We start from the raw sequence: 107,522 nt of genomic DNA on the forward strand, positions 1-107,522 counted from the left end.
GCATCAACTTTACTATGAGAGCTTGATATGTTCATTTATTTTTCTGAAGTACTTATACAACATTTGTTGTATCAAATTCCCGAATATTTTTAAAATTGAGCCACTTAAACAGTCTGTTATACTCCTATCACGATTTTTACCAGTCCGATTTTTTTATACTTTTAAAACAGATCCCGCAGGCTGCGGAGCATATTTTTGTGGGTTCCGGAATAAGAATTTCAACCATAAATTACGGTCCGAAACCATACGCATAACGGCGAAATATAAAAAAAACGCCTTTTATTTATAAAAAATAACTATCCTCTTTTATTTAATATCTTTAACAACATATCTTATATCCACCCCTATTCTTATTCTCTAATTTTGCATCGGGAATCAATCCCGACCTCATGAATTATTCCATGAACTAAATACAAAATTACAAAACCACAACACATGAAAAAATCAATCCTGACTGCATTGATGCTATTCCTCTTTACAATAGCAATGCAAGCGCAAAACATCAGTGTGCATGGGACGGTTATTTCAAAAACCGACAATGAGCCACTAATCGGAGCATCTGTATTCTGCAGTGCTACCAAGACAGGTACCGCCACCGACATCGACGGCAACTTTGAAATCTCTGTGCCGGAAGGCTCTGAACTTACCTTCAGTTATGTCGGCTACCAGTCTCAGACTTTAAAGGCCACCCCTGAGATGAATATTGTCCTCGGGGAGGATGAGCAGCTTCTTGACGAGCTTGTAGTAGTGGGTTATCAGACAGTGAAGAAAGCCGACCTTACCGGTTCGGTATCTGTCGTGAGCACGAAGAACCTTGAGACCAATGCCAACACCGACCCGATGCGTGCTCTCCAAGGTAGAGTGCCGGGTATGACCGTCACCGGCAACGGTTCGCCGAGTGGAACAGGTTCTGTCAGAATCCGTGGTATCGGTTCGTTCAATGCATCGCAAGACCCTCTCTTCGTGATTGACGGAGTGCCGACAACCGCTTCCCTCAACTCTCTCAACATGAATGATATCGAGAGTATGCAGGTGCTTAAAGACGCGGCTTCCGCTTCAATCTACGGCTCGCGTGCTGCAAACGGCGTCATCATCATCACCACTAAGAAAGGTAAACTCAACCAGGAGAAGAAAGTAAACGTAAACTTCTCAGCCAACCTGACTGCACAGTTCTATTCATCTCAATCAAAGATGAAACTCCTCAACACTCAGGGCTATGCCACCGCTATGGCTCAGGCTGCACTTAACGACGGTCTTGATCCTGTGGCGTATGCTTCAAGCTACGGTCTTAACCTGAATGCCTCTTCCGGATTCCCCATCAGCGTATATGACTACAGAACCGGCAACTACAACAACTACACCGTGCATGGTTATTACGACGGGTTCATCAATGCCAAGAGGACTATGGAAATGTCAAACACCGATTGGCTTGACGAAATCTCCCGCACCGGTTTCCTTCAGAGCTATGACGCTTCCGTATCCACTGCCACTGAAAGAGCCACTGCCCTGTTCTCTCTCGGATATAAGAAGAATGAAGGTATCCTGAAATATACGAACTTCGAGAATCTATCCGCCCGAATGAACACTTCTTTCAAGATTTCTCCGGTAGTGACTGTTGGTGAGAATTTCACTCTTACATATACCGACCAGGTGGATTGCCAGCCTCTTGAAAACGCATTGAAGATGCCGTCAATAGTGCCGGTATATGAGATCGACGGTAAAACTTATGCCGGTCCGGTAGGAAGTATGGCCGACCGTCAGAACCCTCTCCGTGAACTCGCTTTCAATAAGGATAATGCCCTCAACGTATGGCGTCTCTTCGGCAATGCCTATATCGACATCACTCCTATAAAGGGTCTTCTTCTCCGTTCAAACTTCGGTATGGACTATGATGCAGCCTTCATCCACTCCTACAATTATACGTTCAACAGCGATATCGTGAACAACGACACCAACTCAACCACACTATCGCAGGCCAACGACTCAAAATGGACATGGAGTAACACCGCAAACTACAACTTCACTCTCAACAACCAACACAATTTCACGGTGCTCGCCGGTATGGAGATGTTCCGCCAGAGCAGAATCGACTTCTCCGGCTACAATGAGAACTACGATATCGAGACTCCTGACTATATGTATCCGGATGCCTCTTCAGGCGTGGAGCGTTCAACAGGTAACAAGTCGGCATACGCTCTCGTATCTTTCTTCGGAAAAGTAGACTACAACTGGCGCGACCTTATCCTCGCTTCTTTCACGATCCGTCATGACGGTTCTTCACGATTCGGCAGCAACAACAGATATGGTACATTCCCCGCTGCCACTCTCGGCTACCGTCTGTCAGAGAATATCGACAAGAGCTGGCTCGACGATCTCAAGATCCGTCTGTCTTGGGGTAAGACCGGTAATCAGGCTATCTCCAACACTGCCCGCTATGCTCTTTATGTGGCTGATTACGGCAACGACCGTGTGACCTCCACCGCCTACGACCTTCTTCTCCAGCAGAGCGGTATATTCCCCTCCGGCTATCTTGCAAGCCAGACTGCAAACCCCAACCTTAAATGGGAAACCACGATACAGTATAATGCCGGCGCAGATTTCGGGCTGTTCCGCAACAAGCTCTATGGCTCTCTTGATTTCTACATCAAGGATGTGAAGGATATGCTTATCGCCCCCGCTTATCTGGGCGCAATGGGTGAAGGTGGCGCATCATGGCTGAATGGTCCCTCTCTGCGCAACTGGGGTATGGAAATGCTCGTAGGCTGGAGAGACGAACTCGCCTGCGGTCTTGGCTACAGCGCATCTCTTAACTTCGACTTCTTCCGCAACAAGGTGACTTACCTCCCCTCCACCACTACCGGCTCTTACGCCCACACCACTACAGAGAACCTCGTGCAGGCAAAACGCCCCTACGGTTCAATCGTAGGCTACGTGTTTGACGGTATTTTCCAGAATGAGGATGAAGTGCTCGCCTACGGTCAGGATAACGCCCGCGTGGGTGGCATGAGATATGCCGACCTTAACGGCGACGGAAAGATTACTGCCGACGACCAGACCTGGATCTACAATCCGGTGCCCGACCTCTCTTTTGGTCTCAATGTGGAACTCAACTATAAGAACTTTGATTTCCAGATGTTCTGGCAGGGTGTGCTCGGTCAGGATGTCTACAACAACCAGAAATTCCAGAACGACTTCTGGAGCGTTACCGACGCAGGCAGCAACAAGGGTGTGCGTGTACTTGACGGCTGGCTTCCTAAAGTAAATGCCTCCTCTACAATCCCTATGTTGACTACAAACAACAAGGGTGACGAGGGTCGCACATCAACCTACTTCGTGGAGAACGGATCATACGCTAAGCTCCGCACTCTACAGATCGGCTACAATCTGCCGTCAAAGGTGGCTGAAAAACTTCGCATGAGCCGTGCACGCTTCTACGTATCCGGTCAGAACCTGCTGACCATAAAGAGCAAGAGCCTCACTTGCACGGATCCGGAGAACCCCAACTGGGCATATCCTATCCCGACATCCGTCTCTTTCGGTCTTCAACTTGATTTCTAACCTCTCTAAATATTCCTCATAAATAATAATTCACATGAAAGCTATTAAGTTATATACATTATCTCTCCTTGCACTCGGACTTTCCGCCTGCAACGACTTCATCGACGTACCCCCTACAGGAGTTGTCGACGGCGATCTCGCCTACTCTCAGCCTGACAAAATGGTGAATGCCGCTTACGCTTCTCTTGGCGACTGCTGGTATACCTATCCGTTCAACCTTTGGCCATACGGCGACCTTTCAAGCGACGACTGCCTGAAAGGTGGCGGCGGAACAACCGACACCGGCTATCATCCCATGGAGATATGGTCAACCCTGACTTCCACTCCCGGTGAGCTTGATGAACTCTGGTATCGCCTTTACTGCAACATCTCACGATGCAACCGTGCGCTCGTGGCCCTTCAGCAGCATGGTGTGGAGAAACTCGGTGAGACCACTGCAAAACAGCGCGTTGGCGAGGTGCACTTCCTTAGAGGTCACAGCTACTTCAAACTCGTGACCATGTTCCGTCAGATTCCATGGATTGACGAGGAGGTATTCGTCAACAATACCCAGGAACAGACACGTAATGACCAGTTTACATACGAGGAGCTTTTCATGAAGGTTATCCATGAGTTTGAACTCGCCTATGAAGCCCTCCCGATGGAAGTGACCGACGGCGGCGGACGTGCCAACAAAGTGGCTGCCGCTTCCTATCTCGCAAAATGCTACCTCAACCTCGCATGGGGCAACGGTTATGAGGATGCCACCGGCGTAAATTTCATCAATGAAGACTACATGAAGAAAGTGGTGGAATATACCGAGGTGGTTAAGAACTCCAAGTATGGCTATCTTGCTGATTTCGGCGATATTTTCCTTCCGGAATATAAGAACAGCTCAGAGTCAGTGTTTGCCGTGCAGACTTCGCAATATACTGAAGACAATACCCGCTACGGACGTGCAAACTGGTCGATCATGCTTAACGGCTGCTGGGGTATGTGGTCTTGCGGTTGGGACTTCCACAAACCGTCGCAGGATCTCGTCAATGCCTACAAGACCCAAGATGGTCTGCCGATGTTTGACAGCTATGACGACAGCGACGCATATCCGGTCAACGGTGTTCAGTCAGCTCAGAAATGGGATCCGAGATTGTTCCATACTGTCGGCATGCCTTCATTCCCCTACAAATATGAAGACAGCTACATGATGACAATGCAGAATTCCAGAACTCCCAACACATACGGCTACTTCACTTCACTTAAGGAGGTGCCGCAGCGTAGTGCCGGAGAGACTTTCGAGGGTTCATGGCAGGCTTTCGCCACCAATGATTACGTATTCAGATATACCGACGTTATGCTGATGCGTGCAGAGGCTCTCATTGAGCTTGGTCAGCTGGAAGAGGCCCGCACAATCATCAACGACATCCGTCAGCGTGCCGCCAACTCAATCGACAAGCATATCGGTTATGCCAAGAATTACTGTGAGATCGCTCTCTACCCATCATCCGACTTCTCTGATAAGGATAAAGCCCGTGTACGCCTACGTTGGGAACGCCGTCTTGAAATGGCTATGGAGAGCAGCAGATACTTTGACCTCCGTCGTTGGGGTGTGGCTTCAACTGTCTTGAATGCATACTTCGAGAAAGAGAAGGATTCCACTTACGAGGGCACTGCATACGGACAATATTATCAGGATGCACACTACACTCCCGGAAAGAACGAGTTCTATCCTATCCCTTACAACCAGCTTTATTACGTGCCCGGATTGTACGTGCAGAACAAGGGATATAATTGATTAATCTTAACAATCTTAACAGTTTAAACAGAATGAAAACGATAAAATATATATTCGCATCCTTAGTTGTCGGCATCTCTCTTGCCGGATGTCAGGATAAAGATATCGACAAGTCCGCCCCTAAGCTTGCTCCGATTGAGGAAAGCGCAATAAGCGGAAACCTTCAGGGGAATGACTATGTGTGGACCTGGTCAGGCACTTCCGGATCAATGCAGGTGGCAATCTACAACGGTCAGACACTCACGTCAAATGAGATCGTGGAAGGCAACAGCTATTCTCATAAAAACATTGACACGAACATTGACTACACCTACGTATTCAAGCTCACCGATGGCACAAATTTCTCTTCCGGTGTCGTGAAGCATTATCTGCGTCCCGGCGCATCGAAGATTTCCGGCATATCAATGTCGCAATTGGAGAAAAGCGGTGGATATGACGCGAAAGTGGAATGGAATAAGAATGAGACCGCCACTTCCATCAATCTGACTGCCACCGACGGAGTTCGCAGTATCAGTGAGAATATCTCAGGCGACGCCACTTCCTATATCATCCCGAACGTGAATTACGGTGAGGAATGGAGCGTGACTCTCGTGGCTCAGAATGACGAGGGTTCATCTCTGCCGGTAAGCGGATCCCTGCGTATCGGTAAGACAGCAATCGGATTCCTAAGCATCTATCCTACTGAAGAGGAATTGATTGCCAACGGCGATGATGACGAGGCTTCTGCATGGCTTTGGACCAAGAATGAATATCCTACTGCCAAATATATCTATTTCGGCGACATAGCTGACGTGGAGGATATAGAGCCTTACCGAGTACTCTTCTGGATACGCGACCTTGAAGGCGTAGGTGAGGACGAGGTATGGAACATGCCTCAGGTGGTGCTTGATGCCACTTCCGTCATCTCCGAATGGTATGCCAACGGCGGCAATCTCCTCCTTTGGAGCCACGCTACCCCCTACATCGCCAATCTCGGCAGAATCGAGCCTGACATGCTCCGCACCAATGACCATGCTATCGGCACAGGCGTAGGCGGATGGAACCCCGACACATGGATGATGGCTGTGCAGCTCAACCCCGGCGGACGTTTCAACAAGGATTTCTCTTCCCATCCGATCTACAAGGGTCTTGAAGTGACTTCCAACGACCGTACAAAATTAATCGCATTCAAAGGTCCGGGCTGGACTGAAGACCACAACTGTCTATTCTTCAACATTCCGTCAGTATTGACCGGTATCGGAAATCAGGAGGAGGCTTGCTACAATTCTGTGACAAGCGCGTATGGCATATATCCTCTTGGCACATGGGATTCCCAGATCGATTGGGTATCACAGCTCAACGTATGGGAGGCTCAGCAAGGCAACACTGATTTCAAAGGCACTGTCCTCTGCATCGGTAACGGCGGTTGTGAATTCTCAATGAAGAATGCCGACGGCACTCCCGACGTATCAGCATATCCCTCCAACAATATCTATCAGGATAATGTGCTGAAACTTGCAAAGAACTCTATAGAATATCTTAAAACACGTTAATTATGAGAATATCCACATTCCTCAACGCCTTAGCAGTAGGAACGTTGCTACTCTCGTCATTCAGTTCTTGCGGGAAAGATGATGATTTGGAGATTCCTCCGTTTGAATCCGAAGTTCCCGGAGATAAACCTTCCGAGGACGAAGGCAGCAGCAGTGACTACATGGAACTCTACCGCCCGCAGATTCACTTCTCTCCAGCAAAGAACTGGATGAACGACCCTAACGGAATGGTATTCCTTGATGGCACCTACCACCTGTTTTTCCAGCATAACCCTCTCGGCAATGACTGGGGAAACATGAGCTGGGGACATGCCACAAGCTCCGATATGATCCATTGGGAGGAGCAACCTGTGGCTCTCAAGCGTGACGAACTCGGTGATATATTCTCAGGATGTGCCGTGGTTGACAAGAACAATACTGCCGGATTCGGTCAGAATGCAATGGTGGTTTTCTATACTTCGGCAGCCGAATTCCAACAGCAGTCAATGGCTTACAGTCTTGACAACGGTAAGACTTTCACCAGATATGAGGGGAACCCCGTAATCCCAAGCTCCTTAAAGGACTTCCGCGACCCGAAAGTGTTCTGGCACGAAGAGAGCGGCAAATGGGTGATGTGTCTTGCCAAAGGCTGGAACTATGGGATTGAGTTCTGGGGATCGGAAAACCTGAAGGATTGGAAATTCCTCAGCGAGTTCAAATCGCCGATCGAGAGATGCAACAAAGGGCAGTGGGAATGTCCGGATCTTCTCCGAATGTCGCTTGACGGTAAGGAAAGATGGGTATTGCTCGTGAGTGTCAATCCCGGTGGTCCGTGCGGCGGATCAGGCACCATGTATTTCGTGGGTGATTTCGACGGGGCAACCTTCTCTCCGGAATCGCTTGACTATCCTCAATGGATTGACTATGGTCCGGATAACTATGCCGGCGTGACTTGGAGCAATACAGGCGACCGCACATTGCTTATCGGATGGATGAACAACTGGAATTATGCCGGTGCCACTCCGACAAGCGTGTGGAGAAGCGCAATGACTCTCCCGCGTGAGCTGAAGCTTATTTCATACGAAGGGAGACCGTTACTCACCTCTACCGTAGTGGATGAAATCAACGGAATCGCCGATGGCTGGAACGATGTGGCAAGCGGTGTCAAGATGGGCGTTGACAAGGCTTATCATCTGAGACTCACGCTCCCGACTACTGAAAACGGCTCATTCACTCTCAGGAATAATGCCGGAGAGAAGGCTGAGTTCATCTTGAATGCTGGGGCGAAGAAACTCCTGATGAGACGCAACGCTTCTACGGGCAACGTATCCTTCAACAATACTTTCTCAATCCCTGCCATACAGGCTCCTTTGAATACAGAGAATGATTTCGTGACTTTTGACATATATGTCGACAGTTCTTCGATAGAGGTTTTCTCTGAGAATGGTGCAATGGCAATGACCGCGATTGTATTCCCCGGCAGTATCTATGATATTGTGGATTCAGGAAACTCGACAGACGTCAAGGTAAGGAATCTTAAGAGAATACATTGATTTCAAATTATTCCAAACCTCATATCTCCATATAACGGGAGTATGACACCTGAAAAAATGCGATATTCTGCTCAGAATATCGCATTTTTTCATATATGATACGCCACTCTTACATGATGGGGTGTCATTGCATTTTCGAACGCGTCTCGGAGGGTGTCTCTCCGTAGGATTCACGATAGCATTTCGTGAAATAGGCGGGAGTGGAGAAACCCACCTCATAGCCGATCTCGCTGATGTTCTTCTCTGTGCCTGTGATGAGTTGGCGAGCTTTCTTCAGTCGCAACCGACGCATAAGCTCCACGGGGGAATAATTGGTGAGCGACTTGATTTTTCTGTAGAACTGCGTGCGCTCAAGTCCCATCTTCGCTGCCACACTATCCACACTGAGATCCGCATTACCCATCTCTTCGTTAAATATCTCAAGGAAACGGGAATAGAAGGCATTATCCACTTCCGATGAGGTGACTGAAATCTTTTTCTTCTCTTCCGACACAACCTTATTGACCGTATGAACGGATTCTGCCGGATTTGTCCATAACTCCTTTATCAGTCTGCGGTTATTTATCAGGCTCGTGCATCTTGATCTGAGCACCTGTGAGGAGAATGGTTTCGACAGATAGCCGTCGGCTCCGCTGTCATACCCCTCCGCACGCTGCTCATCGAGCGAGCACGCCGTGAGCATAAGCACAGGTATATGCGACGTGGAGACCTCACCTTTCAGCCGGCGGCAACACTCCATTCCATCCATGCCGGGCATCATGACATCGCAGATGATTAGATCCGGCACGTATTTCGTGGCTCGCCTTATACCTTCCGCACCATTTGACGCCGTAATCACGTTATAATCCTTCTGCATCAGTTCCCTTATCATCTCGCGTATGTCGCGGTTATCATCTATGACGAGAAGCAACGGCTTGTCATCCTCAAATTTCACCTCTGCATCCTCTATCGTATCCAGCTCTGCCACAACGTCTGACGACTCTATGCTCTTCTCCACTGACTCTACCGTAGACGACACATGACGCATCGGGAGAGTAACTATGAAAACCGAACCTTTGTTGATCTCGCTCTCAACGCTGATCTCACCTCCATGCAGCTCCACAAATGCCTTTACCAACGAAAGACCAATGCCGGAACCACGTGGCTTAACCCTGTCTACCTGATAGAAACGGTCGAAGATTCTGTCGAGGTCGCGTTCGCTGATACCCTCGCCCGTATCCGCCACCTTCAGAACCACATTCCCATTCTTCTCCGACAGGCTAACGGTTATCGTGCCGTTATCCCTGGTGTATTTGAAGGCATTCGACACCAAATTAAAGAATATACGCTCCAATTTCTCCGCATCGACCGCTATAGCCAGAGGTCCGGAAGGCGCAGAATCCTCAAACGTAAGCCGCATATCCCTTTTCCGTGCAATTTGCCGGAATGACTCCATCCAATCCTCCACCGACTTGCGGATATCAATCTCCGTAAGGTGAAGCTCCAGCTTCCCATTCTCATATTTCCGGAAATCAAGAATCTGATTGATAAGACGGTAAAGAATCTTCACATTCTTATCGGCTATCTTCATCATCTTGTGTTGCTGCTCGGTCAGATTTGATGCTGACGAAAGCTGCTCCACCGGCTCCGCTATCAGGGTGAGCGGAGTGCGCAGGTCATGACTCACGTTTGTAAAGAAAGCAAGTTTCGACTGTGTTGCCTCTTCAAGCCTGGCATTCAGTTCCTTCTGTTTGTCTCTCTCCTCCTCAAGCAGACGGTTCTGCATCAGGAGTGTCGACTGGTGACGTCTATGAGTCCAGAATGTGCGCAAGAGAAGGAATATGAATCCGCATAGCAAGACGAGAATGACGATACACGCATAAAACAATATCGTCTGCGAGGAATGTTGGTCCCAATAATCATCTATCTGACGCTTCAGCAAGGTCATCTTGTCGGTCTCCGCTTCAAGAGTCTCATTCTGAAGGAGCAGGATGTCGGAATTAGTGCTGTCAACTGCTGATGATGCCGGAATCACAGTCTCTCGGTCATAATGCTCCCCTTTAAGAATGGCAAGGGCTGTTTGGATAAGCCTGTATCCCTCGGTGGGATATAGGAAAGTGGCATCAATCACTCCGTCAGCCACCGCCTGAATCCCTATCAACGGGGCTGCATCTATTCCTATTATGCGTATTGAATCACGTCCGAGACGCTTCGCCACTTCAGAGGCTCCGATTGCCATACGGTCGTTGTGCGCAAAAATCAGATCCACGTCGGGGTGCAGGCGCAACATTGAGTCAGCCACGTGCTCGGCGGTATCCTGATTCCAGTTCCCCGGTGCGCTCCCCAATATCTCACCTCCGTTAGCGCGGAACTTCTCCTCAAACCCCACATGGCGGTCTTCCGCAGGTGTCGAGCCGGGAAGCCCGAATATCTCTATCGCCGTGGGCGACTTGCCAAGAATATTGATGGCATAGTGTGCCGCCGACCTACCGAGATCATAATCGTTGACCCCTATCCTGGCAGTATAACTGTCGGAATTTATATTCCGGTCAAACACCACTACCGGTATACCCTTCCTATATATATCATCTATCACCGGGGTCAACGCTGCCGCTTCATTTGGAGAGACTATTATTATGTCGAAGTCATTATCTACGAAATAATGCAGGTCGGCTATCTGTTTCGCACTATTGTCATCGGCACTGCGTATCTCCACAGTGGCATCCTCATGAAGCATAATCTCACGCTGGATCTCATCGTTCATTTTCTTGCGCCAATCGTCCTGACTGCATTGCGATACGCCTATTCGGTATTTTTTATTGTCGGCACATGCACTCAAAGTCAATAAAGCAAGTGTGGTCAATAATATCTTATATAGAATTTTCATGATAACAAATTATGGTTTTATATTCCGCAAATTTAATAATTATCCTATAAAAAAGAAGGTATTTATTATTAAAAATTAGGCTATTCAACATTTTTTATACTTATCGCACGATTTATTATATCCTATATCTCAATTATATAGTAGTTTTGCAACTGAAATCGAAAACGCATTTCCCATCTCGCAGTTCTTTGATGAGTCTGCAAGTATGGATCAAAAGGTAAAAAAGATATACGGATTCATTGGTTCAAATTTTTTGTAAAATCTAATTAAAACTCTATGTATAGAATTAACCGACATCTCGCTGCCGCCATGATCTCAGGCGCTTCGATACTTCTCGCTCCCGGCGCATTTGCCGCTCAGGACGGGGTGAGGATAGACCATCTTGGAGTGAACAACACTCTTGTAAGAGTCAACACTGATAAGAATTTTATCGTGCTTCCGGTGCAGGAAAGCATTGACGATGCAAGAATCAACGTGCTTGTGGATGGTAAGATTGCAGAGACCATCTTCGTGCGTCTCGCAAATACGAAAACCGACTACAGCGTTCCCTTCGACCTCTCCAGATATAAAGGTCACGACGTGATTTTTGACATAGTTGCGCCTCACGGACGCAGCTCCGTCAGAGAGGCTGCCGACGCAGTATGCTGGGATGGAATATACCTTACCGACTCTTTCGATACCACCGACAGGGAGAAGAAATATCGTCCGGCATACCACCACACCCCTCTCTACGGATGGATGAACGACCCGAACGGTATGTTCTATAAGGATGGAGTATGGCATCTCTACTACCAGTATAACCCCTACGGTTCAAAATGGCAGAACATGACTTGGGGACATTCCTCATCTTCCGACCTCATCCACTGGAACCATGAGCCGATAGCTATCCGCCCCGACGGTCTCGGATCTATATTCAGTGGAAGCTGCGCCATCGACAAGGAGGGCACAGCCGGATTCGGAAAGGATGCCGTGATTGCCATGTTCACGTCTGCCGGCACAAGCCAGATGCAGAGTCTTGCCCACAGCTCCGACAATGGAGAATCCTTCATCGTATATCCCGGCAACCCCGTGATCACTCTCGAAAGCGAGGCCCGCGACCCCAACATGTTCTGGAATCCCGAGACCAAGGAATGGAATCTCGTGCTGGCTCACGCCCTTGACCATGAGATGCTGTTCTTCACCTCCCCCAATCTCAAGAACTGGACTCTCCAAAGCGCATTCGGCAAAGGCATAGGTGCACAGGATGGCGTATGGGAATGCCCTGATCTCTTCCAACTCCCCGTGGAAGGCTCCGACGAAAAGAAATGGGTGCTTCTCTGCAATCTTAACCCCGGCGGCATCTTCGGTGGTAGTGCGACTCAATACTTTGTAGGCGATTTCGACGGAAAGAAATTTACTGCCGACACCGACGCTTCCGGAAACGTAGTGACTAAATGGATGGATTTCGGCAAGGATCATTATGCCACCGTAAGCTGGAGCGATGCCCCCGACAACCGCCGCACCGTGATGGGATGGATGAGCAACTGGCAGTATGCAGCCGACGTCCCGACAAAACAGTTCAGAAGTGCCAACACGCTCCCTCGCGACATGAAGCTCTTCACCCAACCCGACGGGCAGATATATCTCGCTTCAGTGCCCTCTCCCGAGGTGGATGCCCTAAGAGGGAAACTCTCGGCTTCCGTATCAGGAAAGACTGTAGGCAAGAAAGGATTTGATGTGTCTCTCCCGGCTGCAAACGATGGCGTCTGCGAAATCTCAATGACTCTGGATGGGAAAAACTCCAACGATGCCACCATCACCCTGTCAAATAAGGCTGGCGACCAAGTAGTCATGATGTACGACCCGAAAGCCCACACTTTCTCTTTTGACAGGACAAAGAGCGGCGTGGTGGATTTCAGCGAGAACTTCCCCGCTGTAACCGTAGCCCCCACTTTCGAACAGAACGGAAAGGTTGCACTGAGAATCTTCATCGACAAATCGAGCATTGAAGTCTTCGGCAACGACGGTAAGTTTGCAATGACCAACCTCGTATTCCCGAATGAGCCTTACTCCCGACTCTCGATAAGCTCTCCAAACGGGAAGGTAAAGGTATCTGATCTGAAGATATATTCCATAAAATGATTTGGAAGCCGTAACCGCAATCTCTAATCTGACATCTAAAAATAAATAAATATAAAAATAAAATGACAGCCGATATAACTTCCGGAAAAAGGAGCTCACTGCTCCAATTCATTCCCGTGATGCTCTGTTTCTTCGCGATGGGCTTCGTGGATCTCGTGGGCACAGCTTCCAACTACGTGCAGAAAGATCTTGACCTGACCGACTCACAGGCAAACCTCTTCCCCTCGCTCGTGTTCTTCTGGTTTCTTCTATTCTCTGTGCCGACCGGCATCCTGATGAATAAGATAGGGCGTAAGAATACCGTTCTGATAAGTCTTGCAGTGACCACGGTGTCGCTCATAATCCCCATCTTCGGTGAGGGATACTACACAATGCTGATAGCATTCTCTTTGCTCGGAATCGGAAATGCCATCATGCAGACCTCGCTCAACCCACTCGTGACTAACCTTATCAGTGGCGACAAACTTGCCTCAACCCTTACCTTCGGACAGTTTGTCAAGGCAATTGCCTCGTTCCTCGCCCCGATTATCGCCGCTTGGGCTGCCACAACCTACATGCCTACCTTCGGACTCGGATGGAGAGCCTTGTTCGTGATATATGCCATCGTCAGCCTCCTCTCAATCTCGGCTCTTGCCGCCACTCCCATCGCTGAAGAACGTCCCGACAAGGCATCCGGCATCCTGGAATGTGTAAAGCTCCTCGGATCACCTTTCATCCTCCTTTGCTTCCTCGGTATAATGTGCCACGTGGGAATTGACGTGGGCACCAACACGATCGCCCCGAAAATCCTCATGGAACGTCTCGGATTCCCATTGGAGGATGCAAGTTTCGCCACCGGACTCTACTTCATATTCCGTACTGTAGGATGCTTCCTCGGTGCATTCATACTCCGCTACATGTCGCCGAAACTATTCTTCGCAATCAGCGCATTCATGATGCTCGCAGCCGTGGCAATACTCCTCTCATGCCACACCCTCCCGCTCATCTACACGGGCATCGCTCTCGTAGGATTCGGCAACTCCAACATCTTCTCAATCATATTCTCTCAGGCTCTCCTTGCCTCTCCCAAAGAGAAGAACGAAGTGTCAGGTCTTATGATTATGGGTCTGTTCGGCGGAACAATCTTCCCTCTCGCCATGGGATACGCCAGCGATTTCACCGGAAATCAGATCGGTGCGATAGCCGTAATGTGCATACCTGTGGTATATCTCCTCTACTTCATCACAAAAATCAAGAAAGCCTAAAAATACCTCTCTCCTCAACCATAAACTTTAAACAATAAACAATAAACCTAAATAATATGTCTGAAAAATTCGTAATCGGCATGGGAGAAGCTCTTTGGGACGTTCTCCCCGAAGGTAAGAAAATCGGTGGCGCACCCGCCAACTTCGCATATCACGTGTCTCAATTCGGTCTCCCCAGCTGCGTTGTTAGCGCAGTAGGCGACGATGCTCTCGGAAAGGAGATCCTTGAGAACCTCAGCACTAAAGGCATGAACATGCTCATCAACACTGTGCCTTATCCCACAGGCACCGTACAGGTAGAGATCGATGCAGCAGGTATCCCTCAATATGACATCAAAGAGAACGTGGCTTGGGACAATATCCCTTTCAATGAAGCTCTTGAAAACCTTGCAAAAGATACAAAGGCTGTCTGCTTCGGTTCTCTTGCACAGAGAAACGTGGTTTCACGCGAGACAATAGGTAAATTTCTTGACGCAATCCCCGCAGAAAACGATCCTCTCATCATCTTCGACATCAATCTCCGCCAAGGTTTCTTCACAAAAGAGACCATCTGCGAATCAATGCAGAGATGCAACATCCTGAAGATAAACGACGAAGAACTCGTCACCATCAGCCGTCTCTTCGGCTATCCCGGCATCGACCTTCAGGATAAATGCTGGATCCTGCTCGGCAAATACAACCTCAAGATGCTCATCCTCACCTGCGGCGTAAACGGCAGCTACGTATTCACACCCGGAAAGGTATCATTCCAGCCCACTCCATCCGTAGAGGTAGCCGACACAGTAGGAGCCGGCGACTCATTCACAGCTGCCTTCATCTCCAGCATCCTCAAAGGCAAGACAGTAGAAGAGGCACATCACCGCGCAGTCGAGACCTCCGCCTACGTCTGCACCCAAGCCGGCGCAATGCCCATCCTCCCCTCCTCCCTCACGCTCTAATCCGGCTTCAGAAAAGCAATAATGTCATTACCGTCATTATTGTCAATTTCGTCAATCATGACAATATTGACAATAATGACGGTAATGACATTTTTGTCCTTATTGACGATATTGATGATACCATCGCCCCCTACTAATCAATATTCCTTATGCCACTACATTTCGGATAATCAGAACAGCTCCAAAACTCCTTGCCATTCCGCACGCCCTTCTTAGCCATCCTACGAAACATCCGCTTACCACAAATAGGACATAACGGACTATTCGCCGCCTGTCCCCGTCTTGCCTCAAGTCTCGTCTGAGTCATTTTCTCCGTAAAACCACCATTCTGTTTAAAATATTTCAACTGCGACTCCATCATCCTCTGCAACATCCGATTCAGACGTTCGCACAACAGCAACAGACAATTAGCAGCCATACCAGCATCATCCCCCTCAATATAGTAATCAAACTTACTCTTCTGCACCAATATATGGCGAGCCACATCCGCCAATTGATCCGCACCATATTGCGGACGGTCAATTACCATCCACCACACTGACCCGGTATGCTCGCTATCCTTATCCCACACACTTAGATTCCGCGACATCAAGAAATTAAAATAATCCCCAAACAGCTCATCCACACTCGCCCTTGCCACATCCGTCAGTCTCATCTCCGTCTCTATCGAAGTATTATGTCGCGCACTCCCCTCCGCAATATTCGCGACAGCCGACCGTGCAGCCATAACCATCTGATCAAACAACCGACGACGCGGGTCATCATGAAAAGAGACAAACCTCCGGCAAAAACTCTGTGTCGCTAACTGCACGACATTTGCCAGCACCCACGCATCAAGCCGGAAATACGACTTTGAATAAGAAATCTCCACGCCCATACTCACCAAATTAAGAACCGATAAAATTAAAAACCGATACCCACTCCATCCAATCCAAATAATTCCGACAATAATGACATCATTGTCATTACCATCATTAATGACACCAATGTCACTAATGTCGTTATTGTCACTATTGTCACTATTGTCATCAATGTCATTAATGTCCCTATCGACAATAATGACAATACCGTCAATCCTCACATATCCCCCACAAAATTAACAAATCCCCCTCAAATCACAATATTCATTTAAGAGGATAGGGTTAATTGGGGTTGGAGGCGGTGTCTTTGAGGGCGGTGTGGAGGCGTTTGGCTTGGGGTCGGAAGGTGGCGTAGGTCATGGCTCCGCAGATGACGCCGCTAAGGAGGGGGACGGCTTTGGAGAGGATACGTCCACCGGATTTTGTGGTGACTTGTGTGCCGAGCCGCTTCGCTATCATCTCGGCGGATTGTGACACTATCTGTTTCTGGAGTAGTTTGCCTGCCACTCTTGTGGCTGTCTCTTCACTTATCCTTTTGCTTACTTCTACGGCTATCTTTTTTATGAGTTCGCGTGCTACTGCCACTTGGTTCATGACTCCGATGAAGGCGGTCAGCATCACTTCTCCGTCGGGTGTGAGACGTTCGTTGGCGTCGAGCATGTCAGGATAACCATAGAGATAGCCTAATTTCTGCCCTACCGACACTACGTGGTAGTAGTAGTTGGCAAGATCTGCCGGTATCGTGGCAAGCATTGCGAAGCCTCCGGGTATTCCGGAAGCGGCGGATATGGCTGTCACTTTCGTGGTGTGGCTGCTTATGATTGAGTTTGCCGCTGCATCAATCTCTTTCTCTGAGAGTACTTTCGATGGTTTCTCCTCTATACAAATACGCATCTCGTCAGCCGACAGGTGCGAGAACGTCTTCTGAAGGAACTGCACACGGTCTACTCTTGCGCCTGGCATCTTCAATATGCCGTTAAGAAATTTTATCCAAGTTGTATTCATTATTCCGCTCATTTATTTTAGAAGTCATTGAAGTTGTCTATTCTTCATTTTGTTGTTTCGATTCAGTACATAAAACAATTTTGTCATGCATTACGTTGCATCTTTACCTTGAAGATAGGTTAATCTATATTCTCGATAATCCATGAGTCCAAAGTACGGGTCACTGTGGAGAATACTGCCCCTATCAGCACTTTCTTACGAGGATCAATCATATATGGGTGCATGTAGCCTTTCTCCTTTATCTGGGATATTGCATTTTTAGCTGATCCATCTATTTTAAATTCAAATATATAGATATAATCAGAAGTCATCAATATCATATCGCATCTTCCTCCGGCAGAATGTATTTCTGTGCGGGCCTCATAGCCTAACATCCAAACCACAATCGCCATCATATTTTGAAAATGCACCTCTTTATCCGGTTCGGTCTCTGAAGTGGCTGATGCAAACAGACTCTTCAAGCGAACCATGAATGACTCCACATCTCCATGATTGACATCATTTATGAATTTCAAGGTATCGAAAACACCGTTCCTTACGTTTTTGGGGAAGAAATATCCGGCGAGGGAGTTCCAGAGGCTTTTGGAAACCTCTGTATTGGGATAGCCGAGAGTGTATCTTTCGGTGGTTTCATCATAACCTTTTATAGTGAGATAACCTGTCTGGTAGAGAAGCGGAACAATGTCTGTCGTAAGATTCGATATGTCGCTCAACTGGTCGGCACTTCTTTGCGCTCCATCAAATTCCGACAATTCAAAATGATATGTCGTTATCAACCGGATAAGGAATCCCGGTGTCGCTGTGGCAAACCAATAGTTGCGCAACCTCTGTTCGGCAAATGCATATAGCACGCTTATCGGATTGTAGATGTCTTCTCCTGATTCCGCGAAATGATACCCATCATATCTTGTCTTCAGGTCATCCCATATCTTCTGCACGCTATTGCCAGTATTTGCCGCCAGCACGTCGACCGACTCTCTGAAATATTCATACATCTCTTTCTGCGTTATGCCGCAAATGGCATTATACGCCGGACTAAGGGATATGTCGCGTAAGTTGTTCAATCCACTGAATATCGACACTTTATTAAATTTTGTAACTCCCGTCAGGAATACAAATCTTACAAACTCATCACTTGCCTTCAGCACTGAATAGAATCCTCTCAGTTCCTCCCTTACCGTATCATGCAGTTCTGATTTGTCAAGAGTGTCAAGCAATGGCTTGTCATATTCATCAATCAACACCACTACCTTTTTCCCTGACTGTAAAAATGCCTTTTCAATCAACGACATGAATCTTACAGAAATCGATCCCTTGCAATCGCAACCATATTCCCTCTCCCAACGAGACAGGTAATAATCTATCTTACCTCTCACTTTCTCGACACTATCATAATTCTCGGCACTTAGGTCAAAACGGAATACCGGATGCATTTCCCAGTCTGTCTCCAAGGCATCAATCTTCAATCCTACAAAAAGATTGCGGCGTCCTTTAAAATATGATTCCAGTGTAGATGTCAGCAGGCTCTTTCCGAACCGTCGCGGACGGCTCAGGAAGCAGTATTTTATGCCGGTTACCAACTCATATACCAGATCTGTCTTATCAACGTATAGGAATTTCCCCTCTATGATTTCCGCAAAAGAGGAACGGTCAACTGGATATTTTGCCGGCATTCGTAACATATATTCGTGATGTTTCTGATATTTTTACAAAGATAACGTTTATTTATTGATTGTTTATACCTTTTGATATGATTTTTCATCATTTTTAGGGATTGTAGGCACCGTTTATGATTGTTAATTTTGTAATGACATTATTTCAGGTCATAAATCCGGATTACGTTGTATCGTAGCCGTAAGCCTGAGTTATTTGTTATGATGAATGAATGATGTCTTTGTATTTATTTTTTAAAACAGCGTATTATTATGAATAATGAGATATGGATATGTGCTGCCGGGTTGGGTCTGTCTTCGCTATTGGGGTCGGCACTCGGTGCACTCATCAAGAATATACCACATAAGTGGAATGACATTTTCCTCGGTTATTGCGGTGGCATGATGCTGGCTGCGTCTATTGTGTGTCTTATAATACCCTCTGTGGAGATGCTTGATGGCGTGAGCCTGTGGCAGGCTCTGCTCGGAGTGATTGCCGGAGTGGCTATTATTTCGATGCTCGACCATTTCACCCCTCACCTTCACCGTCTCTCCGGACTGGAGGATATGGAGCATCACAGCACCAAGTCTGCCAATCGGGTACTGCTTTTCGTAATGGCTATTGCCATCCATAAATTTCCGGAAGGGGTAGCCACCGGCATATCGTTCGACGGTGGCGACAGCACCGGTTCCTACAGTCTTGCCATAGCGATAGCCTTACAGAATATTCCGGAAGGTATGGTGGTGGTGACGCCTCTTATCCTTGTCGGCATCAAGGGGCTGAGGGTGCTGCTTGTGTCACTCTCCGTAGCCCTGCTTGAGACTGTGGGTGTAATTGCCGGATATATGCTCGGAGAGATCTCATCCATGCTGCTCCCATTCCTGCTTGCCACTGCTGGAGGAGCGATGCTATACGTGATCAGCGATGAGATGATTCCGGAGACTCACGCCCACGGATTTGAGAAATTAGCCACATACGCACTTATTGCGGGAGTGATGACGATGCTGGCGATTGAAAAATTTGCGGAATAAAAATTTGCAGTTACTTATCTTGTTAAAAATATTTTATTATCTTTGCGACAGAAACGAGTTGAAGTTGTTTCGGCAACTCATATTACAATTTAATCTGACATGCAGAAACTCATATTTTTACACTTCATCCTTATCCTCTCTCTCCTGTCTACTGCAAATTGCAATGCCGCTTTCGAACGCGATGCCGACTACTATATCCATACCCTTGATTCACTGCTCACCCGACAGTCAGACTTGGAAAGGGATAAACTGATACGTATCGCCGATATTAATGATAAGAAACGGAATGCGTCTTCCGTGTTCGACAGATTTATGACCAATGGTCTTCTCGCTGAAGAGTATTCCACATACCGTGCCGACTCTGCCTTGAAATATATTGATATTTCTCTTGATCTTGCGGAGAAGAGCGGCAATGAGGAATGGACAGCAAGGACCCTTATCAGCAAGGCTAACCTCCTTACAAGCACAGGGCTGCTTAACGAGGCTTCAGAAGTGATGAACAGAATCAACCGCGAACGTCTGCCGGAAGAGTTACTGCCGGATTATTATGGGGAGATGATATATCTATATAGTCATCTCGGCAACTATGCCGGAGGCGATACAAATGAATATTACCGACGCGAACGCGCCTATAAGGATTCCATAATGTCTGTGATCACTCCCTCCCACCCCGACTATCTATGGTATAAGGGATGGGATATTCTCGGCACCGACAAGACTGACCCTTCATTGATTCCGGCTCTCAGGGAACGTCTCGCCTCTTCCAAGCTAAACTCCCGACGTGATGCAAAGGATGCCTATATCCTGTCGAAGCTATATGAATGGCAGGGCGACAAGGAGAATTTCAAGAAGTTTATGGTGATTTCATCCATCATTGACGTGAAAACCGCCAATGCCGAGATTGCATCGCTTGAAGAGCTTGCAAAGATTATGTTTGAGGAGAAGCAGATCGACCATGCCTATACGTTCATAAACTATAGCCTTAACCAAGCTCGTGATTTCCCTAACCGAGTGCGTATACTGTCGATAACAAAGACTATCGACAAGATAAATCTCGCATATCAGGAGCGCAACAGGATGCAGGAGAAACGGATCAGGATTTTCCTGACGTTGGTGTGCATTCTGGCAGTGATACTCATCGCCACCGTCACCATAATCATCATTCAGAACAAACGTCTGAAGAGACAACGCTCCAATCTTGACGAGGCAAACAAGAGGCTAAACCAGCATCTCGAGCAGCTCTCCACCGCTCAGTCGCAGCTTGCCGAAGCGAATGGAAAATTGCAGGAACTCAACCAAAGCCTGATCGCAAAGAATGATGAACTGAACGAGGCGAACTACGTCAAGGAGGAGTATATCGGATATATTTTCACGATATGCTCAAACTATATCCGCAAACTGGAGGAGTTCCGCAAGAGCATACACGTGAAGGCTGTCACCCGCAAATATAAGGCTATCGAGGAATGTACGTCTGATTCAAATTTCATGAAGGATGAGCTGAAGGATTTCTACAACAGCTTTGATTCCGTATTCCTCCACATATATCCGGATTTCGTCAAGGACTTCAATTCTCTCCTGCAACCCGACAAGCAGATCACGACGAAGGAGGGCGAGCTGCTCAACACAGAGTTGAGAATCTATGCCCTCGTCAGACTCGGAATTACCGACAGCGTGAAGATTGCAGAGTTTCTACACTGCTCTCCACAGACAGTCTACAACAACCGCTTCCGCGTGCGCAACAAGGCGATAATACCGAAGGAAAACTTCGCTGAGACTGTCAGGACGCTTGGAAAATTCATGGAACGACCCTCTTGAAATGCTCATCGACGGTTGCCATAAGCGTATCTCACACTTACTTTTTTAGATTATCCGACAACTATCATTACATTAATTATCACTATCTTACAAATAAACAGAGTTTACCTCACTCATTTACTCCGGCATACAACCCTAATCTTTTTATCATAATTTTGCACCATCGGAATTAGCAATGGATTCGGCATTACGCTGACCGACCGGGTCCATTCTAATTCCGATGGTCAATTCACTATAAACAGGAAAAACCATAAAACTCATTAACAAACCACAAATCATGAAAGCGAAGTTTAATCTTCTACCATTAGCTTTATTATTGGTCATGGTGTTCTCAAGTGGCTTCTCGGCATTTGCCGCCGACTTCAAGGCATCAGGAACCGTGACAGACAAAAGCGACGAACCGCTTATCGGAGTTACCGTCGGAGTAAAAGGGAATCCGGGTGTAGGCACCGTGACCGACATCGACGGCGGATTTACCCTCCAGGTGCCACAGGGCTCCACTCTCGTATTCTCATACGTAGGCTGCATTACAAAAGAGCTTGCCGCCGCTGCCGACATGAAAGTCGTGCTTGACGACGACAGCGAGAATCTTGAGGAAGTTGTGGTGATCGGCTACGGCACAGTGAAACGCAAAGACCTCACCACAGCCGTCTCCACAGTAGGCGGAAAGGATATCGACAACCGTCCGATCATCTCCGCAGCCCAGGCTCTTCAAGGTAAGGCTGCAGGTATCGCGGTTTCATCACCCAACGGCGCACCCGGCGGCGGCATGACAATCCGCGTCAGAGGCACCACGTCAATGAACGGCTCCAACGACCCTCTTTATGTAGTGGACGGAGTGCCCGTTGACAACATCAGCTTCCTCGCGCCCAACGACATCGAGAGCATGCAGATCCTAAAGGATGCTTCCGCCGCTGCAATCTACGGTTCGCGTGGTGCAAACGGTGTGATCCTCATCTCCACAAAACATGCATCATCAGGCAAGGCACAGGTATCCCTCAACATACAGGGCGGTTTCACACGCGTAGTGAAGAAAATCGACGTGCTCAACTATATGCAATATAAGGAGCTTCAGGATGAGATCGGACTAGTGGCTGTGCCCGACGGACTTTCCGACATGACCGACTGGCAGGACGAGACATTCCGCACCGGATCCACACAGAACTACAACGTCAGCATATCGCAAGCCACCGAAAAGCTCAAATACTTCTTCTCCGGCGGCTACCAGCGCGACGGCGGTATCATCAAAGCGTCATTCTATCAGCGATACAACTTCCGCATGAATGTGGAAAGCGAGCTCTATAAATGGCTTACAGCCAAAACCAATGTATCTTACTCTGACTATTCCTCAAACGGGGGCGGCGCAATGGGCACGGGGGCAAGCCGTGGCGGTGTAATCCTGTCCACTATCAACACCCCTACCTACGCCCCCATCTGGGATCCTGAAAAGCCGGAGCAGTACTACAACAATTTCTACGGCGTCAACCTCCAGCATCCGGTGGAGAACATCGCCCGCCAGAAATACAACCGCGACCGCGAGAACCGTATCATCGCATCAGGCGAACTTCTCTTCACGTTCATTCCCGGTCTGACTCTCCAGAGCAAATTCACTCTTGACCGCCGTAACGCGCTCAACACCACATTCCTTGATCCTGTCACCACCACTCGCGGACGCGAGCAGTATGGAGAAGGTAGCGACAACAGAAACCAGAACACCGTCCTCACTTGGGATAACATCCTCAACTGGAAACATGAGTTTGGCAAACATGGTCTTGACATCATGGCTGGTTCATCCTGGACAGACTCTGACTACCGCAACAGCTATATCAGCGGATCCCACTACCGCGACGACAAGATCCAGACTCTTAACGCAGCCAACAAGATCGGTCTCGGCGGTGCTGGTTCAGCAGCTTCAGAATGGGCGATCATGTCATATCTCGGACGCGTGGCATACAACTATGACTCACGCTACCTCCTCACTGCCAACATCCGTTACGACGGTTCTTCAAAACTTCATCCCGACCATCGCTGGAAAGCATTCCCGTCAGTTTCTGCCGCTTGGCGCGTGAATCAGGAGTCATTTATGGAGAACATCAACTGGATCAGCGATCTCAAGCTGCGTGGCGGCTGGGGTAAGACCGGCAACCAGGGTGGTATCGGCGACTACGCTTATCTCCAGAGATACAACATAAACCGTGTGCCCTGGTATGAGGAGGGTAAGGAGAATGCAGTGCCCACAATCACACAGGCAAACCTCCGCACAACCGACCTCACTTGGGAAACCACCACACAATGGGGTATCGGTGTAGACTTCTCGGTGCTCAACAGCCGACTGAACCTCGCTGCCGACTACTATTATAAGAAAACCACCGACATGCTTATGTGGGTGTCGCTTCCCGCCGGTGCTGCCGCTGCAAGCTCAATCCAGCGAAACGAAGGCGAGATGGTCAACAAAGGTTTCGAGTTCTCAATCACGTCACACAACTTCCAGGGTGATTTCACTTGGGACACAGAGTTCAACATGTCGTTCAACCGCAACAAACTCACCAAGCTCTCACTCCAGAAGATATATACAGATGCCAAGACGTCTGATTACGTCAACGAGAACGTTGTACGCAACGAGCCGGGACGTCCGCTCGGCGGATTCTACGGCTACATAAGCGACGGTGTTGACCCAGAAACCGGCGAGCTCATGTATCGCGACCTCAACGGCGACGAACGTATCTCATCTTCCGACCGTACATATATCGGCGACCCGAACCCCGACTTCACTTACGGCATGACCAACTCATTCTCTTGGAAAGGGTTCAACCTGAGCATCTTCCTTCAGGGTTCTTACGGCAACGACATCTTCAATGCTTCAAGAATGGAGACAGAGGGTATGTATGACGGCAAAAACCAGACCACACGCGTGCTCAACCGCTGGAGAATACCCGGACAGATCACCGACGTGCCTAAGGCAGGCTACGACATGAAGAACTCCACATATTTCGTGGAAGACGGCAGCTATCTGCGTATCAAGGATATCTCCCTGTCATACAACATCTCCGGCAAATGGATGGATAAGATCGGCATCTCCAAGATACAGCCTTACTTCACTGCATCCAACGTCTACACTTTCACCAAGTACAAGGGCTTCGACCCGGAGGTTAACCAGTGGGGCAACAGCGGTGCCGTTCAGGGAATCGACTGGGGCACATATCCTCAGTGCAGAAGCTATGTAATCGGTCTTAACGTAACCTTTTAATTTCGAATCTAAATGAAAAAGCTATATATTTCAGGCATCATTGCCGCTGCGGGCATGTTTACAGGATGCTCCACACAATATGATCCCGTGTCGGACTATTCCGACGTGACAGAAGGAATCACCGAAGACAAGGAGGAGATTGTCTTCCCCAACCGCGCCTCTGTAGAGAGCTACATGACCACCATGTATCAGGGCAAGCTCCGCGACCGTCAGGAACACTGGCATCTTGACAAACTCCTCATCGCGGAATGTCACTCCGACAACGCATACGCCGGAACCACCGGTGCCGAGGTACAGCCATACGAAGACAACTCCATCGAGGGATCTAACTCTGTAGTTGCCCGTGACTGGAACCGTTTCATGGAGGATGCCGCATACGCCACAAAACTTATCGTAAACATCGATAAGGTGGCTGACGGAAGCCTCAGCGACTCGGAGGTGAACACCTATAGGGCACAGGCGATGATCTACCGCGCCATGATCTGGTTTGACATGGTGAGAATGTGGGGAGATATACCGGTAATCAAGACAGTAGCCGGAAATATCACTGCCGACAATATCGAAGACTCCTACCATGCATATTTCCCTGCACAGAACACGGAATTGGAGGCTTATCAGGCTATCGAAGAGGATCTTCTTGAAGCCGTGAAATATGCTCCCGATGCAAAGGGCGACAAGACCATATTCTCCAAAGGATTGGCAAAGGCTCTTCTCTGCAAGGTGTATGCCGAGAAACCTCTCCGCGACTATTCCAAGGTGATCAAATATGCTGATGAACTTGCAGCCGACGGATACGACCTCATCGACGACTATACCCACCTCTACGGTGTGGATGGTGCGGTAAAGGATGGATTCACTGCAATGCCTCTCGAGCTCAACACGAAAGAGTCTATCTTTGAGGTGCAATACCCTTCCGGTTCAGGCAACTGGGAATCATGGATGTATGGACGTACCCTTGAAAATTGGGACTATTCCTTCACATGGGCAAAATGGGTGACTCCTTCACGCGACCTCATCAATGCATTCGATGCCGAGGGCGACAAGATCCGCAAAAACGAGAGCATCGTGTTCTACGAATGTGGATGGAGCAACTACTACCCCTCCGACAACTACGCATTCATGTACAAATGCCGTTCTGCCTACATCTCCAACATCAAATACCGTTATGCCGACATCCTTCTCCTGAAAGCTGAGGCATACATCATGGGTGAGAGCCAGAACCTCAGTGCAGCTGCCGACATCATTGACCGCATACGCGAACGTGCCGGACTCAACAAGCTTCCCCAGTCGGCACGCGCCAACAAGGAATCCATGCTTAATGCCTACCTGAAGGAGCGTCGTCTTGAGCTTGCCTTCGAGGGTGAACGCTGGTTTGACCTCGTGCGTCTCGACAAGGTGGAGGAAGTAATGAACGCAGTCTTCGCTAAGGATAGCGGACGCCATGCCCAGAAGACCCCCTTCACGCAGAACTCCTACCGTCTGCCCATCCCGCAGTCAGTGCTTGACTCCAACGACAATCTCGTGCAGAACCCCGGCTATTGATGAAGCCGCATTAACCTCAATATTTAAAATCATCGCAAAATCTGAAAAATCATGAATAATTATAAAATCCTCTTCGCCTCAGTCATCTCTCTCACTTCGCTCGGCATGTGCTCATGCGACAACAGCGTAAAAATAGGTCCTCAGCCCACTCCCGATCCGGCACCGGAGGAAGGCACTGACGTCAGAATGATCACCACGACCACCAACCGTGCGAAAGATCTCACCGAATCATGGCTCCCCTTCAGCAAGAAGGACAACATGTCGCCCTCCTGCATCACACTCCTCCCCGATCAGGAATATCAGACAATGGACGGCTTCGGTGTGGCTGTGACCGGCTCCACCTGCTTCAACCTCATGCAGATGAAGCCAGAAGACAGGAAGGCATTCCTCGAAATGACGTTTGACCCCATCAACGGCTACGGTTTCAGCTACGTCAGAATCTCAATCGGCTGCTCCGACTTCTCTCTCAGCGAATACACCTGCTGCGACAAGGAGGGTATCGAGAATTTCGCACTCACTGACGAGGAGACAAAATACGTGATACCTATCCTCAAGGAGATTCTCGCAGTTAACCCCAGCCTGAAGATAATGGGCACCCCCTGGACTCCCCCGAAATGGATGAAGGTGAAAGACCTTGAATCTCTCGAGAAGTTTGACAGTTGGACTTCCGGTCAGCTCAATCCCAAATATTATCAGGATTACGGCACGTATTTCGCAAAATGGGTGCAGGCTTTCGCCCAGAACGGAATCAAGATTTTCTCCGTCACTCCCCAGAACGAACCGCTCAACCGTGGCAACTCCGCATCCTGCTACATGAGCTGGGAGGAGGAACGCGACTTCGTGAAGAATGGTCTCGGTCCTGCTTTCAAGAAAGCAGGTCTTGACGTGAAGATCTACGCCTTCGACCATAACTACAACTACGACAACATCCCCTCGCAGAAGAGCTACCCCACCAATATCTATGCCGACGAGGAGGCTGCCGAATATCTTGACGGCGCAGCCTACCACAACTACGGCGGAGACAAGGAGGAGCTTATATCCGTGCATAACGCCACTCCGGGTATGGATCTCGTGTTCACCGAGACTTCAATCGGCACGTGGAACAACGGACGCGACCTCAACGCCCGTCTTCTCGACGACATGGAGCAGGTGGCTCTCGGCACTGTCAACCGCTGGTGCAAGGGCGTGATCGTGTGGAACCTCATGCTTGACGAAGACCGTGGTCCGTACCGTCCCGGCGGATGTGCAACCTGCTTCGGTGCAGTTGACATCAACAAGGACTACACCACCCTGACCAAGAACTCCCATTACTACATCATCGCCCACATGAGTAGCGTCGTGAAACCCGACGCAGTGCGCATCGGCACAAAGGGATTCTCCGCAAACGGTCTGACTTACTCCGCATTCAAGAATACCGACGGCTCATACGCCCTCGTGATGAGCAACAACAACTCAATGGCTATCAACGTGACGATAGAGGATGGCGAACACCACTTCTCCACTACAGTGCCCGCCAAGAGTGCAGTGTCGTATGCTTGGAACTAAGTAATTTAAGGTTTAATGTTTATGGTTTATGATCATTAAATTTTATATAATGAAAAGATTCGTGGATTTTTGTGAATCTTAAACCTTAAACTATAAACTTTAAACCACTGAAGTGCAGCTTGCGAAACTTCAGTAAGTAATCTTCAAAATCCTAACAAGAAAATCAGCATGAAAACTATAAAATATGCATTTCTCGCAATGGCTGGTATCGCCTCGCTGACAGCCTGCAACGACGATGATTGGAGTAAGGGTAATCCCACAATGGGCGTGAAGACCGATCTGGGGACAGCCTGCTTCGGCGACAGTCTACGCTTCACCATCAATGCCTCCGACTCGGAAGTGCCTCTATCCACACTCCGCGCACAGCTTTATTTCGGCGACGAGATGGTGAGCGAGAAGGTGATCCGTACAAAAAAGAATGGTGAGGATTACGAAGGGGCTGTCTACGTGCCATACTTGGCAAACATCCCCGACGGACGCGCAACACTCATTCTCACGCTCCAGAACATCAACTTCACCAAAAACAGCATGGAATATGAGGTGAAGATAACCCATCCCGACTACCCTTCCCTCACTTTCGTGGCTGAGGACGGCACAGAGTATAAGATGGAGAAACAGGAGAAATACGTGTATGCCTTCACCGAGCGACTCCCCCAGGAGCTGAAAGGCTTCATCAAGGCTCCCAAATATGGCGAGAACGGCAACGAACTCACATTCGGATATGCCAACAGCGCGATATCCGTAGGTGCTGAATCCGCTATCCCGTTCTCCAACTCAAATCCGGGGAAATACACCGTAAGTTTCAACACTTTCTCATTTGAGGGAAGTCCGTTCACCAAACTTATGTTTAACGACATGCAGTTTGAATCGACCGACGATACTCATGCTCAGGCAGACATCAAGCTCACACAGGGACAGACCATCACCCCCGCCGGATTCCCCAATTTCGCCGACTGGTGGATAGATCCCGACTTCTTCAAGAAGGAGGACAACGGCAATCTCACGTTCCTCCCGGCTTCCGGAAGCTACCGCGTGATTGCCGACCTTCAGAAGCAATATTTCCGCGTATATCTGCTCAACGGCAACGACCCTGCGAAACTCGCTGACGACGGCACTGGCGCAGTATGGGTAATCGGCAACAACGTCGGCAAACCATCCGTAGACTCCAGCGAAGTGGGTTGGACCACCGAGAACGCTCTCTGTATGGCTCCGATGGGCGACAAGAGATATCAGATCACTTTCGTAGGCGGACAGACAATCTCCACCGACGGAATCAACTTCAAGTTCTTCCATCAGATGGGCTGGGGAGGCGAATTTGGCGGCGACGCACTGACCTCCACAAGCGACATTGTGAAAGTGGGCGACGGAACCAGTGGCCACGACAACGGCAACCTCTATCTCGCTGAAGGGGAAACACTCTCCGCAAACCATGTGTATCGTTTCACAATCGACCTCTCTGCCGGAATCACTGCCGGCGTACTCTCCGTAGAGGATTGCGGCGAACAGGCTTTCGAGGAGAAACCGGTAAGCGTGGCGGGCACAAAGCTCACCACCTCCGACAACAGCTACTACGAAGGCACCGTGACTCTCTCCCAAGGCGACTATCTCAACGTGAACGGTCTTTCCGGTCTTGATGAATATTATGCCGACCCAGACTACTTCATCTTTGATGAGGATGCCAATGATTTCAAGGTGAACGTGATTAGCTCAGACTATAAGGTGAAGATCAACAAGGCTTCCAAGACAATCTCCGCAATCATGATGTATGGCGGCGAGGAGGCAACATTTGATAACGGCGGCGCAATATGGCTGATGGGATGGGGTGTCGCCTCTCCCAGCATGGACTCCCAGTTCGGCTGGAATCCCGGCGCAGCATACTGCATGGCTCAGATCGCTCCTAATGTATATCAGTTTACAGGCGTGGCAGGTCCGGAGAAAGGCTCTTCCGTAGGTATGCGTATCCGCACTGACTATCTAAGCTTCAAGTTCTTCCTTCAGGATGGCTGGGGCGGTGAGCTGAGCGGCGACAACGCACTCACGCTGACAGAAGGCGCAAGCTCTCTGTTGAAAGACTCCGGCAATCTCGAACTTGCCGACGGTGTGAACCTTGAAGAGGGTGCCACTTACCGCATCACCGTAGATCTTACGGCAGGCGTAGCAGCAGGCACAATCGATATGGTGAAGCTATAAGTATAATTTAGATCATGTTTTTTAAGGTAAAGTAGGTAAATTTGGATTGACCGACGGCATCGCCAGAATAATGACTTTGCCGTCGGTGTTATTTATTTTTTTCATATTCAAAACGAAGGTGAAAAATAATTGAACTTCAACAAATTTTACTATCTTTGCAACAGGAACCCAATAAACTCCGCCATTACCTTGGCAAACACAATCCACATTATCATGAAACTTTCCAAATTATTCATCTCATCCCTGATTATATGCAGTGCCGGCGTGATAAACGCATCAGTGCCCGTATATCTTGACGACAGCAAACCTCTTGAGGAGCGAGTGGAAGATGCACTTTCGCGCATGACCCTCCAGGAGAAAATCGACATAATCCATGCCCAATCGAAATTCAGTGCGCCGGGCGTGCCGCGTCTCGGTATCGCCGAACTATGGTGTACCGACGGTCCGATGGGCGTTCGTCCGGAAGTGCTCTGGGACGAATGGGAACAGGCGTCATGGACCAACGACTCCTGCACGGCATTCCCATCCCTCACATGCCTCGCTGCCACATGGAATCCAGAAATGGCAGCTCTCTACGGCAAAAGCATCGGTGAGGAGGCACGTTTCCGCAACAAGGCAGTGCTTCTCGGTCCGGGCATCAACATCTACCGCACCCCTCTCTGCGGACGTAACTTCGAATACATGGGTGAAGACCCCTTCCTATCCGGCAAGATGGCTACGGAATACGTCAAGGGTGTACAGTCAAACGGTGTGGCTGTCTGCGTGAAGCATTTCGCGCTCAACAACAACGAGATCAACCGCCACACGTCAAACCCGATAGTAGACGACCGCACACTCTACGAGATATATCTCCCCGCCTTCAAGATGGCGGCTACCGACGGCGACGCATGGAGCTTCATGGGCGGCTACAATCTATTCCGTGGCGAACATGCAAGCTATAACCCCATCCTCATGAACGACATTCTCAAAGGGGAATGGGGCTGGGATGGTGCCGTCATATCCGACTGGGGTGCCGTTCATGATACGGAGACAGCCGTGAAGGGTGGTCTCGACATGGAGTTCGGAAGCTGGACCAACGGTCTGACCAACGGTGTCTCCAACGCCTACGACAACTATTGGCTTGCCAATCCGTATCTCAACGGCATCAAATCGGGGAAATTCTCTGAAGATGAACTTAACGACAAGGTGCGTCGCGTGCTTCGACTCACTTTCCGCACGACTATGAACCGCAACCGTCCGTGGGGCTCGATGGGTAGCGACGAACACAAGGCTGCATGCCGTCAGATAGGCGGCGAGGGTATCGTGCTTCTGAAGAACAAGGGGAATATCCTTCCGTTGGATCCCGCGAAGGTAAAGAAGATAGCCGTGATCGGAGAGAATGCAATAAAGATGATGACTGTCGGCGGCGGCAGCTCCTCTCTCAAGGCTGCTTACGAGATAACTCCGCTCCAGGGTCTTAAAAACCGTCTCGGCAAGGATTTCGAGATTGTATACGAACGCGGATACGTGGGCGATACTCTCGGCGAATACAATGGCGTGAGGACAAACCAGGATCTCCGCGACTTCCGTTCTGTAGAGGAACTGAGGGAAGCGGCTGTCAACGCTGCAAGAAATGCGGATGTAGTGCTCTATTTCGGTGGTCTTAACAAGGCAGACCATAATGATGCGGAAGATTCCGACCGTCTCTCCATGAATCTCCCCTACGAGCAGAACGAACTCATCGAGGCTCTTGCAAAGGTCAACAAGAATCTTGTGGTAGTCAACATCAGCGGCACAGGCGTGGCAATGCCGTGGGTCAACAAGGTGCCCGCTATTCTTCAGGCGTGGTATCTCGGCAACGAGACAGGAAACACTATCGCCGACGTGATAAGCGGTGATGTCAATCCGAGCGGTAAACTCCCCTACACATACTACGCCAACCTGATGCAATGCGGTGCCCACAAGATGGGTGAATACCCCGGCACACCTGCAAAGGATAAGTTTGGCAACGACATCTTCGACATGCCCTATAATGAGGGTATCTATGTGGGCTACCGTTTCATCGACAAAAATAAACTGAAACCGACATTCCCCTTCGGTCATGGACTCAGCTACACCACCTTCACCTACGGCGACGCATCTGTCGACAAGAAGAAGGGTGGACTCAACGATGTGTTTACCGTCACGGTGCCCGTCACCAACTCCGGCGACCGTGCCGGCAGCGAGATCGTGGAACTTTATATCTCCGATCCGAAATCATCCGTTGACCGTCCGGTGAAGGAGTTGAAAGGTTTCAAGAAACTTGCGCTTGCTCCGGGCGAGACAAAGACCGCCACATTCACCATCTCAAAGGATGATCTCAGTTTCTTTGATGCCGACCGTCATGAATGGGTGTGCGAACCGGGAGCATTCGAGGTTCTCATCGGCGCATCATCAGCCGACATACGCACAAAAGCAGGATTCACAGTGGAATAATAATCGCAATTGACCGATTCCGTATCGGTTGATATTTAATGAAGTTGCCTGGACTTATTCCTGATTTATGGATAAGTTCAGGCAACTTCTTAAAAAATAAATACCCGAACACCTGACCACCGACAACCTTAACGGGCTGGAATTGGCTGTAAACGTAGGCAGCAATTGCAGCTACACTTCCCCTGAAAGCGGTCTGACGTGGGTGGCTGACCGTATATACACCCCCGGAAGCTGGGGACGCATCGGAGGAACTGGCAAGAACTCCAATTCATTCGACATCTCTGTCAACGGCAAGATGCTGCATCATCATTTTGCTCCGGCAGCACAGAATGGTCATAAATTCGCTCTCCGCAAGAAGTATATCATAAACTCCTCTTCCAACGACGGCATTATCGTGAATCTGAATGTCATAGAGGGTAAGAGATTATTAAATTCCATCAAACTCATAAAATTATGAAACGCAACATATTATTGCCGATTTTCGCGGCAGCCGTTCTTCAAATATCCGCTCAGACATGGGATAAGTCGCATCTTGACCGGGTGAAGGAGAATATCGGATCGCCATTCTATACTGAATACCTCTCTCTTCTCATCAAAGAGGCTGACGCTCTACTTGATGCCGTGCCGCTATCAGTGATGGACAAGACGAAGGTGGCGGCAAGCGGCGACCGACACGATTATCTCAGTCAGGCACGCTATTTCTGACCCGACTCCACAAAATCCGACGGTCTCCCCTACGTCAACCGCGACGGCATATCCAATCCGGAGATCAACAGCCTTGACCGCAACCGTCTCGGCGACACCGCCGCAAGGATAAAGGCCCTCTCCCTCGCCTATTTCTTCACCGGCGACGAACGGTATGCAAAGAAAGCCACCTCACTTATCCGCACTTGGTTTCTCGACAAGAAAACACGCATGAACCCCAATCTGAAGTATGCACAGATGATACCGGGGCGTTCATGGAATCATAATGCCGACAAATGGAAATTCCCTGTGATCATCGACAATATGATGAATCTGGAGATGCTGTTCCAAGCCTCTATCCTCACCGGCGATCCAATATATCGGGATATTGCCGTGAAACATGCCGACACTACCCTCGCCAACCATTTCCGCGATGATTATTCATCGTATCATGTTGTTGACTATGATCCTGCCACGGGTGATGTGAGGATGAAATGCACGGCACAGGGATATTCCGACGATTCATTCTGGAGCCGTGGTCAGGCGTGGGGCTTATATGGTTTTGCGCAATGCTATAAGTACACGGGCGACCATCGTTATCTCAACCGGAGTGAACGTATAGCCGATTTCATCATGTCGCTTCCCAACATGCCCTCCGACCATATCCCCTATTGGGACATGAAGGCTCCGGAGGTGAAGGATGTGCGCACGTCCGACCCTGTGGCGGGAGTGGCACGCGATGCTTCGGCAGCGGCGATAATGGCATCCGGTCTGTATATGCTCAGCGAATGGATGAGTCCGGAGAAGGCAACCCGTTACCGCAGCTATGCCGACTCTATCCTCGACACGTTGACCGCTTCCTACCGCATACCGCAAGGTGAGAAATACGGTTTCATACTTGACCACAGCATCGGTCATCACCCTGCCGGCAGTGAGATTGACGTACCTCTCAACTACGCCGACTACTATTATCTGGAAGCTCTCCTCCGTCAATCCCGCTGATCCACACAAAGGACTCTCGCGGGTATGTACCACAAAGAACACGGAGCACACGGAGATTTTTTTAATTCGCACGAGAGGGCGCACGAAGAAATAAAAGAAAAGAAAGAAAATTTTATTATTTCTTTTTATTCTTTTGTTTCTTTGTGCGATTTTTTATTCTTTTGTTTCTTCGTGCGATTTTTTTGTTTAATTTTGTGCGAAGGCTCTAATTTTAGGGTTGGAACGGCACTTTTAGGCTCTAATTTTAGGGTCTAAATGGTGTTTTTAGGCTCTAATTTTAGGATTTAGCGCATTATTTTATTAATTATCATCATCTTATGTATCTACGAAGAAAAATCGACAAATTCCTTGATGATTGGAAGAGAAATCCCAACCGAAAACCACTACTTGTAAACGGTGCCAGACAGGTGGGGAAATCCCCTATTACTGCACATTCCTTCTGAAACGCTACATGCAGCACGCCTGACCGACAACATTCCATCGTCACCACTAAAATACAGACTGCCGGAGCTTCACAGCCCCGGCAGTCGCCTTGCTTACAAATTTAAACTAATTATATTAATTACTTACTGACTTTCATTATAGATTCGCATAAACCTTACCTGTATTAATACCTTACCCAAAAGACCTTACATCAACAAACTTATAAAGTATGTATCGTAATCAGAAGGTATTGATTCAATTTATTGTGAGTACATACCTATCCAAACTTGAATCATACACAAATTTATTAAAGTTACACATTACACCTTCCCCATCTTGTTTTTGACCATTATTTGTTCTTATATAACCAATCTCAGAACATAGCATGGAAACAGTCACGTCCAAATAATAATACTCTCCATCTTCTCCATTTCGATTTCCTGGCCATGTGGTAAAAGCAGATGCATCAACTTGCCAAACGTGAATTTTATCTGCGGCAGATTTTTTCCATCTGAAACGTAACTTTTCACCAACAAAGAATTTTTGATCTGTCATTCCTTCCGGTTTGCCTGAATAAACATTACCATTTTTGTCAAGATAAGCACATCTAACCTTGTGATCATCCATCTCATTGAAAACCCGAATTAAAGTACCTAATTGCTTATCACCATAATTAGTATTCCAAATATTAATAATCTTGTCCTTTTCAGAAGATGGGATTTCAACTTCCAATCTATAATATCCTCTGACACCGGAAACATTTCCATTTTGTACCTCAGAATCAAAGCTCTTGTCAGATGTGTAAATTGAAAGTTGGTTACCTTTTTCTATAGGCCAATAAATACGGTATCTGGGAACAAAAGATGCGTAGCAATATACTGTTTTACTTTCAACATTACACTTCCACCAATATTCTGTTGCTGTAGGAATACCAACAATATCCTCATCGGTTCCTGATTCTCTCAAGTTTCCATCGACATCTCCTACAACTCTCCAACCAGTAGCATCATTGACTGAAATATCTGTTGAAACGGATGTTGTGTTGTTACTGCCTTTTGAGAAGGTATGAATTTTTCCGTCTTTATCGAGGTAGTTGAATATCACATAGAAGTCTTCTGCCGGGATGTTATCTGATTCGTATGAGAAGTTGAACCAGCCGTTTTTCATCGTGTTGTAATCACCGATATATTTGCCGGGCCAGTTTGTCACTGCCACACGAGTGCCATCTTTATTCTCGGTGTAAAGATAGACATGAGTTGCACCTGATACGTTGAATGATGTGCGATGCAGGTCTCCACTGTCGTCAATGTCGTTGATACATCTTACCGACATGGCGTAAGTCTGGACATTTCCATTTATATATGACGAGGCATTACCGGAGATACACAATGATTTCAACCATCGTCCTATCTCCTGTTTCTCTGTACCGGAAGATGCAGTCTGTGTCCAGTAATATCCGGCACGCGACTCACCATTATCAGAATTATTCTCCTTATAACGAGCTTTCGGGAAATAGACATTACCGACAGATGATCTGTAGCAAGCATTATAGTAACTTCCCACAGAATTTGTATCGAAGTTTGGTGAATTTCTCAACGCATTCCACACTTTCTGTTTCGGCACCCTGTAGCCAGGAGGAGAGACTCGGTCTTTTTGGTCTTCCGATGTATCATACATCTCCGGATCCTTATGCTCATTTTCAAGATATTTCGCTACTTTATAATACCCACCGGCTGCCTCCTTATTACCATAGTAAGCCGAACCATCACTTGATTCTATATATAATTCCGCAGACTTGGCACCGAGATTTCGGTCAAGCCAATAGCGCATACGGGTAGCACCCATAATTGGCACAACCTCATAGTAGTAATAATTCTGACTATCCTTATCGGCATCCACACGATGGATCTCACTGCTCTTGTGGAAGAATCCGGTATGATACAGATCTATCGTATATTTGGAGCTAAGGCGATTATTAACCGTTTCCCCGTTAGGCGTAATTGTCAATTCAAGAGAACCCACTCCATAAGTATAGTCATTATCTGCATTTCCGTCAGAGCCATCAGTCCCTAATGCATTACCGGGACGAGTGATTGTCACCGACCATGAGCCACCTTCAGATGCGTGGGTACCGGATGAGGCTCCCTCTATTTTAACATACTGCTTAATTGTATTATCCCCGGTCACATTAAGTGCCCAGTCATATTCCGCAGATGTCAAAGATGCCTCCGTAAACGTAATCGTATATTCATAATACCAACGAGCCTCCGCTTTAGAATCGACTGTTTTACCCGGTTCACCATACATCACCGGGAAATGAAGACCCTGATTACGTACTTTGCCATTATTGGCTTTCTCATCAGTGCCGAACAAGCTCACGCCATCTTCAACAGGATTTCCTGCTAAGAAATCCCAATATTGTTCAGTCTTAAACTGTTGATTCTTATCCGCATCATATATGGTAAGAGTTACCTTACATAAGTCTGTACCTTTAAACTCTCGTTTCCAAGTTACGGGGACTGTGCGGGTCAATCCCATCCAAGTCACGGTAATCTCCCCTTGGAGTGTGCCGAGATCTGATGTCTTATTAAACTTGACAGGGCATTTATAGACAGTACCCTTATTATTACAGTCATCTGAGTCCCCGCTTCCACCTACAACCGGGATACTGCCACCATCTTCTATTTCCAACATCTCAGAATCATTCACCTCTTCCCGCTCTCCGACAGACAGCCATTCCGAATCAGATGTAATGGTTAAATTTTTAACAGCTTCCTCTGCTTCATCCGCTTTGGAATATAGTTTGACATACAGATAACGCCATGTATCAGTATCACTATCAACGGAAACACCATTGGAATATACTATCTCATGAGTGACACCGAGTTCACGGATGCCATCCGAAATCATGTTGAAGATTGCCGGAGAATGGTCATGGATTTTGTATTCCAAGTAAGGAGACGGATTCTTAGATGCCTCTTCAGGAGTGGCATATCCGGGACCGTTCACACCCTTAATCATAACCTGATACCAATGATTCGGGTTTATATCCAAAATATTCACACTCTCACCATCTTCTGACTTAATATTGAAATCAAGTCGGTAGAAATAGCTTTTAGAATTATATTCAGCCTTGACAATTATAAAGGCCTTTTTCTTTTCATTATTTTTATTATCTGTCGGACGCAAATATTTACCATTTGAATCAGACAAATCGTCATCAAAACTACTAATGCTGGAGGGCGCGCCCAATATTGTTTCAGTTCCGGCAAGCAGACTGCCCAGCACTGCATCTCCATACACACAGAATGGATATTTCACAGATTCATCAATCTCCAAATTATCATTAATATCGGTGCATCCCGTCACAGTGATATAGGCAACATTTCTAATCAATGTCACATCTTTTGATATGAGCGTTTTCAGGTCTGACTTGGCACTCATGACAATCTTCCCATCTTCGCTAACCGCATTATACGCAATAAGTTCTTTCAAAGATGCAATCGTAGTGACACCCTTCTCAAATGTGCCGTCATAATTGGCAATGAAATAGAATTGCAGACCGGATTCTCCACGAAGATCCTTGTCGAGTTTAAACGATATACTATTATCATCTTTAAGCGAAGTATCGCTTTTCTTAAAATACTCCACCTGAGAAAGTGTAGAATTATCCTCACCACTCTTAAAGATAAGTACTGATACAGTTGAAAGCTCATCACCAATTTCCGCACGAGTTGCTACTTTTTCCAACTCCGGCACAGAGAAGGTCAGTTCCACTGTCCCATCCGTAGCAATCACGGAACCGGACTTAAATTCCAGGTCATCGCTGCAAGCAGCGAGACCAAGAACCATAAGCAATGATATTATTATATTCTTATACATAATCAATACAGAATCAAATAATAATTATACGTTTTATCTGAGGAAGCCGTTTTTCTATTGTTTACGATAGACATCCATGACGTCGGATATGAATTATTTCCATCAGGTTTGCAAGCGGTTACAAACCTATTCGTTTCTTTGGAATCAAGAGTGATATCATAATAGTATCTCACAGCTCCATCTATTTCCTCAGAACCTGAGTAATGACGTATCTCATAAGATCCTCCTTTACCATCATTATATTGGATATAGTCCCTATAATCAGGATTACTCTCATTATCCTTATACCAATAAATACGATAGATAATTGAACTTGAACGATCCTCCGGGTTAGAAGATGTAAACTGAGGTTTCCCTCCATTTCTTAAATCAAACCATCCCTCCTTATTTGGATAGTCAAACAAAGGGATGCCAGGATCCGGCATACCATCTGACCTAACTGTAGGATAGCGGTAATTGATTTGATATTCGTTAGAACCATGACCTTCATCCGGCTTGTAATTATGACCGTCGGCAAACATTATCAATGCCTTACCCGGTGTAGCTATACCGGTAAGTTCAAACGACCACCATTCATCTGATTCCTTCTTCATTTGAATGCCAGGCCATGTCATGTTGTAACCAGCACTTTTTAATCTATTATATTCACCATATTGCACAACATTACCTAAAATACAATGAGGACATTGCCCATCTTCATACGAAGTGACCTTCTTAAGTTTTTCGCGATGTTCCTCACAGAGATCCATATTGTCATAATAATGCTTACTGAAACCCTCTTGACCGGGAGCCCATTGAGTAGCAGGACCAGAGCCTATTTTGTCGTCAGTAAAATAATAGAACCCGTTTACATATCCGGTTGATCTGTCCGGATTATTATAACTCCCAACATTCCACCCTTTAAATGCGATTTTACCCGTGAAGGAATATTCCAATGCCGCAGTCTTACCTTCTGTATCAGCACCTACAGGTTTATTTGCAAGGGCACTCCCTGCCGGAAATTCAAGACATTGATATACGTAGATGTGAGGATTACCCCAGCCTGTCGGCGGACGGAAATGTATCGTATAATTCTGGATATTGTTTACGATATTAACTGTCACTTGCCGTGAAATAAGATAACCGTTTTCAGTCTTGCCTGACACATCAAATGTCAACTGACGTTTCTCTTTCCATAACTCCCAACCGCTGTTGATTCCGGCATAATGCAGATTCAACTTAGAGTTATTGCTTGTTATTGTAAGATTCTTGTTAGATTCAATCTCGACATTATTCCAATCCGTGAGCCACAATGCCTTCTGCGTATTACCATCTTCGGTGTAATTTGCATATTTCCAAGCATCCTCATTGCCGAGCGTGATTGTCACATTCCGGAGGTTGGTGTGGATATTTACAGAGATATCACCGCTATAGACACCTGACGCGATACGTTCACGGGCATCTATCGTGATTAACACAGGATCAACTTCAAGATAGGGATCCAATCGGAGTGGTTCCACATCAATCTTCTTGCGAAGATTGCCAGCCTTCAGATGGAAGTAATTGTATTGTGCGCGTTCGTCTTCTGACAACGATTGCGCATCCACCAATGGATTGACCGACACGATGAGCGTATCGGAGTAAGTAGTATTATCCAAAACATAAAGAGGTACCTCCGTTCCATCCTGCAATTTATATTTCGGAGAATAACCTTCATCAATCTCCACGCTTTCGGCATTTGACTCATACCATATCTTTGTCTTCTCGCCGGCTGTCACGGGGATTACGGTTTTGTCGAGGTGGAGGAAGTAGGGACCGTGGAGGGTGTAGACGATCTGTTGGAGCGTCCAAGGGGCGACGGAGAGGCGGATGTCGAAGTCGCCGGGGCTGGTAACCCTGGCTACGAGGTCGTAGTAGTGACCGCGAACGAGGGTGTTGTCGGGATCGGGGGCAGCGGTGCCGGTGGTTGTTGAGCCGTCAATCTCGCCGTCGGTTGTGCCGTTGGGGAGAGGGATATTGTAGTTGAATGTGCGGGAGGGGTCATTGCAGAGTTGGGCGAGGAAAGAGAGGGTCGTGCGTGAGGCATCCTCCTCGGAGATGTTTTCGGGGAGGTAGAGAATGCCTTGGACAGCTCGCTGATGCAGCTCCGGATTTTTGAGATCTTCGGCGGAGAGTTCAGCTCCGAGATTGTCTATGTCGATATCGGAGGAGGTGGTGGCTCTTGTGTCATTAATGTCATTAAGGACTTTAGGGACATTTGAGGATCCGGCAGCAGCGATAGTGGTGGAACCGGCTGCCGGGAAGTGATAATGATTCAGGCTTTCGATTGGGAAGCTTTTCTTCTCAGGAGTTATTTCTTCGGATTGGGTTGAGGGGCCGTAGATGGGGGTTTCGGCGGCGCAGTTGCTGACTGTCAGGTTTGTGAAGGTCAGCGGGGTGGAGAAGATATTGGAGAAACCGGTGTTGTCAGTGTTGTCAAAGAGGAGGGTGTAGCGCACTTTTGTGCAGAGGAAGGTGAGATCGATGTTTAGCTTGACGTTCTGACCTGCGCCTATTGTGACAGTTCCGGTTGTGGCATCCAGTTCGCCACCGGATTCCATGGTGACATCCTCAGCTTTACCTGCCATCGGAAGACCATCATTCAAATTCGGCTGCTTTTCGCTGTCAAATTTGATTGAAACGTTCTTTACCTGAATCTCTGTTGGTTCACCGGAAAGAGTTTCCGCTGTCGAAGTGACGTCATATCCCTTTACATTCGCAAGAATGTAAAAGCGGTATTTTCCCGGTTGAAGTTCGCGGGTGTATACCGTTGTTTCGTTGTGAGAGATACCATTGTTCTTGGTAAATTTCTGCGTTATATCCACATTCTCTACAAGCTCGGATGATTCATTATTATTATCATCCACCTTGTAGATATAGAGATTGGCGGAAGTGATCTTACCCTCTCCGGCGGCGATCTCCTTCTCGTTGGGAGTCGTGGTGGGGTCTCCGTCGGCACGCGTGGAGATGGTCAGCGGTCGCGGTATAGATATGGTCACGCCTGTCGCACCCTCGGGGAGCGGATCTCCGGGGGTGAAGTCATCGGCGCAACCCGAAAGGAGCATACCGACGAATGCACAAGCGGCTAATATTTTGTTTCCAAGATTCATGTTGGTTTTATTGGGGGGTGTTGTTATAATAGCTTACAGATCTATGTTAATTCTATGATAAATCCATTTCTTCACTTTCGAGGTGATCGTGATCTCGCTCTCCGTCGGTTCGTCGGGATCTTCCGGATTGTAAGGTCTCGGCAAACCGGAAATACTCTGGATGGAGAGCTTGTATATGTTGTTGCGAACCACTCCGAACTCCATCGGTTCCATCTTTGCCGGGTCGTTATTATCATTATGCTTGATGAAATGATAGTAGTATAGGTAGTATTTACCTTTCTCGGTGCCATCCTGAGCATCGGCATCGGTGGTAGGTGTTACTGTCAGTTCGCGTCCCTTAAACTTGAGGGTCAGCGGGTCGGTATGGTTCTTAAAAGTTTCGTTGTCAGTGTCCGGCACTCCGGTCAGTTCGGCACGGAATACGATAGCCGTGGTGTAGCCGCGTAATTGCTTCGTGGCATCGGCAATCGTGTTTTCCGACAGATAACGCCAGGGGGTGTAATTGTCGGTGCCGCCAGCGTTTGTGGGTTCTTTATATGGATATTTATTAGTATTGTCTGCTTTAAAGAGGTTTTCCCATCCGGCAGAATAGGCGTTTTCGGCATTACCCTGATTGATGAAATGATCGGGATTAGTAGCCACATCCGCGCCATTTCCTTGTTTCTTATCGTTGTCGGTATCAAGGAAATAGTTGGTGCTTGTCTCGCGACCGAGGAAGTCAAGGTATGGGGTTCCACTCTCAGGTTTCACCCAGATATGACGGAATGTATAGAAATTCTTGCTGACATTCACGGGGCACATGCCGACAATCTTGACGGTGTAGCCGCTCTCCCCTATCTTGTATTCGTGAGGATTCTTGCCGTCGGGGTCATCGTCGTTGCGCTCTTTGTCGCGGTAGTCGATGCGTGCCACTGAACGTTCGAGGGTTATAGATTTATTGTCATTATATCTATTCAAATCCAGAGAGGATGTGTCAGAGAGGAAATCGGCAAAAAATGTCTCAGTCCAAGCCTCATCTATAGTGAAGGTATATTCCTCGAAGTTTGACATTGGCAATCCATTGACAGTCGTGAGATATGGGGAATCAAGACCGCTGACTGTGGCAATGTAATTTTCCACGTCATAACCCAACATTGGTCTGGTAATAGTCTCATAGCCGGGATTCGCCACAACGTAAAGATTGAATGGCTTGTTTTGCATTTTATTACCGAACTCAAGAGCCTTTTTCAGCGGAACAACGGCAGTAAGTGTGTAGCCACCATCCTTTGAAGCCATCTTTACCACTTCTGCATGTATATTCGCTCCATCCCCTTTCAGAATGATCAATGCACTATGGATAGCGTTCTCGGCATCAGTGCCGCCTTCCTCTCCGTCGGAAGAGGTGTCAGGATCGGTTGTGCTACTGTTGCGGGTATTTGCGCGGGTGTCGGCGTCGTCGGGGAGCTGCACGTCGACGTTGATATAGACCATAGCATTCTCCGGTAGGCGTGAGCCGTCGGGATCGCTCACGTCGCTACCTGAGCACCCTGCTATGGTGAATGCAGGTACAGCCATTATTGCCATTATTAACTTTGAGAGATATTTCATTGCTACGGTCTCTTATTATAGTATGTTGTTGTTTTATGTTGTCGCCACGGTGCCTGAGCAGCCATGAGCCGCTGAGGGTCGGGGGATATTAAATGGGGTGGAGAGAGGGGTTAGAATTCTGTATCATTTATACGCACTTCCCAGTCGTTGATGACGATGCGCGTGGTGAGCCACGTGTCATTACGGTCATCGAGGAAGAATACGAATCGCCATGAGTTCTCGCGATCAAGATATTCCTGATCAGCCATAGGCTCGACAAGTCCGCTGTCGCTCTTGAAGAGGAGCATGTAGTTTACGAGCGGGATACGCAGCACCTCGCTGTTGTCGCTCTTGCGGGTCACGGTGAGAGTTGTGCGGACGGGCTTGTTGCGGACGATACGCGATGTGGTGAAATGTGCCATAGCTACGCTGACGTCGTTTGCGTTGTCGGCATCGTCATCGGCACGTGAGGATTCCTCGCCGGGTTGCGTTCCGGCATAGCGGGTTTCCGAGAGGAAGGGGAGGTAGGTAACTTCTCCATTTGGGAGGAGGTTGTTGTCGGAGTCGAAGAGAGTGTTGTCGTCAGTGATAGAGAAATTGAAATCCTCATGACTGATCGGAGAACCTGACACGTGCTGGAGAGCAACCTGCACGGTGTTGGTGTTGCGCATCATCTCCACGCGGGCTTCAGTCGTCGTATTCTGCGAGACGGAGAAGCGGGCTGACCCATAGAAATGATTGTGAAGTTTTCTGAGATTGTCGTCGGAGAGGCAGTCGGGATGGAGAGCCACGGTGAGGTCGGCGAGTTCATTCGTATTTGAGAATGCTGTGGGATGTATGAAAGAGGCGTCGCGACATTCCATACCACCGTAAGCGATAGCCCTGTAGTTGCCTTCGGGTAGTTTCAGGGAGATACGGAAGTTCTCGTCGGCAAGGTTCTCGCGGGTGAGTTCCGTCTGCTTGGTGACGAAGTTACCCTCCTCGTCGTAAATATAGAGCGACAGGCAATCCACCTGGTTGTGGAATGCGTTTGCAAACTCCATATTATATTCGTAAACGAAACGGAGGTTTACGGCGGCATCGGGACACGGGTCAAGGTCCTCATTTATGATGCCGCAGGCGGAGGATAGCATCATCATGGAGGCGGCGGAAAAAGCCGCCCCCACGATGCTGTAGATATTTGTCTTAAATCCTTTCATCGAGAAAGTTTGTAAGATTCAGTTTGGTATTTTGTTTTAGAATTCGATGTCGTTCTTACGAACAGTCCATTTCTTAACCTGAACGTCAACTTTGATTTTCACGTCAGATTTCTCATCAGGATCATCCGGATCAACGGGATCTGGATCGTCCTTAGGATCAAGAGGATGTCCAAGTGCAGATATGCTGGTAACAGCTAATTTATAGACGTTGTTACGTACAACTGCAAATTCCATATTCCCCATTACACCTGGTTTTCCATTATCCCAGTGACGGTTCCAATAATAGTAATTGGTTGCCCAACCACCTTTTTGTTCATTATATCTATAAATTGTGAATTGATTATTCACTGCAGCCTGATATAACTCTTCTCCCGTTTTACCCTTACAAGCTTTATAAGCTGATGCAAGTGCTGTATTTTCATTACCCTCTTTTGTTGCCTCATCTTCTACGGCCTTCCAATTTGGATAAATATTGTTTTTGTAGATAAAAATCGGCTCTGCCTTAGCCTCTAATGCTGCTTTCAGTTTCTCAGGAGTAGATTCCGTTGGCTTTATCTCACCTCTGAATACAACACCTGTAGATATTGCTACTTTTTGTTTAGATGCTGGCTCAGGAATTGTATTTTCTGTGACATAACGCCAAATTTTATAATCACCTTTATTATTATCGGGATCTAAATTCCATTCATTATCATTATCAGAGATTGCACCATCTCCAAAATAATCCTTCAAAATAATCCTTCTCCACAAATCAACACCCAACTTACCATCTTCAGAAGGAGTTGCATCCGTAAACAATGCATATTGGAAATGGTCGGAATAAGTCAGCTTTTTGGTCCAATTAGAATTCGCTTTCCAATCCCAATCAGGATCAATAAAGAATTTATTTCTATCATCTTCTCCACACATTAAAGATGTAGATTCAAATTCTGAAGAATGACCCGTTGCTGAAAGTCTATGTAGATAATAGTAAGAATTGCTCATATTGACAAGAGCCATATTTGTCAATTCTATCTGCAAGCCTCCTTCAATCGCTTTATCTTCCCCTACAACATTGATATCAATCGGATATACATTGTTATTGACAGTCTTAAAATCAAAACGAGCTATCGAACGGATAACATCTACAGTACCCATTGGGTATGCGCTTTCTGCATACGCTCCATTCTTAATTCCATCAAGTGGTGGGAGAGCAAGGTCCGTAACCTTAAGATTTGCCATCGGTATATTCTTACCCTCTGAAACAGTTGCCAATTGAAGATTATCTCCTGTCAATACATTCTTTGCATTCATCCAATTGGCAGCAGACTCGCCCCTATTGCGATTTGCAATATGATCCTTCAATTCTTGTGTAGGATTGCAGAATGCGTACACATTCACATGAGCCTGGTCAGGTTTAGTTCCAAGAGACTCGATGTAATTTACAAGTACTGACTTGTTAAATGTCGCGGTTATATCATAATTGGATGGAATAGTGGCTCCTTCAGCCGTAGGCTGTATCGACACTACATTTGAAGCAATGAATGAATTATTATTATCCTTGTTATTATCATCCTTGCTAGCAAAGACAATCAAGACCTCCTTCACATTGTTTTCAAAATCCTTACCAATCTCCTCACCTGCCGGATCACCTGCGGCACGTGTACCGTTACTTGTCGGGAGGGAGATAGTGATTTTCATGTTGACACCATCCTTCTCGCTGATTACTGGCGAATTGGGTCCGTCGATCGCTTCTGATGAGCAGGACGCGAGCATGGCGGCTGCGAGAAGCGGAAAGTAAAATTTAGATACCTTCATGTTGTTAGTAATTTGTGTTTATAATATTGTTTTATGAATTTATCTCAATTTGAATTCAATTTGAGTTCAATTTTATCTCGGTGTTAAGCATCTTGAAGTTGCTGTTCTCATTATCCATGACGTGTTGCAACTGTCGGGCTGACTCCTGTGCGGGGGCGTAGCTGCCTATATTGTTGAGCTGCTTTACTGCCTCCTCTTTCGCACCTTGCTTGGCGGCGAGGATTGCGCGGGCATATTGTGCCTCGTCGCTGTCACCTGCCTTTGTCAGATAGCGTTCCGCACTCTTCAGGTCGTTGCGCTGCATCGCGCTGCATGCGGCATTCAGGTTGGCGATCGCATCATCGGGATACATCCTGACTGCTATCTCAAACGCCTCATTATAGAGGTCGCTGCCCGGTTCCTGACTCTGTGCCGCCACGAAAAACTCCTGTAGGGAGAGATTCTGCGGAGCGGTACGCATCATTGCGATTATCTCCTTCGGGTCGGTGTAGGAGCGGATAGTGTAGTTGACGTCGTAGTCGGAATGACGCAGACCGGGATACACCTCCGTGAGAAGGAATTTGTAATCCTTAGGGAATCTCTTGCGTATTGCAGCCTCTCGTGCATCGTCGTCGCCTGTATAGAATGGGTCGGTTATCAGAGTGAGGAGTGCATCGCGGTTGGTGAGCATAACGGCTCCGGAGGGTGATGCAACGTATTCACGCAGACCTGCCCAGTCTTCCGGCTCAAAGGAGGTGGTTATGACCGACGCATCGAAATGGTAGAGACCGCGCACATAGTCGGCGAGAGTGGCTGTACGTCCCTCGGCGAGTCGCGCATTGTTGGCATAACTACCTTCGGGCGAGGCATATCCCTTGATATGGATATTAGTAATGGATAGATTCTCATCATTGCGGACGGAATCGATCGTGGCTCTGATTTTCGCGAGTTCCGACGGGTTGCGTCGGTATGACGGGAAGATCTGCGTCTTGTTGACGGGGAAGTCGATATATGCTCTCGCGCTTATCGAGCGCATCTTGACCGCCTCCGCCTTCGGCACCACGTAGGAGTATTCCGGCATGAACGTCTTGGGGGTCAGGTCGATCTGAGCCACGGGCACGTCTGCCATCTCTTTCGGCTCGCTACAGCAACCGTATTCATCGGTGGCAATCACAACGGATGCAGTCTCCATCCACGGGATCAGGGGGGCATCATACCTGTATCTCATCGGAGAATCCATCTCTCCGGCACGGTAAAGTGCCGGGGCTCCGGGAGCATCGTTGCGCAGATGGTTGTAGTATCTGTTGCGTCCGGCGATGGTGAAGGGTTTCATCCTGAGCGTGTCGGCACCATTGACGAGCATCGGCGTGTAGCACACCTCCCGATTCCCCGCCATTACAAGCCGCGAGGGATCAAACTCCATGTCGACGTAGAGCCTCGAATCAGTCTTCTCAATCTTCAATGAACTGACTTTTAAAGAATTGAAATCAGCATCACCGATTTGAGCGGCATATAATGGGCAGGCTCCCGGCAGAATTGCCGTCAGCAATATTTTGACAAATATTTTCATATTGGAATCAGTAAGCGGAATTATCCGCAGCTATCTATATTTTGGGAAGGGTGTTTTCAGAATAGATATATGAGGTTGACCGCAAGTTTTGTCGGTCCGACATAATCATGGTTAACACGGGAATCGATTTTCGTGCCACATTCGGCGCAAGGATAGACGTCGGAACGGCTGTGGATCCAGCCCAGTCCAAGTTCCGCCTCTATGTTCCAGTGGCGAGACAATATCCAGGAGTAACCGTAGGCAATGCCTGCGCCCTCCATCCAGCCTTGGTATCGCTTGGTGTCGAGTCCGTAAAGTCCGAGTGGATGCAGACCTTTCGGAAGATTGCCGAAATTGAATTGACCGGCAATGGCATGCAGACCGAAGAAATGACCTTGGAAACGGTCGCAGAGCCAATAGCGTACTTCGGGTTGCACGAGCCAGTGGCGCATACGGTGCTTGCCGAGGTTCCAGGCATTTAGATTGCCGGAGATGTCGAGCGTCCACCGTGGCGAGAGACCCGTCTCTATTCCGAGATTTGCGGTGGCGAGGGCATCGTATAGAAGATTAGTCTTCAAGGCAACCTTCTGAGCATTCATGCCTCCGACTCCGAGGAGCAGAAACATCAGAAGTGACAGTAGTTTACTTTTCATATCGTGTCGAGGTTAGCCTGTCGGGAGATAATCCGCCTGTATCCGATTCTTTGGCGATTGCCTCCCTGCATGGGGTACACCAGGAATACAGATACGACAAATTATCTCACAACAATCGGAATTGTCGCAAGATATCGCTAATCTTCTATTCGCAACTTACTATTACACTGCAAGTTACATGCTTCCGGGGGGGGGGGTAATTCCGTACCTCCGGTTTGAGGGGAGAGCTGAGAACTTAGATATCATTACTAAAGATGCCATAAAATTTAGTTTAGTTAAGCGTTTTCAGAATTTATTTAGAGAATCCATTCTACGTTGGGAGCGTAGCGTGGATGGTTTTTCAAATGGTCTTATGAAAGGAACTCGTAAGAATTTATTTGTCTTTTCATGTAGATGCTGCAAAATTATAATCTTATTTTAGAACTTGCAAATAATTTTGTAAAAAAAATTGAAAATATGTTCTTAAACATAAAATCATTAGGATTTTGACTGGCGATCCCTGCGTTCCCGACATTCCCGACGATGGAATCGCCGGGAACGGGGGACTTCGCGAAACTGCTGATACAACCGATACAACCGATACAAACCGATACAAGCGATACAACCGATACAAACCGATACAAGCGATACAAGCGATACAGACCGATACAAGCGATACAAGCGATACAGACCGATACAAGCCGATACAACCGATACAAGCCGATACAGAGCTTATGCGAGATCGATAACGGTGATGCCGGCGCCGCCGAAGCGGACGTCTTCGTCGCGGAAGGAGGCGACGTTGGGGTTGGCTTTCAGTTGCTGGCGGATGAGGGTCTTGAGGATGCCGTGGCCTGTGCCGTGAAGGATGCGGAGGCGCGAGGCGTTGAATTGCACGGCGTCGTCGAGGAAGTAGGTGACGGCTTGCAGGGCTTCGTCTGCCCTCATTCCTCTTACGTCGATCTCGTTCTTGAATTTGAGCTGGCGTTCGCGACTCTCGTCACTGGTGGAGGATGAGACGGTGAGAATTGTTGATGTGGCTGTCGGTTTCGGTTTCTGAGCGGGCTGCAGTTTGCTTAGCTCCACGATGGTGCGCAATGCCCCGAATGCCACTTCCGCTTTCTTACCACTGATGCTGAGTATCTTGCCGACCACTCCTCCATCTGACATACGCACGTAGTCATCCACCGATAGTGTCTTCTTCACCTCCGGCTTCGGAGCGGTTTTCTTCACGTTCTCCGACTTGCGGCTCTTGTGGCGCAACGGCTTGAGCACATCCGGCAACGCCTCACCTTTGGATTCCTCCTCAAGGTTGCGCTTGTAGTCCTCCAACTCCTTACGGATCTGGCGCGTGCGCTCCTTCTCTGCCTCCGCCTTCTTTATCTCGTGGATCGAACGCTCTATCTTGGCGTTGGCTCCGGCAAGAATCTCCTTCGCCTCCTCGCGTGCGGCGCGTATGATGGCGGCACGCTGCGATTTGAGATCGGAGGAGTTTGATTCGTATGTCTCCAAGAGATTGTCGAGTTTATGCTCCTTCTCCTTTATGGATAGACGCTTGTTTGCCCAATAGCGGCGGTCGCGCTGTATGTCGAGGAGATATTTATCCATGTTTACATAGTCGCTGCCCACAATCTCGCGGGCACGCTCTATGACGTCGGCAGGGAGACCGGTGTTGCGGGCTATCTCCAAGGCGAACGAGCTTCCCGGATTGCCGATGGAGAGCTGGAATGTCGGACGGAGATGCTGACGGTCGTAGAGCATCGCGCCGTTGACAAATCCCGGCTCCGACTCGGCGAAGGTCTTGAGATTCTGATAGTGGGTCGTCACCACCCCCATGCAGCCGGAGCGTCCGAGGTCGGTAAGTATCGACTGCGCGAGTGCGCCGCCGATCTGCGGTTCCGTGCCGGATCCCATCTCGTCGGCAAGTATCAGCGTGGATGCGTCGGCATGGCTGAGGAAGAATTTCATATTGGCAAGATGAGAGGAGTAGGTACTGAGGTCGTTCTCTATCGACTGCTCATCGCCTATGTCGATGAATACCCCGGAGAATATACCCATGTGGGAATTGGAGTATAGCGTCGGGAGCATGCCGCACTGCATCATGTATTGCACCACAGCCACCGTCTTCAGGCATACAGACTTGCCACCGGCATTCGGTCCGGATATTATGAGGATGCGCTTCTCGCCGCCGAGAGTGATGTCGAGCGGCACGGCTGTGCGTCCCTGCGCACGCAGGTTGAGCATCAGACCGGGATGAACGGCATGATACCACTCTATCTCCGGTTTGTCGGAGAGATTCGGCATCTCCGCGCCTGTGTCGTGGGCGAAGCGTGCCTTTGCCTTTATGAAGTCGAGACGCGCCAGCTTGCGGCACCCCTCCACTATCTCGCCGACGCATGGGCGCACCATGTCGGTGATGGAAGTCAGTATTATCGCTATCTCGCGGCGTTCATCCATCTCGAGTTCGCGCAGACGGTTGCCCGCCTCCACCACCTCCGCCGGCTCGATGAATACGGTCTTTCCCGTGGCACTCTGATCATGGACAATACCGTTAATGCTGCGCTTCATCATTGATGACACGGGGATCACGAGGCGTCCGTCGCGCAGGGATGGCGTGGCATCCTTATCGACGATACCCTCCTGAACGGCGCGGTCGAGCACGCGGCGCATAGCCCTCTGCATGGAGCCTGACGCCACCGACATTGCGCGGCGCACCTCAAGAAGTCCGGGGGATGCATTATCCTTCACTTCTCCGAACCTTCCTATGCAACGCGACACCTCCCTGACAATCTCGGGGAATGTCGGGAGCATCGCAAACTCATCGCTCAGATATGGGAAACGGCTTGAGCCGTTATCCTCCCGCTTGGAGAAGAACTCGCCTACGGCGGTCATGGTCTGTAGAGTGACCGACAGCTTCTGAAGGCGGTCTGCCGACATAAATGATCCTGCCGCCCTTATCTCCGACAGCCATGGCACAACGTCGTGAACCGTGTCGTCGGGCATATCCGAGGCGGAAGCCAACAGAGCCAACATCTCCGCCACGCATGATAATCTGCGCCTCACCTCCTCGAATACGGATGTGAAGTCCATGTTCATAGCCTCCTCTTTGCCGAGGCGTGTCTCGCAACGGTCGGTCAGCAGCTGTCGCAGTTGAGCAAATCCGACCTTCGATTCAAAATCTTTCGGAAAAATCATATTTTATCGTGACTCGCGGACCTAATCCGCGCGTTTTTAATACGCGGTTTCTCTAATCCGCGCGATTTCTATACAGGGAGAGCCAGCAATGGGAGGTCTCTCTCAAAAAGCATCTTGTGTGCTATGCCGGGATTGAACAGCCGGCTGAATACGTTTCTTTTCTTATTCGGCACTATCATCAACTGAAGCCCCGCGTTTTTCTCAAATTTCTCGAAATCCTCCCGGAAAGTCTTGGAGGGGAACACTTCAGTGGAGAATCTTGCCGTGGGATAGCTTTTGTTGAAATAATCGCATAGCCTACCCACTTTCTCCTTCACGTCGCCCCCGGCACGATCGTTGACGGGGATGAGCGTCACGTCTACCTCCGGATATGCAAACGTGCGCATCAGGATATCCATGGAGAGGATGTCATGCTGGTCAAGATTGCAGAAATAGACGAGCCTCTTCAGAGAGTCGACGGAGGTGAACCGGAAATTCTCCGGTATCGTGAAGACGGGCACCCGACAGGAATCAAGCACTTCGGCGGTGACGCTTCCCACAAGCTGCTCCCCTTTCTTCTCCACGTCGCGGGTAGCCATGACCACGAGGGTCGGAGGCGTCATGCGGCAATACTCCTTTATCGTGTCTTCGGGAATACCCTCACATACCGACACGGAATAATCCATGCCGTCAAGTCCGGCATCTTTAAGCTGACTATAGAGTTTACGTCTGAAATCCTTCATCCGCAGGTTGCTCTCACGCCTCATATCGATCGATTCCTCCACTTCCATCACGCTCTCGCCCACTATCGGGGAGAGTCCTGAATCCGACGGGTCGTCAGCCGAAAGGCTTCCGGCGAAGTATGGGGAGATATAGGCATGAAGCAGCACCGGATGCAGTTTCAGCTTGCGGGCAATCTCGAAACCCGCCTTGCATGCAAGAAGACTGCTCGGGGAGAAGTCGACGGGGATGAGGACAACAGCGTGCGACCCATCCATCTTGACATCGACCATCCCCGACTGTAAGGAATCACCGCTTTCGGTGATTTTCAATGCGATAGGGAGATCCGTCTCCTGAATTTTCACTCTCACTCCGGATGCTATTCCGGCTCCGGAAATGATCAGATTCTCAAATCTCACATGTATGCCATGGCTCTCAAGAATTTTCTTAAGGGTCAAGGCTTTTGGATACGTATGTATCGCCAGGGTAATGAATCTTGTAGTCGACATCTCTTTAATGTTAAGCGGCGCCCCGTTTTGTCCGGGACGCCGTGTGTGTTTGTTTGTTTAACAAATCAAGCCTCAGCTTGGTTCTGTTCTTCGAGAATCTTGACTGCCATGTCGTAGATTGTGGTGTCATCAAGAACCACGAGACCTCCGTCGGGACCCGGCTCTATATGCATGCCGACATTTTTGCCAAACTGATAGTTTACGCCGCCGAAATAATTGCGCACTGTCTGTACTGTAAGGTTCAGCTCGTCGGCTATACGATGTGTAGAGCCGTCGGGCAAACTGTCTTTGAGTCTGCGAAGCTCGTTGAAGGTGATTGTCTTGCTCATAGCAGATGGTATTTTTGAGGTTATACTTAAACGATTATATAAGTAACCGTCGATTTTTATTGTCTCTGCAAACCGTGTTGTCAGTTTGCGAATGCTAATTTAGACATTTTTTTGCATATTACCAAGAAAATCCGTTTTTTCTGATGTGTTTTACAACATAATTGTAATTTTCTGCACCGATTCGATATATACGGAATCTTCTCCGGCTGATTAAATTATCTGCAAATCAGAGGCTACGACCCATCCGATATAGTCGGAGTTGAGACGCACCTTATACCAGGTGACGTTGCCCTCGGCGTCCACCTCCTCCGAAAGCACCTGCACGACGGTGCCTTTGGTGAGCACCTGACCCTTGCCTTGCTCCGATTCCTTGCCGGGTTCGGTCTGGAGGGTGGTCTTGAATGCCATCAGCACCCCCTCGCTCTCATTATGGTAGGCGCGTGCGCCCATGAAGGCGAAGAGGAGGAGCACGATGCTTACGCCCAGCACGACTATGCCACCGAAGAAACCTATCTTGCGGAGAACGACACCGCGAGAGAAGATGTATAATGCCGCACATCCCACAAAGATAATGAATCCGGCAGCGGCAAATGACGCCCAGAAATTGGAGGATACATCCTCCGCCACGTATTTATGCACCGACTGGAAGAAGGATGGTTCATCCGTGCCGGTCTTGAAGCGCTTCCCTTTCTGCTCCGCCTTGTTGGCATCCTCCACACGGCTTGTCAGATAAGTGAGGTTGGCATTCACCTCGGATGAGGAGGGGTCGAGGCGATGCGCACGCTTGTAGCAAAGCATGGCGTTGCCGTAGTCGCCCTGATGGAAATAGGCGTTGCCGAGATCATATAGGAGAGCCACGGAGGTGCCATGTTCGTCGGCTACCGACTTATATAGCTGCACTGCACGCTCGTAGTCTTTCGCTTTGTAGGCTGAATCCGCCTCTGCCGTCAGCGTGGAGCCGGCGGCTGTGAAGCAGCCGGAGAACAGGGCGATAAGAAGCAGGGGCAATATCTTATTTATTGAGACGATCTTATTTTTCATTTGAGACGGTTTTATTTTTGAACGCACTTTCAAGATCATTGATTATCGCCGCGCCACGGTCGTAGACGGGCTGCATGTCGGCTTTCGTGGATGCCGGAGCATATTTTGCAAACTCGCAGTCGTCGATGAGGAGGATAAGTTTCTCTATATCCTCCGCCGGCACCCCGGCATTCTCCATCGTCGCGCTTACGTTCTGGCGGTTGAGTTCGGATGTGGGCATCTTCAGCTTGTCGCCCAAGTATCCCCAGAGTGCTGACAACATCTCGTCGTAGAACTCATCCACCATATTTTTGCGGATACAGAGGGCGGCTTTCTTCAGACGACGGCGTGCCACCTTGCTTGCCTGACGGCTCTTGACAGCAAGGAAGTCGGCATTAGCCTTCAGATAAGCACGATAGTAGGTCACGGCTCCGAGCAGCAGGAGTATCGGCAACAGATATAGCAGCCAATAGGCGAACCGCTCCACGTATGGCACGTGGGTCATTGAGAGATTATCCCCCACGGGCATGAGATCGGAATTGAATGAGAGCTTCCCTTTGGTCTGCGAACGCTCCGAACCCTTACCCTTGCCGACGTTGACGGTGTAGCCTTTCGCCACGGAGGTCTCATACTTGCCGGTCTGCGGATTGAAGTAGACGAGACTTACGGAGGGTATCTCATACGTGCCTGCCTCAAGGGGCATGAAGGAATAGTCGAACCGGGCGGTGCCGCTGACGTTGCTCTTCCCTACCGTGGCATTCACCTCCGGCGTTGGGCTATATACCTCCAACTGCGGCGGATAGAGAGCGTTAAGGTCGGGGAGCTTGACGTATTTGAGGTTGCCGGTGCCCGACACGTTGTAGACGATCGATGCCGCCTGATTGCTCATGAAGTTCTGCGACGGGAGTTCGGAGCTGATGCTGAACTGACCGACACCGCCTGAGAAATCTGCCGGCACCGGCGTTGGCAATGCCTTGACGGAGACAGTGAGATCGTTTGGCGTGACGTTGAGCTGCAATGGCTTAGCCACCGACATGCTTCCCCAGAAGGGGTCGTGGTAGTATTCGCGTTCATCGACACTGACGGTGTATTTGTTGCCGATCACTTTCAAATCGCCCGCCATCTGCGGGAAGATGATATAGCGGGCTATTATTGCCGTGGCATACGTCTTACCCTGATAGGTCTCATAGTTGAGTGATGTGGAGACGTCTTTCGACTCCTCGACCACAAACCCCTCAAACTTAGGAGCGGATGTCGCGCCAATGAATTTTATAGCGTCGTATGTGGTGTAGAGCTTGACGGTATAGACAAGAGCCTCCTGCTCGTAGGCTGATGAACGCGACACGTCAGCCTTCAGGAAGAGATTACCATCACCCTTACCGATGAATTTCGGTCCGTCGGCACTGTTGTGGCGATCTTCGGGAGTCTGATCCTGACCCTGCGGCTGCGGCTGAGACGGCACGGCGGCTGAGCCTATCGCGTAGGATACGGCATTACTCTTGACTCCCCCGACCGTGACCGGTCCGAAGGTATAGGATCCCTCCTTCTGCGCACGCAGCGTGAGGGTGTAAGTGTAGCTGAAGCTTTGGGTGGTCTTTCCGTTGACGCTCGTGAAGCGTGAGCTCTGCCCCGTTCTGTCGAAATACATCACCTTCGCGCCAGGCACGGAGGCGGGTTTCTCAGGGACGGCGTCAAGGTCGGACACTTCATAATAGATGTAGAAAAGCTCACCGACTGCCGCCTGACGTCTGCCACGTCCGGCATCGACTGTCAGTCTCACAGATGCGGCATAAGCCGACATGCCGCCGAGGAGCAGCATGATAAGGAGTGTGATATGTCTGATTTTTGTTTTCATTGTCTAAATCGGATTCTTCGGATTAAGCAGTTAATTGTGGAGCTGTAGCGCGACTTATATCTCCATCGTCACGGGCGGTTTCTCCCTTACAGATTTCCTTTCCTCCACCTCTATCTCAATGGGTTTTGATCTTGCCTTGACGTATTTCCCCTTCTCGCTGTCGAAGTAGGAAAATTCTATCGGATTCACCACGTATTTGCCGGGTTTGTCGGCTACGAATACACATTCAATCTCCAATTCGGAGCCTAATTTCCCGTGATGGATGAAATAAGACACGTTGTCTGTCATGGATTTGAATTGCAACCCTTCGCCTAATGCCGACCGGATATCGGGCAACGCGGCATCGGAGAGATCGCCGGTGCCTGCCACCGTCACCAGCAGACAGGATTCCTCGCCTGCCACGGCACCATGATGAAGGGATGCCTCCACCTCAAAATCACCTATCGCACCGGAATAGTCGGCAGGCTTTCCCTTTTCCGGAAGAGGACTGACCTGCATCGAGATGTCGGGGGCGGTCAGCTCCTCCACGGCTATCCTGTTGGTGATCATCGGACCCCAGAAGGGATCGTTGACCCTCACCTGACGGTTGAAGCCGACACGGTAGTCGCCACCCCGTATCTCATATTTCCCGGATTTCCCTGCCCCGATGAAGAAACGGTCAATGACCACAGTGTAGTAGGTCTTGCCGTCTCTCTCAATCTTGTCGATATGGGAATCGGAGGCGGAACGGGTGACTGCCAACTCTCCGAAATCAGGATTGGCAAGTATCTCCGCACCTGCCACGTCCTCCTCCGGGGAGAAAAGCACCACCTCGTAGATCAGGCGTTCCCCCTCGGTCGACCGATTACGGTCAAGACGGGTCTCAAGAAAAGGCTGATTATGCACAGTCTTCCCCTTTCCCCACACGGAGAGGGGGGAAAGCAACATGATTGTCATCATGAATATCCATATACACTTACCTTTTCCCATAACTCGCCTGCATTACCAATTCTTACGGTTGCGGTTTCTGCCACCGCTCTTATCTCCCTGATTTCCGGCAGCGACTTTCGCACGCGTCTTGTTCTCCTTATTCTCCATAGCCTGCAGAATCTGGTCTGCCGTCTGCTTGTTGATGTCCTGACGGTCTTGCTGCTGATTCTGGTTCTGTTGGTTCTGATCCTTGTTCCGGTCCTGATTCTGCTGGTTCTGGTCTTTATTCTGGTCCTGATTCTGATCCTGGTTCTGATCCTTATCCTGATCCTGATTCTGGTCTTTGTCCTGATCCTGATTCTGGTTCTGGAGTTTCAGCTGGGTGATACGCAGATTTCTGCGTGCCGCCTCATCGTCAGGGTTCAGACGGAGCGACTGCTTATAATAGTTGAGCGCGTTGGAATAGTCTTCGGAGTTAAACGCGATGTTGCCGAGATTGTAGTTGGCACGCGAGGCGAGCATCGGTTTCTCCCTGCCCATCTGCGACACCTGCTCCATCACTTTCTTACCGTTCTCGAGCATATCCTTTGCAGCCTGCGTAGTGTCAGACGGGTTGGAGCCGAGACGTATCTGCGACAATCCGAGATTGTATCTTGCCACAGCCGACGAGGGATTCTCCTTCAACGCCTGCTGATATTTCAGATAGGCGGCACGGTATCGCCCGTTGTTGTAGAGTTTGTTACCTTCGGTGATGTTGTTGCGTTCCTTACGGGTGGACTCAGCCGACTGCGCCGAGATCTCGCCGCAGCAGAATGCCATGGAAAGAAACGCGATGAATATAATCAGCTTCCCTTTCATTTCTTATCCTCCTTTTTGAAAAATGTGATTTTGTCAAGCCAGCCGATCTTGCGGTCAAGCACAAAAATATCCACTACAATCAACGCAAGGGCAAACCATACGAAGATGGCGAATAGCTCATCATGAATTGCGGAGAAACTTGACTCCAGCGCCGACTTCTTCACAGTGTCGAGCTGCTTGTCGAGCTCGTTGAGCGCGTCATTGTTGGAGGCATTGACGTAGATGCCCTTTCCTGCAGAAGCGATTTCCGTGGCAAGGTCCTCGTTAAGAGCGGTCCTGACGGGTTCGCCGGTCTCGGGGTCGATAAGGTATGCGCCGTTTCTGACAGGTATAGGCACGGGGGTGGTAGATCCGAGACCAACGACGTCGAGCTGTATACCGTTGCGTGCGGCAGTCTTTGCAGCATCCATCACGCTTTGGGTGTCTTCCAGATCCTCGGCATCGGTGATGAGGATTATCGCCTTGCCGATTTTCTTATCCTCGCTGAAGGATTTAGCTGCCATGTCGATGGCTGCGGTTATGTTGGTGCCTTGATTGTCGATCGACGATGGGTCAATGGAATTGAGAAACATCTTCGCCGACACGTAATCACTGGTCACGGGAATCAGCGTGTAGGCGTCGCCGGCATAGACAATCAGCCCCACCCTGTCGTTGTCAAGACGGTTGATGAGCTTTTCCAGAATAAGCTTGGCAGTGCGCATCCTGTCGATGCCCTTCTCATCGGCGGTGGATGAGGCAAGCATCGAGTTGCTGGCGTCAACTGCAATCACGACCTCAATACCCTCCTTTACTGTCTTCTCATCCTTGACGCCACCCCACGGGCGGGCAAAAGCTATGACCAACAGCGCGAGAGCCATCATCTCGAGAGTGAGTTTGATGGGGGGCTTGTAGGGCGACACTTCGGGCATCAACGGGGTGAGCACCCTGAGCTGTCCGAACTTATTCAGGTTCTTCCGTCGGGCATAGCGCGCCCAGGCATAGAGCACGATGAATGCCGGCACCAGGAGCAGGAGCAACAGAAGTTTGGGATAAGCAAAACTAAACATTGATATTCAGACGTTTTTATATTAATCAGACGACATTGCAGTCATCCTTGTTTCTGTTTGATTCGGTTGGAGGCGCGTCAGGGTATCCGCCGCAATATTGTGTAGCGCATCAGCAGGTAGGCGCAGAATGCGCACAGAGCGAGGAGCACCCAGGGCATGAAGTTCTCATCGGTAAGGGTAAACTTGTCGACATCGAGCACAGTTTTCTCCAGACTATCTATCTCTTCAAACACCTGACGGAGCATTTTTTCATCCGTAGCCCTGAAATATTTTCCACCGGTGAGCGAGGCAATCTCCTTGAGCGACTGCTCATCTATTTTTGTCTCAAGCGTGGTAGTGGAGAATCCGTAGGGGTCGGTGATCTGAATGGAGCCGTTTGTGCCGACTCCGATGGTGTAGACCTTTATACCCTTCTGCTTGGCTATCTGTGCCGCCGTGGAGGGTGGCACATCGCCGGCGTTGTTGGTGCCGTCGGTCAGAAGGATTATGCTTTTCGACTTTGCCTTTCCGGAGGCGATACGGTTGATCGCGCTTGTGAGACCGTCGCCTATGGCGGTGCCATCGTTAAGTTCTCCCATCTCCACCTGGCTTATGGCGTTGATGAGGGCGGCACGGTCGTTGGTCAGCGGCATGAGCGACAGGCTCTCTCCGGCAAAAACCACGAGACCCATGTTGTCGTCGGTGCGCTGGCTGACGAATTTCGACGCCACATCCTTTGCGGCGGCGAAGCGACTGGGGGTGAAATCGTGGGCGGACATACTGCCCGATATGTCGAGGGCAAGGATGATGTCGGTGCCTTCGATTCGCGATGTGCGCAGATGATCATGAGTCTGCGGGCGTGCGAGAGCCACTATCATCGCGCCGATAACCACAAGCTGCAGAGCGAATGCCACGTGCATAGCCACAGTCTTCCACGTGACGGGAAGTTTTGCCACAGGTGAAATTGTGGATATACCCAGAGAGGGGTTGGCGTTGCGGTGTTTCCATACGTACCACGCGATAAGGGGGACGTAGATGAGGAAAAGCCACAGAAGGGCGGGATGCTTGAACATCATGACTCACCTCCTTTCTTTGTCTCGGTTTTCTTTATCTCAGGATTCTGACCGTCACCCTCCTCCGCATCTGCTGCAACGACAGGGACAGGCTTGGTTTCCTCCACAAATCTGACGGCATTGTCGTAGGCTGCTATATTGTCGGCAGGCAACGGACGCACTTTTGCAAATTTTACGAAATCAGCCACACTGAGAATCTGGCGCACGTAGTCGCGCTTATCCTTGACATCGCTTGAATAGAGATGATCCATAATCTCGCGTGAGGTCATCTCCATGGCGTTTATACCAAAGCGGCGAGCAAGGTAGATTCTCAGGATATCGGTCAGACGGGTGAAGTATTCCTTCTCCATCCCCTGCTCCCAAAGATTCTTCGCCTTGAGTTCGCGCAGATCCTTTATTGCGGTCTCGTAAGGTGTAGGCTCCGGTTTCTTCTTCAGAACGGTGCCCTCTTTCTTATATCTTCTCATGCCCCACAAGAATGCGACAATGGCAAGGAGGATAGCTATTATTATCCACCAGTAATCCACCATCCAGTCAGGAAGCGCGTCAAGCACCGATTTACCCTCCGGCTCAGCCACCTGCGCAAATCCAGCGATTGGGTCGTCGGCAGTCACGTTGACGGGCACCACGTTAAGGGTCAGCGCGTTGGAGCGTGCCGAGTCGCTTTCCGACACGTAGACAAACTCCGGCAGACGGTAGGAGCCGGAATCGAATGCCTGCAACGGCACCTTGTAGTTGATCTGTATGCGGTTTGACCCGAGGTCGATGGTGTCTGCCTTGTAGGAGGTGCGCAGCTCTATGCTGTCGCCGCAGATGCCGACGTATCCCTTATTAATGTCGGCATTCCTGAAGAGCGGAAATCCACCGGGTTTACCCTTATCCTGCACCACCTCAAGGTTGAGCGTGGTGAGCTTACCCATGAGGACACTGACGGAATCGAGACGCGCGGATACCGACACCTTCGCCGACACACCCGACACGCACGCCAACGACAGGGCTATAACGGAAAAAAATCTTAAAATTCGGTTCATTTGCAATTCAAGTTTGTGGCGGAGACTGCCGGTTATCGACGTGTCCCCGCACGGTTGCGGAACAATGCCAGCAATGCTTTCACGTAGTCCTCGTCTGTAGTGACCGAAGCGAGGTCCACACCACATTTGCCGACAGTGGAGGAGAGTTTCTGCTGACGTTCGTACCATGCCTTGTCAAACGCCTTCCTCACCTTGGCGGAGGAGGTGTCGAGCCAACGGTCGGCGCCGGTCTCCATGTCGCGCACTCTCACCAGACCCACGTCGGGCAGGCGGGCGTCGCGCTTGTCGTAGACCTGTATGGCGGCAAGGTCATGCTTACGGTTGGCTATCGACATGCTGGAGAAATAGTCGTGGTTGTCGATGAAATCGCTCAGCAGAAAGGCTGTGCACCGCTTCTTGAGGGCGTTGGTCATGAATTTCAATGCCACATCGATGTTGGTGCCACGGCTTTCCGGCTTCATGTCGATTATCTCGCGTATGATGAGGAGGATATGCTTCTTACCCTTCTTTGGGGGTATAAACTTTTCGATGCGGTCGCTGAAGAATATCACCCCGACCTTGTCGTTGTTCTGTATGGATGAGAATGCCAAAGTGGCGGCAATCTCGGCTATCACCTCTTTTTTCTCGTCGCCGACAGCACCGAAATCACTACTTCCACTCACGTCGATGAGCAGCATCATGGTGAGCTCGCGTTCCTCCTCATACACCTTGACGAAGGGCTTATTGTGGCGCGCAGTGACGTTCCAGTCGATGTCGCGTATGTCGTCGCCCGGCTGATATTCCCTCACTTCCGAAAATATCACGCCTCTGCCCTTGAAGGCGGTATGATACTCTCCGGCAAAGATGTTCTGGCTTAGACCACGAGTCTTTATCTCTATTTTTCTGACTTTCTGAAGCAGTTCTTTAGCGTCCATATTTCACTGATTCTCTATTTCGGAACGGTGCTGCGGTTCCGGTTCATATTATGCGGTCTGACCGTGATGACCACCGTATTTGCCGGCGGCATCACGGATAGACTTATCAATCAAGGCACCACCACTTTATCAAGGATGGCGGTGATCACCTCATCGGCACCAATATTATTTGCCTCAGCCTCATAGGAGAGACCGATACGATGGCGCATCACATCGTGGCATACGGCACGCACATCTTCCGGGATTACATAGCCGCGACCCTGAAGGAAGGCGTATGCCCTCGAGGCGAGCGCGAGGCTGATGGAGGCACGCGGGGATGCACCGTAGGAGATGATGCTGTCGAGATCGGAAAGACCGAACTTGCCCGGCTCACGGGTGGCAAACACGATGTCGACGATATAGTTCTCTATCTTCTCGTCGATATAGATCTTACCGACAATCTTCTGCACATCAAGAATCTCCGATGGTTTGAGGATAGGCACTATCGGGTCGAGCGCGCCTTTGATATTCTGGCGGATGATTGCCTTCTCCTCCTCTTTTGAAGGATAGCCGATCACCACTTTCAGAAGGAAACGATCGGTCTGTGCCTCGGGGAGCGGATATGTGCCCTCCTGCTCTATCGGGTTCTGGGTAGCCATCACAAGGAAGGGACGGTCAAGCGGGAAGGTCTCCTCGCCGATAGTGACCTGACGCTCCTGCATCGCCTCGAGCAAGGCACTCTGCACCTTCGCCGGGGCACGGTTGATTTCGTCGGCAAGCACGAAATTCGCGAATATCGGACCCTTCTTCACCTCGAAGCTCTCGTTCTTGACGCTATAGATAAGCGTACCTATGACGTCGGCGGGGAGAAGGTCCGGAGTAAACTGGATACGGCTGTATTTTGCGTCCACAAGGCTTGCAAGAGTCTTTATGGCAAGGGTCTTGGCAAGACCCGGCACGCCTTCGAGAAGGACGTGACCGTTGCAAAGCAATGCGATAAGCAATGAGTCGACCAAATGTTTCTGTCCGACGATGCGGCGGTCCATACCACTGCGGATCATGCTGATGAAGCTGCTCTTGGAAGCAATCAGATCATTCAACTCTCTGATATTCACTGTTTCATTCATATAGCGTAATTCTATTTTTTATCTGGTTACAAGGAACGGAATATTCAAATGCAAAAATAATATTTATTAACTTAAAATCTCCCATTCTCTCTGTTAAATAATCTTGAACCTTTTTAAACCATATTAAATCGGAGGGATGCCGGCTCGTCAGTCCTTATCGGTAAATGCGTTCCAACCCTGCGCCTTTATCTGCATCTCCGCGCCGTCGCGGGTGACGAGCGCACAGCCCAATTCCGGCTTGGTGATGTAGCCGATCATCCTTACCCCCTTGAGTTTCTCCACCTTCTCATGGTCGGTGATGGGCACCGTGAAAAGCAGCTCGTAATCCTCACCGCCGTTCATGGCTGCGGTCACAAGGTTCATGTTGAATTCCTCCGCCATAAGAGCTGTCTGATAGTCGATGGGAATCTTATCCTCATAGACACGGCATCCGGTGCCCGACTTATGGCAGATATGGAGAAGTTCTGACGACAGACCGTCGCTGACGTCCATCATGGCGGTGGGCTTTATCCCCGTATTCCTGAGCTCCTCCACTATATCACGCCGTGCCTCCGGCTTTAGCTGACGCTCCAGGATATATTCCTTTCCGGAGAAATCGGGCTGGAAATCCTTCTGCCCGGCTCCTACGCGATTCTCACGCTCGAGAAGCTGCAGCCCCATGAATGCCGCGCCAAGGTCGCCGCTGACGCATATTATGTCGGTTGGCTTCGCTCCGTCGCGTCCCACAACTTCCTCCGGGGAGGCTGTGCCAAGGCAGGTGATGCTTATGACAAGCCCGGTGACGGATGCGCTCGTGTCGCCGCCCACAAGATCCACTCCATAAAGATCGCAGGCAAGACGTATGCCGGAATAGAGTTCATCAAGATGCTCCACGGTAAACCGACTCGACACCCCAAGGCTGACCGTAATCTGCTTCGGCGTGCCGTTCATGGCATAGATATCGCTGAAATTGACTATCGCTGCCTTATAGCCAAGATGCTTCAAAGGCACATAGCGCAGGTCGAAGTGTATCCCTTCAAGAAGAAGATCTGTGGTGACGAGCACATCATTGTCGCCAAATGACAGAACGGCGGCGTCATCCCCCACCCCTTTCTTTGTTTCCGGATTACGTAGAGGGAATTCCTTTGTCAGACGGTCTATTAGTCCGAACTCTCCCAATTGCGATATCTCTGTCTGATTATTTTCCATTTCGTGATATATTTTCCAGCCCGGCATACGGGCTTTCGTTATTTGGATTCGCCGGACCCGGACAATACCGAATCCGGCGATATTTTTTTTGAATTTTATTGAATCAGATGCGCTCGAGCATACTCTTTATTATAGTGGTCATGACAGGCTGTGCCTTTATGGCTGCCTTCTGCACCTCCTCATGAGTGGGCACCTCCTTGACATCCTTGCCTCCGAGGTCGGTTATGACCGAGACTCCAAAGACGGTCATGCCCGCATGGTTGGCTACAATCACTTCCGGCACCGTTGACATACCTACGGCATCACCCCCTATTATACGGAAATATTCATATTCCGCCGGAGTCTCGAATGTGGGTCCCGGCGTGCCGACATATACACCGTGCATCAGACGTATATTCTCATCACGCGCTATGTCATCAGCCATCTTTATGAGTCCGAGGCTGTAGGCTTCGGTCATTGCCGGGAAGCGGGGTCCGAGTTCCTCGTAATTCTTGCCACGTAGAGGATTCTCCGGGAAGAGATTGATATGGTCTGTGATAACCATCACGTCACCCACCTTAAATTCCTTGTTCATGCCGCCAGCGGCATTGCTGACGAAGAGCAGTTCCACCCCAAGCTGACGCATCACACGCACCGGGAAGGTCACCTGCTTCATGTCGTAGCCTTCATAGTAGTGGAAACGACCCTGCATAGCCATGATATACTTGCCGCCGAGCTTGCCGAATATCAACTTGCCGCTATGACCCTCCACCGTAGAGACCGGAAAGTGGGGGATATCCTTGTAATTGAGTTCCTTACTAATTTCGATATGGTTGACAAGATCACCAAGACCTGTGCCGAGGATAATACCAATCCTCGGTGCCTCACCTATTTCCTTGAGAATAAAATCCGCAGTCTCGCGGATCTTCTCCAACATATTTTTTTCCATTGTATCTAATTTTGGGCTAATTATAAAACGTCGTTTGTCGGCATATTGTTCTTCACCGACCTCTTCATGTGCTATCAATTTGAATCCGCATTATTTCCCCTCACGCCTAAGGAGATCGACAGCTCCTCAATGAAGTCCTTATCGTCGAGCGCGTTTATCATCTTTACGGAGATGGGCTGGAAGAAGGTGAACGGCTTCAGTTCCTTCGGGAAATATGGGTTGAACATAAGTCTGACCGCATCCTTCTCCGTGGTGACGATTATCTTCCTCTCCCCTGCCATATTCTTAAACCGGGTGTAGATCTGATGAATGTCTTCACGGGTGAAATCGTGATGATCGGGGAAATGATCCACCTTCACCTTAAAGGGATACATGCGGAAATGCCTTACGAAAGAGCGCGGATGTGCGATTCCCGATAGTAGAAGCACGGAATCGTTGGCAGTCAATGATGACAACGATGCCCTGTAGGGCGACTCATCGGCAAACACCGGCTTCAGCGGACCATATTCATATCGGGAGAAGAAGAGTTTCTGATAGGTCATCAGATCGAGTTCCTTCGTCGTTATGCGATAGTTGATGGGAAGAAGCTCATCCGGGCATTTGGTCACAATGACGATATCGGCACGATTCACCTGAAGGGTGCTCTCCCTCAATCTTCCGAGGGGCAGAAGTCGGTCGTTGTAGAATGGACGGTTGTAGTCGGTCAGCAGCACCGACACCTTCGGCTTCACCCATCTATGCTGAAACGAATCATCAAGCACAATGAGCTGAAGGTCGGGATAGAGCCTCATCAGCTCACGAATGCCTTTCCTCCTACTCTCGCATACCGCCACACGCACATGGGAGCCATATTTCTGATATATCTGAAATGGCTCATCGCCGATCAGATCGGGGGTGCTCTTCGAGTTGGCAAGTACAAAACCTTTCGTCTTGCGCTTGTAGCCCCGGCTCAAAACTGCGATTTTCATTTCGGCAGCGAGATTGCTGACAATATATTCCACGTGAGGCGTCTTACCCGTGCCACCGACGGCTATATTGCCGACGCCGACAATAGGCACCTCAAACTCCTCCTCCTTCAGGATCTTGGAATCGAAGAGCCAATTTCTCACCCATGTGCCTGCCCCGTAGAGCCACGACAGTGGAGTGAGAAGTCCGGTCACTATTTTATCTTTCGTAGTCATTACTTTGTCAGTGCTCATTTATGATATTATTCCCGTATGAGGTTATTCCAGTATGGAATCATTCCCATTGAGATTATATTCGAATTATGATTATTCCGCAACGTGGGGCTATCCTTGTCAGAATGTCACACCTACAGGATCCATACGCACGTCAATCAACGGCATACGTGCCTGCAATGGTTTCTGACGCAACAGATTATACACAAACCGGATTGTCAGTTCATCATATTCCCCTGCAAACGCCTTATCAAGAGCGTCCGCCACGCTCATGCCGCCCAATTCGGGAAGCATCTCAAGCATGGTCGACTCCACCGACGGATATACACCCACTCTCCATCCGCTGCCGAGCTTACCCTCCTCAGCCACCCAGTCGATGGCATCCTTGAGGGAGCCGAGCTGATCGACGAGTCCGATTTCAAGTGCTTTCTGTGCGTCCCACACACGACCCTCGCCTATGGTGCGTACCTTCGACTCCTGCATATTGCGTCCGGAAGACACCCGCTCTATGAATTCATCATAACCTCTCTCCACGTATGACTGCATGGCAGCCTGCTGCTTCTCAGTCATAGGGCGATACAATGCCGGGAAATCCGCTTCCGGGTTTGTCGACACTGACTGCGGCGACACACCTATCTTATGTGCAAGACCCTCAACATTAGGGATAAGTCCGAATATACCAATGGAGCCGGTAATGGTCAGCGGGTCGGCGAAGATACGGTTGGCATGGCATGAGATCCAATAGCCACCCGAAGCGGCATAGTCGCCCATGGAGACTGCCATTGGTTTCCCTTTTGACTGGAAATAGTCGAGAGCCTCGGCTATCTGCTTGCTGCCAAACACCGCACCGCCGGGAGAATTGACACGGAATACCATTCCCTTCACATTATCATCGTCGGCAACCTTTACAATCTCCGGCACAAGTTTCTCATAATTGATTGTGCCGGATCCGCCGCCGTCAACTATCTCACCGACAGCGTAGACTACTGCTATCTGATTCTTCGACAGATAATCCTTGCCCCATGATGACTGCTCGACGAGAGTCTTCGGCGACACGAAATTCAGTTTCTTCTTATCCTTTCCCACCATTCCGGCTATGATGCCGTCCATGTCGCGCTCATACACAAGGCGATCGATAAATCCCTCCTTGACGTCGTCTTCTGCCGGCGCAATAAATAGGAATTTATTGCTGACAAGTGAATCTATGGATGCAGCAGTAAGGCGTTTCCTGTCTATGGCGATCTCCGAACGTATGTACTGCCAGATATTGCCGTAAAGGGTATCAAGCTGCGCACGCGCCGGACCGCTCATCTCATTCAATATGTAAGGCTCGACCGCCGATTTATAGGTGCCGACTTTCACCACCTGTATCTGCACGCCCAATTTATCAAGAAGGTCCTTGAAATACATCGATGTGCTGCCAAGACCCTGAATCATCAGGGCACCTGCCGGATTCATGAACACACTGTCGGCAACCGACGCCACATAGTAGGAACCGTTGGTATAGGAATCGGCATAAGCCACCACTTTCTTCCCCTCTTTCCTGAAATCGGATATGGCATCGCGTAGGGCATTAAGAGTGGCAGGTGCAGCCGACACTATGCCACATTTAAGATATATCATCGATATATTCTTATTGTTCTTTGCCTCATCAATTGCCGTCACCAACGATGAAAGGGTCTGCGGACGCGACACATCCCTCCTCAACAAAGAGATGTAATCCAGATCCATAGGGGATTCCCGCTCCTCTATCACTCCATTCAACTCTATTGTCATCACACTCTTTTTTGAGATTGAGTCTGTCGAAGATGATGATACTCCAAGTTTGGCAAAGATGCCTATGCACACGAGCACGACAACAACTCCAAACAGAACCAACGCAATCCATGCTCCGACAAAGGAGGAAAGCGCGTTCATGAAAAATTTTTTCAACATGGGCTAATAATGAATGGTTAGGGAATAGTGGTTGCTTATATCACGTGATTGCAAGTCAAAGACTTGCAATCACTTTCTTTATCTCTTCGGCAAGAGCGTCGGCTTTCTCCATCGTCTCCGCCTCGCTGTATATTCGGATGATAGGCTCTGTGTTTGACTTGCGCAGATGCACCCAGCTGTCGGGGAAATCGATCTTCACGCCGTCGATGTCGGTGATTTTCTCATTGGAGAATTTCACCTTGACAGCCTCCAGAATAGCATTCACGTCGATATCGGGGGTAAGCTCTATCTTGTTCTTGGCAATGGCATAACGCGGATAGCCAGCCTTAAGCTCACTTACCTTCTTACCCTCCTTTGCAAGGAGAGTGAGGAAGAGAGCGACGCCCACAAGGGCATCACGTCCGTAGTGAAGTTCCGGATAAATCACTCCGCCGTTGCCTTCTCCACCAATCACTGCGCCGGTCTCCTTCATCTTGGTGACAACGTTGACCTCGCCCACAGCTGCGGCATTGTATTGGCAGCCATGTTTCTCTGTCACGTCGCGGAGTGCGCGTGAGCTGCTGAGATTTGATACAGTATTGCCGGGAGTCTGTGAAAGCACATAGTCGGCGACAGCCACAAGAGTGTATTCCTCCACAAACATCTCACCGTTCTCCATGACAATGGCGAGACGGTCTACATCGGGATCGACAACGAAGCCTACATCTGCCTTACCATCTTTCATAAGGTCGGAAATCTGAGTAAGGTTCTCCGGTATCGGCTCCGGAGTATGGGCGAACTTGCCGGTCGGATCGCAATTGAGCTCTATTATGTTCTTCACCCCAAGCTCACGAAGAAGCGCGGGAATCACGGCTCCACCCACTGAATTGACTGCATCGACAGCCACGGTGAAACCGGCATCCGCGATAGCCTTGCAATCCACCAACGGCAGATTCTTCACCATCTCTATATGACGCATCGCCCAAGTCTCATCCTTATATTCCTTTCCGATTGCAAGCACGTCGGCAAATCTGAAATCCTCCTTCTCAGCAATTGAGATTACCTCTTTCCCCTCACGGTCAGAGAGAAATTCCCCCTTGCTGTTGAGGAGCTTCAATGCATTCCACTGTATGGGGTTATGGCTTGCGGTGATGATTATGCCGCCGTCAGCACCAAGTCCGGTGACGGCAAGCTCCGTTGTCGGAGTGGTGGCAAGACCGATATTAACCACGTCGAAACCCATAGCCATAAGTGAGCCAACCACCAGATGACTGACCATCGCGCCCGACAGACGGGCGTCACGACCGACGGCTATAAGACGTGCCGACGGGTTTTCCCTTCTTATAAATTCCGCGTATGCTGCGGTAAACTTGACAATATCCACGCCGCCGAGTCCTTCGCCGGCTGCGCCTCCGATCGTTCCTCTGATACCGGATATAGATTTGATCAATGCCATTATCAGTGAAATTTATTATTAATATTCAGGTTTGAAATATCTTATGTTGATGAGATATGGTATGCACGATGTCTGGTCTTCCTGGAATCCATAGTAACTCTTCAGCACCAGATTCACCTCACTGCCATAGCCGAGAAATTTGAGCGGCATCTGTATTCCGGTGCCATATTCCAGATAGCTGTTGAGGTAGGTATTCTTATAGACAAAGCTCGTGGATGGCTTGAGAAGATTGTCGGAATTACCGACCCATACAGGATCAAGACCTTGGCTCAGATCCTTAAGATTAAGACGGTTGAAGCGGAAATAGACGAGATCGCCGCTCTTCACCGGATAAGCGGGACGTCCGGTGGAGCTGTTAAGTTCCCCTTTGTTTATCACCTGCATATAGACGTAGCCATTCTCATCCAGCTTATAGAACGGCGCATCCTCTCCGGTCAGGAAAGATATGGAATCCTTCGGCAGTTCCAGCTCTATTTTTTGTCCGGCAAGATACCAGTTGACCGCTTTCTCCTCCTCCCTGAGATATTCTGAATAGCTCTGGCTCTTGCTACATGAGGCAAGTCCGGAGCCTAATATAGCGACGAGAAGGAACGCAATTGTGTTGAAAGATCTTTTAATTGATGTCATGTTTGTTTTGTCGGCCCGTCAGGATGACATTCCATTCTTCACAGTAGTCGCCATGACGCTGACCCTTATTATTATTGTTTCTGATTCTTTAGATATCTGTCGTAGTCAGGCATAGCCTCCACCAATTTGCGGTAACATTCCTCGAGCGAACCGCGGAATTCTCCTCCGGCTGCCTGAAGATGTCCGCCGCCACCATAAAGGTTCTTGCATATCTCCGACACCGGGAATCCGTTGCAACTTCTTGCCGACACCTTTATGCAGTCGGCATCCTCACGAAGGAATATGCTGTAGACCATGCCTTTTATCTCAAGCGGACGGTTGACCAACCCTTCGGAATCCCCTTTTTCATAATGGAAGCGCGTCAGCTCATCCTTGCTGAGAGTGATGACTGCCGCCTTATGCTCGGGAAACACCTCCAGTTTCTCCGACAAGGCGTATGCCTCAAGTTTCAGGCTCCAGTAACTGCGAGTGTTAAGAGCCTCCTTGACAATCATCTCCTTATCCGCGCCCTTCTCCAGCAGACGGATAAGGATCTCATACAGGTCGTGATGCTTGCAGTTGACGAAAAAATTCCGTGTGTCGGTGATTATACCCGTGAGGATACACACGGCGCCACTCTCATCAAGCTCAGCGAAGAAACCCATGCCGGCAATAAGACGGAACATAAGTTCGCACGTTGACGACATGTCGGGATAGGAGATCATTAGATCCGCAAAGTTGTCGGGTTCCTGATGATGGTCGACGAGCACCTTGCGGCAAGTTGCTCCCTGTATGACAGGCGCAAGGGAATCCTGACGCGACGGAGTGTTGAAATCGCAACATATTATCAAATCTGCCGATTCTACTGTCTTCTTGCAGAATTCCGGATGACATGTGTACACCCCCATCTCCTTAAACCCCGGGAGGAACGACAGATTGCCGGGTGCCTTATCCGGGATAATGACAGTGACGTTCTTGCCAAGCGCACGAAGGAGATGCATCATGCCCAAGGTGCTACCTATGGCATCACCATCGGGACGGACATGGCACGTGAGAACGATATCCGCCGACTCCTCAATGAGACGCCTGAACTCTTTTATGCTGTCTGAGTCTATTAGTTTATCCATATAAATATTAGAAAAACAACCGAGAAAACCGATTCTTTTCAATTAGATTTATCTGCTTTAATCTTTTTTCAAGCCACAAAGATACAAATAATATCGGAATTTCTATCTAACTTTGTATCCAAATTTAGTTTATTTAAAGTCTATCCCCGAATAATCGACAATAGCCGGGGTGTCCGCTTTTGATATTTTTTCAAAAAGCACGGGCTGAGACAACTGTTAAAATCATCTACAATATGCATTCTACCGACGATAAACTATCCGCCTTCCGGCGCATAATAGAAGTGCTCGACACCCTGCGGGAGCGTTGCCCATGGGATGCCAAGCAGACCAACGAGTCACTCCGTCCCAACACGGTGGAGGAGGTGTTTGAGCTTGCGGATGCCCTGATTGCCGACGACACACAGAATATAAAGAAAGAGCTGGGCGACGTGTTGCTCCACGTGCTCTTCTATTCAAAGATTGCCTCCGAGAAGGAGCAATTTGATATTGCCGACGTCTGCAACTCACTTGCCGACAAGCTAATCTTCCGTCATCCCCACATCTACGGCAACGTGGAGGCGGATTCCGCCGACAAAGTGGCTAAAAACTGGGAGGAGATAAAGCTGAAAGAGAAGGGGGGCAACAAGACGGTGCTCGCCGGAGTGCCGACGGCTCTCCCCGCTCTGATAAAGGCGAACCGCATCCAGGAGAAGGCTGCCAACGTGGGCTTTGACTGGGAGGAGCGTCTTCAGGTATGGGATAAGGTGAAGGAGGAGATCTCTGAAGTGGAACAGGAGATGGAAGCCGGCGAGGGGAATGACCTCGAAGGGGAGTTTGGCGACCTGCTGTTTGCAGTGGTGAACGCCGCCAGGCTCTATGGAGTGAATCCGGAGAACGCTCTTGAGCGCACCAACCGTAAGTTCATATCAAGATTCAATCATCTTGAGAAGAGAGCTAAAGAGATGAATGTCGCGCTGAAGGAGATGTCGCTCTCGGAGATGGACAAGATATGGGATGAGGCTAAGGCTATCGAACGAAACAACACCAAGACTGTGGAATGATACTTTGCATTACTGAGAAACCGAGCGTGGGGAGCGACATTGCGAAAATCGTAGGGGCTTCATCCCGTCGTGACGGATATTTCGAGGGGAACGGATATTGCGTGACCTGGACTTTCGGGCATCTCTGCTGCCTGAAGGAGCCGGCTGACTATTGCACCGAATGGAAGCGATGGTCATTATCGTCGCTTCCTATGATTCCGCCCCGTTTCGGCATAAAACTGATACCGAGCGATTCTTATAAACGACAGTTTGAGACAATCAAGAATCTTATCGAGCAATGCGACGAGATTGTCAACTGCGGTGATGCCGGGCAGGAGGGTGAGCTGATACAACGGTGGGTGATGCAGAAAGCGGGTTGCAAGAAGCCGGTGAAACGCCTATGGATAAGCTCGCTCACCGATGAGGCAATACGCGACGGTTTCCAAAATCTACGCCCAGAGAAAGAGCTTGAACCGCTATATACCGCCGGACTTTGCCGCGCAATCGGCGACTGGGTGCTCGGACTGAATGCCACGCGACTTTACTCCCTGAAATATGGCATGCAGGGGCAGGTGCTTTCAATCGGGAGGGTGCAGACCCCTACCCTCGCCCTCGTCGTGTCAAGACAGTTGGAGATCGAGAATTTCGTCCCGAAGGATTACTGGGAACTGAAGACTGTGTATCGCGAGACGACATTCTCAGCCGCAGGAAAGAATTTCGACGTGGAGGAGAAAGGGAAGGTAGTGATCGACAGGATAAAAGATCTGCCTCTGACCGTGACTGACGTGACTAAGAAAGCCGGCAAGGAGGCTCCCCCTCGACTATTTGACCTCACATCTCTTCAGGTGGAATGTAACAAGAAACTGAATCTCGGTGCGGATGAGACACTGCGCACGATACAGAGCCTTTACGAGAAGAAGGTGACGACATATCCGCGTGTAGACACCACCTATCTCACCGACGACATGTATAGCAAATGCGGTGGTATTCTCAACTCGCTGAAGGACTACCAGCAGATAATGATTCCTATACGGGGGCAGAAACTGCGGAAGAGTAAGAAGGTGTTCGACAATTCAAAGGTGACAGACCACCATGCCATCATCCCTACCGGACAACCGTTGCCCGATAATCTCACGAAAGCGGAACGCGACGTCTTCAACATCATCGCGCTGCGCTTCATATCCGTATTTTTCCCCGACTGCTCGTTTGAACAGACGGTGGTCAATGCAAAGGTAGACAATATAAATTTCAAGGCTACGGGTAAGGTAATCATCGATCCCGGATGGAAAGTGGTGTATGCAGGCGACAAACGTCAGGAGGATACCGAAAAGTCTGACAAGAATGAGAAGGAGGATGAGGAGACTGCCGGAATACTCCCCCCGTTCACAAAGGGGGAATCGGGTCCACACGCTCCAAAACTCGTGAAAAAGACTACCCAACCGCCGAAATATTTTACAGAAGGCACCCTGCTGAAAGCGATGGAGACAGCCGGTGCGCTTGTTGACGACGAGGATCTGCGCGAGGCTCTTAAAGCGAACGGTATCGGTCGCCCGTCAACACGAGCAGCAATCATCGAGATTCTCTACAAACGAGGGTATATCGTAAAGGAGAGGAAATCTCTCAGGGCTACCCCGGCGGCTATTGAGCTTGTGGCTCTGATTAAGGAGGAATTGTTGAAAAGCGCGAAACTTACGGGCATCTGGGAGGGCAAACTCCGACAGATAGAGCATGAGGAATATAGCGCAAAGGATTTCATAGACCAAATCAAGCAGATGATCTCGGAAATAACAATCTCCGTATTGCGCGATCCGACAAACCGACGTATCGTGGCGGAACAAGCACAAGATAAGTCTGAGAAAGAGTCTGCCGAAGGGAAATCGACAAAGAAAAAGGAGAAGAAAGGGAAGAAATGATGAATCATGCTGAAATGACGACAAATCTCTTGATCCAATACATAGCAGTAGGCATAATTTTGCTTGCGACAGTGGTGTGGATCATTGTAAAATTCATAAAAAACCGTAAATCGGGTAGCAACTCATGTTGCGGATGCTCTCTTTCCCAAAACTGCGGTAAGAAAGAGATTGTCAAGAAACAGAAATTTAATAATTGCAATACAACCAACCGGAAGGAATCGCAAATTAAGAAACCATAATGTCATGAAAACGATAAAGATCTGGAATTCTGACGCCTCAGAACGCCAACTGAATGAAATCACACGTGACCTTGAAGGGGGAGCCACAATGATCCTGCCCACCGACACGTTATACGCCATAGCCTGCGATGCCCTTAACCCCAAGGCTATCGAGAAGATATGTCGCCTGAAAGGGATTAATCCGGAAAAGACTAATCTCTCGATTATATGCAGCGATATTTCAATGGCTGCGGAATATGCGCGTATCGACAATAAGGCTTTCAAGATGCTACGCGACAACACGCCCGGACCATTTACGTTTCTGTTCAAATCAAATTCCACTCTCCCCAAGGCATTCAAGGGGAGAAAGGTGGTGGGCATAAGGATTCCCGACAACAAGCTATGTCGCGACATAGCACAACATCTCAGACATCCAATCCTATCGACATCCATTGAATTTGATGACGACGATTATGCTCGCGATCCAGGACTGATAGCGGAGGCATACCACGAGAAGGTTGATTTCATCCTTGAGGGGGAGGATGGCGACACCATACCCTCTACCATCATTGATTGCACAGGCAACGAACCGGAAATAATTCGCCAGGGCAAGGGGGTGATCTAATCCCATACATACATCCCCCGTATGGGATTATTATCTGAAGCGCGACAATTATAAGAAAGTATTTTTGCAATTATGGAATTATTTCCTTAATTTTGCATCCAAACAAAACAGAGGTGGATTTACCCCGGAACTTATCACTTTCACACTCCGGGCACGTAGATATCCGAACAAACAGAACCATAATATATAACCTTTAACTTTAGCAAGTTATGTCAAAAGTAACAGTCGTAGGCGCCGGCAACGTAGGCGCTACCGCAGCTAACGTGATCGCTCTTCGCGAAGTGGCTGACGAAGTAGTAATGATCGACATCAAGGAAGGAGTTTCCGAAGGTAAGGCAATGGATATGATGCAGACTGCCAACCTTCTTGATATGAACACACGTATCACAGGCGTAACCAACAACTATGAGGCTACAAAAGACAGCGACGTGGTTGTCATCACTTCCGGCATACCCCGCAAACCGGGCATGACTCGTGAGGAGCTTATCGGCGTAAATGCCGGCATCGTTAAGCAGGTGACTGAAAGCGTTCTCGCTCACAGCCCCAACGCTGTAATCGTTTGCGTTTCCAACCCTATGGACACTATGACTTACCTCATCCACAAGGTATCCGGTCTTCCCAAAAACCGCATCATCGGTATGGGTGGCGCGCTTGACAGCAGCCGTTTCAAATATTATCTGAGCAAAGCCCTCAACGCTAACCCCAACGAGGTTGAAGGTTTCGTTATCGGCGGACACGGCGACACTACTATGATTCCTATGAAGCGTTTCGCTACTCTCCGTGGTGTGCCCGTAACTGAGTTCCTCTCTGCTGAAGAGCTCGACAAGGTTGCTGCCGACACTATGGTAGGTGGTGCTACTCTCACTAAACTTCTCGGCACTTCCGCTTGGTATGCTCCGGGTGCTGCAACTGCTGAGGTTGTTGAGGCTGTCCTCCACGATCAGGATGCAGTTATCCCCTGCTCTGCTCTTCTCGAAGGCGAATATGGCGAGAATGACCTCTGCATCGGCGTTCCTTGTGTTCTCGGCAAAGGTGGTATCAAGAAAATCCTTGAACTCAACCTCAATGAGGAGGAGAAGGCTCTCTTCCAGAAGAGCGCAGAGGCTGTTCACAAAACAAACGCAGCTCTCCCCTGCTAATCTGCCCCTCATAAGGTAAAAAAATATCCGTGCTCTTTGGTGTCAGCGGTGGAATAAACCACTAAGTACACCAAGAGCACGGAGTTTTTTTAGGGAAGCATGTCTGACGACATGCTGTGACCGGAATTACTTATAAGAGAGCAACTATGATAATACCGAGCAACGCCAGCAGATAGAACCAACAGGAACATTTCTGAAGCGTTTTTGCTGCATACGGGCTAATACGCTGAAGATAGGTGGCGGCAAATTCCGTGAATGCTGCCATAAACATGAAGAAGAACGGTATAAACATCCACCATGCCAGATGAAACACCATCAGCAACACAATGACCACACAGGTCAATATCAGCCCACCCCAAGCAGCCGTTTTTGATTTATTTACTTCCATTTTCATTTATATAGTTTCATTCCATATCGCTTACCTTTCACATCTCTCATCTGAAGAAGATAGAAACCTGACGGATATGAGTCAAGTTTCACAACAACCGTATCCGTCCCATCGCATTTCTTATCATACATCACGTTTCCCTGAAGGTCATAGACGCTGAAGGATTCTATTTTCTCCGGCATGAAGACCTCAAAATGTCCGCCCCCGATATGCCTTAACACCGGCTCTACGGGATGCAGTTTCTCCTCTATCCTACGGTATGATTCGAGAAGGGAAGCTCGCGTCTCTGCTACAAAATTTTCATGAAACAGAAACGGCACATCCTCCTCAACCTCCATCTCCACCTCTTCTTCTGAAGACTGATAGCGGAACTCTGTCGCAGCCTCAGCCATATATCCAATATCGCCATTGTCTGCTGAGCCTCTACCCTTTTCCAGCATTTCCCCAATATAATAATGTATATCAGCCCATGCAGCAATAGCCTCCACAGGCATTCGGGAATCATAGCGTATCATCTCTATGTCGCGTGCATATTCTGCCAGACGCATCTTAAATTCATCCGACTCCTTAGCCTGCGAAAAATCCCCCTTACTGCTATATGCAAGAATCGGCATCGCCTTGTTTTCAGCTGCGACAACCACATATCCACCTGTAGGCAATCCGAACACATAGAACGGCGGAAAGAGCCGATGAGTAGTCAGCTCCTTACCATTGTAAAGGAGCTGTGGATTGCCAACCTTCCTGTGGTTGACAGCATTGAGAAATGTATGTGCTATTCTGAATGCCTCCTTACGGCTCACCGTCTCCGCCTGAATGTCATGACAGAGCGATCCCACCATAAGAAGCATCATTAATATCCTATATATCATATATTCCCTTTATGGTCTTATCTTTATTTCCGGTCTGACTGATAAAGACAGAACCGGAAGTTCCTACATTATATAACGTCTGATTTCAATTATAATTATCACAACCGTCAGAACATACAATAAAAAAGAACCGGATATTGAAAAACATCCGGTTCCCCCATCGTAAATACATACGATGTTCAGTCAAAAAGCTATATCGTTTTATTATTGAGGATTCATGCCGTTAAATATCCATCGTCCCCCACTGATATCGGAAGCTGAAGCCTGTATAAGAAACTGACAGATACACAAAAGCGCAGGATCTGTTCAGTTTATCTCATTCAAGGCATCGCCAAACGCCTGTTACCCGATAAACAGTCCACTCCCACGCCCTATCGGATACCATCCCCCTGTCGGGGGAGTGGATACTCGACACGCATGAGCGTTTCCTGTTGCCTTATCCCGGGTATTCTTTATTTTGGCGATTTCAGAATGATGGATTAAGCATGAAACGCTTATTTGATTATCTATTTGACAGACTCTTTCCGTCTTTGCAAAGTTAATAATATTTTAGATAATATCAAAACTACACTTTCCATTTATTCTTAACCCAAACGTGTAAAATTATTCAATCCCCTAATTATTAGCACCTATTCACATAATATTTAAGGGTCAGTCTAAAAAAGTTACCTTAACTTCAGAGCAATCTTATCCATAACGAAGAATATCAGTATTCACTTTAATAACTTCCTATTATTGCATTAGTTATCTCTATCCACTCCGATGCACTCAATACAAATTATGGTAACCCAGCGTTCATTCTAAAGTGATCAAATTCGACCACTTTAGAATTAAGATTATGTATTATCTCTCATGTACAAAGAAATTCATTAGATTATGCTCGTTTAAATAAAAAAAGATGCGCCGTAGTTCGACGCATCCTCTTCTGAATTATTATGTTGGACTTTTATCCTTCTGCTGATTCCACCTCTGCTTCGAGAGATTTCTCGGAAGGGATGTTGGGAAGCTCAAGTCCGTAGTGCTTCTTGGCATCAAGTGCCTTGAGAATTATACCCAATATGAGTGCCAACCCACCGAGCGATGCGAACACGAGCATCGGTACTGTGTAGTTATAGTCCATTGCATTCTCCACACCGGGGTTGGTAGCGGCAAGCACAGCACCGATAATCATCGGGAAGGCATACAGACCGATATTCTGAATCCAGAATATCACGGCGTATGCCGAACCGAGCAGACGGTTATCAACCAACTTAGGAACAGAAGGCCACAATGATGCCGGCACGAGTGAGAAGCTGATACCCAAAAGCACAATCGCTGAATATGCTATCACTGCCGAACGTGTGGCAGGAAGCACGAAAGCGAACGTCAAGTGGCATATAATCATCAATATGGCTCCCCATATAAGCATTGTGGCACCCTTACCCTTGCGGTCAAGGAAGTTGCCGAGAAGCGGGGTGATGGCTGCCGCACCAAGCGGGAACACGAAGAACACGCGTCCGGCTGCCTCCGCAGAGATGCCGAGGTTGCACTGAAGCATGTTGTTGGCATATTTCTGGAAGGGGAAGATTGCTGAATAATAGAGTACACAGAGGAGTGCCACAATCCAGAATACTTTTGACGAGAATATATATTTAAGGTCGGAAATCTTGAATGGATCATCCTTGACCTCTCCGTTGGAACCCATCTCATTCTCCAGCTTCTTATCCATGAAGGAGTAGACAATGAAACCGATAAGACCGATGAGAAGAAGAAGCACTGACAATGCTATAGGACGAGATACGCTGATATTGTCGCGGAATGTAGCGATCGCCGGTGAACCGAGGAATACCACTGCCACACCAAGACGCGCGACAGCCATCTCGATACCCATGGCGAGTGCCATCTCCTTACCTTCAAACCATTTCACGATACCTCTTGATACGGTGATGCCTGACATCTCACATCCACAACCGAAAATCATGAAACCGATTGCCGACAATTTTGCCGATGCGGGCATACCGTCGTAGAACGGAGTGATGTTCCACCATGTGTCGGGAAGATTGACGAAATCATCCATGAAATTCTTCAACCCGCTCTCCATGAAGGAGTCTGTAAGAGCATAATAGTTGATGAATCCGCCTGCCACCATGACTGCACCTGCAAGTATGGCAGTGAAGCGCACTCCCATCTTGTCAAGAATGATGCCTGCGAATATCAGGAAGAATACAAACACGTTAAGGAATGTCTCTGATCCGGCAAAACGTCCGTATGCGGAGGGATCCCAGCCTTTAGTGCTCTGTAGATATTCCTGCAACGGGGAAAGAACATCTACGAAGATGTAGGCGAAAAACATGGCCGAAGCCAGCAGCACAAGCGCGGTCCAACGCGCCCATGCCTTATCGCGCAGTAATTCCTGCGGCGATGAAATGGATTTTTGTAGGTTAGCCATAAATATTATTTTGTTCGAACATTTATTGCTACAAAATTACACCTTTTAGATATATTATCCAAATCATTTACTCAACATTTGTCAAATCAACTGTCGAACCGACTGTTGACACTACATGCCATTGGCTGCCGACAAGCCATCATTTCCAGAGGGCATGGAAATGGTTTACCGGACCATGTCCCTTCCCTATGGCGTAGTCTGCTCCCGACTCTATCGCCCGGCTAAGATATTCCTTTGCAGAGATAACTGCATCATCAAGAGGATACCCCTTTGCGAGATACGCAGCAATAGCCGACGACAGGGTACAACCAGTGCCGTGGGTATTGCAGGTGCTTATCTTGGGAGATGGAAGCCGGAGAAGATTACCGGTCTCCGCATTGTAGAATATATCCACCAGCATATCCTCCTCAAGATGGCCTGCCTTCAACATGACTGACACATTACCCACAATCTCCGACAATGCCACTGCCGCATCCTCCAATTGCTCCTGCCGATCGACAGCCTCACCGAGAAGCAACGATGCCTCCGGAATGTTAGGGGTTATCACGCGGCTATAGGGGATAAGTTCTGAACGCAGTGTCTCGACCGCTTCCGGAAGGAGAAGAGGGTCGCCGGAGGTGGCCACCATGACCGGATCAAGCACTATGTTGCTGACATCGGGATATTCGGAAAGCGTGGCGCGAACGGTGCGTATCAATTCGGAATCATGCAACATTCCGATCTTGACAGCATCCACTCCGATATCGCTTATCACTGACCTTATCTGACCTGCCACAAATTCAGCCGGAACAGGATGCACACCGTAGACACCCTGAGTGTTCTCATCCACAAGAGCCACTATCGCCGACGCGCCATAGACACCGAGAGCGGAAAACGTCTTCAAATCAGCCTGTACGCCGGCTCCTCCCGAAGGATCGCTTCCGGCTATCGTCAGTGCAATTTTATATCTATTCATAATTTATGTGGAATTTTCTCTATTTATATTATTGACGTCGAAATTATCTAAACTTCATTGTATTGAGTAGGCGGAATCCCAGAACAGCCATTCCATACGCGCACAATCCATAAACGTCTGTGTCATCTTCTCGCGTATGCGTTGAGTGGTGCCCGATGCAAGACGATCGCATATCTCCACCGCCTTTGCCGTATTGAGTTCAAACGTCGCATCAGAGTATGTCTCAATCCATGCCTTATAGGGGTTGCCAGACAATTCCGCAATCGACAATATATATTTCCCTACCTCAAGGTATATCCAGAAACAGGGTAACACAGCAGCCGCCTCCACAGCCACGTCATATTGTGAACGGGCGCGGAGATAGGAGGTGTAGAACTCGCAGGCATCCGTCTTGACGGCTTTCATGTCGGGGGAGAACATCTCATGAAGAGATTTCTCAACTGCCACCCCGTCAGAGGCAAACGACAGGAACGTCGACACATCATCCATCTCCGGCAGACGTGAGGCTATATGGGCAAGCACACGGGTGTAGTCCTCCAGATAAAGTCGGTCCTGACTTATATAGTGTCTGAACCGTGATTCACTGAGTGTGCCGGCTGCAAGCTGCTGAATAAACGGATGACGCTTGATTCTCTCAAATATGTCGGCGGCGGCATCCCATGCCTCTTCACTCCATTTTCCCATAATGCATTATTTTTCTGCTATAACTGCCACGTAGTCACCCTTGTCATATCCCTCCACCGGCTCCTCGCTCTTGCCGTCGGAATAGAGCGGATGAGTGGTCAGGGTCTGGAGGTATCTGAGATTTCTGAAACCACATTCCTCCAGTAATATCGTCTTCTCCTTTGTAGTGCGCCAGTTTGCCACATTCACAAACTCAATCGGATAGGGATTAGGAGGGAATACCCCTTCAAGCAGAGGATGATCCCACGTACCGAGTGCCTTGGCAAGATTATACATTATTCCATAAGAGCTCTCTTTAGGCACATCGATAAGAATCACACGCCCGTTATCCGGCAATGCCTCATAGACCTTACGCAATATACCACCCAGATCAGAGATGTAGCTTGGAGAGCCATTAAACATTATGGTGGAATACTTCCCTTTCGGATAATCGAAATCCTCTCCGGTCGTAACCTCCACGGTTATTCCTCTTTTCTCCGCTATCTCCGCCATGCCGGAGGAGGGTTCCACACCATAGTTTATCTCTATGCCATATTCACGGCGCATTATGTCTTCAAAAAGACCGCTTCCGCAGCCTACCGACAATATCGGCAACGGAGCATCTTTCAACGTCGCAGCCACTAATGCCGCTTCCGATGCCAACACATTACTATTTTTCATAAACCAGGCATCATATTCACCTGCATATTCATCAAAACTTGCTGCCATGCTATATATTTGTGTATTGTTAATTCAGTTATATTTCAATTGTAGTGTCTGTTAAAACTCAATTGTAGTGAAGGTCATATCCGCCAGATTCATAGTAAGCAATCGCCCGTCGAGCACTTCTCCGAATCCGGTAAGCACCTTTATCGCCTCCATAGCCTGAAGGCTTCCCACCACACCGGGCACCGGTCCGAACGTGCCTATTATCCTATTCCGATCGTCATGAAGATCATCAATATCCTCATATAGCTCTTCAAGCTGACGTTTACCATCATGATTGAAGACCGTGACGCTTCCGTATGTGCCCTCGATACTTCCATGTACCCACGGTATGCCTACACTACGGCATACGCGCCCGATAAGACGGCGTGTCGAGAAGTTGTCTGTACAATCCATCACCACGTCATAATCAGCTATAAATCTCTCCGCATTCTCCTCGGTCAGACCCTCGCCGATAATACGGAATTCGGTCTCCGGAGACATCGCTCCGAGCCGACGAAGCGCACAATCCGTCTTCCTCTCCCCTATCTCTTTTTCAGAATAGAGAATCTGTCGCTGAAGATTCGTAAGGCTAACGGTGTCAGGATCGCAAAGACCAATGCAACCCACTCCCGAAGCCACAAGATATGAGGCTACCGGCGCACCAAGACCTCCGAGACCTACAACCAGCACACGCGATGAAAACAGTTTTCTCTGACCACTCTCTCCAAATCCGTCTATGAGGGTCTGTCGTGAATATCGTTCAATGTCCATAATCGTTGTCAGTCGAATATTATAATCTGTATCAGTCGAATGCACGATCCCAATCTTTCCATACCGGTTCGCGTCCGAGAGCCTTCAGATCCTCCACCACTTTTGCGGGCGACGCATCGTCGCTTATTGTGAATTGCTCAAGGGAATCGGTATACGTGGCATAACCACCCGGATCCACCTTTGACCCGGCACTCATCGTCGTGACTCCGAGTGTAGCCATATTATTGCGGAATTTATGATTCTCACGTGTGGAATACGATATATCAACGTCGGGGTCAAATATACGGAAGGCGAATGTGAGCTGCGCAAGCTCCCGGTCGCTCATCACCACATTGGGCTGGAAACCGGATTCGGAAGGACGCATGCGCGGGAAATTGACCGAATACTTGGTGCGCCAATAGTTCTGCCGGAGATAGAGGAGATGACGTGCCATCATTGTGACGTCGGTGCGCCAGTCTTCCAATCCGATCAGCACGCCCATACCAATCTTATGCACTCCAGCCATTCCCATACGGTCAAAACCATTGCACCGCCACTCAAAGTCAGATTTCATTCCCGCAGGATGATACTTCTTATAATTTTTCCGGTTGTAGGTCTCCTGAAAGCATATCACTCCGTTAAGTCCGGAATGGGTCAGTCTGGCATAATCCTCTGTCGATAGCGGCATCACCTCAATCGTAAGATTGGAGAAATATGGACGACAGACCCTAAGAGCCTCCTCCAGATAGTCGGTGCCAGCCTTGGCAGGATTCTCCCCTGTCACTATCAGTAGGTTTTCAAATGGTCCAAGTTGCTTTATCGCCTCACACTCCTGCTTGATCTGCTCTGGAGTGAGGATAACCCTATGAAACTTATTATGACAGTTGAATCCGCAGTAGACACACGAATTAGTGCATGAGTTGGTGATATACATAGGGATGAAGAGCTGCATGGTCTTTCCGAAACGCTGCTCCGTAATCATGCGGCTCTTACGCGCCATTATCTCCAGATATGGTGTGGCAGCCGGCGACACCAATGCCATGAAGTCGCGGTCAGTGAGATGCTCGGCACTCAAAGCCCGCTCCACATCCGAGGAGGTCATTGACATTATCCGGGCTGTCGTCTCATCCCAATCATATTTCAAAAGTTCGTCAGAAAACATATTTTTTAATTTAATCCAAAAATGAGGTTAGAGGGCTGGAAGCCTCGGCATAATCCGACACGGCACCTAATCCGGCAAGATAAGCCTCTCTTCCGGCTACAGTGGCGGCAGCAAATGCACGTGCCATCCTTTCCGGATCTCCGGCTACAGCAATAGCCGTATTGACAAGCACGGCATCCGCACCGAGTTCCATAGCTTCTGCCGCATGAGACGGTGCTCCAAGACCGGCATCAACAACCACCGGCACACGGCTCTGACTGATGATGATTTTCAACAATTCCCTTGTCACCAATCCCTTGTTGCTCCCTATGGGTGCAGCCAACGGCATGACCGCAGCACTGCCCACCTCTTCGAGTCGCTTACATAGCACCGGATCCGCCTGTATATATGGCAATACCACGAATCCGAGACGCGCAAGTTCCTCGGTAGCCTTCAAGGTCTCCACCGGATCAGGAAGTAGATATTTCGGATCGGGGTGTATCTCCAGTTTTATGAAATCCGTACCAAACGCTTCGCGTGCAAGCTGTGCAGCAAAGACCGCCTCCTTGGCATCCCTTACGCCCGAAGTGTTGGGCAGCACCTGAATCCCATCATGGATAATATGACGGAGCATATCATCCTCAGCATTATCCATGTCAACCCGCTTCATCGCCACAGTCACCATTTCAGTGCCTGATGCAAGTATCGCCTTCTCCATCAGTTCATTGCTGCGGAATTTACCAGTACCGACAAATAGCCGTGATCCAAACTCCTTACCTCCTATTATAAGTTTCGACATATCTTTTTATTTTTATATTTATCTTTTATATAACTGTATTTCCATTGAAGTTGTATTGAAGTCGTATCGACTTCATTTCCTGATTTCACTGATAATCTCCATTGTAGTCCAGACCGGATTTACAGATTTGATTATCGAGCCGCTTATCGCAACTCCATTGACTCCCGTCTGCATCAATGCCGGTATATCCTGCGCCGTTATCCCTCCTATCGCGACTATGGGAAGTTCGATATTCCGGCATCCACATTCAGACAATATATCACGATAACCCTCAATTCCGAGCACCGGACTCAGTTTCTCCTTTGTGGTCGTAAATCGGTAAGGTCCAAGACCGATATAGTCGGCGCCCTCTGCCGCAGCTCTCTCTATATCAACCACACAATTGGCTGTGGCTCCTATTATCCTACGCATACCGAGTCTACGGCGTGCCTCTGCCAACGGCATATCGTTCTTGCCGAGATGCACACCGTCGGCATTCAATTCCTTGACAAGATCCACATGGTCATCAATGATGAATACTGCCCCATATCTGTCGCACAGTCTGCGAATCTCCCTACCCTCTTCAAGCAATGTCGATTCATCGGCATCCTTATGACGCAACTGAACCCACCGGCATCCTCCGGAAAGGACTTTCTCAACCTCTTCCGTTATCGACATCTCGCGCACGGGATGCGTGATAAACTGCAATTGGAATGCCTTCATATCAAGATTCCGTTTCCATGCGTAGCCAAGCATGGCGGCTCCCCCGAAACCAAGCTGTTCAATCTCTCCGAAACGTCGGGGCGTGACACCGCCAAGCGCGAAAATCCTCTCATTGACGCTTGACCTCAAATCCTCAGAATTGAAATTGCCCTTATATCCCGGTTTTGAGATGCTTGGGAAAATAGGGCTCAGAAATGCGTAGTCATATCCCTGGTCGGCTATCTCCTCCATTGAATGTAGTGAACGGCTCACCAGTCCGTTCCAGCCTGTGGGAATCGTATTGTTTCTTGAATTGAGATGTATACCTCCAATCCCTATCTCCATTGCAAGATTAAAATGATCATGGAATGAGAGCAGCGTATACAGGTTCTCCGGTATGTTTTTCACAAGCGACTTCACCTCCTTGACCGATGCACCGGGTTTGCGTATATGCACTCGCTCATACCCCCCTTCGGTAAGTAATTTCGTTATCGCTTCCCCCTCTCCGTCAAAAAATTCCGGAAGCGTGATTGCTATCTTTCGCATAATCTCAACCTCCACACACGGCTTTTATGACAGTGACTTTCATACCGTCTTCTACAATAAATTCCTGCCATTCTCTCTTTGGCACCACACGGTTTCCAACAGCGACGGCTCTCCCCTTCCCGTCAATACCGCAATTGGAGAGAAGATCTCCGATAGTGATACTATCTCCCTCCACAACAATCTCCTTGCCGTTAATCTCTATTTTCATGACATAGTACATAAAAAAGACGTCCGTCATCACCATGATGACAGACACATAGAGGAAAATCCATATATGAGATGAAACATCCTTACGCCTTCGCGCTTACACGAATTACCGCCTATACAGGCCGGGATAAAATCACGTGATCCTTTCGTCGGTACTAACCGCATCAAGTTCGTAGGGTATAATCTCAGTCCATCGGATGGACACCCCTCCAGTGTTGTTGCAAAATTATATCATTTTCTTCACAATTGCAAATTATCGGACTTCAAAAGTAACGAAAAATTACTGCTTATTTGAATATTTGCCCTCACTTCTTGAGATTAGTTTTTGAAATGTAGTCGAAGACCAAAGCGTGGATTTATTAGATTTTTGTTAAATATGAGGGAATATTTTGTTGGTATGTTAAAATCCTTTAACTTTGCAAAAGGAAACAGGATATTCCATGTTTCCGGACATCAGGATTCCCTTGATGACTCCAACAACTAAAATCCGGATTAATTATGAAACGACACCCTCTCACCACCCTCCACGAGATATCAATAAATTATTCCATAAACCATTATTAATTAAAACAACCTACGTATGAAGAGACTATTGCTCTTGACCGTAGCACTTATCGGTGTTGTTTCCTGGGCATTCGCTCAAAGCAATACCCTAACGTGCCGCGGTTCAGTTATCGATGAACTCGGTGAGCCCCTGATCGGAGCTACAGTTCAGGCGAAAGGAACATCGGTTGCAGTTCCCACTGACATCGACGGTAATTTCAATCTAAAGGTGCCTGCCTCTACCAAAGAGCTACAGATCACCTACATCGGCTACAAGACACTTCTTTTGAAGGCTCAGTCAGAAATGGGCGTCATAAAAATGGAGCCGGATTCAAGAATGCTTCAAGACGTCGTGGTAACTCAGTCAAAGGCCCGCACACGCGAGACCCCGGTGGCTATTTCTGAATTGACAGCCGGCGACATTGAGGCAAAACTCGGCAACAAGGAGTTTCCTGAGGTTCTGAAAAACACCCCCGGTGTATGGGCTACACCCGAAGGTGGCGGCTATGGCGACGCAAAAATCAACATGCGTGGCTTCAAGGCTCCAAACGTGGCTGTCCTCGTCAATGGTGTCCCCATGAACGATATGGAATGGGGCGGCATATATTGGTCAAACTTTGCAGGACTGTCAGGCGTGACTTCAAGCATGCAGACTCAGCGCGGTCTTGGTGCGGCTATCATCTCAGCCCCCTCTATCGGCGGTACTGTCAACATCACCACAAGAGGTCTTGATTCCAAGAAAGGTGGCTCCATCTGGTATGGCACGGGCAACGATGGTCTTAATGATGTCGGATTCAGCGTGTCAACAGGTCTGATGAACAACGGTTGGGCAATAACCGTGCTCGGAAGCAAGAAGTGGGGCAACGGCTACATTCAAGGCACTGAATTTGAAGCCTACAACTATTTCGTAAACGTATCAAAGAAAATCGGCGACAATCATCAGCTTTCTCTTACCGCTTTCGGTGCTCCGCAATGGCACAACCAGCGTAACACCGGCAACGGTCTCACTATCGAAAGCTGGCAGGATATGAAGCAGTACATGGACGGAGAGAGCCAGTACAAGTTCAACCCATCCTACGGTTTCGACAACGAAGGACGTCAGCGCACTATGAACCGTAACCAGTATCACAAGCCTATTATCTCTCTCAACCATATCTGGCAGATCAACGAGCGTTCGTCTCTCTCTACTGCCCTATATACATCTCTTGCCACAGGCGGTGGTTACTCAGGGCAGGGTCGTAACGGTTATTCCAATACTTCATGGTATGCTTCCAACCAGAAGCAACTCAACTGGACAACAGGCGACATCACAATCCGTCGTCCCGACGGCACTTTCGACTATGGTGCAATTCAGGATATGAATGCGGCATCCACCACCGGCTCCAACATGGTTATGTCAATGAGCAACAACTCTCATGAATGGTATGGTCTAGTATCAACCTATAAGAATGAGATTATCCCCAACAAACTTTCGCTCATCGGCGGTATCGACGTGAGATATTATGTGGGACATCACAACAACAAGATCATCGACCTCTACGGCGGTGAATATTACATGGACGACAGCAGCCGTGGCGGCTCAAGCATGAAAGTGGAGAACAATGCCGCAGCAGCCGATCCTAACTGGAAATACCAGAAATTAGGCGTAGGCGACATCGTTTACCGTAATTATGACGGTATTGCCCATCAGGAGGGTGTATATGGTCAGGGTGAATACAAGCTCCTTGACGGCGCAATCACCACTATCCTCGCCGGATCTCTCAACGTCACAAGCTATCAGCGTCGCGACTTCTTCTATTATGATGCCGAGCACTCAAAGTCTCCCTGGAAATCATTCCTCGGCGGCACTGTTAAGGGTGGTGTCAACTGGAACATCAACCGTTATAACAACGTCTTTGTAAACGGCGGTTTCATCTCCAAGGCTCCGTTCTTCTCTAACGGCGTGTTCCTCTCCTCTTCCACAAGCAACGCAATGAACCCCAACCCGAAGAATGAGAAGATCGGTTCGTTTGAGCTTGGCTACGGATTCCACTCTCCGAAATTCTCAATGACTGTCAACGCCTACTACACCAAATGGATGGACCGCACAGACCGCGACACCCAGCGTAGCGCGGAGATCCGCACCGGCGCAAATGCAGGCGAACGCTACACCATCAATCTGGAGAACGTACAGGCACAGCACATAGGCCTTGAGGTGGATTTCGCCTACAAACCCACAAAATGGTTTGAACTGCAAGGTATGCTCTCTTGGGGCGACTGGCAGTGGCAGAACAATGCGAAGGGCTATTTCTACAACAGCCTCGGACAGCCGCTCAAAAACACATCGGGCGACATCGCTTCCGGCATCAAGGCTGAAGATCATGCTTGGGCTATCGTCAACCAGAAAGGCGTGAAGATCGGTGGATCGGCTCAGACCACAGGTGCAATCGGCGTCACTTTCCGTCCGTTCAAGGGCTTCCGCATCGGTGGCGACTGGACTGTATGCGCCCGCAACTACTCCGACTACTCCGTATCAGGCAGCGACCTCAACTCCGGCGCAATCCTCAACGTGCAGGATCCTTGGGAAATTCCTTGGGGCAACGAGTTTGACCTGTCGGCAAGCTATAAGTTCAAGATTGGTGGACTCGACGCCACTCTCTATGGCAACGTCTACAACCTCTTCAACCATTTCTACGTAAAAGACGCTACAACCGACTATAATGTAAAAGGGGAATGGAACAACGCCTACAAGGTGTTCTATTCTTTCGGACGTACATTCTCTCTGCGTCTCAAAGTGAATTTCTAATCTGAATCCACAACAATTCAAAGAACGAAAAATGAAAACCAACAATATAAAATCAGTTGCCGCCCTATTCGGTCTCGCCCTGCTCTCAAGCTGCGGTGAGAACGCATGGAACGACAAGCTCGACGGATTTGAGGTGCCCCCTATCTATCCGGACAAGGTAAACTCTACCTATAAGATCACGCCGGAAGATTATGAGACCATCTCATCTCTAAGTGCCAACAAAAGTCTCGCCACGACAGATGAAGAGAAAAGTGCACTTGCCTCTATAGCAAAGAACCATTGCTTCTCTTCTGAAGATGAGGCACGCAAGTATCTGCCTGCATTCCTCAACTCCACATCTTCTCCTTATTATGCACTCAACAACGGCAGCTCACTCAGCATCACTTACGCAATCAGTGCGCCACAGAATGAAACTATCAACGGATATCTGAGCGAGACCGCAAAAGGTATCGAGGAATATAAGCTCAGTGAGGCAGACTATATTGCTGCATGGGAGAGCGATGAGGACTATATCAATGGTTTCGCACCAATGCTCCCTGCCGCCGGAAAGATTCCGGCAATACTGAAAGCCGCATATCCCGATGCACAGGAGGGCGACTTTATTGCAGTAAACTATAATGAGGCTTCTGAGAATCCTATCTTCGGAAGCGTCAGCGGTGGTGACAATGAGTTCAAGCTGTCGAAGGTGATAAAGGATGTCAATGTCGGTGATCAGCTCAGCATCTCCGGAATCGTGACAGGCATATCCACGCGTGGCTTTGTCGTCACTGACGAAGCCGGCTCAATCTGCTATGACAAGGGGAACGGATTCAATGATGATGCGATCACTATCGGCGCGCAGGTAAAGGTGAACGGCACTGTCGGGGTCTACAACCAATGCCTTCAGATCAGCGCAGACAATTCATACGAAGTTGTCGGCACCGGTGAATATACTTATCCCACATCCAAGGCATATACCGCCGAGATGGTAGATGCAGCATGTGCATCCACCGAAAATCTCCTTGCTGAATATGTGGAGCTTCCCGGCACTGTCACTATATCGGGCAACTACTACAACGTGGTCATCGAGGGTGCCACTGCACAAGGCAGCATCTATTATGCTCCAGACTACATTAAGGCAATGCTCTCCGACGGTCTAAAATGCACTCTCACCGGTTATTTCGTAGCTGTGAGCGGCAAGGGTAAATATTTCAATATCCTTGTGACCGGTGTGAAAGACGCGGATGGCACTGCATCTGCTCTTGCAACCCGCGCAGCAGTAGGCACCACAGCCACTACTGCAAAGAATGCTCTCTACAGATTTGATGGCTCCAAGTGGGCAACTCCGTCATACTCTCTCATTCTCCAGCCGGAAGATTATGCTGAGATGGGTCAGAAATATGGCAACCTCAGCGAGGAGCTTCCCGAGACGCTTCTCCCCATCTACCTTGCCAAGTCTCTTCCATACGCAAGCGACGGCGATTGGGAAATGGTGGCATACAAATATTATGGTGGCGGCTCCACTGCATATAAGGCAAACAAATTCATCAAGCATGAAGGAGCATGGACCGGTAATCCTGTAGCCAATGAATTTACAGAACAGTTCAATAAGATCGACGGCAATTGGATGTTTGATCCTTCCATGACCATCACCCTGCCTGCCGGCAAGAATACTGAGCCGAGCATGTCATTCTATCAGGCATGTGTAAACTGGGTATACGAGAATATCGACAAGCCTCTTGGATCCGACAATATCAAGAGCGGCAAATTCTATGTCACCTCCTACGGCAATAACGAATATTATTCCGGCACATCCGCTTATCAGGGTAATGTCGATCTTCGTCCCGGCACTGCTCGTTCTCAGTATCCCGCAGGATATGAGGGCATGTCTGACGAGGAGATCGTAGAGAATATGGAATATCGCCTATGCTATGAAGTCATGCCGGGCGCACTCTCTATGCTATATCCTGATGCAAAGGCTATCGAAGGTCTTGATGTGGTTTATACCATCAACTTCTTCGTCTACACCGGCTCCACTACTGAATATACGGCAGTATACAAAGTGGTAGGTCCTGCTAAGTTTGAGTTTGTAAGCTGCACATTCTGGGAAGACGGCAAGAGTCCTCTTGCAAAATAAACCAGAATACCCCCTATAAAAAACGGTCTCTGCATGACGCGGAGACCGTTTTTTTATCAGAGAGGTTATCGTTTAAACTGATTAGACTACATCATTTCGTAAACCACATCATTCAGTAATCTATATCATTTAGAGAAATATTTGGAAATGTCAGATTTGATCTGCTCCCCTGTCTGGAAGCCGACACTACGGTAGATTTCCTCCCCTTCAGCATTAAGATATATCAACGCCGGTATTGATTCAACGCGGAAATCCTGGCTCAATTCCGGCATACTGTCAACGTTAACCGTGACGAAATCCACCTTACCGGCATACACCCCTTTCAATTCCGTGAATATTGGTTTCAACTTACGGCAAGGAGGACACCATTCTGCCGAGAAATCAACGATAACGGGCAATCCGTTTTTCACCAATCCCTTTCCGAGAGGTGCAGAAGCATCAGCTGCAACCATCTCCTTATTATTCTCAGCAACGGCAGAATCCGCACTCTTCTTCCCCGCTCCGCCGCACGCCATCATCGCGACTGCCAGACCCACGGCTACAAATAAAATCGGTTTTTTCATACTATATCACTTTAATATTTTGTGGTGGGAATTCGATATTTTTTTCACCTTATAATCGTAATTACCATAATTTATTGTTAATAAAGCCGTTTTAAACTTCATCAGCAAATATAATTACAAAGTTAAATAAAAACTTTGTATTTTTACATCTGTAATATAAACAATCAACCTTTCTTTAACAACATTCAAAAAAAATAACTTATTTCAATTAAGGATGTTAAAGAATTGAGTCTTACATGCGCATCAAGGCATAATGGAGCAGATGTTCATCAGATCTTGCTCAAAGGTGTCTCTGTTTTGAGCTCTATTCCTTACCTGAGTCCGGTGATTGAATATGGTCTGAGGTGAATAGAACAGCAATGTGGCAATTTTATTACTATCTGTTATCCCCATTCGGATTAGGGCAAATATGCGCAAATCAGTATTCAACAGTTCATTCTGTCTGGGCAATATCTCTTTACCCGGTTGGAGCAGACTATTGAATTTATTGATGAAATCTGGATATAGTTTGAGGAAAGCTGTATCAAAATTAAAGAATAGTTCTTTCATTTCCGCTTCGGAAGGTCGGGCATTATTGTTTGCGACTCTAAGCAAATCGTCAATTTGCTTGGCTTTAATTTTAAGAATCACAGTACTACGGAATCGGTTCAGCTTCTCTATGTATGCTGCACATAGATCCATAAACAGACTTACGTATTGCTCCCTGATTACATTTGTCTGAGATAACTTAGCGTTCAATTCATTTAATTGAGCATTAAGACCAGAAAGCGTTTCTTTGGATTGAGATACCCTCTTTTTCTGTTGAACCACATACCAAATCATAATACAAAGCCCTATTACCAAAATTATTATTCCGAGCATAGATAGCCTGAGCCGCCAATTTTGAGTGGCTATTTTGTTTTGATAACCTATGGCTATTTCCGGTATCTTCTCGGAGATTTCCAATAGTCGCAATCTATTGTTATAAAATGTGGCATCCTCCAACGAATAATTAAGGTATCTGTTTGCCGTTTCCAAATCCTCATCCTCATTTCTGATAAGCAAAGCAAGTTCCTGAAGCGCAAGATTCTCTTTCAAAGGTGTTATTTGGTCGGAGATTGCAGCATTGATAAGCCATTTGCGATAATTATCAAGATCTCCAAGTTGCTTATATGCCATTGCAAGACCGTATGCCGCCTGTGCATACATACGGGTATCCTGCCTCAACGGTTTTATTGCATTCAAATATAAATCCCTTGCCTTTTCATAATCCTTGAGCCGTAATGACTGGTCGGCTGAATGGTACATATACTCAGGTGTATTTTTATCAAGTGTAGACAATAAAGAGTCAAGATATACAATGCTCTGTTTGTTATATTCATTGGCATATTCTGTATTTCCTGAATATTCTGCCCATACGCCGTAAGTCCATTCCATCGCTGCATAATATTCCTGTCGGTTCTTGATTGAAAGATTTTCAGCATTGATTGCCTTCAGCAAACCGATTGCCTGACTAAAGTGACCGGAGGTTGCCAAAGCAAGTGCCCTATATATTTTGATACGACATCTATAATCATAATCGGCACTCTCCCCTATCAGCTTCTCCGCCCTATCAAGATATATCATTGCTGAATCAAAACGAAAAACAAGGTATTCATGATAGAGTGCTTCATAAGCATCAAGAGTATCTTTCCTATCAGACCGTTTTTTTAGGTCTGATTTAATCGAATCTATTCTATGTTCCTTAGTGGAGATGTAATCATCCCTGTGCGCAAGAACACTCTCCAACCTTGAAAGGTCGGATTTTGCCATTGACGTTGCAAACGTGCAGAAAAAGCAAATAATATATGATATAATCCGTAGAGACATCATGCTATTGGATTTATTTGCAAAGTTAATAAAAAGATTCACATAAGTAAACGCGTTACCTATATGTTATTTGCCATATAACGCATATTATTAATAATTAGTATATTATTTAATTATATCAATACTTATCCACTACCTGAACACTACTGCGCATTGACATTCGGCAAATACATGGTTTAACTTTGCCAAAAAAACGAGAACCCATGAAACCCAGCACTCCTTTCAAACTCTGGCTATGCTCTCTGCCCATGATTTCAATCCCATTCGCGGGATATGCTCATGAATCTAATGACAGCATCGCAGCAAACTCTAAAGGTGGCGAGGAAAGAAACGTCATGTTGAATGCCTCTGACGCTACCAAGCCACGTGAAATACAAATCGGACTTCCGAGTGAAGACGTGACTGTTTACGAAAACGGTCTCCCCGCTGTTTACTCCTCAACGGTGCATCAACTGGCACGTCATTGGAGAAGCGATGCGAGCCTTAGCAAAGTAGGACTTCTTAATCCTATGGAATCCGCTATTAAGACCGGAAACATCGCATACTCCGTAGATAGCTATTCCGGATTAGGACAGAAAGAGTTCAAAGGTGTGGTCAACTATCACACCAACTTGTTCGGTTGGCAAAATTTTGACATGAATGTTTCCGGCGGCATAACCGACAAATGGCTATACACAGCCGGCATATACCAGAACTTCGATCCCGGAAGTTTCAAACCTAAATTTACGGACTACTCCGACCGTACCCAAATCTATCATGCAGGCATCACCCGTCTGCTCGACAAAGGCAGAATAAGCCTTTTGTATAAGTTCTCCAAAAGCAATGGTCTGGGGTCAATGGTCAACTCGGCTCCATTCATCTATGTAGGAGACGGAAGCGTCAAGGAGATACCCGGATTTGCATTGGGCACCACTTCGTATGCTCCAATAGGTGGAGAATTCAAGTACATGGATGTCATGGACGGTAAGATAAAGTCCGGTCGATGGGGTGACTTCACAAACAATATGGCACATGATATTACCGCCTTGTTTGATTACACCTTCGGCAATGGCTATATGCTGAATCTAAGTGCCAAGTACATGAACGCGCCTCATGCTAATTTCGTGGACTTCGGTGGAAGCTCCATTTTCCAAGCCACAGCAGCCGATAATCTGTTCAAGGATGGTTCAGACACTCCCTATACCGGACTTGCTGAAGGTCGTCGTACATGGTTACATATTGGAAAAGTCTCAAACATGCTCTTCACCGGTGAATTGTCGAAGTCTTTTGGCAAACACGACCTCAGATTAGGTCTTAACGAATGGTATTATCATCTTGATTATCATTCATCATCTTTTCAGTGGACAGGTACGGTATCAGCGTATCCCGACATATTGACAAAACATTATGAGGATGGGACAAGTGATAAATTCCGTGGGTTCAATGAACTCAGTCCTGAATACACAAAGGGATATGAGAATAAGTTTGCGGTATATCTCACCGACAACTGGACTCCAACCTCCAAGTTGAGTTTATATTTCGGTGGACGACTTGAATATTACAGAATGTCGGCAGACCAACTGCCTTTCGAGAGATATTCCGGGTTTCATATAGGTGATACACATACCTATACTGATGCGGAAGGCAATCAACACACATCGGTTATTGAGCCTCGCCACGTCCTTAAAAATAAGTTGAACTATGCAGCCTCGTTACAAGGCACATATCAGCTGACTCGCAATTTCGGACTTACGGCAGATGCGACTGTTGCCACCCGATTCCCCCGTATCAATGAATATGCCGGGGTCGGTCCTACGGAAGAGCAATACAAACGCGTCACCATACCTCTTATCCGTGGAGGTATCACCTACCGCAACAATTGGGTGGATCTGACTTCGATGATAACTTATATATCCAAATCCAACAATATAGACCAACAGAATGTAACAAAACCGGGAACGACCCAGTCAAAGACCACCCTATTGATATATGGCATCAAGACATTGGGGTGGACTACATCCGCCGAAATCCATCCGTTCAAAGGCTTTAATCTTCATGCCCTATTCACTTATCAGAAGCCGACCTATAAGGATTACTTTATAAAGTCTCCATTTGAAGGTGTGTCTGATTTGAATGCAAACGGCAATATTGTAAAGGAGATTCCCCAGATACTGATTGAGCTTGATCCAAGCTACAACATAACCGACAATATCCGTTTCTGGCTTTCATTCAGATACTTCGGAAAGACATACGCGAATCTAACCAACGCTTTGTATTTCAACGGCAGGTGGGAGACATTCGGTGGCATCAATTGGGATATCAACAAGCATCTCAGCGTAGGCGCGACAGTAATAAATTTCCTGAATCAGAAAGGAGCAAGCGGCACTATAAACGGAGCCGAACTGTTGAGCAAGGAGGATGCAGACAAATATAAGAACTACTATATGAGCGGAAATTATCTTCGCCCGTTCACGGTAGAGTTCAGCGCAACATTAAAATTTTAACAGGTGCATTTTAAGGTAACAATTGTCTAAGGTTCAGTTTTTAAGGTAAAAAGATTGTTTTTCAGGTTCAAATTCATTTTTAACATCAACACCACAAATCAATATTCATGAAAAGAATATTATCAGCAGTAACAGCGTCAGTTGTCGCTCTCGCGGCAGCGGCTCACCCCTCTGAGGGGAAAGTTATCCGTATCTCTACGGACAATACCGACCTTATCCTGAAGGTCGGAAGTAACGGTCGTCTTTACCAGACCTATCTCGGTCCTAAACTACTTGACGACACAGAATTGTCACTCCTTGACTGGGCACAGCACGCAGGTAGCGACGGCTCGGTATCCACACGCGGCTGGGAGGCTTATTCGGCATCCGGTAACGAGGAGTTTTTTGAGCCGGCACTCGGAGTCACTCATGCCGACGGCAATGCCACCACATACCTATATTATGTGGATTCATCGGTTGAACAGGTTGCCGGAGGCACCCATACGACAATCAGGCTACGCGATGACAAATACCCCTTTGATGTGACACTCAACTACACTGCGTATCCCAAAGAGAACGTGATCAAGACATGGAGCGAGATTAGTCACAACGAGAAGAAGTCGGTCACTCTTTCGGCTTACGCTTCGGCAATGCTCTATTTCAATGAACCGGAGTATTACCTGACAGAGTTCAGCAGCGATTGGGCAAAAGAGGCACAGATGAGTAGCCAAAAACTGCAATTCGGAAAGAAGGTGATAGACACAAAACTCGGCAGCCGTGCAGCCATGCACACTCATCCGTTTTTTGAAATAGGACTCAACGGACCGGTAAAGGAACATTCCGGCGAGGTGCTTATGGGCACTCTCGGATGGACGGGCAATTTCCGTTTTATATTCGAGGTTGACAATGTAGGCAACCTCAGAGTTATTCCCGGTATCAATCCCTACGCCTCCAACTATGAATTGAAAGCCAACGAGACTTTCACCACCCCAGAGTTCATATTTACATTAAGCTACGACGGAACAAGTCAAGGCAGCCGAAACCTGCATGAATGGGCACGCAAATATTCATTGAAAGATGGAGAAGGCTCCCGTATGACCCTGCTCAATAACTGGGAGAACACCGCCTTTGACTTTGATCAGGAGATACTTGCGGAACTTATGAAGGAAGCCAAACATCTTGGAGTGGATATGTTCCTTCTTGATGACGGCTGGTTCGGCAATAAGTACCCGCGCAAGGATGACCATGCCGGGCTTGGCGATTGGGTGGTCACACACGATAAGCTACCCGGAGGAATTGCGGCATTGGTCCGCTCGGCAGACGAAGCCGGCGTGAAGTTCGGTATATGGATTGAGCCGGAGATGGTCAATCCCAAAAGTGAACTGTATGAGAGACACCCCGATTGGGTGATTGAACAGCCAAACCGTGACACATACTATTACCGTAATCAGCTTGTACTCGACATGAGCAATCCCAAAGTGCAGGATTATGTATTCGGCGTGGTTGACAATATCTTGACGGAGAATCCGGACGTGGCTTATTTCAAATGGGACTGCAACAGCCCGATAACAAACATCTATTCGCCATACAACAAGGATAAGCAAGGACAGCTATACATTGACCATGTGAGGGGTATTTACAATGTACTGAAACGTGTGAAGGAGAAATATCCTAACGTGCCTATGATGCTGTGTTCCGGCGGTGGCGCACGTTGCGACTATGAGGCACTCAAATACTTCACTGAATTTTGGTGCAGCGACAATACCGACCCGATAGAACGTGTATATATCCAATGGGGATTTTCACAGTTCTTCCCGGCGAAAGCTATGGCGGCTCATGTGACAAGTTGGAATAAGAACACTTCCATAAAATTCCGTACAGATGTTGCCTCAATGTGTAAGTTAGGTTTCGACATAGGGCTTCAGGAACTTAAAGCTGACGAACTCGCCTATTGCCAAGAGGCAATCGCCAACTGGAAAAGATTGCAACCGGCAATCATGGACGGTATCCAATACCGACTGGTATCTCCCTACGACACCAATCACGCAGCCATTGAGTATGTTGATGCCGATAGGAATATGGGCGTACTCTTCGCTTATAACCTTTCGCCCCGTTTTCAAGAGAAGCTCAGCAGGGTGAAACTTGAAGGACTGGATCCGCATAAAAAGTATCTCGTCAAAGAGATAAATCTGATGCCACATACTGAATCCACATTCGCTCAAAACGGAAAAGTTTTCAGTGGCGACTACCTGATGAAAGTTGGACTTGACGTATTCTCTTACACCCACAACACAAGCATGGTTATAGAGATTACCGCAAAATAATAAGTCTGTAATAAGCTAATAATAGTTCTCCGTGGTCTTAAAGTAGAATCAGGCATAAAGTTTCCATTACTTTATGCCTGATTCTATTAAATCATTATCGTAATTCGCTCATGTATTACGCACATACATTGCTCTGATAGCGTTGAGAATCGCGAGTATCATCACTCCGACATCTGCGAATATGGCAAGCCACATATTCACGATACCGAAGATGCCGAGAATCAGACATACACCTTTTATACCTAACGCCATTATGATATTTTCCCATACAATTTTGAGACACTTGCGGGAGATGCGGATTGCCTTGCCAATTTTCAATGGATCATCATCCATTAAGACCACATCGGCAGCCTCAATAGCAGCGTCACTTCCCATTGCCCCCATCGCTATGCCTATATCTGCGCGTGAGAGTACAGGTGCATCGTTTATCCCATCGCCAACAAATGCCACTTTGGCTTCACCTTTCTCTTTTTTAAGTATTTTTTCAAGTTGCGCCACTTTGTCGGAAGGCAGAAGTTCACTATAAACCTTATCAATACCAAGTTGTTTTGCTGTCTGCTCTGCAACCATCTTAGAGTCACCGGTAAGCATTACGGTTTGTGTTACCCCCGACTTATTCAGGTCGGCAATGGCTTTTTCAGAAGTGGGTTTCACAACATCACCAAGTACAATGTGTCCGGCATATTCTCCATCAATAGCAATGTGGACAATTGTCCCCGCTGTCTTGCAATGACACGGAGTAAGTCCAAGACTCCTCATAAGTTTCTCATTACCTGCCGCTATGGTTTTACCGTCTATCTCGGCAGTAACACCCTGACCACTTATTTCCTTGACATTACTCATACGACTCCGATCTATTTCATGACCATAAGCACGCTGTAATGACTTACCTATCGGATGGGAAGATGATGATTCCACTATAGCGGCATACTCCAAGAGTTGTGATTTCCGATGTTCTATATCTTCGTCGTGATTTCCGTGGTAAGCGTTTACCTCAAAAACGCCCTCCGTCAATGTGCCGGTCTTGTCAAACACCACTGTCTTTACTTTTGACAGAGTCTCAAGAATATTGGCACCTTTTACGAGAATACCTTCACGGCTTGATCCACCGATTCCGGCAAAGAACGACAACGGTATGCTGACAACCAATGCACAGGGACAACTAATCACGAGGAATACCAATGCTCGATAAATCCATGTTTCAAAGGTTGAGAAGTCAAGCGATGCACCACTGAATATGATCAAGAATAACGGCGGTAGCAAAGCAAGAGCCAATGCTCCATAGCATACGGCAGGAGTATAGATACGGGCAAACTTTGCAATAAAGTTCTCCGATTTTGATTTCCTTGACGCCGAATCCTCCACAAGCTCAAGTATTTTTGAGACGGTGGAGTCGCCAAACTCCTTCGAGGTGCGCACTTTCAATACACCTGACATACTCACACTTCCGCTTATCACCTCATCGCCATCGTGAACCTCGCGTGGCATAGACTCTCCGGTCAATGCAGATGTGTCAAGTGACGATTCTCCGGCTACAATAATCCCATCAATGGGCACCTTCTCACCGGGTTGTACCAATATAATACTGCCTACCGCCACATCATCGGGATCAACCTTTACAATTTTACCATCTTCTTCAATATTGGCATAATCCGGGCGAATATCCATCAGTGCCGCTATGTTTCGGCGACTTTTTCCTATGGCATAGCTTTGAAAGAATTCACCGATCTGATAGAATAGCATTACTGCTATTGCTTCCAGATAATCACCACTTTTTTCATATATTGCAAGTGCGAAAGCACCCACAGTTGCAACGGCCATAAGGAAATTCTCATCAAACACCCGACCGTGAATAATCCCAAGCCACGCCTTTTTCAATATATCATAACCAATTATCAGATAAACGACAAGATATAGGGCAAGTCTTATCCATCCGGTAATATCAATAAAAAGCAAACTGACTGTCATCACCAGTGCGATGATGATGCGCGTCAGCATATTGCGTTGTTTTCTGTTCATATCCTTATAGCTTCAGGAAGCAGTCCGACCAACAAGGTCAGGCTGCCACTCTATTGTTTGTCAGAGAATCTCAAAATCAGGCTCCACTTTCTTGGCTACTTTCAGCACTTCAGCCATCACAGCATCCTTTTCGACACCTTCTTCAAATTCCACTTTCATTTTCTGGGTCATGAAAGAGATTGTAAGTCCTTTCACACCGGCAACCTTCTTGGCTGCATCTTCCACAAGGTTTGCGCAGTTCGCGCAATCGACCTCAATCTTAAATGTCTTGCTCATTTTAATATGATTATAAGTTTTTTCTGAGTGCAAAGTTACGCCAAACTTATTGCAAACGGTTTGCAAAATATGACATGGCGACAAAAGGCAATCGCAAGGCTTTTCAAGATGATAATTCCCAAGTCGTTCAAATAAAAATAAAAAGAGGAACAAGACAGAATTATTCGGGATAGCGGATTGGATTTTATCAATGTGAAGCCCGTAGGAAAACTTTTTTGAAAAAAGTCGGTCATCGGATTAAATATAGTATGCTGTTTTGGTATATATGTTATTTGTATTGACTGATAAGATGTTACAAAAAATAGATTGCGAAAATATTTTGTCGATTTTCTCTAAAAATGTTTTGTCGGTTCGGTAATTTGTAGTAACTTTGGACTAAGTTAATCTAAAAACCGAAAATACGAAACAGAAAACCGTATAAAACACATACAATAACGACTTGTAGACAAGTTATTTGGTGTTGGTAAATCTGGAAAATTTAACAAACGTAGTCCAAATGATAAGTCGAAGAGTGGGAATGTACCCGAGCAGGGCGCAACCTACTTTTTCTTATTGTGACTGCAAGGCATTTTCCAGAGCCTATCTACCCAATGAGAGAGAAGTTTATAGGGAGCGACCTTTTTCATTTTCTGCCTTATTGGGGATTTGTCATAAGTCTAAACCGAATAAAAACCGTATAATACCAAAAGACTATGGCAGAAAAGGAATACAAAGATAGCGCATCAAGAGATGGATACATTATAACGCTGTACACTGACAACTCATCAAAGATTGAACGGCTGTTTATACAAAGGGATACCCGAAAGGAACTTGAAAAGATTTGGCGTGAAAACTCCAATGGAGAGCCAATCCCCCCAACTTGCAGCAACACACAATATCTCGGAAAGAAAATTCTCGATACGTTCTGCAACGGAGAGCGCAAAGGCGTAATCGGCGACTATGAGATTACAAGAGAGCCAAACAACAGCATCTCGCTAATCCGTACATACGGGAAAGGTAATGGGATGCAGGGACTGCGCGAATGTGCGGCGCATTTCGGTTTTGAGATTGACCCCAAATGGAATAACCGCCAAATTGCACCGAACCTTATCAAATTTATCCATAAATTGGATAAGGCAGATAAGGATGCAAAGGAATAAGACGGTGACAAATTAAATATCAGACGGCATTTTGTTATATCCCATCAGCTATTAACCCATTGAAAAAAAAGTAAACGATATGAGTTTGTTAGATCACAACAACGAAGCGGGCTTCGACCGATATATGGAAAATAAGTTTTGGTTTGAACACAGCTTCAAAAGCAGAGTTGTGTCAGTGCTAATCATTGACCCAAAGAATGAATTTCCGTTGTGTGACCTTAAATTTGAGGGGATAAGTACAAAATACTTTGACCTGTCAAATATTACGGAACAGGATTTTCACCTTATCGGAAAATGGATGACAGAACGTATTATTGACGGAGGATTTGCATACGATGGTCTGATGTTTGACAATGCCGACTGTATTCCGACTGACTTTGAGGGAAAGGAGGATGAGTATAACTTGGAGCAAATGATAATATCCGCTCTGAAAAGGGAGGATGATTTTCAGATACTTCCGAGTGCTTATCCTTGCAAACCGATACCTTTCGACAAGATAATGGTGGCGGTAAGGTGTAAGAAGTTTCCCAAATATCTATGGGGTAAGGACTTGCAGACCGATATTATTGATATGACTGAATAAAATTACTCACTCTAATTAATAGAGCTATATTCTGAGTTTGTTACACCTGACGAGGAACTTGAAATCAATCCCGCTTTTCATCTATTATTTTATATAATATGGGATATTGAGCCATACGATAACAATTTTTGAGCCGTAAAACAACACTATTATCATTTTTTCAATGTATTTTTGCAGTGTTAATTAGAATCAAGCCCGTGTTGTTCGAGTTTCCGACATACCGCTACCTGCGTACCGGAGATGTTATAGGTCACTGCACGGATTTTGGCAAACAGCTGAAAGATGAAAAGAATAGTTAATCTCATGACGGCTTTAGCTATATCATCCACTGCATTGTCGCAAAATGCGGTGGATGTACATTGCCACGACATTTTGCCTGATTTCGTGAAAGCTCTTGACGTACACGGGGCTGCATTGGATGAGACTTTCCCACTTCCGGCATGGGACGTTAACGACCACATTGCGTTTATGGATTCAGCTGGCATAAAGACTTCGGTGCTTTCAATGCCCGCCCCACAGCCTTACTTTGGCAATGCCGAGGAATGTCGGGATATTATCCGTCGGTATAACGAACAGACCGCAGAGATATGCCGACAGCACCCCGACCGTTTCAGATTCGTTGCGGCTCTGCCGCTTCCGGATGTGGATTTGGCTATGGAAGAAGCGGCATACGCCCTCGACAACCTTGGAGCAATCGGGGTGAAACTTGCCACAAACAGTCGTGGGCAATATCTTGGCGACGAGTCGCTTGATCCATTGATGGCGATGCTCAACGAGCGCAATGCCGTGGTGATAATCCACCCACATAAGCCTGTGCCTGTAAATGACAGTATTATCGCAACGGCTCCGCTGGCAATCTATGAGTATCCTGCGGAAACAACACGCGCCGTCATCAATATGATAGCGCGTAATGTTCCGGCACGTTATCCAAACATCAAATGGGTGATTCCTCACTGCGGGTCGTTTCTGCCGTTGGCTATTCCTCGCATGAAGGCGGTGCTCCCGGCGATGACAGCAAAAGGTTTGATGCAACCGGTGGACTTTGATGCAAACCTTACATCGTTCTATTACGACCTTGCCGGTGCGCCGTCAGTTGAAGCGATAGAGTCGATGCTGACAATAACCACACCCGACCATATAATGTATGGTTCGGATTATCCGTATCAACCGACGCAAGTTCTTGTCGCAGGGAAACGCCGACTTGAAGAGGCTATCGCCGAAAGTCAACGACTATCGCAGTACAAGGAGATGTTCTTTGCCGGGAATGCCTCCAAGCTCTTCAATCTGCCATATCAGCAACCGGTGAAAGCGGTTGAAAACATCGATTCCATGCTCGTGCGTATTTCTGAAATCGATGTATTTCCGGAATATCTTGACGAATACATGAAAGCGGCTTTGACTGTCGGAGCTAACTCAGTTGCTAATGAGGAGGGGGTGGTCTGCATCTATCCTATGGTGCAGAAACGTGATGATTGCAAAGTGCGCATCCTTGAAATATACCGCGATATGGACGCATACCGCCATCACATAACCACACCTTGGTTTCAGACATATAAACAAGGGACCCTCCACATGGTCAAGAACCTCGACCTCGTGGATATGTGTCCGATGAACCCTTCAGATATGCCCAACATATTCCGAAAAATGCAATATGGACACGATCGATAATCATATTAAAAACAATATAAAATAATGAAAAAGGTGTTGATTCTTTCGGGAAGTCCCCGAAAATGTGGCAATTCCGATCTGCTTTGTGATGAGTTCATACGCGGAGCTACTGATGCCGAAAACAATGTGGAAAAAATCTGGATTCCTGCCAAAAAGATCGGTTATTGCCGGGCCTGCTACTACTGTAAGCACCATAATGGTGAATGCTGCATAAAGGATGATATGGCAGAAGTGCTTCAGAAGATGCTTGCTGCCGATGTGCTTGTGCTTGCATCGCCGGTATATTTCTATTCGGTAGATGCCCAGATGAAAGCCGTGATTGACCGCACAGTGGCAAGATGGTTGGAATTTAAGGATAAGGAATTCTATTACATCATGACTGCCGCCGAGGATGAAGAGCACACGATGGACTGCACCCTCGAATGTTTTCGCGGACTTGCCGCATGTTTTGAGGGGTCGAAGGAGATGGGCGTGATTCGTGGCAAAGGCGTGTATGACAAAGGTGAAATACGCGACACCCCTTACATGAATCAAGCATACGAAATGGGGAAATCAATTAAATAAACTATACAGACATGAATAAGAAAATAGCTGTTGCCCTTACATTCATCAGTATGTTGGCAGGTAATGCAGAAAAGGCAAATGCATCCAATACAGGGAAGCAGGAGTCTGACGCTCTCCCTACTGTCTATTTCACTAAGGAGATTTCGCCTGAATCACTCGTAGAGATATTTAAGGCTGTCGGAGTGGAACCTAACGGTAATGTGGCTGTGAAAATCAGCACTGGGGAGGGCGGCAATACCCATTATCTTAAACCGGATTTGATAGGCAAGCTTGTGAAAAAGGTAGATGGCACTATCGTGGAGTGTTGCACTGCATACGGCGGGACACGACAGGATCCGGCAAAGCATTGGGAGACCATCCGAGACCACGGCTTCGACAAGATTGCCAAAGTTGATCTTATGGACGAGTTCGGACAGATGCAGATTCCCGTATCCGACACCACGCATATCAAATATGACATAGTTGGCGACCATCTTGCCGATTATGATTTCATGATCAATCTCGCTCATTTCAAAGGTCATGCAATGGGAGGCTTCGGAGGCGTGTTGAAAAATTCGTCTATCGGTGTGGCGTCAACTGCCGGAAAGGCATATATACATACTGCCGGACGCACTGATGATGCATCAAAAATGTGGGGAAACATTAACGAGATTCCTCAGGATCATTTTCTTGAAAGTATGGCAGCTGCCGCACAGGGCGTGCATAACTACATGAATAGTAAGGATGCTGTCGGAAAGCCGAGGATAGTGTATATCAACGTATTGAATAATCTTTCGGTAGACTGTGACTGTGATGGTCATCCGGCTGCTCCGGAATTGAAAGATATGGGTATCGCCGCAAGTCTTGACCCTGTGGCTCTTGACCAAGCCTGCATTGACATGGTATTTAATCACGCATCAACAGAAGGTGATAATTCCGCACCATTAATCGAACGCATCAACAGTCGCCACGGCACTCATATCCTTCCCTATGCAGCGCAAATAGGTTTAGGCAGCACCAAATATACTCTAAAGAATGTGGATTAATTATAATCCGATATTCTTACCATCTATAATGCTGCAATCAAAAAATGTAGAATAGTATCGACTGCAAGACAGTCATGGAATGATGATAGAAGAGACTGTCTAACAATCAAAAGTTAGATGGTCTCTTTTTTTGTGACGTATTACTAAAAATCAGGCAGCGATGGGGCGATTGCTGTTAAATCTGCACCAAAATCCAATATTGAGCTTTGAGAGGTTTGTTTGAGGCGTGTTTTGAGGCGACAACGGACGTCCAGACGAAGATTTGGCCCTTGCGAGGGCAAGTTTCCTCAGATTATGGGCGAGGGCTTTCAGGCCGAACTCTATTTTAGCCCCGCTCAGTCCACGCAGGCGAAGCCGTCTGAACTTGCCGCATTCCTTGATTTGTCCGAACACTGCCTCCGGTTCTATCGGGCGGTTGCTCCTATGCCTCAGGCCTTGTTCGCTTGTCAGAAGATCTCTTGCAATGGCTTTATATTCATTGAGTGTGTGATTGACCTCTATCTGCCTGTTGCCTTTTGACTTATGGCATTGGCCGCGCAACGGGCAGCCCTCGCAGCGTGTCGCTCTGTATATGCTTACGGTCTGCTCATAACCGCTGGCGGTATGGCGTTTTTCCTGACGCATGAACCTCATTCTCTGCCCCATCGGACATACATAAAAGTCTTCCTGCTGATTGTAGAACAGGTTTGACACTCGGAACGGATCGTTGCGATATTTCCGCCGTTGCTCGACATGGAACATATTGTACTTGACATAGGGGGTCATGCCGTTGCGAAGCATGTACTCATAGTTCTCTTCGGAGCCATACCCGCTGTCGGCCACAATTTCATCGCTCCGGATGCCGTATCGGTTCCTGAACGACTCCAGATAGTCTATCATCGTAAGGGTATCGG

At 48.1% G+C, this 107,522-nt stretch carries 78 protein-coding genes, 1 pseudogene and 1 riboswitch; of the genes and pseudogenes, 33 read left to right on the forward strand and 46 right to left on the reverse strand.

The features are described 5' to 3' along the window. The first annotated feature begins 435 nt into the window (after positions 1–435). Genes E5331_RS11300 through E5331_RS11315 form a run of 4 tightly spaced genes read left to right on the forward strand, consistent with a single transcriptional unit; the run spans position 436 to position 8,393 of the window. Positions 436–3,558 (forward strand): SusC/RagA family TonB-linked outer membrane protein, encoded by a 3,123-nt coding sequence (locus E5331_RS11300; RefSeq protein WP_123481442.1) that lies wholly within the window; start codon positions 436–438, stop codon positions 3,556–3,558. Positions 3,559–3,592: 34 nt separating this feature from the next. Further along, a complete protein-coding gene (locus E5331_RS11305; protein ID WP_123481443.1) occupies positions 3,593–5,329 on the forward strand; it encodes a RagB/SusD family nutrient uptake outer membrane protein in 1,737 nt (578 codons plus the stop codon). 32 nt (positions 5,330–5,361) lie between these two features. Then, complete coding sequence (locus E5331_RS11310) at positions 5,362–6,861, forward strand: DUF4960 domain-containing protein (protein WP_123481487.1); 1,500 nt, start codon at positions 5,362–5,364, stop codon at positions 6,859–6,861. 2 nt (positions 6,862–6,863) lie between these two features. Then, positions 6,864–8,393, forward strand: coding sequence for a glycoside hydrolase family 32 protein (locus tag E5331_RS11315; protein WP_123481444.1), 1,530 nt, complete (start codon positions 6,864–6,866; stop codon positions 8,391–8,393). 124 nt (positions 8,394–8,517) lie between these two features. Here the strand turns inward: E5331_RS11315 and E5331_RS11320 are convergent, their stop codons facing one another. Beyond that, positions 8,518–11,259 carry a hybrid sensor histidine kinase/response regulator transcription factor gene (locus E5331_RS11320; RefSeq protein ID WP_123481445.1) on the reverse strand — a complete coding sequence of 914 codons (2,742 nt, stop codon included), beginning with the start codon at positions 11,257–11,259 and terminating at the stop codon, positions 8,518–8,520. 276 nt (positions 11,260–11,535) lie between these two features. On the opposite strand from E5331_RS11320, the gene E5331_RS11325 reads away from it, so the two are divergent. The 3 genes from E5331_RS11325 to E5331_RS11335 all read left to right on the forward strand — a co-directional run bounded on the left by E5331_RS11325 (position 11,536) and on the right by E5331_RS11335 (position 15,562). Next, entirely contained in the window at positions 11,536–13,380 is a 1,845-nt protein-coding gene (locus E5331_RS11325; RefSeq protein WP_123481446.1) for a glycoside hydrolase family 32 protein, read from the forward strand. Between the two features lie 62 nt (positions 13,381–13,442). After that, positions 13,443–14,624: an MFS transporter gene (locus E5331_RS11330; protein ID WP_275441186.1), complete on the forward strand. Its 1,182-nt coding sequence runs from the start codon at positions 13,443–13,445 to the stop codon at positions 14,622–14,624. A 56-nt stretch (positions 14,625–14,680) separates the two neighbouring features. Next, a complete protein-coding gene (locus E5331_RS11335) occupies positions 14,681–15,562 on the forward strand; it encodes a carbohydrate kinase family protein (protein WP_123481447.1) in 882 nt (293 codons plus the stop codon). 133 nt (positions 15,563–15,695) lie between these two features. Here E5331_RS11335 and E5331_RS11340 read toward each other — a convergent pair whose 3' ends face one another. The 3 genes from E5331_RS11340 to E5331_RS11350 form a co-directional block, all read right to left on the reverse strand. Continuing rightward, positions 15,696–16,439 (reverse strand): four helix bundle suffix domain-containing protein, encoded by a 744-nt coding sequence (locus E5331_RS11340; protein ID WP_135984938.1) that lies wholly within the window; start codon positions 16,437–16,439, stop codon positions 15,696–15,698. Between the two features lie 265 nt (positions 16,440–16,704). Continuing rightward, the gene (locus E5331_RS11345; RefSeq protein ID WP_135984940.1) at positions 16,705–17,427 is read right to left on the reverse strand and encodes a hypothetical protein; all 723 of its coding nucleotides are present in this window, start codon (positions 17,425–17,427) and stop codon (positions 16,705–16,707) included. Positions 17,428–17,546: 119 nt separating this feature from the next. Further along, on the reverse strand, positions 17,547–19,109 hold the full coding sequence (locus tag E5331_RS11350) for an ATP-binding protein (RefSeq protein WP_123481450.1): 1,563 nt from the start codon (positions 19,107–19,109) through the stop codon (positions 17,547–17,549). A 243-nt stretch (positions 19,110–19,352) separates the two neighbouring features. Here E5331_RS11350 and E5331_RS11355 point away from each other — a divergent pair, with 243 nt between their 5' ends. From E5331_RS11355 to E5331_RS20725, 11 genes and pseudogenes are all read left to right on the forward strand, one after another. Next, positions 19,353–20,111: a ZIP family metal transporter gene (locus E5331_RS11355; protein WP_123481451.1), complete on the forward strand. Its 759-nt coding sequence runs from the start codon at positions 19,353–19,355 to the stop codon at positions 20,109–20,111. A gap of 99 nt (positions 20,112–20,210) precedes the next feature. Next, positions 20,211–21,926, forward strand: a complete 1,716-nt coding sequence (locus E5331_RS11360; RefSeq protein ID WP_123481452.1) for a DUF6377 domain-containing protein — start codon at positions 20,211–20,213, stop codon at positions 21,924–21,926. A gap of 277 nt (positions 21,927–22,203) precedes the next feature. Further along, positions 22,204–25,173 (forward strand): SusC/RagA family TonB-linked outer membrane protein, encoded by a 2,970-nt coding sequence (locus tag E5331_RS11365; protein ID WP_123481453.1) that lies wholly within the window; start codon positions 22,204–22,206, stop codon positions 25,171–25,173. Between the two features lie 12 nt (positions 25,174–25,185). Next, positions 25,186–26,715, forward strand: a complete 1,530-nt coding sequence (locus E5331_RS11370; protein ID WP_123481454.1) for a RagB/SusD family nutrient uptake outer membrane protein — start codon at positions 25,186–25,188, stop codon at positions 26,713–26,715. Between the two features lie 51 nt (positions 26,716–26,766). Continuing rightward, entirely contained in the window at positions 26,767–28,260 is a 1,494-nt protein-coding gene (locus tag E5331_RS11375; protein ID WP_420813781.1) for a glycoside hydrolase family 30 protein, read from the forward strand. 168 nt (positions 28,261–28,428) lie between these two features. Continuing rightward, positions 28,429–30,450: a DUF5121 domain-containing protein gene (locus E5331_RS11380; protein WP_123481455.1), complete on the forward strand. Its 2,022-nt coding sequence runs from the start codon at positions 28,429–28,431 to the stop codon at positions 30,448–30,450. A 213-nt stretch (positions 30,451–30,663) separates the two neighbouring features. Continuing rightward, positions 30,664–32,904 (forward strand): glycoside hydrolase family 3 C-terminal domain-containing protein, encoded by a 2,241-nt coding sequence (locus E5331_RS11385; protein WP_123481490.1) that lies wholly within the window; start codon positions 30,664–30,666, stop codon positions 32,902–32,904. 142 nt (positions 32,905–33,046) lie between these two features. Then, entirely contained in the window at positions 33,047–33,361 is a 315-nt protein-coding gene (locus tag E5331_RS11390; RefSeq protein ID WP_123481456.1) for a hypothetical protein, read from the forward strand. Next, positions 33,358–33,609 carry a hypothetical protein gene (locus tag E5331_RS20980; RefSeq protein WP_420813782.1) on the forward strand — a complete coding sequence of 84 codons (252 nt, stop codon included), beginning with the start codon at positions 33,358–33,360 and terminating at the stop codon, positions 33,607–33,609. Before E5331_RS11390 ends, E5331_RS20980 begins: the two co-directional genes overlap by 4 nt. A 15-nt stretch (positions 33,610–33,624) precedes the next feature. Then, positions 33,625–34,590: pseudogene (locus E5331_RS11395) on the forward strand (alginate lyase family protein); the annotation flags it as partial. A 317-nt stretch (positions 34,591–34,907) separates the two neighbouring features. After that, the gene (locus E5331_RS20725) at positions 34,908–35,033 is read left to right on the forward strand and encodes a hypothetical protein (protein WP_275441187.1); all 126 of its coding nucleotides are present in this window, start codon (positions 34,908–34,910) and stop codon (positions 35,031–35,033) included. 235 nt (positions 35,034–35,268) lie between these two features. Here the strand turns inward: E5331_RS20725 and E5331_RS11400 are convergent, their stop codons facing one another. The 7 genes from E5331_RS11400 to E5331_RS11430 form a co-directional block, all read right to left on the reverse strand. Continuing rightward, on the reverse strand, positions 35,269–38,895 hold the full coding sequence (locus E5331_RS11400) for a fibrobacter succinogenes major paralogous domain-containing protein (RefSeq protein ID WP_123481457.1): 3,627 nt from the start codon (positions 38,893–38,895) through the stop codon (positions 35,269–35,271). Positions 38,896–38,897: 2 nt separating this feature from the next. Further along, positions 38,898–42,023 (reverse strand): fimbrial protein, encoded by a 3,126-nt coding sequence (locus tag E5331_RS11405; RefSeq protein ID WP_123481458.1) that lies wholly within the window; start codon positions 42,021–42,023, stop codon positions 38,898–38,900. Between the two features lie 33 nt (positions 42,024–42,056). Further along, on the reverse strand, positions 42,057–43,610 hold the full coding sequence (locus tag E5331_RS11410) for an Mfa1 family fimbria major subunit (RefSeq protein ID WP_123481459.1): 1,554 nt from the start codon (positions 43,608–43,610) through the stop codon (positions 42,057–42,059). A 110-nt stretch (positions 43,611–43,720) separates the two neighbouring features. Further along, the gene (locus tag E5331_RS11415; protein WP_135984942.1) at positions 43,721–44,788 is read right to left on the reverse strand and encodes a FimB/Mfa2 family fimbrial subunit; all 1,068 of its coding nucleotides are present in this window, start codon (positions 44,786–44,788) and stop codon (positions 43,721–43,723) included. A gap of 36 nt (positions 44,789–44,824) precedes the next feature. After that, positions 44,825–46,585 carry an Mfa1 family fimbria major subunit gene (locus E5331_RS11420; RefSeq protein ID WP_135984944.1) on the reverse strand — a complete coding sequence of 587 codons (1,761 nt, stop codon included), beginning with the start codon at positions 46,583–46,585 and terminating at the stop codon, positions 44,825–44,827. Between the two features lie 55 nt (positions 46,586–46,640). Further along, entirely contained in the window at positions 46,641–48,134 is a 1,494-nt protein-coding gene (locus E5331_RS11425; RefSeq protein ID WP_123484520.1) for a DUF3868 domain-containing protein, read from the reverse strand. Positions 48,135–48,190: 56 nt separating this feature from the next. Then, positions 48,191–48,766: a DUF3575 domain-containing protein gene (locus E5331_RS11430; protein WP_123484519.1), complete on the reverse strand. Its 576-nt coding sequence runs from the start codon at positions 48,764–48,766 to the stop codon at positions 48,191–48,193. Between the two features lie 485 nt (positions 48,767–49,251). On the opposite strand from E5331_RS11430, the gene E5331_RS11435 reads away from it, so the two are divergent. Beyond that, positions 49,252–49,494, forward strand: a complete 243-nt coding sequence (locus E5331_RS11435) for a hypothetical protein (RefSeq protein ID WP_135984946.1) — start codon at positions 49,252–49,254, stop codon at positions 49,492–49,494. Here the strand turns inward: E5331_RS11435 and E5331_RS11440 are convergent. The 19 genes from E5331_RS11440 to E5331_RS11530 all read right to left on the reverse strand — a co-directional run bounded on the left by E5331_RS11440 (position 49,478) and on the right by E5331_RS11530 (position 71,665). Beyond that, positions 49,478–51,940 (reverse strand): endonuclease MutS2, encoded by a 2,463-nt coding sequence (locus E5331_RS11440; RefSeq protein WP_123484518.1) that lies wholly within the window; start codon positions 51,938–51,940, stop codon positions 49,478–49,480. The genes E5331_RS11435 and E5331_RS11440 overlap by 17 nt on opposite strands. 68 nt (positions 51,941–52,008) lie before the next feature. Beyond that, the gene (locus E5331_RS11445; RefSeq protein WP_123484517.1) at positions 52,009–53,148 is read right to left on the reverse strand and encodes a universal stress protein; all 1,140 of its coding nucleotides are present in this window, start codon (positions 53,146–53,148) and stop codon (positions 52,009–52,011) included. A 65-nt stretch (positions 53,149–53,213) separates the two neighbouring features. Further along, positions 53,214–53,477 carry a DNA-binding protein gene (locus E5331_RS11450; protein WP_123484516.1) on the reverse strand — a complete coding sequence of 88 codons (264 nt, stop codon included), beginning with the start codon at positions 53,475–53,477 and terminating at the stop codon, positions 53,214–53,216. Positions 53,478–53,687: 210 nt separating this feature from the next. Then, on the reverse strand, positions 53,688–54,518 hold the full coding sequence (locus E5331_RS11455; protein ID WP_168355216.1) for a tetratricopeptide repeat protein: 831 nt from the start codon (positions 54,516–54,518) through the stop codon (positions 53,688–53,690). After that, positions 54,508–56,352: a BatD family protein gene (locus tag E5331_RS11460; protein ID WP_123484514.1), complete on the reverse strand. Its 1,845-nt coding sequence runs from the start codon at positions 56,350–56,352 to the stop codon at positions 54,508–54,510. The genes E5331_RS11455 and E5331_RS11460 overlap by 11 nt, the downstream gene beginning before the upstream one ends. Positions 56,353–56,406: 54 nt before the next feature. Then, positions 56,407–57,321 carry a BatD family protein gene (locus E5331_RS11465; protein WP_123484513.1) on the reverse strand — a complete coding sequence of 305 codons (915 nt, stop codon included), beginning with the start codon at positions 57,319–57,321 and terminating at the stop codon, positions 56,407–56,409. 12 nt (positions 57,322–57,333) lie between these two features. Beyond that, positions 57,334–58,119: a tetratricopeptide repeat protein gene (locus tag E5331_RS11470; RefSeq protein WP_123484512.1), complete on the reverse strand. Its 786-nt coding sequence runs from the start codon at positions 58,117–58,119 to the stop codon at positions 57,334–57,336. Continuing rightward, complete coding sequence (locus E5331_RS11475; protein WP_135984948.1) at positions 58,116–59,165, reverse strand: vWA domain-containing protein; 1,050 nt, start codon at positions 59,163–59,165, stop codon at positions 58,116–58,118. Before E5331_RS11475 ends, E5331_RS11470 begins: the two co-directional genes overlap by 4 nt. Before the next feature lie 77 nt (positions 59,166–59,242). Then, the gene (locus E5331_RS11480) at positions 59,243–60,220 is read right to left on the reverse strand and encodes a vWA domain-containing protein (RefSeq protein ID WP_123484510.1); all 978 of its coding nucleotides are present in this window, start codon (positions 60,218–60,220) and stop codon (positions 59,243–59,245) included. Further along, positions 60,217–61,248: a cell wall anchor protein gene (locus E5331_RS11485; RefSeq protein ID WP_135984950.1), complete on the reverse strand. Its 1,032-nt coding sequence runs from the start codon at positions 61,246–61,248 to the stop codon at positions 60,217–60,219. The genes E5331_RS11480 and E5331_RS11485 overlap by 4 nt, the downstream gene beginning before the upstream one ends. A gap of 32 nt (positions 61,249–61,280) precedes the next feature. Beyond that, positions 61,281–62,162 carry a DUF58 domain-containing protein gene (locus tag E5331_RS11490; protein ID WP_123484508.1) on the reverse strand — a complete coding sequence of 294 codons (882 nt, stop codon included), beginning with the start codon at positions 62,160–62,162 and terminating at the stop codon, positions 61,281–61,283. Positions 62,163–62,272: 110 nt separating this feature from the next. Beyond that, on the reverse strand, positions 62,273–63,268 hold the full coding sequence (locus E5331_RS11495; RefSeq protein WP_123484507.1) for an AAA family ATPase: 996 nt from the start codon (positions 63,266–63,268) through the stop codon (positions 62,273–62,275). A 147-nt stretch (positions 63,269–63,415) separates the two neighbouring features. Beyond that, the gene (gene thiL / locus E5331_RS11500) at positions 63,416–64,456 is read right to left on the reverse strand and encodes a thiamine-phosphate kinase (RefSeq protein WP_123484525.1); all 1,041 of its coding nucleotides are present in this window, start codon (positions 64,454–64,456) and stop codon (positions 63,416–63,418) included. 103 nt (positions 64,457–64,559) lie between these two features. After that, positions 64,560–65,372 (reverse strand): purine-nucleoside phosphorylase, encoded by an 813-nt coding sequence (locus E5331_RS11505; protein WP_135984956.1) that lies wholly within the window; start codon positions 65,370–65,372, stop codon positions 64,560–64,562. 86 nt (positions 65,373–65,458) lie between these two features. After that, positions 65,459–66,583 carry a tetraacyldisaccharide 4'-kinase gene (lpxK, locus tag E5331_RS11510; protein WP_123484506.1) on the reverse strand — a complete coding sequence of 375 codons (1,125 nt, stop codon included), beginning with the start codon at positions 66,581–66,583 and terminating at the stop codon, positions 65,459–65,461. A gap of 99 nt (positions 66,584–66,682) precedes the next feature. Further along, the gene (gene sppA / locus E5331_RS11515; protein ID WP_123484505.1) at positions 66,683–68,497 is read right to left on the reverse strand and encodes a signal peptide peptidase SppA; all 1,815 of its coding nucleotides are present in this window, start codon (positions 68,495–68,497) and stop codon (positions 66,683–66,685) included. 55 nt (positions 68,498–68,552) lie between these two features. Next, positions 68,553–69,932 carry a phosphoglucosamine mutase gene (gene glmM / locus E5331_RS11520; RefSeq protein ID WP_123484504.1) on the reverse strand — a complete coding sequence of 460 codons (1,380 nt, stop codon included), beginning with the start codon at positions 69,930–69,932 and terminating at the stop codon, positions 68,553–68,555. An 18-nt stretch (positions 69,933–69,950) separates the two neighbouring features. Next, positions 69,951–70,559, reverse strand: a complete 609-nt coding sequence (locus E5331_RS11525; protein ID WP_123484503.1) for a DUF4827 family protein — start codon at positions 70,557–70,559, stop codon at positions 69,951–69,953. A gap of 71 nt (positions 70,560–70,630) precedes the next feature. After that, on the reverse strand, positions 70,631–71,665 hold the full coding sequence (locus E5331_RS11530; RefSeq protein WP_123484502.1) for a DHH family phosphoesterase: 1,035 nt from the start codon (positions 71,663–71,665) through the stop codon (positions 70,631–70,633). A gap of 233 nt (positions 71,666–71,898) precedes the next feature. On the opposite strand from E5331_RS11530, the gene mazG reads away from it, so the two are divergent. The 5 genes from mazG (at position 71,899) to mdh (ending at position 76,579) form a co-directional block, all read left to right on the forward strand. Further along, positions 71,899–72,705 (forward strand): nucleoside triphosphate pyrophosphohydrolase, encoded by an 807-nt coding sequence (gene mazG / locus E5331_RS11535; RefSeq protein WP_123484501.1) that lies wholly within the window; start codon positions 71,899–71,901, stop codon positions 72,703–72,705. Further along, positions 72,702–74,597, forward strand: coding sequence for a DNA topoisomerase 3 (locus E5331_RS11540; protein ID WP_123484500.1), 1,896 nt, complete (start codon positions 72,702–72,704; stop codon positions 74,595–74,597). The genes mazG and E5331_RS11540 overlap by 4 nt, the downstream gene beginning before the upstream one ends. 14 nt (positions 74,598–74,611) lie before the next feature. Further along, entirely contained in the window at positions 74,612–74,836 is a 225-nt protein-coding gene (locus E5331_RS20985) for a FeoB-associated Cys-rich membrane protein (RefSeq protein WP_420813790.1), read from the forward strand. A 4-nt stretch (positions 74,837–74,840) separates the two neighbouring features. After that, positions 74,841–75,440 (forward strand): L-threonylcarbamoyladenylate synthase, encoded by a 600-nt coding sequence (locus tag E5331_RS11550; protein WP_123484499.1) that lies wholly within the window; start codon positions 74,841–74,843, stop codon positions 75,438–75,440. 209 nt (positions 75,441–75,649) lie between these two features. After that, positions 75,650–76,579: a malate dehydrogenase gene (gene mdh / locus E5331_RS11555; RefSeq protein WP_123484498.1), complete on the forward strand. Its 930-nt coding sequence runs from the start codon at positions 75,650–75,652 to the stop codon at positions 76,577–76,579. A gap of 130 nt (positions 76,580–76,709) precedes the next feature. On the opposite strand, the gene E5331_RS11560 is transcribed toward mdh, so the two are convergent. From E5331_RS11560 to thiS, 11 genes are all read right to left on the reverse strand, one after another. Continuing rightward, positions 76,710–76,967, reverse strand: a complete 258-nt coding sequence (locus tag E5331_RS11560) for a hypothetical protein (RefSeq protein ID WP_135984952.1) — start codon at positions 76,965–76,967, stop codon at positions 76,710–76,712. A gap of 2 nt (positions 76,968–76,969) precedes the next feature. After that, positions 76,970–77,836, reverse strand: a complete 867-nt coding sequence (locus E5331_RS11565) for a Spi family protease inhibitor (RefSeq protein ID WP_123484496.1) — start codon at positions 77,834–77,836, stop codon at positions 76,970–76,972. A 946-nt stretch (positions 77,837–78,782) separates the two neighbouring features. Continuing rightward, entirely contained in the window at positions 78,783–80,264 is a 1,482-nt protein-coding gene (locus E5331_RS11575) for an MFS transporter (RefSeq protein ID WP_123484495.1), read from the reverse strand. Positions 80,265–80,403: 139 nt separating this feature from the next. Further along, complete coding sequence (gene thiD / locus E5331_RS11580) at positions 80,404–81,219, reverse strand: bifunctional hydroxymethylpyrimidine kinase/phosphomethylpyrimidine kinase (RefSeq protein ID WP_169477668.1); 816 nt, start codon at positions 81,217–81,219, stop codon at positions 80,404–80,406. A 54-nt stretch (positions 81,220–81,273) separates the two neighbouring features. Then, a complete protein-coding gene (locus tag E5331_RS11585; RefSeq protein WP_123484493.1) occupies positions 81,274–81,903 on the reverse strand; it encodes a TenA family protein in 630 nt (209 codons plus the stop codon). A gap of 6 nt (positions 81,904–81,909) precedes the next feature. After that, entirely contained in the window at positions 81,910–82,611 is a 702-nt protein-coding gene (locus E5331_RS11590) for a class I SAM-dependent DNA methyltransferase (protein ID WP_123484492.1), read from the reverse strand. Positions 82,612–82,662: 51 nt separating this feature from the next. Beyond that, positions 82,663–83,361 (reverse strand): HesA/MoeB/ThiF family protein, encoded by a 699-nt coding sequence (locus E5331_RS11595; RefSeq protein ID WP_123484491.1) that lies wholly within the window; start codon positions 83,359–83,361, stop codon positions 82,663–82,665. A 31-nt stretch (positions 83,362–83,392) separates the two neighbouring features. Continuing rightward, positions 83,393–84,502 (reverse strand): 2-iminoacetate synthase ThiH, encoded by a 1,110-nt coding sequence (gene thiH / locus E5331_RS11600; protein WP_123484490.1) that lies wholly within the window; start codon positions 84,500–84,502, stop codon positions 83,393–83,395. Between the two features lie 10 nt (positions 84,503–84,512). Further along, positions 84,513–85,280 (reverse strand): thiazole synthase, encoded by a 768-nt coding sequence (locus E5331_RS11605; RefSeq protein ID WP_123484489.1) that lies wholly within the window; start codon positions 85,278–85,280, stop codon positions 84,513–84,515. Positions 85,281–85,352: 72 nt separating this feature from the next. After that, complete coding sequence (locus tag E5331_RS11610; protein WP_123484488.1) at positions 85,353–86,507, reverse strand: thiamine phosphate synthase; 1,155 nt, start codon at positions 86,505–86,507, stop codon at positions 85,353–85,355. A gap of 4 nt (positions 86,508–86,511) precedes the next feature. Then, a complete protein-coding gene (gene thiS, locus E5331_RS11615; protein WP_168355217.1) occupies positions 86,512–86,715 on the reverse strand; it encodes a sulfur carrier protein ThiS in 204 nt (67 codons plus the stop codon). Positions 86,716–86,838: 123 nt separating this feature from the next. Beyond that, positions 86,839–86,933: riboswitch (TPP riboswitch) on the reverse strand. A 361-nt stretch (positions 86,934–87,294) separates the two neighbouring features. On the opposite strand from thiS, the gene E5331_RS11620 reads away from it, so the two are divergent. Together E5331_RS11620 and E5331_RS11625 are read left to right on the forward strand one after the other, a co-directional pair. Continuing rightward, entirely contained in the window at positions 87,295–90,042 is a 2,748-nt protein-coding gene (locus E5331_RS11620) for a TonB-dependent receptor (RefSeq protein WP_123484486.1), read from the forward strand. 31 nt (positions 90,043–90,073) lie between these two features. Then, on the forward strand, positions 90,074–92,158 hold the full coding sequence (locus E5331_RS11625) for a single stranded DNA-binding domain-containing protein (RefSeq protein ID WP_123484485.1): 2,085 nt from the start codon (positions 90,074–90,076) through the stop codon (positions 92,156–92,158). A gap of 125 nt (positions 92,159–92,283) precedes the next feature. On the opposite strand, the gene E5331_RS11630 is transcribed toward E5331_RS11625, so the two are convergent. Then, entirely contained in the window at positions 92,284–92,721 is a 438-nt protein-coding gene (locus E5331_RS11630; RefSeq protein WP_275441188.1) for a thioredoxin family protein, read from the reverse strand. A gap of 243 nt (positions 92,722–92,964) precedes the next feature. After that, positions 92,965–94,512, reverse strand: coding sequence for a DUF6377 domain-containing protein (locus tag E5331_RS11635; RefSeq protein WP_135984954.1), 1,548 nt, complete (start codon positions 94,510–94,512; stop codon positions 92,965–92,967). Positions 94,513–94,817: 305 nt separating this feature from the next. On the opposite strand from E5331_RS11635, the gene E5331_RS11640 reads away from it, so the two are divergent. Both E5331_RS11640 and E5331_RS11645 read left to right on the forward strand, forming a co-directional pair. After that, the gene (locus tag E5331_RS11640) at positions 94,818–97,052 is read left to right on the forward strand and encodes a TonB-dependent receptor domain-containing protein (RefSeq protein WP_420813798.1); all 2,235 of its coding nucleotides are present in this window, start codon (positions 94,818–94,820) and stop codon (positions 97,050–97,052) included. Positions 97,053–97,159: 107 nt separating this feature from the next. Then, positions 97,160–99,355 carry an alpha-galactosidase gene (locus E5331_RS11645; protein ID WP_123484758.1) on the forward strand — a complete coding sequence of 732 codons (2,196 nt, stop codon included), beginning with the start codon at positions 97,160–97,162 and terminating at the stop codon, positions 99,353–99,355. A 108-nt stretch (positions 99,356–99,463) separates the two neighbouring features. Here E5331_RS11645 and E5331_RS11650 read toward each other — a convergent pair whose 3' ends face one another. Continuing rightward, a complete protein-coding gene (locus tag E5331_RS11650; protein ID WP_123484759.1) occupies positions 99,464–101,374 on the reverse strand; it encodes a heavy metal translocating P-type ATPase in 1,911 nt (636 codons plus the stop codon). Positions 101,375–101,434: 60 nt separating this feature from the next. Then, entirely contained in the window at positions 101,435–101,650 is a 216-nt protein-coding gene (locus E5331_RS11655) for a cation transporter (RefSeq protein ID WP_123484760.1), read from the reverse strand. Positions 101,651–102,342: 692 nt separating this feature from the next. Here E5331_RS11655 and E5331_RS11660 point away from each other — a divergent pair. The 5 genes from E5331_RS11660 (at position 102,343) to E5331_RS11685 (ending at position 106,629) form a co-directional block, all read left to right on the forward strand. After that, entirely contained in the window at positions 102,343–102,789 is a 447-nt protein-coding gene (locus E5331_RS11660) for a hypothetical protein (RefSeq protein ID WP_123484761.1), read from the forward strand. 79 nt (positions 102,790–102,868) lie between these two features. Continuing rightward, positions 102,869–103,372 (forward strand): hypothetical protein, encoded by a 504-nt coding sequence (locus E5331_RS11665; RefSeq protein WP_123484762.1) that lies wholly within the window; start codon positions 102,869–102,871, stop codon positions 103,370–103,372. 282 nt (positions 103,373–103,654) lie between these two features. Continuing rightward, entirely contained in the window at positions 103,655–105,040 is a 1,386-nt protein-coding gene (locus E5331_RS20730) for an amidohydrolase family protein (protein WP_123484763.1), read from the forward strand. Positions 105,041–105,064: 24 nt separating this feature from the next. Further along, the gene (locus E5331_RS11680) at positions 105,065–105,604 is read left to right on the forward strand and encodes a flavodoxin family protein (RefSeq protein ID WP_123484764.1); all 540 of its coding nucleotides are present in this window, start codon (positions 105,065–105,067) and stop codon (positions 105,602–105,604) included. Between the two features lie 11 nt (positions 105,605–105,615). After that, entirely contained in the window at positions 105,616–106,629 is a 1,014-nt protein-coding gene (locus E5331_RS11685) for a DUF362 domain-containing protein (protein ID WP_123484765.1), read from the forward strand. A 150-nt stretch (positions 106,630–106,779) separates the two neighbouring features. Here the strand turns inward: E5331_RS11685 and E5331_RS11690 are convergent. Continuing rightward, positions 106,780–107,522 (reverse strand): transposase (locus tag E5331_RS11690; RefSeq protein WP_168355218.1); only part of this gene is annotated, 743 nt, incomplete at its 5' end.

This window comes from Lepagella muris (assembly GCF_004793975.1).
GTDB classification, from domain to species: Bacteria; Bacteroidota; Bacteroidia; order Bacteroidales; family Muribaculaceae; genus Lepagella; species Lepagella muris.

What these genes read in the sequence shown, in the direction of transcription:
- E5331_RS11300 (WP_123481442.1), top strand. Translation starts at nt 436, where the DNA reads ATGAAAAAATCAATCCTGACTGCATTGATGCTATTCCTCTTTACAATA.
- E5331_RS11305 (WP_123481443.1), top strand. Translation starts at nt 3,593, where the DNA reads ATGAAAGCTATTAAGTTATATACATTATCTCTCCTTGCACTCGGACTT.
- E5331_RS11310 (WP_123481487.1), top strand. Translation starts at nt 5,362, where the DNA reads ATGAAAACGATAAAATATATATTCGCATCCTTAGTTGTCGGCATCTCT.
- E5331_RS11315 (WP_123481444.1), top strand. Translation starts at nt 6,864, where the DNA reads ATGAGAATATCCACATTCCTCAACGCCTTAGCAGTAGGAACGTTGCTA.
- E5331_RS11320 (WP_123481445.1), bottom strand. Translation starts at nt 11,259, where the DNA reads ATGAAAATTCTATATAAGATATTATTGACCACACTTGCTTTATTGACT.
- E5331_RS11325 (WP_123481446.1), top strand. Translation starts at nt 11,536, where the DNA reads ATGTATAGAATTAACCGACATCTCGCTGCCGCCATGATCTCAGGCGCT.
- E5331_RS11330 (WP_275441186.1), top strand. Translation starts at nt 13,443, where the DNA reads ATGACAGCCGATATAACTTCCGGAAAAAGGAGCTCACTGCTCCAATTC.
- E5331_RS11335 (WP_123481447.1), top strand. Translation starts at nt 14,681, where the DNA reads ATGTCTGAAAAATTCGTAATCGGCATGGGAGAAGCTCTTTGGGACGTT.
- E5331_RS11340 (WP_135984938.1), bottom strand. Translation starts at nt 16,439, where the DNA reads ATGGGCGTGGAGATTTCTTATTCAAAGTCGTATTTCCGGCTTGATGCG.
- E5331_RS11345 (WP_135984940.1), bottom strand. Translation starts at nt 17,427, where the DNA reads ATGAATACAACTTGGATAAAATTTCTTAACGGCATATTGAAGATGCCA.
- E5331_RS11350 (WP_123481450.1), bottom strand. Translation starts at nt 19,109, where the DNA reads ATGTTACGAATGCCGGCAAAATATCCAGTTGACCGTTCCTCTTTTGCG.
- E5331_RS11355 (WP_123481451.1), top strand. Translation starts at nt 19,353, where the DNA reads ATGAATAATGAGATATGGATATGTGCTGCCGGGTTGGGTCTGTCTTCG.
- E5331_RS11360 (WP_123481452.1), top strand. Translation starts at nt 20,211, where the DNA reads ATGCAGAAACTCATATTTTTACACTTCATCCTTATCCTCTCTCTCCTG.
- E5331_RS11365 (WP_123481453.1), top strand. Translation starts at nt 22,204, where the DNA reads ATGAAAGCGAAGTTTAATCTTCTACCATTAGCTTTATTATTGGTCATG.
- E5331_RS11370 (WP_123481454.1), top strand. Translation starts at nt 25,186, where the DNA reads ATGAAAAAGCTATATATTTCAGGCATCATTGCCGCTGCGGGCATGTTT.
- E5331_RS11375 (WP_420813781.1), top strand. Translation starts at nt 26,767, where the DNA reads ATGAATAATTATAAAATCCTCTTCGCCTCAGTCATCTCTCTCACTTCG.
- E5331_RS11380 (WP_123481455.1), top strand. Translation starts at nt 28,429, where the DNA reads ATGAAAACTATAAAATATGCATTTCTCGCAATGGCTGGTATCGCCTCG.
- E5331_RS11385 (WP_123481490.1), top strand. Translation starts at nt 30,664, where the DNA reads ATGAAACTTTCCAAATTATTCATCTCATCCCTGATTATATGCAGTGCC.
- E5331_RS20980 (WP_420813782.1), top strand. Translation starts at nt 33,358, where the DNA reads ATGAAACGCAACATATTATTGCCGATTTTCGCGGCAGCCGTTCTTCAA.
- E5331_RS20725 (WP_275441187.1), top strand. Translation starts at nt 34,908, where the DNA reads ATGTATCTACGAAGAAAAATCGACAAATTCCTTGATGATTGGAAGAGA.
- E5331_RS11400 (WP_123481457.1), bottom strand. Translation starts at nt 38,895, where the DNA reads ATGTATAAGAATATAATAATATCATTGCTTATGGTTCTTGGTCTCGCT.
- E5331_RS11405 (WP_123481458.1), bottom strand. Translation starts at nt 42,023, where the DNA reads ATGAATCTTGGAAACAAAATATTAGCCGCTTGTGCATTCGTCGGTATG.
- E5331_RS11410 (WP_123481459.1), bottom strand. Translation starts at nt 43,610, where the DNA reads ATGAAATATCTCTCAAAGTTAATAATGGCAATAATGGCTGTACCTGCA.
- E5331_RS11415 (WP_135984942.1), bottom strand. Translation starts at nt 44,788, where the DNA reads ATGAAAGGATTTAAGACAAATATCTACAGCATCGTGGGGGCGGCTTTT.
- E5331_RS11420 (WP_135984944.1), bottom strand. Translation starts at nt 46,585, where the DNA reads ATGAAGGTATCTAAATTTTACTTTCCGCTTCTCGCAGCCGCCATGCTC.
- E5331_RS11425 (WP_123484520.1), bottom strand. Translation starts at nt 48,134, where the DNA reads ATGAAAATATTTGTCAAAATATTGCTGACGGCAATTCTGCCGGGAGCC.
- E5331_RS11430 (WP_123484519.1), bottom strand. Translation starts at nt 48,766, where the DNA reads ATGAAAAGTAAACTACTGTCACTTCTGATGTTTCTGCTCCTCGGAGTC.
- E5331_RS11440 (WP_123484518.1), bottom strand. Translation starts at nt 51,940, where the DNA reads ATGATTTTTCCGAAAGATTTTGAATCGAAGGTCGGATTTGCTCAACTG.
- E5331_RS11445 (WP_123484517.1), bottom strand. Translation starts at nt 53,148, where the DNA reads ATGTCGACTACAAGATTCATTACCCTGGCGATACATACGTATCCAAAA.
- E5331_RS11450 (WP_123484516.1), bottom strand. Translation starts at nt 53,477, where the DNA reads ATGAGCAAGACAATCACCTTCAACGAGCTTCGCAGACTCAAAGACAGT.
- E5331_RS11455 (WP_168355216.1), bottom strand. Translation starts at nt 54,518, where the DNA reads ATGAAAAATAAGATCGTCTCAATAAATAAGATATTGCCCCTGCTTCTT.
- E5331_RS11460 (WP_123484514.1), bottom strand. Translation starts at nt 56,352, where the DNA reads ATGAAAACAAAAATCAGACATATCACACTCCTTATCATGCTGCTCCTC.
- E5331_RS11465 (WP_123484513.1), bottom strand. Translation starts at nt 57,321, where the DNA reads ATGGGAAAAGGTAAGTGTATATGGATATTCATGATGACAATCATGTTG.
- E5331_RS11470 (WP_123484512.1), bottom strand. Translation starts at nt 58,119, where the DNA reads ATGAAAGGGAAGCTGATTATATTCATCGCGTTTCTTTCCATGGCATTC.
- E5331_RS11475 (WP_135984948.1), bottom strand. Translation starts at nt 59,165, where the DNA reads ATGTTTAGTTTTGCTTATCCCAAACTTCTGTTGCTCCTGCTCCTGGTG.
- E5331_RS11480 (WP_123484510.1), bottom strand. Translation starts at nt 60,220, where the DNA reads ATGATGTTCAAGCATCCCGCCCTTCTGTGGCTTTTCCTCATCTACGTC.
- E5331_RS11485 (WP_135984950.1), bottom strand. Translation starts at nt 61,248, where the DNA reads ATGAACCGAATTTTAAGATTTTTTTCCGTTATAGCCCTGTCGTTGGCG.
- E5331_RS11490 (WP_123484508.1), bottom strand. Translation starts at nt 62,162, where the DNA reads ATGGACGCTAAAGAACTGCTTCAGAAAGTCAGAAAAATAGAGATAAAG.
- E5331_RS11495 (WP_123484507.1), bottom strand. Translation starts at nt 63,268, where the DNA reads ATGAATGAAACAGTGAATATCAGAGAGTTGAATGATCTGATTGCTTCC.
- thiL (WP_123484525.1), bottom strand. Translation starts at nt 64,456, where the DNA reads ATGGAAAATAATCAGACAGAGATATCGCAATTGGGAGAGTTCGGACTA.
- E5331_RS11505 (WP_135984956.1), bottom strand. Translation starts at nt 65,372, where the DNA reads ATGTTGGAGAAGATCCGCGAGACTGCGGATTTTATTCTCAAGGAAATA.
- lpxK (WP_123484506.1), bottom strand. Translation starts at nt 66,583, where the DNA reads ATGAGCACTGACAAAGTAATGACTACGAAAGATAAAATAGTGACCGGA.
- sppA (WP_123484505.1), bottom strand. Translation starts at nt 68,497, where the DNA reads ATGTTGAAAAAATTTTTCATGAACGCGCTTTCCTCCTTTGTCGGAGCA.
- glmM (WP_123484504.1), bottom strand. Translation starts at nt 69,932, where the DNA reads ATGGCATTGATCAAATCTATATCCGGTATCAGAGGAACGATCGGAGGC.
- E5331_RS11525 (WP_123484503.1), bottom strand. Translation starts at nt 70,559, where the DNA reads ATGACATCAATTAAAAGATCTTTCAACACAATTGCGTTCCTTCTCGTC.
- E5331_RS11530 (WP_123484502.1), bottom strand. Translation starts at nt 71,665, where the DNA reads ATGGATAAACTAATAGACTCAGACAGCATAAAAGAGTTCAGGCGTCTC.
- mazG (WP_123484501.1), top strand. Translation starts at nt 71,899, where the DNA reads ATGCATTCTACCGACGATAAACTATCCGCCTTCCGGCGCATAATAGAA.
- E5331_RS11540 (WP_123484500.1), top strand. Translation starts at nt 72,702, where the DNA reads ATGATACTTTGCATTACTGAGAAACCGAGCGTGGGGAGCGACATTGCG.
- E5331_RS20985 (WP_420813790.1), top strand. Translation starts at nt 74,612, where the DNA reads ATGACGACAAATCTCTTGATCCAATACATAGCAGTAGGCATAATTTTG.
- E5331_RS11550 (WP_123484499.1), top strand. Translation starts at nt 74,841, where the DNA reads ATGAAAACGATAAAGATCTGGAATTCTGACGCCTCAGAACGCCAACTG.
- mdh (WP_123484498.1), top strand. Translation starts at nt 75,650, where the DNA reads ATGTCAAAAGTAACAGTCGTAGGCGCCGGCAACGTAGGCGCTACCGCA.
- E5331_RS11560 (WP_135984952.1), bottom strand. Translation starts at nt 76,967, where the DNA reads ATGGAAGTAAATAAATCAAAAACGGCTGCTTGGGGTGGGCTGATATTG.
- E5331_RS11565 (WP_123484496.1), bottom strand. Translation starts at nt 77,836, where the DNA reads ATGATATATAGGATATTAATGATGCTTCTTATGGTGGGATCGCTCTGT.
- E5331_RS11575 (WP_123484495.1), bottom strand. Translation starts at nt 80,264, where the DNA reads ATGGCTAACCTACAAAAATCCATTTCATCGCCGCAGGAATTACTGCGC.
- thiD (WP_169477668.1), bottom strand. Translation starts at nt 81,219, where the DNA reads ATGAATAGATATAAAATTGCACTGACGATAGCCGGAAGCGATCCTTCG.
- E5331_RS11585 (WP_123484493.1), bottom strand. Translation starts at nt 81,903, where the DNA reads ATGGGAAAATGGAGTGAAGAGGCATGGGATGCCGCCGCCGACATATTT.
- E5331_RS11590 (WP_123484492.1), bottom strand. Translation starts at nt 82,611, where the DNA reads ATGGCAGCAAGTTTTGATGAATATGCAGGTGAATATGATGCCTGGTTT.
- E5331_RS11595 (WP_123484491.1), bottom strand. Translation starts at nt 83,361, where the DNA reads ATGGACATTGAACGATATTCACGACAGACCCTCATAGACGGATTTGGA.
- thiH (WP_123484490.1), bottom strand. Translation starts at nt 84,502, where the DNA reads ATGTTTTCTGACGAACTTTTGAAATATGATTGGGATGAGACGACAGCC.
- E5331_RS11605 (WP_123484489.1), bottom strand. Translation starts at nt 85,280, where the DNA reads ATGTCGAAACTTATAATAGGAGGTAAGGAGTTTGGATCACGGCTATTT.
- E5331_RS11610 (WP_123484488.1), bottom strand. Translation starts at nt 86,507, where the DNA reads ATGCGAAAGATAGCAATCACGCTTCCGGAATTTTTTGACGGAGAGGGG.
- thiS (WP_168355217.1), bottom strand. Translation starts at nt 86,715, where the DNA reads ATGAAAATAGAGATTAACGGCAAGGAGATTGTTGTGGAGGGAGATAGT.
- E5331_RS11620 (WP_123484486.1), top strand. Translation starts at nt 87,295, where the DNA reads ATGAAGAGACTATTGCTCTTGACCGTAGCACTTATCGGTGTTGTTTCC.
- E5331_RS11625 (WP_123484485.1), top strand. Translation starts at nt 90,074, where the DNA reads ATGAAAACCAACAATATAAAATCAGTTGCCGCCCTATTCGGTCTCGCC.
- E5331_RS11630 (WP_275441188.1), bottom strand. Translation starts at nt 92,721, where the DNA reads ATGAAAAAACCGATTTTATTTGTAGCCGTGGGTCTGGCAGTCGCGATG.
- E5331_RS11635 (WP_135984954.1), bottom strand. Translation starts at nt 94,512, where the DNA reads ATGGCAAAATCCGACCTTTCAAGGTTGGAGAGTGTTCTTGCGCACAGG.
- E5331_RS11640 (WP_420813798.1), top strand. Translation starts at nt 94,818, where the DNA reads ATGATTTCAATCCCATTCGCGGGATATGCTCATGAATCTAATGACAGC.
- E5331_RS11645 (WP_123484758.1), top strand. Translation starts at nt 97,160, where the DNA reads ATGAAAAGAATATTATCAGCAGTAACAGCGTCAGTTGTCGCTCTCGCG.
- E5331_RS11650 (WP_123484759.1), bottom strand. Translation starts at nt 101,374, where the DNA reads ATGAACAGAAAACAACGCAATATGCTGACGCGCATCATCATCGCACTG.
- E5331_RS11655 (WP_123484760.1), bottom strand. Translation starts at nt 101,650, where the DNA reads ATGAGCAAGACATTTAAGATTGAGGTCGATTGCGCGAACTGCGCAAAC.
- E5331_RS11660 (WP_123484761.1), top strand. Translation starts at nt 102,343, where the DNA reads ATGGCAGAAAAGGAATACAAAGATAGCGCATCAAGAGATGGATACATT.
- E5331_RS11665 (WP_123484762.1), top strand. Translation starts at nt 102,869, where the DNA reads ATGAGTTTGTTAGATCACAACAACGAAGCGGGCTTCGACCGATATATG.
- E5331_RS20730 (WP_123484763.1), top strand. Translation starts at nt 103,655, where the DNA reads ATGAAAAGAATAGTTAATCTCATGACGGCTTTAGCTATATCATCCACT.
- E5331_RS11680 (WP_123484764.1), top strand. Translation starts at nt 105,065, where the DNA reads ATGAAAAAGGTGTTGATTCTTTCGGGAAGTCCCCGAAAATGTGGCAAT.
- E5331_RS11685 (WP_123484765.1), top strand. Translation starts at nt 105,616, where the DNA reads ATGAATAAGAAAATAGCTGTTGCCCTTACATTCATCAGTATGTTGGCA.